Below are 115343 nucleotides of genomic sequence, written 5' to 3'. Positions count from 1 at the left end.
AGCCGGGATCTCCAACGTTGGGGGCCATCCCGGGAGATCCCGGATCACCGCTGCGCGGTGTCCGGGATGACGTGGCAAGCCTTTTGCGCTACGGCCGGGATGACGAGAGTAAGAGCCCATAATTTGGTGCCAGAATTGGGCGCTGCAACCGCCCGCCAGAAGATTTTGCGCACCGGTGGCATCGCCCGAACAGCAGGTCATGACGCCGCGCGACCGTTCCCACCGGCGCCCCGTACCGGCCAACGCCATACCCCGTAATCGGCGCCGAGCTTATTTCTGTTCGAAGCGGTGGATCAGCGCCTTCAGTTCGGCGGCCTCGGCCTGCATCCGCGCACTGGCGTCGCGGGCATGGGCGGAGACGGAACCGGTCTCGGTGGCCACGTCACGAATGGACGTCACGTTGCGGTTGATCTCCTCGGAGACCGCGCTTTGCTCTTCGACCGCGGTGGCGATCTGGGTGTTCATCTCGGTGATCTGGCCAACGGCCTCGCGGATGCTGGTCAGTGAATCGCCCGCCGCCTGGGCCTTCTCCACCCCGTCGGCGGCCCGCTCCTGACTGGCACGCATCGCGGACATGGCCTCGCGCGCCCCGGACTGCAGGCTCTCGATCATATTGCGAATGGTCACCGTGGATTCATCGGTGCGCTGCGACAGGCTGCGCACCTCGTCGGCCACCACGGCGAACCCGCGGCCGTGTTCCCCGGCGCGGGCGGCCTCGATCGCGGCATTCAGCGCCAGCAGGTTGGTCTGCTCGGCGATCTCGCGAATGACACTCAGAATCTTGTCGATCTCCACGGTGCTCGCCTCCAGCTTGCCGAGCTTCTCGGCCGTGGACTCGACCTCCGCTGCCATGCGGTTGATCACGGAAACCGTGTCGTTCACGACATCCTGACCGGCCCCGGTTTCCTTCTCGGCGTTGTTGGCGGCCTCGGCGGCGCGCGCGGAGTTGCTCGCCATCTCCTGGATGGTCGAGGTCATCTCGTTCATCGCCGTGGCGACCTGGTCGATCTCGTTTTGCTGGCGCTCCACGCCCGCGGCCGTCTGGTCGACGCTGCTGGCCATCGAGTGGGCACCGTCACTCACCGCCTCGGCCTTGTCCTCGATGCGTCCCAGCACGGTGCGCAGCCTGGCCTCGCCGAAGCGCTGCCCCAGCTCCAGCGAGGCGCTGTCATCGCGCCGCCCGGTGTAGATCGCCTCCATGACCGGGTTGTCGAACTGGGCCTGGGCGCGCTTGACCGCCTGGCGCACCCCGGAGGTAAACACCAGCGACGCCACGCCGCCGACAGCGAAGATCAGCACCAGCAGCGCCGCCTGCACCACAGGCGAAGACGCCGAGAACACGACGGCGAGCGCCAGCAGGACGCCCACGATCCAGGTGCCCGCCAGGCGACAGGTCAGGCCGTGATACCAGCGCCGTGCGAAGCTCCGCCCCCGGTTGATCGCGGCATACACCTTCTCGGCGCGTGCCACATGTTCGCGCTCCGGGATCGCCCGCACCGACTCGTAGCCGGTCTTGCGGCCGTGCTCGTAGGCGGGGGTGACAAACGCGTCCACCCAGTAATGATCGCCGTTCTTGCGCCGATTCTTGACGATGCCCATCCAGGCCCCATCGGCCTTCAGGGTCGCCCACATGTTCGCGAAGGCGGCCTCCGGCATGTCCGGGTGGCGCACGATGTTATGCGCAGACCCAGACAGTTCCTCCCAGTCGAAGCCGCTGACGTCGATAAAATCGCGATTGGCGTCACCTATGCGGCCCTTCTCGTCGGTAGACGAGATCAGATCCCCATGCCGATCCAGCGAATACTCCGCCTGGGTGACGGGAAGATTCTTGCGCATGCCGTACTTCCTTATTCTTGTGTGCCGAACAGGACGTGTCCGGCAATCAAAATTCGCGCGGGCCGTTCGCTGCGACCCACGCCCTCGAGGATGATCCCCGGCGAATATATTCGCTCTTACGGATGTATCGACCCGGATGCCCCGAACTTGAATCGCAGCCCGGCGGCGGCCTACCGGGGCTCGACGGGCCGCGCTGCCGCGGCCAGCACACGCCGAAAGCCCTCGAAGGCAAACGGGGTCAGGTCCAGGTCACGCGAACGCCGGTCGGCGTAGACCAGGCCCAGCACGCGCTCGCCATCGCACAGGCGCGCAACGAGGCAGTCGACCCCGCCGGTCAGCTTGCGCACCGCCGAGGGCATCTGCTCATGGATGCGCTTGCGGTCCCACCACTGCGGCGTGTCCATATCCAGGACCTGCGCCAACGGTCCGAGCGCCGCACGGTTGATCACAAAGTGACTGAACTCCGGTTCGTGCAGCGTGCCGACCAGGTGCTCGGCGCGCAGCGTCTCGCCATCCCGGGACAGACGGGCAAAAACCACCCGGTTCAGGCCCACTCCGAACTGCATCACCCGCAGCATCCGCCGCACGCGCAGCTCGCGGTTTTCCTCTTTCTCGAGCGCGCCAATTCCCTCTTCCAGCAGGTCGGCCCGCGGCATCAGGGCCAGGCGCGGCCGATGGGGCTCGCGCAGCCAGACCCGCCCGGGTATCTGCGGATCCAGCGGTTCACGATGGTAGACCGCGACGTCCGCGTTGAAACGCTCGATCACCGCACTGATCCGGTCCGCGGCCTCCTTGTCGGTCAAACCCATCAACCCGGCCAGCAGCGCGAGGTCGCGGTCACCGCGCGCGGTATCCATGCCGCGAAAGACCTGCCAGGCCACGGCACTCGCAACCATCACCTCAAAGGCCCGGTGATGTGCCGCATTTACGGCCCGCAGCGTCCCCTGCACCAGTTCCGGCAGCTCCATTTGTTCCGCCATCGCACGCGAGAGATCGTCCGTTGCGTACCCCAGTGCGGTGTAACTGGCCTCGTCCGGAAGCGCATTCAGCTCGAGGATCTCCATCAACCGGGCCAGGCGCGGCTCGCCCTCCACCAGCAGGGCGAGCAGGCCGAGCTGATTCAGCAGGGCGGCCAGGGCCAGTTCGCCCGGCTCGGTATCGTGGCGCTCGCCTGCGATTTCGGTCGCAATCATTGCCGCCAGCCGCGATTGCGCCGCCATCTCGCGATAAGCCTGCGGCTGGGTAACGACATCCTCGACGCGCGGCGCCGCACCCGCCTCCTGATGGACGTTCTGCAACCCCAGCATGGCGATGGCGTCCCCCACCGCGTGCACTTCCTGGCGCAGGCCGCGGCGCGAACGGTTTGCACGCAGGACCAGACGCAGGCTCAGACCGGGGTCGCGTTCGGCGTAACGCGCCAGTTCGCGCAGCGAGCGCTCAACCAGGGCGTCGGGGTCGGCAAACACCGCATCGCTCGCCTCGAGGATCGGCCATTCCACGGCCGCCAGGCGGGCGGCTTCGTCCATGTAGGGCGCGTCCTTGTCCAGGGACATGCTGTACCTCGCGCAGGGGAGTCGTTATGGTTATGCCCGTCACTATAGCAACTGCGGCACTGTGAACCGGTCCGCAGAACCCCTATTCGAGCCCACATCACGGGATCCCATCAGTGAAGCTCATTCTCGGTTTCATCATCGTGCTCGGCGGCGTGTTCGGCGGCTTCGTGCTGCACGGCGGCAACATGCTGGTGATCTGGCAGCCATACGAATACATGATCATCGGCGGCGCGGCCCTAGGGGCCTTCCTGATCGCCAACCCCTTCCGGGTCGTGATCACGGTCCTCAAGTCCCTTCCCCAGCTGCTGAAAGGCGGCGCCAAGTACTCGCGCGAAGACTACCTCGACCTGCTCGCGCTGATGTACAAGTTGTTCACCAAGGCCCGCAAGGAAGGCCTGATGGGCATCGAAGGCGACGTCGAGGAGCCCGAGGAAAGCGCCCTGTTCCAGGCGCATCCCCGGGTACTCAAGGACCATCACGCGGTCGAGTTCATCACCGACTACATGCGCCTGATCATCTCCGGCTCGATGAACCCGCACGAGCTGGACGCCCTGATGGACGTGGACCTGGAGACCCATCACGAGGAATCCGAGCGCCCCAGCCACGCAGTCAACCGCGTGGCGGATGCCCTGCCCGGCTTCGGCATCGTGGCGGCGGTGCTGGGGATCGTGAACACCATGGGTGCGCTCGGCGGCTCAATCGAACAAATAGGCATGAACGTAGCGGCGGCCCTGGTCGGGTCCTTCCTCGGCATCCTGCTGGCCTACGGCTTCGTCGGTCCGACCGCGGCCGCACTGGAGGCCCGATCCCAGGAAGAGGCGAAGTTTCTGCAGTGCATCAAGGCCTGCATCCTCGCCAATGTTCAGGGGTACAGCCCGCAAGTGGCGGTTGAATTCGGCCGCAAGACCATGGAAAGCGAGCTGCGGCCCGGCTTCTCCGAACTCGAGGAGCACGTGAAGGCGGCCTGAGGCCGTCCGGAACGCATCCATGGGCGTCGAGGACAAGACCCAGCCGATCATCGTCAAGAAGAAGGTGGTCAAGGCCGCTCACCACGGCGGTTCGTGGAAGGTGGCCTTTGCCGATTTCGCCACCGCGATGATGGCCTTCTTCCTGCTCCTGTGGCTGCTCGCCGCGATGGAGGCCGAAGATCTTGCCGGTTTATCCGAATACTTTCAGAACCCGTCAGCCTTCGAAGGCCGTGCACCCGTCCCCGGACAGGCGCCCGGGGACGGCACAGGAGTGGACCCGTCGATTATCGATTTCGAGGGCCTGCCAGAACTGATGGAAGACCCGGAATCCGTCGCTCCCCCCAGTGGCATCGACGATGAAACCCTGGACGACCTGGCCGAGGCGCGCGACCGTGAGGCCCTCGAGACACTGCAAAGGGCCCTGGAGGAAGCGGTCGAACAAAGCCAGGCGCTGGAGCCCTTCAAGGACCAGTTGCTGCTGGACATCACCCCCGACGGTCTGCGTATCCAGATCATCGATCGCGAGAACCGGCCGATGTTCGACAGTGCCAGCGCGCGGCCGCTGGAGCACGCCGACGCGATCCTGCGCGAACTGGCCAGCCTGATCAACAAGGTCCCCAACCGCGTCTCGATCACCGGACACACTGACGCGCGCCCGCTGCTGCGCCCGGACTACACCAACTGGGAACTCTCGGCTGATCGCGCCAACGCGGCCCGCCGGGCGCTGGTCGCCGGCGGTACCTATCCCGACCAGATCGCACGGGTCGTCGGGCTGGCCGCCAGCGTACCGTTCAACCGCGAAAATCCGGAGGACGCGATCAACCGTCGCATCTCGATCATCGTCCTTAACAAGGAGGCTGAGGAAGCGATGCGCGAAAGCCTCGAAAGCGAGGGCGTCCCGGCCGACAGCCTGGGGCCGGCAGACGACGACACCGACACGCCCGCCACACAACCGAACGAGCCCAACGGAAATGACCCAGCACCGTGACATCCCGCTGAACCTGATCACCGGTTTTCTTGGCGTCGGCAAGACCACCGCCATCCGTCACCTGCTCGCGCAGCGCCCGGAAGGCGAGCACTGGGCTGTGCTGGTCAACGAGTTCGGCGAGATCGGCGTGGATGGCGGGCTGCTGGCGGATACCGGCGTGGCCCTGGAGGAGATCCCCGGCGGCTGCCTGTGCTGCGTCTCGGCGCAGATGTTTACCGTCGGCCTGAACCGGCTGATCCGCAGCCAGAAACCCGACCGCATCCTGATCGAGCCGACCGGTCTCGGGCACCCGGCCCAGATCATCCGCACCCTGACCGAACCGCCCTATGCCGGCGTCCTCGATCTGCGCGCCACCGTGACCCTGATGGACGCACGCCACCTGGCCTCGCCCCGCCATCGCGAGCACCCGACCTGGCAGGACCAGATCGCCCTGGCCGATGTACTCCTGGCCAACAAGGCCGACCTCTACAGCGAGGATGACCGCGAGACGCTGCATGCATACGTCGCCGCGATGCCCTCGCCGCGCCCCCTGGTGGTCGAGACGACTCAGGCCCGCATCGAGCGCGAATGGCTGGACCGGCCCCGGCTGGAACGCGGCGGTGCCCTGTTCCCCGAGGCCCGCGCCTTCCTCGACGCCGCGACCGAATCCACGGACCATGACCATGACCATGACCATGACCATGACCATGACCATGACCATGACCATGACCATGACCATGACCATGACCACGACCATGACCATGCCGCTCCCGCGGCAGATGAATGGGTCACCATTGACACCCGTGGCGATGGCTACATCGGTCGCAGCTGGCTGATGCCCGAGGGGCAGATCGTCGACCACGCAACGCTCGCAGGCCTGGTCGACGGCTTTACCGGCGACCGGCTGAAAGGGCTGGTGGAGACCGACCAGGGCTGGCAACGCATCAACCGGGTCGCCGGTCACGGCGGGCTGGAGGCCATGGACCCGCCAGACCCCTTACTGCGCCCCCGCATCGAGGCCATCCTGCCGGAATCCGATACCACCGCCCTGGACGCCCTCGCCAAGGCATTCGAAGCCGCACACACCCCGAACACCTAACCCACCACCCGGTGCCAATCGACGCCTCGCAGGATGCGTTGAGCCCCGCGAAACGCATCAGAACGCACGCTACAGCAAAAGACGCCACCCCGAACGATGCGTTTCGCTTCGCTCAACACATCCTACAAGACCGACCAGGGCTGACGCCGCATCAACCGTGGGTGGCCACGACGGGCTCGAGCCGATGGACGCCCCGGACACGCCACGGCGCCCCCGCATCGAGGCCATCCTGCCGGAATCCGATACCGCCGCCCTGGACGCCTTCGCCCGGACACTCGACGCCGCACGCACCCCGAACCCCTGACCGGGCCCTCAACGCCAATGGCAGACGCTTCGCAGGCTGCGTTGAGCCCCGCGAAACGCATCAGGACGCACGGGTACACGGAAAGACGTCACGCCGACCGATGCGTTTCGCTTCGCTCGACGCAGCCTAGATGTCAGGCGACGCGAGCCAGGCGGGGTCGAGGAAAAACAAGAGGGTAATCACCGCCCCGATCAGGGTGACGGCATGCCGATAGCGGGCCTCCGGCACGCGGCGCACCAGGGCGATACCGAGCCGCGCGCCCAGGATCGCACCGGCCCCGACAGCCAGCAGCCCGGTCGCGACCACCTGCCCGCCCGCGATGTAGACCCCCACCGCCATCAGGGTCAGCACCGAGGAGAGCAGGTTCTTCACCGCATTCGCCCGCGCGAGATCCGTGATCCCCTGGCCACGCAGGATGGCCAGCAGCAGGATGCCGACCCCACCGTTGAAATAGCCGCCGTAGGCACAGCCCAGCCCGGCCCCCAATACCCGCAGCGGCCCCGAATGCGTCCGCGCGGCCTGATGCTGTAGCCAAGGGCCGAGGGCAAACAGCACCGTGGCCAGCAGCAACAGCCAGGGGATCAGCGCGCGGAACCGGGCATCCCCGGTCAGCAGCAGCACGGAGGCCCCCAGGGCCCCGCCCAGCACCCCCGCCAGCAGCAGGCCCCAGGCCAGCCCTCGGCCCAGCTCCTGCCACGCCCCGCGTAACTGCCGCCGATCCGCCAGCACGCTGGCCAGATAACCGGGCAGCAGGGCCGCGGTCCCCGTGGCATTCGCGGCCACCGGCGGCACGCCAACGCTCATCAGCGCCGGCAGGGTCAGGAAACTGCCGCCACCGGCCACCGCATTCAGCAGGCCGGCGAAGAACCCGGCGGCGAGGAGCAGCAACGCAACGCCGGAGGGCGCAAAGTCCATGCCGCGCGGTATCCCGGCTCAGACGACCTTGCGGTCACTGAACTCGGCGCGATAGAACCACTCGTTGCCCGGCAAGGAATTGGGGTTGGGAAACACGATGAAGCCCGGCTCCGGGGCACGCACCTCGGTGCCGTCGGCACGCGTACCGATCAGCTCGCCGGCCGCCAGCGGATCGAAGCTCTTCCACTCCCGCGCAAAGCGGTCATCCGGGTGGTCGCGGTCGATCACCTCGACCAGACGCAGCACCTCCGGACTGGCCTGGCCCGCGGTGGCCGGGGCCTCCAGCATGTCCAGATGCGCGAGGGTGTTGCGGATCGCGTTGTACGCCACCTCCGGCGCCTGCGGGTCGTCATGCTGGCCGCATTCCAGGGTCACGCCGTAGCCGCCCTGCGAGCGCATGTACTCGGTGGTGCCGATGCCGTAGCTGGGGTCGGTACTGAGCATCTGCGCGCGCTGGCTGGCGTTCGGGTTCTTCATCCGGCGCGCGACCCCGCGGGCGTAGGTATCTAGCCAGCCCTCGACCATGCGCTGCGGCCCCAGGCAGGCCGCCAGCGCCTGTTCCTCGGCCGCGTGCGTGAAGCCTTCCAGCTCGCCGTCATTATCGCGCGGGCCGAGCATGATGAACGGCTGCCCACCGGTGTGGAACGAGTGCAGATCCAGCAGCACATCATGCGCCGCCAGCAGCGGGCACAGCACGTTGGCGATGCGGTCCTCGAAGTCCTGTGGGTCGTCGGTCACGCGCAGATTGCGGTTCAGGTTGCGCTCGCCCATGCGGCTTTCCAGCTGATAGGCCAGCGGGTTGGTGCGCGGCACCAGCGTCAGTTGTCCGCGCAGCAAACGCCGCTGCCCCGACTCCAGCTCCGCGTGCAGGCGTTCGGTGGCCTGGGTGCCACAGGTCTCGTTGCCGTGCACCGCCCCCAGCACGATCAGACGCGGCCCCGGCTCCAGGCCGTGAAAGGTGATCGAACGCAAGGCAGTGGGACGGGACGGATCGGACATCGGGGCAGCTCCGGGCAAGAGACGGGCCTAAAGGCTACCGGAGCGGCCCAGGGGATGCCATGCGGGCATGCCTGACGACACTGACCAGCGGGGCCCCTCAGGGTGTCGGCAGGCCGGCATGCTTCGTCATCCAGGCATCCAGCGCCTCGATCTCCAGCGGCCGACTGTAGAGATACCCCTGACCCAGGGCACAGCCGCGCTCCTGCAGGAAGGCCGCCTGCTCCGCCGTCTCCACGCCTTCGGCGATCACCTGCATGTTCAGGTTGCGGCCCATCGCGATGATGGTGGCGGCGATCTCTCGGTCGGCGCTCTCGCTGGCAACGCCATCCACGAAGCTGCGGTCGATCTTCAGGACATCCAGCGGATAGGTCCTCAAGGCCGCCAGCGAGGAATACCCGGTCCCGAAGTCGTCGATGGCCAGCTTCACCCCCAGCGCCTTCAGCGCCACCAACCGTGCAATGGCCTGATCACCCTGCTGCATGATCGCGGTCTCGGTGATCTCCAGCTCCAGCTGGGCGGCCGGGAAGCCGGTCAGCGCCAGGATCTCCGCCACGCGATTGACGAAGTCGCTGCGCTGCAGCTGCACCGGGGACAGGTTGACCGCCAGACCGAAATCTCCGGCGCCGCGGTCCAGCAATCGGCGCCCGGCATCGCAGGCCTCGCGCAATACCCACTCGCCCAGCGCAACGATCAACCCGGTGTCCTCGGCGATCGGGATAAAGCGATCTGGCGGGATCATCTCCCCCTGTGCCGGCTGCCAGCGCAGCAGCGCCTCCATGCCGAAGGGTTGCCCGTCCTCCAGCCGCACCTGTGGCTGGAAATGCAGCCGCAACTCGCCGTTGTCGTCCTGCAGGGCCTGGCGCAGTCGGTTCTCCAGCTCCAGGCGCTCGTCGGCCGCGCGTGTCAGGGCCTGGGTATAGACACTCCAGGTCTGGCGCCCGGATGCCTTGGCCTGGTACATCGCCGCATCCGCGTGCTGGATCAGCGCGGTCACGGTGTCGCCATGATCCGGGTAGAGACTGATGCCGATGCTGCCATTCAGATAGACCGAACGCCCGTCCTCCAGCGTAAAGGGGCGCTCGAAGCTTGCCAGCAAACTGCGGGCGCAGCGCGCGATCTCGTCGTCGCTGTCCGGGTTCTCCGCCACAATCAGGAATTCATCGCCGCCCAGCCGACCCAGCACATGGGTTGGCCCCAGCACCCCGCGCAGACGCCGCGCGACCTCCACCAGCACCTGATCGCCCGCCGGGTGCCCCATGGAATCGTTCACGTTCTTGAACCGGTCCAGATCGAGATTCAGCACCGCAATCCGGTACCCATGCATGCGGGCACGCTCCAGCGCCTGCCCCAGCATCACCTGCAGCTGACTGCGATTGGGCAGATCGGTCAGGGCATCGTGTTGCGCCAGGTACTGCAGTTCATCCTCCGACCGGCGCAGCTCCGACATGTCGGTCAGTACGCCGGCGTAATGCAGGGCCTGGCCCTGCTCGTCATAGACGGTATTGAGGCTGAGCCACTGCGGGGCCACCTCGCCATTGCGCCGCCGGTTCCAGATCTCGCCCTGCCAGTGTCCCTCTCGCTGGAGCCCGCCCCACATGCGCTTGAAGAAATCGGCATCGTGTCGCCCGGACTGCAGGAAACTCGGGTTGCGACCCATCGCCTCGGCCTCGGAAAAACCGGTGATGTCGACGAAGGCCGGATTCACCGCGACGATCCGCGGGGTCAGGTCGGTGATGATGATGCCGTCCCGGGTACTCTCGAATACCGCCGCCATGCGCCGCAGGCCCAGCAAGGCCTGGCGCCGTTCCAGCGCCGCCCCCAGACTGGAGGCGACGATGCGCGCCAGGCTCTGGTCCGCCTCGGTCCAGCGCTGCGCGCGCCGCACCCGGTCGAGCGCGAGGAACCCGCGGTACTCGCCCTCCACGTACAGGGGTACCAGCAGCACAGCCTGGCTTTGCGAGGCCTCCAGGATCGCGCGTTCCTCATCCGGCAGCTCGCGGGTCAGCACATCGACCGCACCGCCGCCCTGCAGGATCTCGTGCCAGCGCGGCAGGACCGATTCCAGGCTCAGGTTGCGCAGCGGCGGCGGGCGAATCATCTCCTCGGTATCCGAACGCACCCAGTAGTAGCGGTGGATATCCAGGGCCTCGCGCACCGCGTGGTCCAGCTCGGCCACCAGCACATAAGCACGGTCGGCGCCAGCCTCCTGCCCCAGTTCGGCCAGCAGCCGGTGGATCACGCTGGCGGGGTTGTCCTCGCGCAACAGTTCCACGGTCAGCTCGGCGGCGGTCCGCAGCGCGCGCTCGCGCTCGCCGAGTGCCTGCGAGACGCGCAGCTTCTGCGCCGCCAGCCCCGCGATCTGGGTGAACTCGTCGATCAGCACCCGTTCGCCAGGGTAGGGTCCGCGTGACGCGCCGAGATAAATACCCAGGGTGCCCAGCACGCCACCGTCGGCATCCCGGAAGGGGAACGACCAGCAGGCGCCAAAGCCCGCCCCACGCACGAGATCGCAGAACCCGGCCCAGTTCGGGTGCGTCCCGCAGTCCTCGATGATCATCGGCTCGCCACTCCAGGCGGCCTCGCCGCAGGAGGCCATCCCCTGGGCAGCGCGGATCCGGCGGGTGGCACTGCGCAGCGGGTCCGGCAGCCGCGGAGCCGCCACGCCGTAGAGTTCCTGACTGTCGGCATCCAGCAGCATGATGCAGCCGTGCAGGTCAGGCGCCAGCGATTCCAGGCCCTTGACCACATCCTCCAGCAGGCGTGGATCGCGCTCCCCCGTGGCCAGGCGTGCCAGAACGTTCCCGCGCACCTCCTGAACGCGCTGGTCCAGCACCCGCCGGGTCACGTCCACCAGACTGCCGGACAGGCCCGTGGCCCGGCCCGCGGCATCCAGATTGACCTGGCCGCGCAGCTCCAGCCAGCACAGCGAGCCATCGGCCGCGCGCAGACGAATCTCGGCCCCCAGCCGGCCGTCGTCGGCCTCCGCGGCGCGCGTCAGCAGTCGCGCCGCCACACCGCGATCCTCCAGCGGCATGAACGACAGCATCTCCTCGCCGATCGACAATTCCACCGAATGGCCGGTGATGGCCGTCCAGGCCGGATTGAGGAAACGCCAGCAACCGGCGGCATCGGTCTCGAAGACGATATCGCCGGCGCGTTCGATCACCTCGCGGTAGCGCCGTTCGGACGCCGCCAGCGCCGCACGTTCCCGGCGCAGCCGCACGCGGGCATACACCTGGTCCAGCAGCATCGGCAGGGTCTTCAGATAGCCCTCGTGCTTGACCGTGTAATCCTCCACGCCCATACGCAGGGCACGCGCGGCGAGGTCCTCGGTGCCTTGCCCGGTCACCAGGATGGTCGGCAGGTCCAGTCCGCGGTCCTCGCGCACCAGGCGCGCCAGCTCGAGGCCGTCGATCCCGGGCAACCGGTAGTCCACCAACAACAAGTCAAAGTCCAGCTCCCCGGCGGCACTTTCCGGTAGCGCCGCCAGGGCCTCCTCGGCGGTGTGCACCGTCGCCAGCTGCACATGTGGGGCCGTGCGCGCCAGTTCGCGACAGGTCAGGCCGACATCGAATTCGCTGTGCTCGACATACAGCACCCGCAGCGGCTCACGCGCCTCGATCACCCGCAGCTCGCGCCGGGCGCAAGCATCCACCACCCGCCCCGGAAGGCGCTCCAGGTAGCCATCGGCCTTGGTCAGATAGTCATCGGCACCCGCGCGAAACGCCGCCACCACGGTTTCCTGTTCGCCGTGACCGGTGAGCACCAGCACGGCCTCGCCGCGTCCCGCGGCGTGCAGCTCGCTGATCAAGTCGAGACCGCTGCCATCCGGCAGGCGCAGATCCACTACCACGCAGTCGAAGCCATCCGCCCCGGTCAGCGCCGCGCGCGCCTCGGCCAGAGACCCCGCCGGGGACACGGCCGCGCCCGGCACCTGGCGTTCCAGGACGCGGCGCTGCAGATCGGCATCTGCCGAGTGATCTTCTACGAGCAGGATTCGCATGGGGTCTCGGGTTGCAAGGGGGCCGCGGCTTCAGACCGGCGGGTGGTTAAGCAGGCACCAGTAGAGCTCGACCTGCTCGGCGACCTGCACGAACTGGGCGAAATCCACCGGTTTGACAATGTAGGAGTTGGCGCCGCAGTCATAGGCAGTGGCGATGTCACGGTCCTCGCTGGAGGAGGTCAGCATCACCACCGGAATGCGCCGGAAGCGTTCGTGCGCACGGATACGCCGAAGCACCTCCAGTCCGTCCACCTTGGGCAGCTTGATATCCAGCAGGATCACCGCCGGCGGCGCGAGTTCGCCGCGCTCCCAGCGATCGAGAAACTCCAGCGCCTCCACCCCATCGCGCGCGGTCTCCAGCGGGTTGGAGAGGTTTCTCCGCTTGAAGGCGCGCTGCATCAGATCGATATCCACCGGGTTGTCCTCCACCACCAGGATGGAGGGCTGACGTCCGGCGTGGCTCATCGCGGGAACTCCACGTGGAAGGCGGCCCCCTCGCCCGGCGTGCCGTCGGCGCGGATCTCGCCGCGCAGCCGGTGGACTGCACGGCGCACCAGGGCCAGGCCGACGCCGGTCCCCGGATAGGCCTCGGCACGGTTCAGGCGCTGGAAGATATCGAAGATACGATCCCGAAACGCCATGTCAAAACCGATCCCGTTATCCCGCACCGTGATCCCGAGTGTAGCGCTGCGGGATTCGGCCTGCACCGTTACCTGCGGGGCCTCGCGCTCGGCACTGAACTTGAACGCGTTCTCCAGCAGGTTGCGCAGGATCAGGGCGACGCCATCCGGGTCGCTGACAAAGCAGAGATCGGGGTCGATCTCGATACTCACCTCGGCGCGCTCACGCAGTCCCGGATCCACCGACTCCAGCACCTCCTCCACCAGCGCGCGCACGCGGACGGTGCGCTCCTCCAGCGGCCGACGCTCCATGCGCGAGTAAGCCAGAAGATCCGAAATCAGCTCGTTCATCTGCGCCACGCCATTGCGGATATTGCTGAGGAAGGTGCGACCCTCGCCCTCCAGCTGCTCGCCGTAGTCCGCCTCCAGCAGCTGGCTGTAGCCCTCGATTCCACGCAGGGGTGCCTTCAGGTCGTGGGAGACGGCATAGGAAAACGATTCCAGTTCCTGGTTGAGCGCCTGCAGGGCCGCCGTGCGTTCCGCCACCCGCTGTTCGAGCGTGGCATTCAGGTTGCGCAGTTCCAGTTCGTTGCGCTTGAGCTCGGTCACCTCCAGCACCGTCCCCTGCACGTAATGCAGGCCGTCGGCGCGCTCGATCGGCGCCTCCATGGTGAGACTGAACCAGGCCTCCTCGCGCACCTCGGGCCGGGCCTTCAGGAGCAACCGCTGGGGCCCGGGCCGGCCGTCGGCGATCAGGGTCTCCAGCGCCGCGGAGAAGCGCGCCCCGTCCGCGGACTCGAGGTCGAAGAAATGGCGGGCAAACGACTCCAGCGTCGGCTTGCCGTAGTGGGCATCACAGCCCAGCAGCCCATACAACCGATCGGACCACCACAGCTCGCGGTTCTCCAGCAGGTACTCCCAGCTGCCCAGGCCAGCGTGGCGCTCGGCCTGACTCAGGCGATCCACCTGGCGCGCCAGGGCGGCCTCCGCCTGCTTGCGCGCCTCGATATTGCGCAGCGTCACCAGCAGCAGCTTCTCTCCGGCGATCTCGGTGACCTGCAGGTTGGCCTCCACCCAGAACCCGTGGCCGTCACGGTGCCGGGCGCGCCATTCGAACACCAGCTGTTCGCCACGCCGGGCGCGCTCCATCAGGGCCTTCTGGCGCTGAACGTCGAATCCGGTCTCGTCCGCGCTAAGATCGGCCACGTTGCAGGCCAGCAACTCGGCACGGCTGTAGCCGTACATCTTCTCGGCCGCAGCGTTGATCCCGATCAGGGCCTCGGTATCCAGGTCTTGCAGCAGGATCGCCTCCTGCACGTTGTCGAAGATCGCACGGAAGCGGGTCTCGGAATCACGCAGGTCCTGCTCGGCGCGCCGGCGTTCGGTCACGTCCACCAGCAGGCCATTGATACGGATCACCTGTCCGGACTCGTCACGGGTCAGCCAGGTCCGGTCTTCCAGCCAGACCCAGCCGCCCGGTCCGTCCCGCAGGCGATACAACTGGGTGTAACGGTCCGGGCCGCGCTCGATGTGCGCGGCGACCTCGGTCACGATGCGGTCGATATCATCGGGGTGGATCAGGTCGGCATAGTGCACCTCGCCGCGCAGCAGGGCATCGCGGGCGATGCCCCAGCGCTCGATATTCGGGGAGACAAAGGTGACCGGCCAGCCGGGGGTGGTAGCCCACTCGATGGCAACCACCGGGGAACGTTCAACAATCCCGGTAAGCCGGCGCGCCTCGCGCGATGCGCGGTCACGGGCCTTGAGGGGAAAATACACCAGCAGGAACAGGAGGATGGCCGTGACCACCACGTAGCCCCAGCCCTTGAGGGTCTGCAACTGCCCCAGCAGCTCCAGATCGTCGACCATCAGCAGCAGGGCCCGGTCGGACAGGGCGATCCAGAGCAGCCCGACAACCAGATACAGCACGGCGACGAGTAACGCGGTGCGCCCCGCGCTGGGTCTCCAGCTACCCTTGTTGCCTCCCGCCATGCCATTCCTCCGACCGCCATGGAGACGCGGCCGGCATTCCCTGCCCGCCAGCTGTCCTGTCTCGAGCATCGACCACCCGTGGCCCAAGCGCAACCCAGGTCTGGCGGGGCCGGATTGCGGGCTTCGGAGCGCGGTTCGAAAATGGTATTCTTCGCCGCTCCCGCAAGCGGACGCAGCGATGTTCAAGCAACTCGAAGGCGAGCCCCGTGGCGAGCGCCACCCGACCCCAGTGGTCCTGGATCGCCTGAAGCTCAATGCCGGCGGGCTGATCCCCGCCATTGCCCAGCAGCACGACACCGGCGAGGTCCTGATGCTGGCGTGGATGAACCGCGAGGCCCTGGACGAGACCCTGGCGACGGGACGCGTCTGCTACTACTCGCGCTCGCGCCAGGCGTTGTGGCGCAAGGGCGAGCAGTCCGGGCAGGTGCAGCAGCTGCATTCGCTGCACCTGGACTGCGACGGCGACACCCTGCTGCTGAAGGTCGACCAGACCGGCCCCGCCTGCCACACGGGGCGGCGCAGCTGCTTCTACCTCCAGGTCGGACAGGACACCGTCGTGGTGACCAGCGATCCCGAGATCGCCCCCGAGACGCTGTACGGCAAGGACACCGGGCAATGAGCGCGGCCCGGACCCTCAGACTGCACAACACCCTGGGCGGGCGCGACGAGCCGTTCGTGCCCCAGGACCCGGAGCGGGTGACGCTCTACGTCTGCGGCCCCACCGTGTACAACCGCGTGCACATCGGCAACGGCCGGCCGGTGGTCGTGTTCGACGTGCTGTTCCGCGTGTTGCGCGAGCTCTACGGCCCGGATCACGTGGTCTACGCCCGCAACATCACCGACGTCGACGACAAGATCAACAAGGCCGCCGCCGACAACGGCGAGCCCATCGCCGCGCTGACCGAACGCTTCACCCGGGCCTTCCACGAGGACATCGCCGAACTCGGCACGCTCAAGCCGACCCTCGAGCCGCGCGCGACCGAACACATCCAGCCGATGATCGAGCTGATCGAACGCCTGATCGAACGCGGCCATGCCTACGTGGCCGACGACCACGTGCTGTTCGACGTGACCTCCTACCCGGACTACGGCGCCCTGTCCGGGCGCTCGCTGGCGGACATGCAGGCCGGCGCCCGGGTCGAGGTCGCCGACTACAAGCGCCACCCCGGCGACTTCGTGCTGTGGAAGCCGGCCGCGGCGGGCGAGCCCGGCTGGGAGAGCCCCTGGGGCACGGGCCGCCCCGGCTGGCACCTGGAATGCACGGCAATGATCCGCAGCCACCTGGGCCCGATGATCGACATCCACGGCGGCGGCCACGACCTGGTCTTCCCGCACCACGAAAACGAGATCGCCCAGGGCTGCGCGGCCGAAGGCTGCCACGAGCACGGTACCCACTACGCCCGTTACTGGGTACACAACGGGCACCTGACCATCGACGGCGAGAAGATGTCCAAGTCGCTGGGCAATTTTCGGCTGCTGCACGACCTGCTGCAGCACTACCCCGGCGAGGTCCTGCGCCTGGCACTGCTGTCGCGCCACTACCGTGCCCCGCTGAACTTCTCCGAAGAGACCCTGACCCAGTCGCGCAACAGCCTGAATGGCCTGTACCGCGTACTGCGCGATGTGGCCGACATCGAGGCCGACGACATTGCTGCCTCCGACACGGCCGTGTTCGCGGCGTTGCTGGATGACCTGAACACCCCCGCCGCGATCACCGCGCTGCACCGCATGAGCGACGCCCTGGCAACAGCATCCGACGATGCCGAACGGGCCCGCCGCAAGGGTGAACTGCTGGCGGGCGCCGCCCTGCTGGGTCTGCTGCAACAGGACCCAGCCACGTGGTTTCAGGGCGACGCCGGGGACGATGACCTGGCCGCCTGGGTGGAGGAGCGCATCGCCGCACGCAAGGCCGCGCGCCAGGACCGCGACTTCGCCAAGGCGGATGCCATCCGCGACGAACTCGTCGCGCGCGGCATCGAGCTGGAAGACACGCCGGATGGCACGCGCTGGCAGCGCGCCACCTGAAGCCGATGCATCTGCGCCCCTGGCTCATGCGATTGACGCTGGTTCTGGGTCTGCTCCTGCCGGCCGGCGCGCTCGCCCACCCGCATGCGTGGATCGACCTGCGCATGGGGCTGGTCTTCGACGATGCCGGCAACCTGGCGAGCATGGAGCAATCCTGGCGCATCGACCCGACCTACAGCCACATGCTGCTGGAAGACCTGACCCGGGACCTCGACGGTGCCACCGGCATCGATGCGGCGCTGGAACACGCCGCCGAACGCATGCTCGGAAACCTGGCTGCCTATGACTACTTCACCGAACTGAACCTGGGCGACGAGCGCCTGGACGTGCCGCAGGCCCGCAACGCGCGCCTGACCCTGGAGGACCGGCGCCTGCACCTGCGTTTCGAGCTGCCGCTGGACGAACACGACATCACCGCCGGTGACGCCTTCACCTACCGCGTCTTCGACCCGGAATACTGGATCGAGATCCGGCACGATCCGGACGACATCGTCTTCGTGGAGAATCGACCCGGTTGCGAGGTCGCCGTCACCGAGCCCCGACCGGACCCGCAGCTGATCCGCTACGCCGCCACCCTGGAACGTTCGGACCGCAGCCCGGTCAACGACCTGGGCCGTCACTTCGCGGAAACCGCCACGCTGGAATGCGACTGAGCCTGGTGCTGCCGCGCGATCGGACGCCACGCACACCACACCGCAGACTGAGTGTTATACAGTAACGCCATGCGCACCGACCAAGACCTGTTCCGACGCCCTTCCCTCAACCTGCTACTTCTGTTGCTGGCCCTGCTGTTTGGCGGCTCCGGACTCGTGCAGGCCGAGACCGGCCACCCGCTGGGCGCCCCCACCGGGGCGCCCGCCGAACGCGACGCGCCCGCCAGCGGCAATCAGGCGCCAACCCCACTGGTTGAGCCCCCGAGCCACCTGGAACGCCTGACCGGCTGGATGCTGCAGACCCAGCGGCAGTTGCACCGCAGCCTGACCGAGGGCCTGCACGCCCTGCGCGACGGTCCGACCACACAAACCGCCGGGGCGCTCATCCTGGTCAGCCTGCTCTACGGGATCTTCCACGCCGCCGGCCCCGGCCACGGCAAGGCGGTGATCAGCGCCTACCTGCTGACCCAGCCGCAGAACCTGCGGCGCGGCATCCTGCTATCCACCGCCTCCGCGCTGGCGCAGGGCGTCACCGCCATCGCCCTGGTCGGTGTGTTGATCGGCCTGTTCGGCTGGCTGGCCCGCGACACCCTGGGTCAGGTACGCACCCTGGAGATCGCCAGCTTCGCCCTGGTCGCGCTGCTCGGGCTGTGGCTGATGGTTCGTGCCCTGCGCCATGCGTGGCGGCTGCATCGCGCCCACCGCGCTCAAGCCCACGATCACGATCACGATCACAATCATGCGCACGAACACGACGCGCACTGCGGCTGCGGCACCCCGCACCACGTGGATCCCAACCAGCGTGGTACCTGGTGGGGCACGGTGCTGGCCGTCGGCATTCGCCCCTGTTCCGGCGCGGTGCTGATCATGGCGGTCTCCACCGCCCTGGGCCTGGCCTGGGCTGGCGTGGCCGCCGTGCTGGCGATGTCACTGGGCACGGCGGCGACGGTCTCGGTGCTGGCGACCCTCGCCGTCTCCGCGCGTGACTGGACCCGTCGCTGGCTGGGCCCGACGCGCATGGGCCGGCTCACCTACATTGGGCCGTCCCTGGGCCTCGCCGGGGGCGGCGTGATCGCCCTGATCGGTCTCAGCCTGGTCCTCGGCGCCATCGCCTACCAGCCCGTTGCCCACCCGCTGGGGATTCGCTAGGTTTGATCCCTCGACAGGTTGTCCACGGGGCCCCGCTTGCCCCGGATGGACGCCTCCTCTAACGTCCGGGTCATCGGACCCTAGCGCGCGAGGCCCTCATGTCGTCGACCACCATCACCCCGGAACAGGCCCCCACCCTGCCGGCGCTGTTCCGCACCCGGGTCTCCATGAGTCGGGATGCCCCGGCCTATCGCCACTTCAGCGCCGACGACCAGACCTGGAAGCAGACCACCTGGGGCGAAATGGCCGCGATGGTGGATCGCTGGCAGGCTGCGCTGGCGCGCGAAGGTTTCAAGCCCGGGGAACGCGTTGCGCTGATGCTCGGCAACTCGCGCGAGTGGGTCGCCCTCGACCAGGCCGCCAGCGAACTGGGGCTGATTACCGTGCCGCTGTACACCGACGACCGCCCCGACAACGTCGCCTACATCATTGGCCAGACTCAGGCCCGCCTGCTCTTGCTGGGCGAGAGCATGCACAACCGCCGCCTGTCCGAACACTTCGAAAACATGCCCTCGCTCAAGCGCATCGTCTGCCTGGGCCACACCGAAGGCGAGCCCGATGACTCGCGGGTGATGGACCTCGACCGCTGGCTGGAGCGCGGCGACCCCGACCACGTGCATCGCCCGGACCTGGACCCCCTGGGCCTGGCGACCATCGTGTTCACCTCCGGCACCACGGGGCGACCCAAAGGCGTGATGCTGTCGCATCGCAATATTCTCGACAACGCCCAGGCCTCTTCCACCGCCGGACCGCTGTCGGATACCGACCGCTTCCTCTCCTTCCTGCCCTTGTCCCACATGCTGGAACGCACCGGCGGCTATTACATGCCCATGCTGATCGGCGCCGAGGTCGCCTTCGCGCGCTCTATCCAGGGTCTGGGCGAGGATCTGATGTCCGTGCAGCCCACTGTGCTGATCTCGGTCCCGCGCATCTACGAACGCGTGCATGGCCGCATCCAGGCCGGCCTGAAGGAGAAATCCGCGATCGGCCGTGGCCTGTTCAAGGCCACGGTGGCCATTGGCTGGCGCCGCTTCGAATACCGGCAGGGCCGTGCATCCTGGTCCCCGGGCTTGTTGCTGTGGCCCCTGCTGGAGCGAATCGTGGCACAAAAGGTGCTGAATCGCCTGGGCGGCAAGCTGCGCTTCGCCGTATGCGGCGGCGCGCCGCTGCCGCCACCGATTGCCCGCTTCTTCATCGGCCTCGGCCTCCCGGTACTGCATGGCTACGGCATGACCGAATCCAGCCCGGTGGTCAGCGTCAACACCCCGGACGACAACCTGCCCGCCTCCATCGGCAAGCCCCTTCCGGGGGTCGAAGTAAAGATCGGCGAAATGGACGAGCTGCTTACCCGTTCCAGCAGCGTCATGCTTGGCTACTGGAAGAACGAAGAGGCCACCGCCTCCACGATCGACCAGGATCACTGGCTGCACAGCGGGGATCAGGCACGAATCGACGACGATGGCCGCATCTTCATCACCGGACGCCTGAAGGACATCCTCGTACTGACCAATGGCGAGAAGGTCCCACCGGCGGACATGGAGATGGCCATCGCCCTGGATGCCCTGTTCGATCAGGTCATGGTGGTCGGCGACGGCCACTCCTTCCTGAGCGCCCTGGTGGTCCCCGAACCCGAGGCCTGGGCGACCTTCGCCAAGGACCACGACCTCGACCCCATTGCCGCCGGACGCCTGTCGCGTGCTACCGAGCGCGCCCTGCTCCAGCGCATGCAGTACCAGCTACGCGACTTTCCCGGCTACGCCAGGATCCGCCACGTCCACGTGGTGCACGAACCCTGGTCAGTGGACAACGGCATGCTGACCCCGACCATGAAGCTCAAGCGCCCGGTCATTACCAAGCACTACGCCAAAGCCATCGAGGCCATGTACGCCGGCCACGACTGATCTTTTTCTGTCGGTCGCCACGAAGCGCACGAAGGCACCCAAAAACGAAAAAGGCCCCGCAGCGCAATGCCGCGGGGCCTTGAGGGGCGCGCCAGGCGCGCTGCCGGCTCAGATGAACAGGCAGATATCGGACTCGCCGGCGAACTCGAAGAACGCGGCGGCCCCGGCGTATTCCACGCCGTCGATGAATTCGCTGGTGTCCATGTCGAACAGGTCCACCGTCATCTGGCAGGCAATCATGCGTACCTCGGCCTCCAGGCACAGCTCGCGCAGGTCGCCCAGATCGGAGACGCCCTTCGCCGCCATCTTTTTCTTCATCATCACGGTCATCATCTTCTGCATGCCCGGCAGGGCCTGCAGAAGCACCGGCATCGGCATCGGCATCGGCATGCCCGGATTGCCCAGCGAGGTCACCTGCAGATCCAGTTTCTTGCGCAGCAGTTGCAGGCCATAGAAGGTAAAGAACACCTCGCAGTCGTAGCCCAGAGCGGCCGCCGTGGAGGCGAGGATGAAGGGCGGATAACCCCAGTCCAGGCTACCCTTCGTGGCAATGATGGCCATCTTCTTTTGATCACTCATTTCTACTTTCTCCTCCAGTGGTAACAGGAATCGGATCCGCCACAGCCCCCTGCGCACGATCCGTCCCCAGTTGGTTAAAGCCCGTGGGTGTCGGGGCGGGAGAGCCTACTGCTCCGACGCCCGACGCCCCCTGCGCCAGTCTCGGATCAGTGCACACCCGGCACAAACCCCCAGCGCTGCCATGCTGGCCCATACCGAGATGGGCACCAGGATCATGGCCAGCGCGAACATAAGCCACGCCAGTATGGTCATCGTTCTCCTCCTGCACAACATTAGCGGCCGGTAATCGCACCCGCTGGTCGTGCTGCTTGCTGCGAGCCGGCGCAGGAGGAGGCATCATGCCTGCCCCTACCCCTAGCGCCTCTCCGGCGCCTCCGGCTCGGCGTAATCGCGGGGCGCATCCGTGCCCGGCGTCGGGTCAGGGACCGGGGCTTCCGGCTCCTTCGGGTTGTAGACATCGCTGGCCGAGGCCCGCCCGCCCTGGCGCGAGACCGGGCTGGCATCCACAAACTGGTTGTTCAGGCGCTGGATGTAGGCCTCGGCGCGGTCGCGCAACTGATGCAGGCGGCCGATCATCCGCCGTCCCAGACCCAGCGGTGCTCGTCCCATCATCGGGCGCCAGGGACGCGTGTTCTTCTCGAAGGCCGCGCGCCAGTTACCGGCGGGGGTCTCGGTCGGCAGCGTCCGCGCGATGCGGCGCGCCAGCCAGCGGCGATTGAAGAAGTGAATCCCGCCGAGCACGATGGCCAGCACCACGATGCCAAAGACCGTCAGCAACGGGCGCTCGCCCATGGACTGCCAGACGCTGCCATCGGTCCACGGGGCCACACCACCAGTCCACTGGTAGCCAATCAGGCCCAGGATCACCGCGACCACCGCGAACATCCCGGCGTCGAACTGCATGACACGGCGGCGCCAGCGTGCGAGCGCACGTTGCAGCGCCGGCATGACGTCCATCTCGATGGATTCGGCGATCGCCTGCAGCGAGCCAAGGATCCGGTAGGAACGCGAGGAACTGATCTCCTGGATCTTGGCGTGGATCTCCTGACGGTCGCGCCGGGATTTTTCCTCGTAGCGCTCGCGCACCTGAGGATCGCCGATCTCGACCGCCGCACTCTCGTTGTACAGGCAATAGAAGCGCCCGGTGGCATTGCCCTGACGCACCACGGCGCGCTGCCAGGCGGAAACAACCTCTTCCAGGTTGTCCTCGCGCCAGGTGGTGTCGATCTGGTTAAGGATAAACACCAGTTTGGTGAAATCATTGCGTTCGGCGACGCGATTGACCAGGTGCTCCAGGGTGTCGCGCATCGCGCCCGGTTCCGGGTGGCGGGCATCGAAGAACACCAGTACCAGGTCGGACAGATCGATGATGTGGTCGGTCAGCTGCAGGATTGTCGCGCGCTGCTCGTCGGCATCGAACCCGGGAGAGTCGATGATGATGCGCCCGCGCAGATGCTCCGCGCGCGCGGTCTTCATCGCGAGGAAATGATCCACCGTACGCCCGCCACCGTCGGTGATGCGCTCGATCTCGTCGGATACGCGATAGAACGGGAAACGCGGATCGCCGTCCAGCGCGAGCCCCGGCAGCTCCTGCACGTGCTCGCTTCCGCCGTAGCTGATCACGGTGAACTTGTCGTCTACCGCCTGCGAACCGCTGCGCTGCACGGTGGTGCCCACGTATTCGTTGATGAAGGTGGACTTGCCGGCCGAGAACGTCCCCAGCATGGCGATCATCGGCCACCAGGAGATGGTGAAGGCGTAGGAGTCTTCGGTGGGATCCAGCAGACCGGCCGCATAGCCGACCCGGTCCAGATCACGGAAGGGGTCGACCACCCCCTTCAGGACCGGATTCTCTTCGGCAAGGCGGTCGCTGAGCAGCTTGAGCTGCTTGCGTACCCGAGGGCCAGGACGATTGAACATGCGGACTCCGTCAGTCGAAACGCGTGATCAGCGCGGGTAATACGGCCCCGGCGAACCCCGGACCGGACCGCTCTGATCGGTGAATGGGTTGAACATGTTCATCATACCCATGGGCGCCCCCACATTGCGATTCAGACTCCACATGTCCTGTTGCATGCCCGTGATCGCGCCCGCCATCACGCTGGTATCGCGCGTCATCGAGCCGATATTGGCATCCATCGAGCGCGTATTGCCCGCGATCACCGCCACTTCCTCGTTCATTACCCGCATGGTGTTGTTGATGTCCGTCATCTGGTGGTCCATCGAGGCCATGTGCCCGGCGATGGTGGACATGTCGCGATCGACCACCTGGGTCATCTGGGCGATCTCCTGGGTCAGCTGGCTGACATCCCGCGTCAGGCTGGTGATCAGCCAGAACCCGTAGATGGCCAGGACCACGAAGGCCAGCAAGGCGGCGTACACAATCAGCTCCACACGCCGGGAGCGGGCATCCGCCTTGTCCGCCTCGTCGCGGACCCTGTTGAAATCACTGTTGCTCTCGTCGCTCATTGAACGCCCTTGGTCGATGCATGGAAACGGGTTCGATACCCCCGTCAGAAGGCGCCGACGGCGGCGCGGTCAATGATTTCCTCCAGTGATTCCTTCACAAAAATGGCCTGCTCGCGCAGATCCTCGGGCAGCGGCCGCCCTCCGTGGATCATCGGCTCCAGATCCAGCGTCATCAGCCACAGATTGCCCTCGGCATCTTCCTGCAGCACGATCCGGCACGGCAGATACGCAGCCATCGCCGGGCTGTGGCGAACCATCTGCGCGGCAATCGCCACATCACAGAACATATAGATCTTCAGGAACGGAAAGTCCTCCCCGGTAACGCTGCGTACCTCCTCCCCCATCGGCAATTCGCCGACGTTGCGGAGATTCAGCTCGTTGGCCACCAGCCGCAGAATATCCTCGACCTCGTCGACCGCCAGGCCCGCGTCCACCTTGCGCTTGTAGACCATGGCCTCCGCGGCGTCGCCGGTCTCCAGCACCGTGCGGGCCATCTGCGAATAGACCTTGGGCGCTTGAGAATCCAGCGAGCGGACCTGACCGAGGTAGGGCTCGAAAGCAAAAATGGCATACCCCACCCCAATCAGTGCCAGCAATCCGATCACGACCAACGCATTGCGTATGAAGCGCATGAAGCTCTCCTGCTCGGTGCCCGCCGTCCGGTGATCACCGGACGCGACACATTATTGTTTCTTGCGGCGGTTGCGCCCGAACAGGGCTACAGCCAGGGCATCCAGCTCGGCGGCGGCCTTGCCGCGGGGCTCCAGTTCGCGCACCGAGAGCCCTTCGCTGAAGGAACGGCGAAAGGCCATGCGCTGCTTCAGCCGCGGCTTCAGCAAGCGGACCCCCTCGATCTGCTGCAGCGCCTCGTGCGTCTCGTCGGTCTCGCGCACGGCCTGGTGCGTATCGGCACGATTGATGAATGCCAGAATCTCGGGACGATCACGCGACCCCCGTTGCTCCTGAATGCGCTGAACGAAGCGATAAGTCGACCAGACGTCCGCCTGGCTGGGCGGCACCGGGATCAGCACACGGTCGGCACCCTCCACCGCTGTCATCAGGGAGGCCATGTCCGACGCACCGACATCGATCAGCACCTCGTCGTAATCGCCCGCGCGGGAGCGGACCGCATCGAGATCACTGACCCCGTCCAGCGCGGGTTCGTAGCCTTCCTCGTGGCGCACCTCCAGCACATCGCTGAGGGTTCGCTGCGGATCCAGATCCACGGTCAGGGCGCGACGACGCCCCTCCAGCAACCACAGGGCCAGGTTAAAGGCCACGGTACTCTTGCCGGTACCACCTTTCAGATTGGCGACGACGGTCTGCATGGCGTCTCCTTCGAGCATTGCGGATTGGCGGCTACGCGCAACCCACCAATCCGCACGGCTCCGAAAAAAAGGGGCCTGCCCGACACCGGGCAGGCCCGAACAGCGACGGGCTTAGTTGCCCTGGCCCTGCTGCTGCGGCATCTGACCCTGCGGGCCATAGCCCCGCGGGCCGTAGCCCGGACCGTAGCCGTAGCCCGGGCCGTAGCCATAACCCGGATGGCCGTAACCCTGACCATAACCCCGGCCGTAGCCATCCCCATAGCCATGACCGTAGCCGTGGCCGCGGCCACGACCGCTGGCGGAGAAGTCAAAGTTACCGTCACCCATCATGTCACCCATCATGTCGCCCATGCCGTAATTACGACCGGAGCCGTAACCGGGGCCACCGAAGAACGGCATGCTCGGGCCATAGCCGTAGCCCGGGCCATAGGCGCCGGGGCCATACCCGTAGCCGGGGCCGCCCCACTGGGCGGAGGCCATCATCGGGGCGGCCAGGCCACCCAGGGAAACGGCGAGAACTGCTGCTTTGACCAACTTGTTCATGGTGCTACCTCCTGAAGGAGTCATGCCCTCAATTTGAATGCGTGTACGCGGGGAGGGCTTCCCGAATGCACGCCTTACTGGTCAGGGGAACGGGAAACCGCCCATCCCCCAGGGGAAGACCGAAGACGGCCCGCCCATGCCCGGGTAACCGGACTGCCCCGGATACCCGTATGGATAGCCCCCCGGCATCCCGCCAGGGGTGTGGAACGACGGAGCACCCGGTGTGCCGTACGGGTGTTGCGGCCCGTAGCCGCGGTACGCCGGAGCGTGCTGCGGCGGGCCTGGCGCATCCCGCGATTCGCCCCGCCGTGACGGGTCGTAATCGCGGTCCGGAAAACGCCCGCGCGGGCGTTCCGGGGCCGACCGCTGCACCTCCGGCGTACCAGAGGCCCAGGGGTTGTGGCGATCACTCGCCGCCAGGTCGGCGGCCGGCAACAGAAACCCCGTGGCCAGCAATACCCCGAGTATCGGGGCGTTTCTGACCCGCCTGCGTTTCGGTTGACCGGACTGCCTGCCCTGCATGGCGAACTGCCTCCGTCTGGCTTCCACTCCGACGGGCACCAGCGCCCGTCGGCATGCGATCCCCGATCCGAAGATCAGTACTCGCCTTCTTCCTGCATGGATTCACGACGCTCCTGCATCATCTCCATGCGGCGCTCACGCTGGCGCTCCATCTCTTCCTCGTACGCCGCACGTCCGGCTTCCATCGCCTTTTGACGCGCTTCGCGCATGGCTTCCATCTCTTCCATGCGCTCCTGGCGCTCGGCGTGCTGGGCCTGGATGCGCTCACGCATCTCTTCTGGCATGTCTTCCGGCAGGTTGTCCGGATCGAACTGCTGCATCTGGCCGTAGCCCTGACGCTGCTGCATGCCATAGCCCGGCTGCATCATGCCCGGATGGCCGAAGCCGCCCTGCTGCGGACCTGGGCCGTAACCGGGGCCATACCCCGGGCCGTATCCCGGACCATAGCCCTGATGGCCGCGACCATAGCCCTGGCCGTACCCATCACCGTGACCGCGCCCGTAGCCATGACCCTGACTGCGCCCGGACATGCCGAAGCTGAAGTCACCGGAGCCTTCACGCTGCTGCATCATCCCGCCACCGGGGTGTGCGCCCATGCCGGAGCCGTACGGGGCATGCCCGTAGGGGCCGGGCACCGGGCCCTGCTGGCCCATCGCCGGACCCTGGCCGTAGCCCTGACCCTGGCCCTGTTCCTGGGCCTGGGCGACGCCCAGGGCCAGCACGGATGCCACGGCGGCACTGGCCAGCGTGGTACCAATCATTCGGGAATTGAAACGCTTCTTCATTGCGAACCTCCTCGAGGTCTTGCTTGCATGTTCACTTGAGTCGAATCCCACGTCGGGTGCGGCCCTTGCCGGGTGTACCCGACTTGCCGCTCCCCTTGGGGGTGCTGCCGCTGTCCTTGCGGCCGGTCTTGCTGCTCGTGGTGCCGGTCTTGCTTGTCCCGCCGGCCTTCTTGTTGGATGCCGTCGACGCGCGCTTGTTCGCGCTCGCGCTGCCCGTTTTCCGGGTTCCGGTGCCCTTGCTGGTGCTGCTTGCGCGTCCTTGCGTGGCGTCACCGGACACGGACGTGTCGCCGGGGGGCTTTCTCGCGGCTGCGGTGGACTTGCCCTTCGCGCTTACCGAGGTGCCCGCTGGCGACTTCTTCGTAGCCTTGGTCCCCGCGGTATCGCCAGCACCCCGCGTGGAGCCGGCTTTCCCGGCACGCGACCCGACCGGGGTAGTCGATGCGGTCGTCTTGCCTGCCCCGGCGCGGGACGTGGTCCTGGAGGTGGCCGCCTGTTTCGCAGTCCCCGCGTCGGGCTTCTCAGCCTGAGCGCGGCTGGACGGCACGGCACCGGCGTCCTGGGCTCCGGCATTCCCGGTGGCGGGGGTGGAAGCCGCTCGCTCTGGGGTGCCGGTCGCCTCAGGTGCCTGCGCAACAGGGCCTGACGGCTTCGAGTCCGCCGACGGGTTTTCCGAACGGGACTGCGGAGTCGCCGCAGCCCCGCCGGAACCCGTGCCCGACGCGCCACCGCTCCCCGGGGCACCGCCCGTCGGCCCGCCAGGCCCGGCGGAGGGACCGCCCGATCCGCCGCTGGGCGGCGGGGGGCCGCCATCGCCATTGCGGCGGCGTTCAATGAAAGACCGAATCAGGCGCCCCAGGGCGAGCGCCAGGTCGCGCAGGCCCTCGATGAAAGCCACGACCAGGCATTTGAGATAAAGCCCCGCGTATTGCACGACCTGGGTGACCGGCCCGCCCTCGCGCGGGCCGAACAGGTCATTCCCCTCGCCGGATGCCCCCGGAGACGCACCATGGGTCGGGCTGGCCGTCACACCGGCATGCACAGCATGGCCATTGCCATTGCCACAGCCCGCCGTGGCCGCACCGTCCTCGTCCAGGCTGGTCGGGCAGAAGGCACGGCGGCCGGAGATACAGCCCAGCGGGATCACCACCAGGGTCAGCAGGGTGGCCACCACCGTGCCGAACATCAGCGAGATCGCCATGCCCTGGAAGATCGGATCGAACAGGATCACGCTGGAGCCGGCCAGCAGGGCCAGCGCGGTGATGATGATCGGACGGGTACGCGCCTGGCAGGCCAGGATCATCGCGTCGCGCACGTCGTGGCCCTCGTCCACCGCCTGGCGACCGAAGTCCACCAGCAGGATCGAGTTGCGGACAATAATCCCCGCGAGCGCGATAAAGCCGATCATCGAGGTCGCGGTGAATTCGGCGTTCATCAGCCAGTGGCCGGGAATAATGCCGATCAGGGTCAGCGGGATCGGGGCCATGATGATGCCCGGCAACACGAAGTTGCCGAACTCCCAGACCACCAGCATGTAGATCAAGATCAGCGCGATCGCGAAGGCGATCCCCATGTCGCGGAAGGTCACGTACGTCACCGTCCACTCGCCGGCCCATTCGAAGGCGGTCGAGCCATCATTGGGCGGCGGCCCCAGCCAGTGCGGCTGCACCTGGCTGCCATCCGGAAGACGGTAGTCCTCCAGCTGTTCCTGGACCTCCAGCATGCCGTACACCGGCGCGGCCAGACGCCCGACCACCTCGCCGGTCACGTACTCCACCGGACGCAGGTTCTTGTGGTAGATCGGCTCGTCCTGCGGGCGCTGGACGAATTCGCCCAGCTCGGCCAGCGGGATCGACCCGCCCTGCCGGGTGGAGATCGGCAGCATCTCCAGCTGCCGGATGTCATTGCGCGTTGCCATCGGCAAACGCATCTCGATCAAATGCGGCTCGACCAGCGACTGCGCCTTTACATCGCCCAGGATCTGCCCGCCGATCGCGGTCTCCAGGGTTCGATTGATGGTGTCCACGGTCACACCGCGGCGCAGCGCCTTGTCGCGATCCACATCGAAGTGCCAGACGTTGTGTGGCGCCTGCAGGAAGCTGTCCACATCGGCCACGTGCTCGGCACCGGCGAACATGCCCTCGAGATCGCGGGCTACAGCGCGGCGGGTGGCAGCATCAGGGCCGTAGATCTCGGCGACAATCGACTGCAGCACCGGCGGACCCGGCGGCATCTCGACCACCTGGATGCGCGCGCCGGCCGCCTCGGCCAGCGGGGTCAGGCGTTCGCGCGCCTCGGTGGCAATATCGTGCGAGGTCCGGCTGCGGTCGCCCTTGTCCACCAGCTGCACCTGGATGTCCCCCTGCCAGGGTTCGTTGCGCAGGTAGTAGTGCCGCACCAGGCCGTTGAAATTGAACGGCGACGCGGTCCCGACGTAGGACTGCAGAGCCACCACCTCGTCCATCTCGCGCAGGGCGCTGGCCATGTCGTGGCTCAGCGTCGCGGTCTCGGTCAGGGCCGTGCCCTCGGGGAAGTTCACCATCACCTGGAACTCGGGCTTGTTATCCAGGGGCAGCATCTTCACGCGGACGTCCGTGGTCATGAACAGGCTGACCATCAGGAAGAAGATCACGATGACGGCGATCAAAAAGGCGTAGCCGCGCACCCGGTTGTCGGCCAGCCCCGGGATTACCGTGCGGTAGAACCGCCCCAGCTTTTCCGCCTGGCGATGTTCCTTGTCGGTGGCCTTTTCCAGATACGCCATGCTCGGACGCAGGCGCTGGGTGAGCCACGGGGTGAATACAAACGCCGCCACCAACGAGAACAGCATGGCCACGGACCCCAGCACCGGGATCGGCTGCATGTACGGGCCCATCATCCCGGAGACGAAACCCATCGGCAGCAGGGCCGCGATGACCGTGAAGGTGGCCAGGATGGTCGGGTTGCCGACCTCGCGCACCGCATCCACCGTGGTCTCGGTATCGATGCCGCGCTTCATCAGCCAGCGTCGGTAGATGTTTTCCACCACCACGATGGCGTCATCGACCAGGATGCCGATGGAGAAGATCAGCGCAAACAGGCTGACGCGATCGATGGTGTAGCCCAGCAGCCACGCGCTGAACACAGTGAACAGGATCACCACCGGGATCACGATCAGCACCACGACCGCGGCACGAACCCCCAGGAACAGGCCCACCAGGATGGTCACTGCGAAGGTGGCGATGAACAGCTTGAAGAGCAGCTCGTTGACCTTCTCGTTGGCAGACTTGCCGTAGTTGCGCGAAACCGCCACCTCGACGTTGTCCGGGATCACGCTGCCCTTCAGACGCTCCAGGCGCTCGAGCACGTCGTTGGCAACGGTCACCCCGTTGCTGCCGGGCTTCTTGGCAATGGCCAGCGTGACCGCCGCGGCGCCTTCCGGTGCCGCATCCGGTTGGGGTGCTGCCGGACCGGAGTAGTGGCGCACGAACCGCTCCAGCTCGCCCGGGCCGTACGTTACCTCGGCCACATCGCGCAGATAGACCGGCTGGCCGTCACTGACCGCAACCAGGAGTTGCTCGAGATCGGCCGCACCGGTGAAGAAACGCCCGGTGTACACCGCAGTACTCAGCCCCCCGCTCTCGATGCGTCCAGCCGCGCCTTCGACATTCGCCGACTGCACGGCCTGGGCGATCTCGTCCAGGCTGATGTCATAGCCCGCGAGGCGCTCCGGCAACACCTCGATGCGCAGACGCTCCTCGCGCCCACTGACCACGAAGCTCTGGTTGGTGTCGGGGACCTCGTTCAGCTGCTGCTGCGCATCCAGCGCAATCTGACGCAACAGGGCATCGTCCACCTCATGCGACCAGAAGGTCAGGTTGACCACCGGCACGTCGTCCGCACCCTTGGCCTTGACCATGGGCTCGCTGACGCCGGGCGGCATCAGGTCCCGATTGGCGATCAGCTTGTCGTGCACCTTGACGATGGACGACTCCATCTCCTCGCCAACGTCGAACTGCACGGTCACCATCGCCTCGCCGCGATGCGACACGGAGTAGACGTTGTCCACCCCGGACAACTCGCTCATCAGCCGCTCCAGCGGCCGCGCCGCGAGGCTCGCCACCTGCTCGGAGGGCACGCCGGGGTAGGACACCATGATGTCCACCATCGGCACGGAGATCTGCGGGTCCTCCTGGCGCGGCGTCACCATCAGGCCGAGAATGCCGATCGCGATACTGGCGATCAGCAGCAGCGACGACAGCGGCGAATGAATAAAGGCCGCCGCCATGCGCCCGGCAATGCCGGGGTCACCGTGTTTCTGCCGGAAACCGGTCTCGGATTGTTTGTCGTCTTCGGCCATCGAGCTTGAACAGTCCTGTTGTCAGTCTGGCGTCCCGAGCACCGGTTCGGCCGGCGCGTCGCCACCGGTGCACCTGCCAGGGGGCAGCAACCGGCGCTGATAGTCCCGGCCTGCAGCCGGGTATGGAGCCCTACATACGGCTCCAGGGGTCCGTGACACCGTCGCGGCGTCCGACGCCCGAATCCGGGGAACCGCGCCCCACGGGCTGGCCGGAACGCACACCCGCGCCCGGTCGGGCCAGGATCTGCATGCCCGGCTCCAGCCCGGAGGTCACCACCACCTGGTCGCCGCGTCCGCCACCCAGGCGCACCATGCGCACGCGGACGTGGCCCTCGCCATCCAGCACGGCCACGCGCGGCAAGGCACCGCCCGGGATCAACGCCGAACGCGGGATCACGACCCGGTTACTGGAAAGCTCGCCCTGCGGCAGATGCACCGCCGCATGCATGCCCGGCCCACCGCGCACGCCCTGCGGCAGGTCGAACTTGACCGTGACGGTGTGGCGCTGCGGGTCAGCCAGGGGGAAGATCCGGGCGACCCGGGCCTCCACTTCGTCACCGGTATCCAGCCGCACCTGCACGTAGTCGTCTTCCTGCAGGCCGCTCACCAGCCGCACCGGCACCTGCGCCTCGACGCGCAGGAATTCGACATGGCCGAAGCTCACCAGCGGCTGGCCGGGCTGGACGGTATCGCCCTCTTCCACGTGCTTGTGCATCACCAGGCCATCGAAGGGCGCCTCGGACCGGGTGTCGCGGATGGCCGCGTCCAGTTCGGTGACCCGGGCCCGGGCCTGCTCCCAGCGCGCCTGCGCCTGATCCACGCCGATGTAGCGGGAATAGAGATCCGTACGGCGATCCAGCGCGGGATCGCCCATGCCCATGACCTGGCCCATCGGCTGGGTGAACATCTGGTCGAACATCGACGGCACGCCCATGCCCGGCATCTGGCCAATGCTGCGCGACTGCGGCGAGACCATCTCGCGGCCGTACTGCATCTGGGCCTCGCGGATCGCGGCCTCGGCGGTGCGCATCTCGGCCTCGGCCGCCTGGCGCTGGGCGCGCAGCCGGTCGTCGCTGATGGCCACCAGCACCGCCCCCTGTTCGAAGCGGTCGCCCTCGGCGCCCGCCACATCCACCACGCGCCCCGCGGATTGCGCGGTCAGGGTGACTTCACGATAGGGGACCACGGTGCCACTAACGGTCTGGGTGGCCGCCTGATCCGGCTCCACCGTGAGGATCGGACCAGCGGCGTGGGCCGCCGAGATGCCGAACAGCGGCAGGGCCAGTGCGGTACCCAGGAGGGTGCGGGCCAGGAGGCGTCGGGAAACTCGCGCAAACATGATCGTCCTACCTCGCGCCGTATGTCGCGATGAAAGAAGGCGCCCGCACCCGGCGCACCTGCGCACACGGGACCAGGGGCAGGGAATGGACCGCACTCGACCGGACGCCGGGGAAACTGGCGGCGAAGCCCGTCCGGCGACCCGAGTCAGCCGGCTGAAAACCGCAGTGGGTATCCATTACCCAGTATGTAGATGAACTCATGCCAGAGCACAAGCAACGCATATGCCAATATATCGACCTTCTTATAAAACAATCACTTAATTAGGATTTACTGATATTCAAGCAATGACTGTTGCAACACCCCCGTTTCGCGCTATAACCGAGACAGGGATTGGCGAAACGGGCCATACCGGGGGTGTTGCAGGTGCCCCCGGATGTTGCAACACCGCACCGCTTCCGCCGACCCCTCCAACAAGAAAAGGAGGCGGGATGACCACAACCGAACTGGCCGAGATCTGCATCCGACACAGTCGGGACCCACACCTCATCAGCGATACCCGGGGCCGTGTCCTGTTCGCCAACCCGGCCTTTCACCAGACGCTGCAAATCCCCTCCGATGCCCGCCTCACCCTGGCGAACCTCGGACCACTGAATCTCGAACAACACCTGCAAGAGGCCGCCATTGCCGCCGGCGAGCACGATGCCGACGCCAACAGCACACCGCACGCCCTGCACTTCTCGCTAATGGCGGAACTGGACGACGAGACCCTCCCGCTGGAAGTGATCAGCCAGCCACTGCGCCTGAACGATGACCAGCGCGCGCTGCGTCTGATCACCCTGCAACCGCAGCGCCGGCGAACAACCGCGGTGGAAACCGTCAGCGAGGACGGACAGGACGGGCTCGAGGACAGCCACTTCCATTCCCACGACGCCAACTGCCGGCCCACGCTGCAGTTCGCACGGCGCGTGGCCGCCAGCGACGTGCGCGTGATGCTCATGGGCGAATCCGGCACCGGCAAGACGCGCCTGGCCCGGGCCATCCACCAGTCCAGCCGCCGCATCCGTGCCCCGTTCGTCGAGATCAACTGCGCGGCGATCCCCGAGGAGCTGCTGGAATCCGAACTGTTCGGCCACGCCCGCGGGGCCTTCTCCGGGGCGGTCAACGACCGGGTCGGGCGCTTCGAGGCGGCCGACGGCGGCACCTTGTTCCTCGACGAGATCGGCGAGATGAGCCCGCGCCTGCAGGCCAAGCTGCTGCGCGCGGTCCAGGATGGCGCCTTTGAACGCGTCGGCGAGAACACCACCCGGCAAGTGGATGTGCGCATCCTTTCCGCGTCCAATCAGAACCTGCGCAGCCGCGTCGAGGCCGGCGCGTTCCGCACTGACCTGTTCTACCGCCTCGCGGTCGCCACGGTGGAAATCCCGCCGCTGCGCGAGCGTCCCCGGGATCTGGAAGCCACCCTGCAGGCCTACGAGGTGCACCACGGCATCCGCATCGCGCCGCATCTGAAGGAACGGCTGCAGGAGCACCCCTGGCCGGGCAACTTCCGCGAGCTGGAGAACGTCTTCGAGTGTCTGACCCTGCACGCCCGCAACGGTCAGGTGGACGACTTTCCCCTGCCCCAGCCGATCCGGATGGATGCCGATGCGGCGGACACGATCCATGCGCCGCGCACCAACCGCCATGACCCGGCCCACGTTCCCGACGACCAACCGAACGACCGGGCGGGCCACCCGACCCGCGACGGCCAGCCCAGCGAGCATCCGGAGGCCCGGCGCCTGCGCGAGGCACTGGTCGCCCATGCCGGAAACCGCTCACAGACCGCCCGCGCCCTGGGCATGGATCGCAGCACCCTTTGGCGCAAGCTGCACCGCTACCAGCTAGTCTGAACCTGCGGCTGGCAGACGGCCGCCCCCACAAGAAAAGGCCCCGGAGGTGTACACCCCCGGGGCCTTTTCGGTTGCCCTGCCCGCGCCTTCCGGCAGCGCGAAAAGACCTAGCGGTACTGTCGCAGGTGGCGGGCGCCATCGCGGTGGTGGCGGTCATACACCGGCGCCAGGCGCTCGATCATCGAACGCCGCTCGCTTGTCGGCAACAGCCCCAGGGCGCTGTCCCAGGCCCGCATCGCGCCCGCGGCATCGTCAGCGGCATACAGGGCGTTGCCCAGCTCGCCATAGAGGTCGGCACGCTGCGCCGAGGTGGCCGGAATGTCTTCCAGTGCCGTGCGCAGCACCTCGACCGCCTCCTCGGGTCCGCCCCGCCAGTAGGCGACACGCCCGGCCTCCAACGCCTCCTGCACCTGCCGCGCGACCTCTTCTTCGCTCATCGGCTCGCCGGTGGCCCGGAGCTGCGCCTGTTCCTGCGGGTCCGGAATCGGGCGCTGTGCGCTGCCCTCGTCCTCACGCTCGTAGGCCTCGCCCGTCATCGGGTCCATGTCGCCCTCCGACAAACGCCCCTCACGCGGCGCTGTTTCGTCCGCTGGGGCCGGGGCATCCTCGGCGACCGCAACGGCCTCGACATCCGTGTCCTCCGGCACCGCATCGGCGCTGGGGGCCAGTACATCGCGCGCCGACCAGGCGATCAGCCACAGCACGATCACGATCAGGATCCAGTAGCGATTAACGAAACTTCTCTGCTTGTTGTCTGCCTGTTCCATGCCTCACCTTTTCCGGTTTTTCCATTGGCGGAGCGACTCGGGCAACACGGATGAATGCATTCATCAGCGCTACTCCGGGGTCTCCGTCAAGCGTTCATTCCATTACCTATTTCTATCCTGCACCGAAACGCCTTCCAGAGCGAACAGGATAATGGACAGCACATCGGCGCCAATTCTCCCTTGTAAGGGGATGCTGATTAAAACACCCGGGCGGCGTGGGTCAGCGCAAACCGAGCACATCCTGATGCCCGACGGTCAGCTCGACCTCGCCGCGGGCGAGCGCCACGGCGCGCGCCTCGCCCCAGGCACGCAGATCCGCCACCCGGCCCGGGTCGATCGCGCTGGCCGCGGCCACCCAGCCGTCGATCAGGGCCGCACCCAGCCCCGCCCGATGCGCGTCAATCCGCCAGTCACTGGCGCAGGTTTGCACCCCGTACCCCAGCCCCTCGAGCCGCGCCGCACAGGCCGGCGCGGCGGTCGGCCCCAGGGCCGCGCCGAACCCCTTGTCCGAGCGCTGGTGCCGATTGACCGCGTCCTCCAACTCGGCATCCAGGGCATGCGGCTGCGACCAGCGAATCCGCCCGTCATAACTCAGTGCGAACAACACCGCGGCACCCTGTTCGGCGCAGGCCGCAAGCAACCGGTCCAGCCAGTCCTCCGAAACCAGATCCAGCAGCGCCGAACCCGTCACCAGCGACGATCCGCCCGCGAGGGCCGCAGCCGGATCGTCGGCCAGGTCGCTCACCCACCGCTCGAGCTCAATCCCGGCGCCGGGAGCGACGGCGCGGCCCAGCAGCCCGGTATCGTGGTCCACCAGCCGCCAGTGTTGCGGGGGCGGCAGTCGCGGCGCGAGGTAGCGCAGGTTGGAGCCCGTGCCGCTGCCCAGATCCGTCACCTCAAGGGGGGCGGCGACACGACGCCCAGCCAGATGCGCACGCAGGGATTCGACCAGGGCCTCCGGCCGGGCGGCATGATCGGTCGCCTCGCGCAGGGCCAGCCAGTCGGCGTCGAAGGATTCCGTCATTGCAGCCACGCCTCCAGCGTCTGTTCCAGTGCGGCCACCGCACCATCCCAGTCCGAACGTTCCGCCATCGCGTCGCGTGCCATCCGTCCCATCCGGTGGCGCGCTCCATCGTCGACCAACAAGGCGTCGATGGCCTCGGCAAGCGCCCCGATATCTCCCGGCGGGACCAGCCGGCCGGCCGCCTCCGGCACGGTCGCAGGGATCGCCCCACCGGTGGTACCGATCACCGGCAGGCCGCGCGCCATTGCCTCGGCATAGGCCATGCCGAAGCCCTCGTAAGCGCTGGGAAGGACAAACAGCGAGGCCCGCCCATACCAGCCCTCCAGCGCCGCATCATCGCATTCGCCGGCCCACTCGATCCGGTCTCCAAGCCCGGCCTCGGTGATCGCCGCCTCCACCCGCTGCACATAGGCCGCGTCCCGCACCCGCGAACCCACCAAGACCGCCCACCAGTCCGTGGTCCGGATGCACGCCAGGGCCTGCACCAATTCCAGCTGGCCCTTGCGCGGCACGACCGAGCCCACACAGAGCAGCAGCGGCCGCTCGCCGGGACCGGGCCCCAACGCCTGCGGCCGCGGCTCGATCCCCGGCGGTATCGCCTGGAGCCGCCCGGAAGACACCCCCCAGGTGGCCACCTGCCCGGCGGTGAAGGCACTGGTGGCCAGCACGCCCTCGACCTGACCCACGGCGGCGCGTTCACGCGCCAGCAGGTCATCGGCCCGCGCCGGTTCCAGCCCGGTCTCCAGACCCAGCGGGTGATGCAGCAGATAGATCAGATGCAGGCGCTCGGCGTGGCGGGCCAGCACCCCGGGAAAGGCACCCGCCGCCAGGCCATCCAGCAGCACGGCCCGCCTATCGGGGAAGCCCGCAAGCGCGGCGTCCAGGGCCGACTCGGCCGCCGGGCTCGGCCCGGGGAATGCCCCCTCCAGCTCGCGCACCGTCACCGTCCAGCCGCGCGCCCTCAAGCCCGCGACCATGCGCGCATCGTAGCGATACCCGCCGGTGCGCTGCTCCAGCGACCCCGGCACCACCAGGCCGAGCTCACGCATTCGGCTCAGGGTGCCGCCTCGTAGCTGGCCCAGGCCACGTGCGACTCGTTCAGCGTCACGCACACCGCGTCCAGCTCGCGGGCCGATTCGCCCAGCTCACCGGCATGGATGGCGCGCGCCACGCGCTGATGCAACGCATGGGCGAGGAACTCGGTGGTGGTGTTCTGGCCGCGAAACTCCTCGCGCTCGTCCAGGTTCTGGTAGTTCAGATCGGCCAGGAGGGCCTTGACCACCTCGCTGGCGCGGCCGATATCCACCACCAGCCCGTCGGCATCCAGTGCCTTGCGGCGGAAGGTGACGTCGACCACGTAGGTCGCGCCGTGGAGCTTCTGGGCCGGGCCGAAGGTCTCGCCGGCAAAGCTGTGGGCGATCATGAAATGATCACGGACGTTCAGGCTGTACATCGGGCAGTTCCCCGCAGGTCGAATTGAACGGAAAAGGGGTCAGTAACGAATCCGGTGGCAGAGCGTGCGTTCGGCCTCGGGCCCGGAGACACGCTGCATTGCCGTCGGCAGGTCGGCGAACGCATCCTCGCCACTGATCAGGGCATCCAGCACCGGATCGGTCAGCAGCGACAGCGCCAGCGCCAGGCGGCGGCGATAGTCCCAGCGCGCCGCGCGCTCCGGCGGGATGCGTCCGACCTGCGAGCTGCGCAACGTCAGCCGCCGCGAGTGAAAGGCCTCGCCCAGCGGCGCCGGCACCGGCTGATCGCCGTACCAGCTCACCTCCACCACCCGGGCCTCGACCCCGGCGAGCGCCAGCGCCTGCTCCAGCCCGGCCGGGTTGCCGCTGGCATGCACGACCCCGTCCAGACCCTGCAGGTCCGGATTTGCTTGCGCCGCGTCCGGGGTGCAAAGGCTCAACCCCAGCCGGGCCGCCACAGCCTCGCGCTGGGGGTTGGGGTCGATCAACGTCACCTCGGTGCCGGGGATCGCGCGCAGCAGCCAGGCCACCAGCAGCCCGACCACCCCCGCCCCGATCACGGCGATGCGATCCCCCGGACCGGAGTGCGCATCCCAGACCGCGTTGATCGCCGTCTCCATGTTGGCCGCCAGCACCGCGCGCTCCGCGGGCACCGCATCCGGGATCGGGACCACCGCGTCCGCGGGAACGACGTAGGCGCTCTGGTGCGGATACAGACAGAACACCCGCTGCCCCAGCGGTGCATCCCCTTCGTCCCCCGCCTCGACCATTCCGACGCTGATGTATCCGTACTTGACCGGCCAGGGGAACTCGCCCGCCTGGAACGGCGCGCGCATCGCCTGATGCTGGCTCGCGGGGACCCGGCCATGAAAGACCAGCGCCTCGGTCCCGCGACTGATCGCGGAAAACTGCGTGCGCACCCGCACCTCCCCCGACACCGGCTCCGCCAATGCCTCCGGGCGCAGTTCGCCCGTGCCGGGACCGACGACCCAGAAGGCCTGTTCGGGAGCCGGCGTGTTCACCGGAAGCACTGCAAGGTCAGGATGCAAGGCGGCGTCATCATCCGCGCAGTGTGGGCGAAGCGTATTCCAAGCGGCAACTCCCGGCGCGCGGCGTGGTCGCAAGGCAAGGCCCCGGAGACCTCCAACGGAGGGCTACAATCCCCACATGGAATCATCCACCGCCAAACGTCGCTCCGCGGCACGGATACGGACCGGTCTCCGCGTCTGGGCGGCCGACGGGCTCGTCGCCGGCCTGCTGGGCCTGGTCGTCACGGCGGCGCTGATGCTGCACGCCGAACTGGGACCGCACGCAATCCTCGGCTTTGTCGTGCTCTGGTTCATGCTCGGCGCCCTGCTCGCCACCACCACCCCCCCGGACGGACTGGCCCGGGACGGGCGTGGCCCCGGCCCGGCCAACCGGGTCACGCTGCTGCGCGCCGCCCTGACCGCACCCCTGGGGGCCCTGGTATTCGCCCCCCCTGCCACGGGTGACCCATTGCTGGCCCTCTGGGTGATTGCGCTGGCGGGTCTGGCCCTGCTGCTGGACGGGCTCGACGGGGCCGTCGCGCGGCGCACCGACAGCGCCACCGCATTCGGGGCCCGCTTCGACATGGAACTGGACGCAGCGATGATCCTGGCTTTGTCCGTGCTCGCCTGGCAGATGACCGCAGTCGGCCCCTGGGTGATCCTGATCGGGCTGATGCGCTATGCCTTCGTGCTGGCCGCCCGCCCCTGGCCCTGGCTGGCCGGGGCGCTGCCACCCAGCCGCCGCCGCCAGACCGTCTGCGTGCTGCAGACCGTAGTCCTGCTGTTGATACTGATCCCCGGCCTGCCCGCCAGCGCCGCGATCACGATTGCCCTGACCGGCCTGCTGGCCCTCGGCCTGTCCTTTGCCGTGGATATCCACTGGCTCTACCGCCACCGACCGGAGGTGTGTCATGACTGACGCCCGCAACCACCGCTTTTCCAGCCGCCTGCGCTCCGCGCTCCTGACCTGCCTGCTGACCGCAACCTTCGCCCTGCCCGCTGCAGCCCTGGCCGATGCCGACCGCTGGGTCATCGACCCCGACCACTTCGCAGTCGGTTTCCTGGTCGATCACGCCGGCTACGCCAAGGTCATGGGCATGTTCCTGGAGGCCGAGGGCGAGTTCACCTTCGACCCGGACTCGGGCGAGCTGGAGGGCGGCTTCTTCGTCATCAAGACCGACAGCGTGTTCACCAACCACGCCGAACGCGACGACCACCTGCGCAACGAGGACTTCCTGCACGTCGAGGAATACCCGGAGATGCGCTTCACCGCCACGCGCTACCAGCCCACCGGCGAGAACACCGGGCGCCTGAGTGGCGGCCTGGAGCTGCTGGGCGAGACCCGCACCATCCATCTCGACGTGACCATCAACAAGGTCGGGCGCTACCCGTTCCCGCTGGGTGGCCTGTTCGGCCGCCCGTACGTGCTGGGGGCGTCGATGCGTGGCAGCTTCGATCGTTCCGATTTCGGCATGACCTACGGCCTGACCCGCGACATCGTTGGCGACGAGGTCGAACTGATGATCGAGTTCGAGGCGCAGCGGCAGTAACGGACGGCCGCCTGAATGGGTTCATCACGAAGCACTCAAAGAGACGACGGAAACACCGGGGCGTGTAACCACAGAGGGCACCCAGGGCACGGTGCAGGGCAGGCTCCCGGCCTGCCGCGCAGGGCGCGACGGCTCTGGATGGAAGACCGCGTGATCGCGGGGTACGGGGGCATCCGGACACAGCGGCTCCGACACCCGGGACCAAAATACTTCCGCGTCATCCCGGCCGTAGCGCAGCGGAGAGCCGGGATCTCCACACGCCGTTCTAGCCCCAACGTACGGGTCACTCATACCGTGGAGATCCCGGATAACCGCTGCGCGGTTTCCGGGAGGACGATGTAGGAGGCGCCTGGAGACCCGGGCCCGCACGGGCCTTGAGCCTGGCTGACGCTCGTTGCTAATCAGGAAACGAAAAGGCCCCGGGCAGTAACGCGCCGGGGCCTTGCAGGGCGAAAGGACTGGGGGGCGTCAGGCGGTCGTGTTGATGTTGGTGCCCACGTTTGCCGGCAGACCCTGTGTGGCGGCCTGCATCTCGCCAATGTCGGGTAGTGCCTCCAGCATCGACTGAGCGGCCATCTCCTGCGACTCCATCGCCTTCTTCTGCAGGGCCACATCTTTCTGCATGGCCAGCTGCTGCTGGCTTTGCTGGGTGGCCATTGCGGCAATCGCGCTTGCGTCCATCCTGGTACTCCCGGAATCTGAATGTACAGGCCCACCAGCGCTCAGGACGACGGGCCTTCCCCCGGTGACGGCCGCATCCCGCAAGACTTGAGCCTCCATGCACGATTTTTTCGCACGCGGGAGGATTTTCAACGCACAACTGCACGAACGACGATCAGCACCGGAACTCTCGTCGCCGATGCTTCCCCTTCTTCGCGCCAGCGTGCCCTTCGTGGTGAACAAGGCCCTCGACCTTCAGTCAGTCTTCCCGGCGTTGCGTCCGGCAGGATCTTCGGGCGCTCTGCAGACCCGCGCGGCAAAGCGCCGCATCACGCCACGGGCCACGCGATCCTCGGGTTCGATGCAGAACCCGGCCTGCTCCACCGCGGCCTCGGTATCGCGATTGGGATGGCAACCGCCGGTGACGCAGGTCCAGGCCGGCTGCACCCGGTCCTGGGCCCGTCCCAGCAGCGGGCGGGTGTGGCGCACATGCTCCAGCATGCGCAACGCGCCGCCGTCCGCCAGCACCCGGCGCACCTCGCCCAGGGCCCGCGGCGGGTCCTGGACGCTGCAGAAAACCAGGCCGGAGACCACGCTATCGAACACCCCATCCGCAAATGGCAGCGCCTCGGCCTTCGCCACCACCAGCGGGACCGCCGGCGCACGGCGTCGCGCCCTCCGCAGCGCGGCCAGGTCCGGATCCATGCCGATCACTTGCGTCGGATCCGCGTACAGCGGCAGATCGCGCCCGGTCCCGCACCCGACCTCCAGCACCCGGCCTTCGGCGCCCTCGACCAGGCGCCGTCGCCAGCGGCGCAGCCCCAGAAGATCGGCACCGGCCATCAGGCCGTCATACAGCCAGGGGATCTGTTCAAGACCGCGCATCGCGACTCCGTGGTGCCAGGGGGGAGAAAATGTGACGCATGCCACATTCTTGCGGCGGGTGGCAGGAACCTGTTTCCACAGTCCCTGTCCACTTATACAAGATGCGGAAATCATCGGCTCGTGGCAACGGCAGCCGATGACCCGCCGTTCAGATCACAACCCTCCATCACACGGGTGTCTGAACGATCTTGGGCCCGGCCATTGCGCCGGGTCTTTTTTTGTCTGGTTGCCCGTCCCCAACGACTCGCGGGCAACGCCCAACCAAAACCTCCTGGGCTCCCGACACCACGTGGCTGTTATGATTGCGCGCTTTCGCCAACCGCGCCCAGGGGGCACCGTGGCCGAAGCTTCCCAGTCGAAGATCATCTATGAGGTGGACGATCACCCGCCTCCGGTCAAATGCACAATCAGTGCGCTGCAGAGCCTGTTGTTGGTCGCACCGACCATCATCATCGCCCCCCTGATCCTGGCCCGCGCCATCGGTCTCGATCTGGCCGCGACCCAGTGGACCGTATTCGCCGCCCTCATCGGCAGCGCGCTTGCCACACTGATTCAGGTCCGCCGCGTCGGCCCGATCGGATCGGGCTACCTGATCTTCATGGGGACCTCGACCGCCTACCTGGCCGTGGGCATCGAGGCCGCCCTGGTCGGCGGCATGGCGCTGGTCGGCACCCTTGCAGTGCTGTCGGCCCCGGTACAGTTTCTGTTCGCGCGCTATCTCGGGCTATTCCGCCGCATCATCACGCCCACCGTCAGTGGGGTCGTGATCATGCTGGTGGTGCTCGGCGTAATCCCCACCACAGCCGACATGATGCAGGGTGAAGGAGACTACGAGGGGACCTGGCGGGCGCTGGTGGTGGCCCTGTTCACACTCGGGTTCACCATTCTCGTGGCGGTCTTCGGCGGACGCCTGCTGCGGCTGTGGGCGCCCATCATGGGACTGGGCTCCGGGATCGTGGTCGCGATGATCTTCGGCGTCACGGATTTCTCGGAGGTCACCGAGGCCGCCTGGTTCGGCCTGCCGCCGCTGGAATGGCCCGGCTTTTATTTCGAGTTCTCGCCCACCTGGTTCACGCTGCTTCTGACCTTCGCGATCGTGACCCTGGTCGGAGCGGTGGAGTCCATTGGCGATACCCAGGTCGCGCAGCGCAACTCCTACCGCACCCCGCGCAAGATCGACCACGACCGCGTGCGCGGCGGGCTGTATGCGGACGGCCTGGGCAACATGATCGCCGGCAGCCTGGGCACACTGCCCAACACGACCTATGGCATTGGCGTCTCCTCGATCGAGCTGACCGGCATGGCCGCCCGCCGGGTCGGCTACTACTTCGCCGCCTTTCTCGCGCTGATCGCGCTGATTCCCAAGCTCAACATGCTGATGATCTCGCTGCCAGGCCCCGTCTTCGGCGCGTTCCTGCTCATTTTGCTGGCCCTGTTGTTCGTCGCGGGGATCCGCCTGTGCGCCCAGGACGGCCTCAACTACCAGAGCGGGCTGATCATCGGTGTCGCCTTCTCGACGGGTTTCATCTTCCAGAACGAACTGTTTTTCCACCACCTGATCCCGGAGGCGCTGAGCCCGTTTCTGAATAACGGCGTCTCCACCGGCGGCACGGTGGCGGTGGCACTCAGCATGATCTTCAACCTGCGGCCCCGCCCGCATCGACGCGCGACCTTCGAGCCCGAGGCGGATTCCCTGCCACAGGTCCATGCCATGGCGCAGGAATTCGGCGAAAGCCTGAGCCTGCCGGAAAAGCAATCGGTCAAACTGCAGATCGCCCTGGAGGAGGTCTTCATGCATCTGTCCGAGCAGGCAGCCCGCGAGCCGGGACGCAGCCGGCCGGTCGATGTACGTCTGGAACGCGAAGGCGAGACGCTGGCGGTGGAAATGATCGATCGCACCGCCGCGGCCGAGGTCGACGAGGCCGCGCTGCGCGAGGCACGCCAGTGGACGGCCAGCGACGAACAATCGCTGCGCGAGCTGGGCCTTTACCTGCTGAACAGCCTGGCGCAGGACGTTCGCCACATGCGCATGGCCGGGGTCAACTACATCTCGTTCAGCATCCCGCTGCGCTGAACGCGCCCGACGCCGCCCGGTCGGGGTTCAGTCGCGGCTGCCGCGGATGAGGTTCAGGAACTCGCGGCGGGTGCGGCCATCCTCGCGGAAGGCGCCCAGCATCACCGAGGTCGCCATCGAGGAGTGCTGCTTCTCCACCCCGCGCATGGTCATGCACATGTGCTTGGCATCCACCACCACGCCAACCCCCTTGGCCCCCGTCACCTGCATCAGCGCCTCGGCAATCTCGCGGGTCAGGCTCTCCTGGATCTGCAGCCGCGCGGCGAACATGTCCACGATGCGGGCAATCTTCGACAGGCCGATCACCTTGCCATCGGGCAGGTAGGCGACATGCACCTTGCCGATGATCGGCAGCAGGTGATGCTCGCACAGGGAGTACAGCTCGATATCGCGCAGCAGGACCATCTCGTCGTTATCGGACGAGAACAGCGCATCATTCACGATGGTGTCCAGGTCCTGCTGGTAGCCACGCGTCAGATATTGCATGGCCTTGGCTGCGCGCATCGGCGTGTCCCGCAGGCCCTCGCGTTGCGGATTCTCGCCGAGCCCGGCGAGAATCTCGCGGTAGTGCTCGGCGAGTTGTTCCGGGGCGGCCAGCGGCTGGCCCGAGGCAGGGGTGGCCGTCGGCTCGTCGGCCATGCGGTCATCTGCGTTCATCGATGGTTCCTTGTTCTCGTTCATTCTCGCGTTCTTCCTCTTTCCTGCTCAGGCCGCGATGGTGACCGCGAGGCCGGAGGCCAGGGCCAGCATCGCGCCCACGGTCAGCATCAGGCGCAGACCGAGATAGCCACGGGGCAACGCCCGCCGTTGCAGGCTCAGCCGATCCACCCACCACACCCCAAGAAACAGCACGGCCAGCGTCATCAAGGCCTGCGGCAGCGGCTGCAGCACCGCCAGCCAGGCCAGGACGGACGGCACCACCGCCCACACCGGCGCCGAGAGCGGACCCACCCGGTGCTGCCGATCCGCCAGATAGATTCCCCAGTGGACCGCCCCCAGGAACGACAGGATCACCGCACCATAGAGCGCCAGGGCCTCCAGTGCGAAAACCTGCCATTCGGGCTGGGCCATCCAGGCCCCGATGCCGAAGAACGCGAAGGGTAGCAGCCCGGCGTACCCGAGCACCTGCAATGCAGGTGCCGGGGTATCCGGGCGCGCGCCCTCGCCGCGCGCCTGCAAGGCCCGGTGGCCCAGGTACTCGCGCAGTTCAGGGAGGCCGCCGATCACCCCTTCACGCGTCACAAACAGCGGCAGCACCGCGGCGCCGGTGGCCTGTTGCAACGCATGGAACTGCTCGCGGTTATGGGCCGAGCCCATACCCCACTCCAGCCGCTGCCAGCGCCCCGGGGCCGTCGCCTGCAGAAGCGCCTCGGCATCCCGGAAATCCGACAGCCCGGAGGTGATGCCCACGATCTCGTGGGTCGTCAGTGCATCGCGCACCTCTGCCGGCCACTCCGGTGCGCCCGCTTGCGCCTGCTTGTCTGTGTTCACGATCCGCGTCTCCCGCTGCGCCTGTTTCGCGGTAAACCGCCCTCCTATTGGAAGCCGGGGAACTTTTTACCGCCACCATTTACAAAGATTGTACAGTTATTGTATAAGATGTACATCGCCCTGCGGCCCGGAGATCCACCACCATGCAACGCTCGCGCATCGCCGTCATCGGCGGAGGCATCGCCGGCCTGTCCGCCGCCTGGATTCTGCAGACCCGGCACCAGGTCCAACTGTTCGAAGCGGAACCGGAGCTCGGCGGCCACGCCCATACGGTGGAGGTACCCGATCCGCAGGGCCACACGGCCATTGATACCGGCTTCGTGGTCTACAACGAGCGCAATTACCCCCTGCTCACCCGCCTGTTCACGGAACTCGATGTCCCCACCCAGGATACGGACATGTCCTTCGGCTACTCGCGCCAGCCCGCGGGCGTCGAGTATGCCGGCTCCGATCTGAACACCCTGTTCGCGCAGCGCCGCAACCTGGTGCGCCCGACCTTCCTGCGCATGGCGCGCGATATCCTGCGCTTCAACCGCCTGGGCAAGGGCCTGTTCGAGCGTGGCGAAAGCCCGGAGGGCACGCTCGGCGCGTTTCTCGCCCGACACCGCCTGGGCCGCGGCTTCACCGAGGACTACCTGCTGCCGATGGCGGCCGCGATCTGGTCCTGCCCGCCCGAGGAGATCCGCGAGTTCCCGGCCGCCAGTTTCCTGCAGTTTTTCCACAACCACGGCCTGCTGGATCTGCGTGATCGCCCGCAATGGCGCACCGTGGTCGGCGGCAGCCGCGAGTACGTCCAGCGGCTCGCGGGGCGCCTGGAACCCGGCAGCGTGGTTCACCAACCGGTGCGCGCAGTGATCCCCGAGGCCGACCGGTGGCAGGTCCTGACCCACGATCAGGCAGCGGGGTTCGACGCGGTCGTGTTCGCCTGCCACGCCAACACCGCGCGCTGGCTGCTGAACAAGGCCGACCCGGCGCGCGAGCGTCTGCTCGCCGCCTGCCGCTTCCAGCCCAACCGCGCGGTACTGCACACCGACCCGGCGCTGATGCCCCGCTCGCGCCGCGTGTGGTCCTCCTGGAACTATCTCTCCGGGCGCTCCACCCAGGCGCGCGACAGCGTCTCGGTCTCCTACTGGATGAACCGCCTGCATCGCCTGGAACGGCGCCAGGACTACATCATCAGCCTGAACCCCTGGCGCGAGCCGCACCCGAACACCGTGCTCGGCGAACAGCACTGGGAACACCCGGTCATGGACACCGCGGCGGAGAAGGCGCGTCAGCGCCTCGCGGCCACCCAGGGCGAGAACAACCTGTACTTCGCCGGTGCGTGGATGGGCTACGGCTTCCACGAGGATGGACTGCGCTCGGCCGTTTCCATCGGGCGATCGCTGGGCATCGAACCGCCCTGGTCCTGCCCTGCGCACCCCCCCATGCAGACCGCCCGCCAACCGGGCTCCGCCATTCACGGCGGCGTAGCGGAACCGGCGCACGCGCCGCCTGCGCAATCCCGGAGCGCGTGAATGGACGCCGCCCTGGTCCATGGCACGGTGCTGCACCAGCGGTTCTTTCCGCAGCAATATCGCTTTCGCTACCCGGTAACCAGCGCGCTGTTCGATATCGATCGCCTGGCGGAGACCACCCGGCGCTGCCGTCTGTTCTCGCTGAATCGCTTCAACCTGTTCAGCCTGCGCACCCGGGACCACGGCCCGCGCGACGGCCGCCCCTGGCGCCCGTGGATCGAGGCCCACCTGGCCGAACACGCCATCGACCTGGCCGGTGGCCCGATTCACCTGCTGACCATGCCGCGCGTCCTCGGGCACGCCTTCAACCCGCTCAGTGTCTGGTACGCCCGGCATGCCGACGGCGAACTGCGCGCCATCCTGCTGGAGGTGCGCAATACCTTCGGCGAGCACCACCACTACCTGCTGCACGAGAACGGCGCCCCCATGGCCCTCCCCGTGCGCCAGGAAAAGAACAAGGCCTTCCACGTCTCACCGTTCATCGACATGCACGCGCGCTACGCCTTCACCCTGACGCCGCCGCGCCTGCAGTCCGGCGCATCGCTGCGCATCGCGATCAACGAATACCAGGACCAGGACCTGATGCTGGTGGCCTCGCAACACGGCCGCCTGCGCCCGTTCAGCGACCGCGCACTGCTGGCCGCCTTCCTGAAGAAACCCTGGATGACCCTCAAGATCCTGCCGCTGATCCACTGGCAGGCTCTCAGAATCTGGTGGCGCGGCGGGCGCTATCACCCACGGCCCGCACCCCCCGCACAGGAGATCGACTAATGGCCCTCGACCACATCGACACCCCGCAGGAAGGCACGGCCCGGCGCGACTGGGCCCTGCGCCTGGTCGCCCGCGCCCTGAAAGACATCGACACCGGGCAGATCACCCTGATCGGTCCGTCCGGCGACCGCATCACCTTGCGCGGGCGCAAGGCCGGCGTCGAGGCGGTATGGCACTTCCGCCGCCCGTGGCGGGCCATCCTGCGCCTGCTGCGCCACGGCGATATCGGCTTCGCCGAAGGCTTCATCAGTGGCGACTGGATCACCCCCGACCTGCAGACGCTGCTGCGCTTCGCCACCGACAACGAACAGGCCCTGGCGCCGATGGCCGAGCGCCCGACATGGCAGCGCGCCATCGACCGCATGCGCCACTGGATGCACCGCAACAGTCGCCGCGGGAGCCGCGCCAACATCCGCTTCCACTACGATCTCGGCAACGACTTCTACAACCTGTGGCTGGACCGCACCATGAGCTACTCGTCGGCGCTGTTCACCCGCGGCGACGAGGCCCTGGAACAGGCCCAGGCGCAGAAGTACGCCCGCCTGCTGGACCAGCTGAACGCCGAACCCGGCGCGCATATCCTCGAGATCGGCTGCGGCTGGGGCGGCTTTGCCGAGATGGCCGCGCAGCGTGGCTACCGCGTCACCGGCGTGACACTCTCGCAGGAGCAACTCGACTATGCCCGCGCCCGCATCGAACGCGCCGGCCTGAGCGACCGCGTCGAGCTGCGTCTGCAGGACTATCGCGACCTGCAGGGCACCTTTGATCACGTGGTCTCGATCGAGATGTTCGAGGCCGTGGGCGAACACTGGTGGCCGACCTTCTTCGCCAAGGTTCGCAGCTGCCTGCGCCCGGGCGGCCGCGCGGCGCTGCAGGTCATCACCATCGCGGAGGAGGCCTTCGAGTACTACCGCCGCAACGCGGACTTCATCCAGCTCTACATCTTCCCCGGTGGCATGCTGCCCTCGGTCCCGCGCTTCAACGCGGAGGCCGAGCGCGCCGGGCTCGCAGTCAAGGACCAGGCCCTGTTCGGCGAGGACTACGCGCGCACGCTGCGCCACTGGCACCGGGAGGTCCGCCAGGCGGAGCCGGTCATCGAGGCGCTGGGCTACTCGCAGTCGTTCCTGCGCATGTGGCGCTACTACCTCGCCTATTGCGAGGTCGGCTTCGACACCGCCCGCGTGAACCTGATGCAGGCGGTTCTGCAAAGTCCCGTCCAGCCCGCCGCGCCGGGCCATGACCCCGCGAACCGATGAGGTGAGCACACTACGCTGGCCGCGACTGTTCGCCTACGGCGGCCTGGGCATGCCCCTGGCCGTCCTCGGCCTGCCGCTGTATGTCTTCCTGCCCGCGCACTACGCCGAGCACACCGGCCTGGGCGTCACCCTGGTCGGCGTCTTCCTGCTGCTGGCGCGGCTGCTGGATGTCGTCACCGACCCGCTGATCGGCCATCTGTCCGACCGCATCCCCGGCGCCTGGCGGCGGCGCGCGGTCATGCTTGCGGGCGTCCCGTTGCTGCTGATCGCCGCGCCCTTCCTGTTCCGCCCACCGGCGGATGCCGGCGCCTGGTATCTGCTGATCTTCAGCACCCTGGTCTACCTCGGCTGGACGCTGGTCGCCCTGCCCTACGCCGCCTGGGGCGCCGAGCTCTCCGGCGACTACCACGAGCGCTCGCGCATCACCGCCACGCGCGAGGGCTTCGTCGTCCTGGGCACGGTAACGGCCGCCGCGCTCCCCGCGGTCCTGGGCCTGCAGGACGATGCCGGCGCGGCGCTGGCCACCCTTGCAGTCCTGCTGTGGGTGCTGCTGCCGATCGCCTTCGTCGTCCTGCTCTGGCGGGTGCCGGAGCGCCCGGGGCGCCTGGCGCCGGTGCCCTGGCGCGCCGGCTGGACCCTGCTGCGGTCCAACCAACCGTTCCGCCGCCTAGTCCTCGCCTGGGTCCTGAACGGCACCGCCAACGCCATCCCGGCCACCCTGTTCCTGCTGTTCATCACCCACGTGCTGGAGGCCCCCGGACACGCCGGGCCACTGCTGCTGGTCTACTTCGCCACCGGCATCCTCGCGCTGCCCCTGTGGCTGCGCCTCGCCCGCCGGCTGCCCAAGCACCGGGTGTGGACGCTGTCGATGCTGCTCGCCTCGACCTTCTTTATCTGGGTTCCGTTCCTCGGTTCCGGCGACGTGCTCGCGTTCTACGCCATCACCGTATTGACCGGGCTCAGCCTCGGTGTGGACCTGGCGCTGCCGGCTGCGATGCAGGCCGACGTGATCGACCAGGACACCGCCGACGGCGGCGGCGAGCGCGCCGGACTGTTCTTCGGGCTGTGGGGCATGGCTACCAAGCTGGCCCTGGCCCTGGCCGTTGGCATCAGCTTCCCGCTGCTGGGCCTGGCCGGCTTCTCGGCCGACGGCGACAACGGCCCCACCGCCCTGCTCGTGCTGGCGCTGGCCTACGCCGGCCTGCCTGTGTTGTTCAAGCTCGCGGCGATGGCCCTGATCTGGCGCTTCCCCATCGACGCCGACGCCCAGCATGCCCTGCGCGAACGCATCCACGCGCGCGAACGCGCCGCGCCTTCAGCCCAGCCCGGAGGAACCACCCCATGAATAGCCACGCCACCCGCCGCGGGACCCTGCTCGCATCCATGCTGCTGCTTGCACTGTTCCTGACCGGCGCACCCGCCAGCGCCACGACCGAGATCGACGGCGTCCGCTTTGCCGACACGGTCACGATCGACGACACGACCGTCCCGCTGCGCGCCGGGCGGCTCTATCGCTACACCATCTTTCGGGTCTACGTCGGCGCGCTCTACGTCCCGGAAAACGTCGCTCCGGACGATGTGCTGACGGCCGACGTGCCCAAGCGCCTGGAACTGGAATACCTGCGCGCCATTAGCGCCGACGACTTCCGCAAGAGCGGCAACCGCCTGCTCGAAGACCAGCAGACCCCGGACACCATTGCGGCCCTGTCCGACCGGCTGGAGACCTTCAACGCCGCCTACCGCGACATGGAGGCGGGCGACCGCTACGCCCTGGAATACCGCCCGGGCCATGGCACCCGCCTGCTGCAAAACGGCACACCGCTGGTCGAGGTCCCCGGCCACGACTTCGCCACGGCCTACTTCGGTATCTGGCTGCACCCGGAAGAGCCCCTGTCCCGCCGCTTCCGCGACACCCTGATCGGCCAACGCTGAATCCGTCGCATCCCGGTTGCCCGCAGTTGCATTCGCGCAAGTGCATCGCAGGCTCAAACCAGGCGCCAAACGTTCACCGGTCATCGCGAGGCGCGAAGCGCCGTGGCGATCGCCCCGCCCTGCCACCCGCACACGCCCATGGATGGCCGCGCGGCGCGCACAACGACAAAAGGCACCTCCGGTTCATGCACAGTGATTGGTTCGCGAGGCTCACGATCCGCTAACTAACTCACAGGAAGAATGCCCCAACGTAGACTAAACTTTTCCGTTCGGGACCCAGGGCCAGGAAGGCCGGGGAGCCACTGATCCATCCGTCCGCTCGCGTACGGATCGGGGCTCTCCCTCACGGCGTCCCGACGGAGGATTGCCATGCAACACCGCATCGCCTTCCGGGAGGCCACCTGGCCTGCCGACGCCGAGGCCCTGTCCCAAGTTCGCTGCGAGGTCTTCGTCGAGGAACAGGGCGTGCCCGAACCACTGGAGTTCGACGGCCTGGACGCCGCCGCCCTGCACTGGCTGGCCACCGGGCCAGGGGACGAACCGGTCGGCACCCTGCGCATGCTGCCCTCCGGCCAGATCGGCCGCATGGCCGTGCGTGAACCCTGGCGCGGACACGGCATCGGCTCGCGCCTGCTGGACTGTGCCCTCCTGGCCGCTGCCCGCCACGGCTGGCGCGAGGTCTGGCTGAACGCCCAGAACGGCCGCATCGGCTTCTACGCCCGCCACGACTTCTTCGTCATCAGCGACACCTTCGAAGACGCCGGCATCCCCCACCGCCGCATGCTCCACCGCATCCACTCCCCGATCGCACGACCCAGCCAACCCTGGAGCCGTCCCAACCACGGCCTGGCCGCGCATCCGCTATAGCCTACCCCCCCCCCGGGGCCGGGCTCCTCGTGATGCGATTCGCTACGCTCTTCGGCATCCTACGAGGCATTCTGTGGGAGCGTGCCTGCACGCGAATCCCCGCCCCGAAACCAACGAATCCAGCCGGCCCCCGACGCCGCACGAAACCACCACCGAACCCAGAGATGCGAACACACCCGCACTCGCCTATGCTGAGAGAAGCACCCAGCCCGCGAGCGACACGCCGATGACCACCCCCGAACGCGACCCGACCCTGATCGACGCCGAGGCCCTGCTGGCCGAACTCCTGGCCGCCACCCGCCGGCGCCTCTGGCTGCATGCCCGCGTCGCGCTCCTGGCCGAGATCGCGGGTGCCGACCTCGGCGCCGAGCTGGCCGGCATCGCGCGCCGCCATCGCCATACCGATATCCGCCTGCTGGTGGACGACGATCTCGCCCTGAAGGAACAACTCCCAAGCCTGGTCGAGAGCATCAAGCGTCTACCCAGCGCCGTGTCGGTGCGCCGGCTGGAGGCCGCGGAGGAAAGCCCGCTCACCGTCACCGCCATCGCCGATCACAGCGGCTGGATGCAGCTCACCCAAGCCGGCGGACGCCGCATCCTGCGCGGCGACGTCGAGGACCGGCCCGGCACCCAGCGCGCAGCCCAGAATTTCGAGGCCAACTGGAGTCTCAGCGATGAAGCCGTCGAGCTCCGCCGCCTCCTCGTCTGACATGCCCCGCATGGTGGATCGGCGCCGCTGGCTACGGGGCGCCCTCGCATTAGCCGCCGGCACGCTCCTGCCTGTAGCCGCGCTCGCGCGTGAACCCCACGCCGAAGTCGCCGTCCTGCCGCTGCAAAACCGCCCGGCCCACAGCCTGCTGCCCGAGCTCCAGGCCCTGTTCGGCGACACCGCCACCCTGCGCGGCGACGGCTTCCGCCTGCTGGTGCGCGCCGACGCCCGCACCCTCCAGCAGATCCGCGAGGTCGTCACCGAACTCGACGCCCCGACCCAGGACCTCATCCTCTCCGTGCGCCGCCACAGCGACGCCCCGCGAACCGAACGCGGCAGCGGTTTCGAGAGCGGCCCGGACGGCACCGAAGGGCGCATCACCACCCAGCGCCTGCGCACCACGCGCCGCGACGACCAGACCCAACACCTGCGCCTGCGCGAAGGCACCGATGCGATCATCCTGGTCGGCGAGACCCGCACCGCCGGCTTCCGCATCATCCACGGCCGCGCCGGCGTCGGCGTCGAACCCCTGCTACAGGACACCGCCCGCGGCTTCCGCGTGCGCCCCCAGGTCCAACCCGACGGCCGTGTGCGCGTCGCCATTGCCCACCTCCACGAACGCCCCCTCGCGCGCGGCGCCGTGGACCGCGAAGCCGTCGACACCCAGCTCACCCTGGAGCCGGGCACCTGGCACACCCTCGGCGGCGTCCACAGCGAGAGCGCCACCGAGCAGCGCGGCCTCGCCTCCCGCCGCACTACCCGCGACCGCGACACCCTCTCCCTCGAAATCCGCGTCGATCCCGTTCGCTAGCCAGCCCCCATGATGCGATTCGCTTCGCTCATCGGCATCCTACGGGATAGCACCGCCCCGTAGGGTGCGTTGAGCCCCGCGAAACGCACCTCCAACCGCGAGGCATCGACCACCCAACTGGCAGACCAACGGTCTGGCGCACTTCCACACCGGGGTGATACAGTTGTTTAAACAATGTCTATACATCTTGCGGGTGGAGCCATGGCCGAGACACGACTGAACATCAAGCGCTGGGGCAACAATCTGGGGGTTCGCCTTCCAGCGGCCATCGCGCGCGCAGCGCATCTGGAGGCGGACCAATCCGTCATCGTGTCCGTGGAGGGCAACCAGATCGTAATCCGTCCGGAAACCAGTCAATCCATGACCCTCGATGAGCGTCTGGAAGGGTTTGACCCGGATATCCACGGCGGTGAGGTCATGCGCACGGACGTGATTGGAAATGAACGATGGTAAAGCGCGCAGCACCCAAGGACTGGGTACCCCGGCGCCGTGATGTCATCTGGATCGACTGCAACCCTCAGGCGGGGCGGGAAATGCGAGATATTCACCCCTTCCTGGTCCTGTCACCGACCCAATTCAACGCCCGAACCTCGCTGGTTCTGGGGCTCCCCATGACCACCGCCAACTACAATGCGACCAACCCCTTCGCCGTGGTGGCGGGCACGACGCCGGATGCAAAAACCAGCTACATCCTCTGCCACCAGGTAAAGTCCTTCGACTGGCGCCAACGCAACGCGACACCCCACCCGGCCGGCCAAGTGCCGCAGGGGACGTACCGCGAAGCCTGCGCGGTCCTCAACCAGATCCTCGAACTCTGCCCCGATTCCGCTTAGGGGACATTCGTCATAAACGGGCGGGATCCATCTTCGGATTCAGCTGGCCGGCCGCGGGCGCGTCGCCATTACCCCCGCCACGAATGCCCCCTGCCGCGTAGCGCCGTGGACCGCGACGCCGTCGACACCCAGCTCACCCTGGAGCCGGGCACCTGGCACACCCTCGGCGGCGTCCACAGCGAGAGCGCCACCGAGCAGCGCGGCCTCGCCTCCCGCCGAACCACCCGCGACCGCGACACCCTCACCCTCGAAATCCGCGTCGATTCCGTCCGCTGAACCGCCCGATTTCGGCGGCTCGGCGCTCTGACTGCTCCCGGGGTCGAACGCGCGCCCCCAAACGAAAAATGGCCCCAACGGGGCCCGGACACGCATAAAAAACGGGGCCCCTGGGGGCCCCGCAAAACAAGCTACAAACTAGTTTTTATACCGCTTGGTGGCAGTGGTTGCCCTTAGAAGGACACCCGCATGCCGCCACCCACAGCGGTGTTGGATACGTCGTCAGCCGGCGCCTTGTCTTTGCTGTAGCTAACGCCAGCATAGGCCATCACGCGGTTGCTGAAGTTGTGCTTGATGCCCAGCGCCGCATAGTCCACGTTACCAGCATTATCGCGGTTGGTGTGACCCAAGTTCAGCACAAAGTCATTACGGCCCATGGTGTAGGTTCCGGAAAGGAAATAGGTATTCCCCTTCGACTCGGTGGACTCCATACCCAAGCTTTCACCCATCGCGGTCGGGTCGGTTTCGATCCGGTAGTCTTCCACTTCGGCGACCAGACGGAACGGACCGGTGCTCCAGTCGGCACCGATCTTGGCAGTTTGCACCTTGCTCGCGGTGCTAAATTCGAGGCTCGGGATGTCGACTCCGGCCAGGTCAGCCAGATCATTCACAAAACCCGGAACCTGAATGGAATTGCCGAACTGAGCATTGGCCTGCTCGTGATCATCAGCACGCTGGTAAGCACCGTAGACTTCCACGGGGCCTGCATCGAAGCCCAAGCGCATGGCGTAGCCCGTGTCGCTATGATCGCTGTTGTCCAGGATTGCGGCACCCGTGAAGCTGACCGGGCCGAAATCGTTGGAGTAGGCCAGGACGCGATCCAGATAGGAACCGTTACCGAAACCGCCCATCGGGCCCAGTCGGCCACCCGCGGTGCGGGCCTGCATGAAGGTCGCGTTCAGCGGATCCTTGCCGGCGGTCGCGTAGGGGGAGGTCATACGCCCGGCCATCACGCGGCCGAAGTTGCCGTCGAGGCCCACGTACTGGTCACGGGCACCAGAATTAAAGCCGTCCGTAGTGGTCACGTTCTGTTCGATCTTGGCCAGCGCGGTCAGACCGTTGCCCAGATCGTGATTGACCATCACGCCAATGCGGTTCGGGTTGGCACCGTCGCCCGCGTTACCAGCACCGCCGGCATCATGCATACGGAAGCCGTTATTCTCGAAGGAATCACCGCTGTGGTGCACGATCTGCGTCTGCAGCTGACCGAACAGGGTGACGCTGGTGTCGGCGGCGGCAAAGGCCGGGACTGCGAAGGCGCCGGCAACGGCGACTGCAAGAATCTGTTTTTTCATGGTGCGTATCTCCCAGGAGAGGTGTGTTGTTCGTTTCTTACGCCGCATCCACGGTCGATGCCGCGAATGACAGGTGTTTTATATACACCACGGTGTCTCTTTTCAACCCCTGGGCGGGAAAAAGTTGCCACAGTTGGGCGCTGAACGTGACGCAGGGTGGATTTCGGAAGATCAAACACTTGCGGGAACAGGCTACAGAAAGGTGCGAGATATCCAGCAACTTGCTGAATCGAGGGGATCATTAGGATCGACTTACCTGCCTGGAGGCGAGGGAACGGGTGGCTTGATCAGGTTTTTCTTATTTTTTTCGGGATTTGCTGCGCGCGGGGGTTTTGCAACGCTCGCAAGGTGGGTCAATGCGATGCAACGCCCGTTGTTTTTTTGCAACGAGGTCGTTTTCGGGTGCCGACGAGGAGGGTGTGTTGTGGAAACGCGACATGTCCTCGGGCTGTTGAGGCGTGGCCGGGAGGCGACACGTTTGCGCTGATCAGGCTTTGGCAGGGGCTTCGCGGCCGAGGCCGCTCCTACAGGGGGCATGGTGGGCGGTTGAAGCGCGGGGGTTCATCCGGAGATACCGGCCCTTCGCTTCGCTGCGGCCGGGATGACGGTGTGCAGGACTCGTCTCGGGCTCTCTTCGAACAAGACCTCGGCCACCCGCCGCCGTCATCCCGGAAACCGCGCAGCGGTTATCCTGGATCTCGCACGTTCGGGGAGCCCCAATCCCTTGAGGTCCCGGCCCTGCGCTTCGCTCCGGCCGATGACGGGTGGGATGGACGTGTGGGCGGTATGCCGGGGGTTCGACGAACGGCCGGGGTGACCGGGCGTGGCGGATGGGCGGCATCGCGGGGACATGGCAGCGTGCCAGGGATCGATGAGGAGGGGTTCCCGAGGCCATGATCCGGTTCGCTGCGCTCAGCGCATCCTACGGGATACCACAGCCCCGCCATGCACAGGGTCCAGCGAGCGCTGCCGCACCCGATCCCGGCTCGGACTGCGGTTTAAAGCACTCGCAGGATGTGATGAGCGCAGCGAATCGCATCACCCCGGGCCGAACAACCTGGGTCGCCTTAATCGAGGCCTAAGGCGCGCAGGGCGAGGCGGCGCTTGAGGGGGGTGGCCTGGTCGACCAGGCGAATGCCGAGGCCGCGCAGTTCCGGGAGGCCGGCGGCGTGGGTGCCGAAGACGAGGCGGAAGCCGTCCATGGCGCGTTGCATGAAGGCGTTCTCGCTGCGGCGGTCGCGGGTGTAGGCGCGCAGGACGGTCTCGGCGCCCGGGTCGCGGCGGGCGGGGCCGTGCAGGCGCTCGACCAGGGCGCGGGCGTCGGCGAGCCCGAGGTTCAGGCCCTGCCCGGCCAGCGGGTGGATGGTGTGGGCGGCATCCCCGGCCAGGGCCACGCGGCCGGCGTGGTAGTCGCGGGCGTGGCGGGCTACCAACGGGAAGCTGGCGCGCTTCGATGTGGCGGTGATCGCCCCGAGGCGGTGGTCGATCACGGCCTCCAGCGCCCGGCAGAAGCCGGCATCGTCCAGCGCCAGCGTGTCGTCGGCCTGGTGTTCGGGCTGGGACCAGACGATGGAGCTACGCCCGTCCGCCAGCGGCAGGAAGGCGATGATCTGGTCGTCGACGAAGCGCTGCCAGGCGGTGTCCTCGTGCGGGCGCTCGGTGGTCACGGTCGCGACCACACCACGGGCGTGATAGTCCTGCTCGCGCACCGGGATACCCATGCGGGTGCGCAGGGGCGATTGCGCGCCATCGGCCGCGACCACCAGACGGGCGGAGGCCAGCGGCGCATGTTGCGGGCCGTAGAGATCCACCCGATCCGGGCGGGTATCGAGGCTTTTCCATTCGGTTTCGGGCCACAGGGCCACACCAGCGGCCTCCAGCTCGGTCCACAGCACGGCCTCCAGGGCGGCGTGCTCCACGGTCCAGCCCAGCGCCGGCACGCCCAGCTCGTCGGCATCAAAGCGGATATGCCCGGGGCCGTGGCCATCCCATACGGCCATGCCGGAGAAGGCATGGGCGCGGCGCGCCTCAAGGGCGTCCTGTACCCCCAGACGGGCCAGGAACTCCATGGAGGCGATGTTGAGCGTGGCGACGCGCGTCACCGGGGTCGCGTCGCTGAAGGTGGGCGCGGCAGCGCGCTCCAGCAGCCCGACGCGCAGGCCCTGGCGGGCCGCGCCCAGCGCGATGGCACCACCAACCGCGCCGGCGCCCACCACCAGCAGATCCAGCACGTCGCGGGAACCGGACGCGCTCATGCCCCGCCCCCTGTGTCCGGCCGGGCGAGATGGCGCGCAGTATGGCGCGGCAGCGGGCCAAGGCCCATCGCCGCCTGTGCCAGGCGATCGCGCGCCGGGCGCAGGCGGTCGACGGCCATCATCCCGCTGCCCAGCGCATGCCCGCGCAGGCCTGCCGCATGCAGCATGCCGCGGGCAAGGAAGTCGGTCGCCGCCACCACGCCGTTCACGTCGGCACGCCGGGCCCGGGCATAGGCGGCAAGTGTTGCGGGTGCGCCGGGGTCGGCGACAAAGCCTGGCGCCCCACCCTGCCCGCGCCCCTCGCGCAGCGCCCCCAGCAGGGTCGCCACGTCGCGCAGGGCAAGATTCAACCCCTGCCCCGCCACCGGGTGCACCGCGTGCGCGGCATTGCCCAGCAGCAGCGCGCGGTCCGCGACCGGCTCCGGGGCATGCAGCCGCTCCAGCGGGAAGCGCACCACGCGGCCCACCGGGCGCAGCCGCCCCAGGGTCCAGCCGAAGCGGGCCTGCAGCTCGCGCAGGCGTTCGGCCTCGTCCTGTTCCAGGCGGCGCTCGCAGGTCTCCGGCGGGGCCACCCAGACCACGTTCATCCGCCCATCCGCCTGCGGCAGCAGCGCCAGCGGGCCTTCGTCGGTGAAGCGCTCGAAGGCCTGGCCGTTGTGCGGCCGCGCGGGCAGGACATCGAAGACCAGGGCATCCGCCGCATAGCGCAGGCGGTTCACCGGCAGGCCCAGGGCCTTGCGGGCGGGCGACTGGATGCCGTCGGCGGCCAGGATCAGACGCGCCGCCCAAGTGCTCTCGCCTTCGGCGCCGTGGACGCGCAGTGCGCGCTGGCCGTCCGTCACCTCGCCCACGCCCGCCAGCGTCGAGTGGTGGCGCACGTCCACGCCGGCGTCGCGGCAGGCCGCATCCAGCATCGGCTCCAGCGCGACGGCCGGCACCACCTGGCCGAGGGCGTGGCGGCCGTGATCGACCGCGTTCAGGTGGACGCGCCCCAGGCCACCGCGGCGGCTGACGACAATGGAACGGATCGCGGTCGCCCGTTCGGCCAGCGGCGCCCAATAGCCCAGATCGTCCAGGAACTGCACGGAGCCGGCCGCTAGGGCATAGCCGCGGGTGTCATTCGGGTGGGCGTCCGGCGCCGGCGGTGCGCCGCGCTCGAACAGCGTGACCGCGTAGCCCGCCCGCGCCAGGGTGCAGGCGGCGAGGCCACCTACCGGCCCGCCACCGACGATGGCGATATCGGATCGTTGTTCGGTCATGTCAGCCAATTACCCCGTCGTTGCGAGGCCCCGCAGGGGCCGTGGCAACCTCTGGATGCCTGCACATTGGCGGGATCGAGTGGCAACGGAAGGCGATCGCCACGGCGCTGCGCGCCTCGCGATGACGGGAGTGGTGGGTTGGCGTCCATTTGTAGCGATGGCCATGCCGGCCGAAAAACACGCAGGGTCCTGATGGACCGTTGGCAAAATACCGCTGCGCAGGATGCGGATGAGCGCAGCGAATCGCATCACGGGGCGCGTGGCTCCGTGGTGAGCGGTGCGTTTCGCAGAGCTCAACGCACCCTACGGTTCCTGACTGGCGGAGCGGGATTGTCGCTCCCCCCTTCGCCTGCAAGCAGGCCCCTACGGAGGCTCGTGCATCCTTCCCCCTGTAGGAGCCTGCTTGCAGGCGAAGAGCGCCGGACCGAATCCCCGGCCTTTCATTGCAACGGGCGATGTGGCGGGCGGGCATGGTCAGTTCCAGCCCGGGAGGTCGCCGGCCATGCAGGCCTCGATGTCGGCGACGGTCTTGGGGCAGTCGGCGGTCAGGACCTCGTGGCCGTCGCGGGTGACGGCCACGTCATCCTCGATACGTACGCCGATACCGCGCAGCTCCTTCGGTGCCTCGCTGTAGGGCCCGAAGTAGAGCCCGGGCTCCACGGTCATCACCATGCCCGGTTCCAGCTGGCGCCAGGCGTCGCCGACGCGATAGTCGCCGACGTCGTGCACGTCCAGCCCCAGCCAGTGGCCGGTGCGGTGCATGTAGAACGGGCGGTAGGCCTGGTCGCGGATCAGCTTGTCCAGGCGGCCCTTGAGCACGCCCAGCTCCTTGAGCCCGCGGGTCAACTCGCGTACGGCGGTTACATGCGGGGTGTCCCAGTCGTTGCCGGGCCGGACCTGCTCGATCGCGGCGAGCTGGGCGGCCAGCACGCACTCGTAGACCTCGCGCTGGCGCTCGCCGAAGCGCCCGGAGACCGGGAAGGTACGGGTGATATCCGAGGCGTAGCCCTGCACCTCGCAGCCGGCGTCGATCAGCAGCAGGTCGCCGTCGTTCAGCGCGGCGCGGTTCTCGATGTAATGCAGGATGCAGCCGTTCTCGCCACCGCCAACGATGGAGGGGTACGCGGTCTCGGTCCCGTAGCGGTGGAATTCGTGCAGCAGTTCCGCCTCCACCGCGAACTCGGTCAGGCCCGGCCGGCAGGCCTGCATCGCGCGCACATGCGCCTGGGTAGAGATGGCCGCGGCGTGGCGCATTAGCTTCAGCTCCGGTGCCTTCTTGAACAGCCGCTGCTCGTGCAGGTGGTGCTCCACCGCAACGAACTCGTGCGGCGCGCGCACGCCGTTGCGGGCCTTGGCCCGGACCTGGTTGACCCAGCCGAACAGGCGCTGGTCCAGGGGCTCGTCGCGTCCGAACGGCGCGGCCAGCACTGCGCGGTTCTCCATCAGCCCCGGCAGGATCTCGTCGATATCCTCGATCGGGAAGGCGCACTCGGCCCCGTACGTCTCCATCGCGCCGTCCGGCCCCGCGCGCCGCCCTTGCCAGGTCTCCTGGGTGGGGTCGCGGTCGCGGCAGAACAGGATGTATTCGCCGGCCGGGCGGCCCGGCACCAGCACCGCCACTGCATCCGCCTCGGGGAAGCCGGTCAGGTAGAGGAAGTCGCTGTCCTGACGGAAGGGATATTCGACGTCCCGGTTGCGGGTGCGCTCGTGGGCGGCCGGGACGACGATAATCGAGTCCGGCCCGATCGCCCGCATCAACCGCTGGCGGCGCCGGGCAAACTCGCCCTGCGGGATCTCCGGCATCCGGCCCGGCCGGGGGGCTTGTCGCGTTCGCGTCATTGCATCGGGATCCGTTTCGGGTCGTCCGGGGCCAGCTCGTCGGCGATCAGCAGCACGCCCACGCGCACGTATTCGTTGAGTTCCTCGAAGGCCGCCGCGTTGTCCTCGTCATCGTCCGGTTCCAGTTCGATGCGAGCAATCTCGGCGAAGTCGCGCAGGATCTCGCTAGCCTCGGCCGAGGGCTTGAGCTTGGCCAGCCGCGGCGTCTGCCCCAGCCCGGCAATGAAGCCGTCCACCCACTCCGACAGGGCCTGGGCCTGCGCCTCGATGGCGTCGTCCTCCGGCAACAGCGGACCAAAGCCCAGCTCCACGTCGTAGAGCTGCGCCAGCAGCGCGCGGCGGATCGCCTCCACGGTCTTGTCGAAGCGCTCTCCTGCGCCTTCGGTCAGTGGCAGGGCCTCGCCCAGGCTGGCTTCCAGGGCATCCACGTCGGAACCCGGATCGGCTACCAGGCATCCGGTGAACAGCCCGTGGGCCGAGGCCGGCGTCTGCGCATAGCCCATGCTGCGCAGCCCGTGTTCGAGCTGCTCGCGCAGGGCCTCGGGGTCGCGCTCCAGACCGTCCAGGGACTTGGCGTTTCCGGTGCCCGGTGAATGCGTCATCAGAAGGACTCCAGCCGCGCTTCGTAGGGGAACAGCAGGAAGCGGTAGAGATCGTCCCCCACCTGCAGATGGGTGAACTGCGGCTCGCCTAGCTTGATCGCGCTGGAGCCGGTGGAGGACAGCATGTTGAGACCGAAGCGCTTGTCCTCGATCAAGGCGTTCAACAGCTGCTCCAGCTCCGGACGCGGCACAGTGCCCGTATTGTCGACAATCCGGCACGGCTTTCCGTTATGAGCCGTACCCTCGATCACGGTAGCGTCGGGGCCGGGTTCGGGTGGCTGGGTCATGGGCGACAACACTTGATGGCTAGGGGATTCCACGTATTGTGGCCAGCGCGGGTGCCAGGCCGCAACAAACCCCGGAATGCCTGGTGCACGAACGCGTACATTGACCGGCGTCTCCCTGTGAGTCACGCAAGTTGACGCTTCGCTCGAACGCCTCCTAGACTCCAGAGATTAATCGACTCGCGGCGAAAGCCGCACCTACCACGCGGGGCCCGAGGCCATGCAGCCGAACGACGATTCAGCGATCGACCCGACCGAACGCCTGGAGGCCGCGATCACGCGCCTTCTGGAAGAGCATGCGGCCCTGCGCGAGGAGAACCACCTGTTGCAGGAGCAGATCCGCCAGCTCAAGGGCGAACGCGCGGCCTTCAAGGAACGCAACGAACAGGCGCGCCACCGGGTCGAGAACATGATCGCGCGCCTGCGCTCGATGGAGCACAGCGAATGAGCCAGTCCGAACCCGTCCGCGTCTCCATCATGGGCAAGGAGTACCAGATCGCCTGCCCACCGGAGGAACGCGCCGACCTGTTTGCCTCGGCTTCGCTGATCGACGAGCGCATGCGCGAGTTGCGCGATGGCGGGCGCATCGTGGGCGCCGAGCGCATCGCGGTGATGGTGGCGCTCAATCTGGCGCACGAGATGCTGGAGTGCCGGCAGCAGAAGGCCGGCGCGGACACCTCCGGAAGCTCGGAACGCCTGGTCGCCCTCGCCGACCGCATCGAGAAAAGCCTCGGCTCGTCGCGCTAGCGCGTTTGGCGGCGTCCCGCCGTCTTTCTTCCCTGCATTGCCAAGACCCCCCCGGTACAGCCTGATGGCTGGCCCTGGTTCGTCCTCCGGTGTTTACGTGCCCTCGGTACGCCGCCTGCCACGCGCTGACTCGCCAGCGCGCCCCGAGGTACTTTCTTGCTTGCCCAAGAAAGTACCCAAAGAAGGGCACCCGGATTCCGCCCGGGAACCTTGCTCCAGGGCCCTCGGCCCGGCGGCGCTGAACTCGCTACGCTGCGCTTCGCTCAGACATCCAGCGCCTTCTCCCGGCCCGAGAACCCTTCCGCAAGGGGCTCCATACGGGAGGGGAACGTCAAAACAGCTGGTATTCCTGCCCCGTAGCACAACAACAGGCACAGCCGTTCGAACACCCTCGGCGCCCGCTCTGCGGGCGCGGCACGCCATGGCCAAAGGCCGAACGTGCCGAAGATGTTCGAAGACCTAGCCATCATCCACTGGCAAGAACGCTGGGATAGCCGTTGTTTGGACCTGCCTCCCCGTTGTCGTCGCGCCGAGTGGAGAGGCTTTTCGCGGGATTCAAGGCGCTGGATGTCTGAGCGGAGCCGCAGGCGCAGCGAGTTCAGCGCCGCCCGCGAAAAGCCTCGGAGCGAGGGAAACCCCGGCCCGCGCAGCGGGCCGGGGTCGCGGCAGTCGCGCGTGTTTCTTGGGTACTTCTTTGCACGAGCAAAGAAGTACCTCGCGGCGCGCTGGCGAGTCAGCGCCGGGCAGTATGCGGACCGAAGCCACCGTAAACACCCAACGACGAACCGGGACCAGCCCCTACTGGGCGAGAGGGCAGAAGACGCCTCAAACGGCAGCAAGCGAGCCGCCGCGCGGCTTGGTGCGCGTTAGCGCTTGACGGTGGCGCGGAGGGCCAGGCGTACCAGGGTCTCCACCGAGTCCGCCTGGTCGCGGACGGCGGCGACCATCTTCTCGGCGCTGGCGCGTTGATAGCCCAACGACTCCAGCGCGGCCAGGGCCTCGGCTTCCATCGCGGCGGCGGGCGTCGGTTCGCTGCCGCCCGCTCCCCCGGCGGGTGCGGCGGCAAAGCCCATCTCGGCAAGGCGTTCGCCCAGTTCCAGCACGATGCGCTCGGCGGTACGCTTGCCGATACCCGGCACCTTGGCCAGGCCGGTGACATCGCCGCCGCTGATCAGGCCCGCCAACTCGTCGCCGGCGTAGGTAGAAAGCATGGCGAGCGCCAGCTTCGCGCCGATTCCGTTCACACGGATCAGACGCCGGAACAGGTCGCGATCGCGCTTGTTCAGGAAGCCGAAGAGCTGGTGGGCATCCTCGCGCACGACCAGATGGGTGGCCAGCACGACGGTCTCGCCCGGCTCCGGCAGGGCCGCCAGCGTGGACAAAGGGACGTCAACCTCGTAGCCAACCCCGCCGGCGTCGATCACGACGCCATTGACCTCCCGGCTAATCAGCCGGCCTTCCAGCCGCGCGATCATGGACGGCCCCCGATCGAGCCGGAGGTGGCGGCCGCCAGGCGCGCCTCGTGCTGCTGGGTGTGAGCGTGGCAAAGCGCGACGGCCAGGGCGTCGGCGGCATCGCTGCTGGCCGGTTCGGCCAGGCGTAGAAGTTGCTGCATCATGTGCTGGACCTGTTCCTTGTCCGCCCCGCCGATGCCGACCACGGCCAGCTTGATCGCACGCGGGGCGTATTCGTGTACCGCAAGGCCGGCCTGGGTGGCGGCGCAGATGGCCGCGCCCCGGGCATGTCCCAGCTTGATCGCAGACTGGGCATTGCGCGCGACGAACACCGATTCGATGGCCAGCACGTCGGGCTTCAGTTCATCGATCACCTCGACCACGCCGGCGAAGATCTCGCCCAGGCGCTCGGGGAAACCCTTGGCCTTGGGCCGGATCACACCGTGCCCGCAGGAGCGGCCGCGGCTGCGATCATACTCGACGACCGCGAAGCCGGTGATCCGGGAACCGGGGTCGATCCCGAGGATGCGCACGCCGGTCACGCGGCGGCCGGATCAGTCACCGCTGACCTCGTCGGGAAAGTCGGCATTGGTGAAGACGTTCTGCACGTCATCCAGGTCGTCGAGCATGTCCAGCAGCTTGAGGATCGACTCGGCGGTCTCCGCATCCAGGGGCGCGAGCGTCTCCGGGCGCCAAGTGACCTCGGCATCCTCCGGCTGGAGTTCGCGTTCCGCCAGCGCGGCGCGGACGTCCTGATAGGTATCGGGTTCGGTGATGACCTCAATGGAACCGTCATCCTCGACCTGGACGTCTTCGGCCCCGCCCTCCAGCGCGGCCTCCATCACCACCTCTTCGTCCAGCCCGGGGGCGAAGCGGATCACGCCCTTGTTCTGGAAGAGATAGGCCACCGAACCGTCGGTACCCAGGTTGCCGCCCATCTTGGAGAAGGCGTGGCGCACCTCGGCGACCGTGCGGTTGCGATTGTCGGTCATGCAGTCGACCAGGATGGCCGCGCCGCCCGGACCGTAGCCCTCGTAGCGGATCTCCTCGACGTTGTCGCCGTCGCTCTCGCCCGCCCCGCGCTTGGCCGCGCGCTCGATGGTGTCGCGGGTCATGTTGGCGCCCAGCGCCTTGTCGATCGCCAGGCGCAGGCGCGGGTTGGTCTCCGGGTCCGAGCCGCCCTGGCGCGCAGCCACGGTGATCTCGCGGATCAGCTTGGTGAAGAGTTTGCCGCGCTTGGCGTCCTGGGCATTCTTGCGATGCTGGATGTTCGCCCACTTGCTGTGGCCTGCCATTCGGTCACGACTCCTTGAATTGAGTTCGGTTGCAGCGGCCCCGGGATTCCACCGAGCCGCAGGACCCGCACAGTCTAATCGCTGGCGCGGCGGTAATCACGGATGCCGGCGCAGCACTCACCCACACCGCCTCTTCCCTCCCCCGTCATCGCGAGGAGCGCAGCGACGAAGCACAAAAGCAGCGAAGCTGCGTTGAACGGCCGCAGGCCGGCCCGAAGAAGGACGCGCAGCGCGTCACCAACCGCACAAGCCCCGTCATTGCGAGGCCCCGAAGGGGCCGTGGCAATCTCCTCACGCTGGCAGAGCGCTGGAGTCACGATCCGTTGGTTCCGGACGGAGATTGCTTCGTCGCTGCGCTCCTCGCAATGACGGGGGCGGCGGTGGGGTCGGGCCCGCTGGGGTTATGGCAGGAACTCGCCCGTTTCCAGGAAATGGAGGGTCTCCTGGACCAGCAGACGGTTGACCAGCATGCCGAAGTGGGAGACCGGCATGGTGAGGTGGCGCGAGACCTCCGGGCCGCGCGTCTCGTCCACCGCGACCGTGCCATCGTGCGGATCCGGGAGCGGCGCGACCCAGGGCCCCGGCCCGAACGGCTTGCTGCCGGCGATCATGCCGACGTCGCGACCGCGCAGGACGGGACTGCCGCCGAGCAGGCCACGGTCCAGGGCGGCGCCCAGCCACCAGCGGCCAATTCGGTTCTGCGCGAGGCGCGCGGCCACACGACTGCCCTGCAGCGGCGAACCCAGCATCACGATACGCCCAGGGCGCTGCACCGGCGCGACCTCGAACAGGTGGCGCACGATCACACCGCCCAGGCTATGGGCAACCAGGTGCACGAGGTCGCCGGGGACATCCTCGAGAAACGCAGCCAGGGCGCGCGCGGCCTGCTCCGGCGTTTGCCGGCGCGAGGCATAGCGGAACCCGTGAACCTCGTGGCCGGCCGCGCGCAAACGGCGGCCCAGCAGGGCCATCTCCAGGCCCGGCATGTGCCAGCCATGGACCATGACCACACTGCTGCGCATGCCGGTCATGGCGTTCGGCCGGACAAGCGGTTACTCGGCCTGTTGCGTGGCGCTGGGACGCAGACGGATACCCAGCTCGCGCAGCTGCTTCTCGCCGACCGGGGCCGGGGCGTCGGTCAGCAGGCAGGCGGCGGTCTGGGTCTTGGGGAAGGCCATCACGTCGCGGATCGAGTGGGCACCGCTCATCAGCATCACCAGGCGGTCGAGGCCAAAGGCCAGGCCGCCGTGCGGCGGGGCGCCGAAGTTCAGGGCATCCAGCAGGAAGCCGAACTTCTCGCGCGCCTCTTCCTCACCGATGCCCAGGGCCTCGAACGCGGCCTGCTGCATCTCGGGGTTGTGGATACGGATCGAGCCGCCGCCGACCTCGGTGCCGTTGAGCACCATGTCGTAGGCGCGGGACAGCGCCTCGCGCGGGTTGGCGCGCAGCGCCTCCGGACTGTCCACTGCCGGGGCGGTGAACGGGTGATGCAGGGCGTACAGGCGCTTGTCCTGGTCGTCGTACTCGAACATCGGGAAGTCGACCACCCACAGCGGCTGCCAGCCTGCCTCGACCAGCTCCAGGTCGTGGCCGATCTTCACGCGCAGGGCGCCGATCGCCTCGTTGACCACCGAGGCCTTGTCCGCGCCGAAGAAGATCAGGTCGCCGGCGGCGGCTGCGGTCTTCTCCAGGATCTGCCGGGTCACGTCCTCCGGCAGGAACTTGAGGATGGGCGACTGCAACCCGCCCGCGAGATCGGTCGGGTCGTTGACCTTGATGTAGGCCAGGCCCTTCGCGCCGTAGCGACCGACGTACTCGGTGTAGACGTCGATCTCCTTGCGCGTGAGCTTGGCACCACCCGGCACGCGCAGCGCGGCCACGCGACCCTCGGGGTCGTTCGCCGGGCCGTTGAAGACCTTGAACTCCACCGCCTGCATCACCTCGGTCAGCTCGGTGAACTCCAGCGGGATGCGCAGATCCGGCTTGTCGGAGCCAAAGCGGGCCATCGCCTCGGCATAGGCCATGCGCGGGAACGGATCCGGCAACTCGACGCCCTGGACCTCGCGGAACAGGTGGCGAATCAGGCCCTCGGTCACCTCCATCACGTCCGCCTCGTCGACGAACGCCATCTCCATATCCAGCTGGGTGAACTCCGGCTGGCGGTCGGCGCGCAGGTCCTCGTCACGGAAGCAGCGGGTGATCTGGTAGTAACGATCCATGCCGGACATCATCAGCAACTGCTTGAACAGCTGCGGCGACTGCGGCAGGGCGAAGAAGCTGCCCGGATGCGTGCGGCTGGGCACCAGGTAGTCACGCGCGCCTTCCGGCGTGGCCTTGGTCAGCATCGGGGTCTCGAGGTCGAGGAACTCGCGCTCCTCGAGGAAGCGGCGCATGGCCGCGGAGACCTGCGCGCGCAGGCGCAGGCGCTGCTGCATCAACGGGCGGCGCAGATCCATGTAGCGATAGCGCAGGCGGGTGTCCTCGCCGACGTCTTCGTCGTCCAGCGGGAATGGCGGGGTCTTGGCGGCGTTCAGGACCTCCAGCTCGAGCCCGAGGATCTCCACGGCGCCGGTGGGCAGGTCGGGATTCTCGGTGCCCTCGGGGCGCCGGCGCACGCGGCCGGTCATGCGGATCACGTACTCGGTGCGCAGCTGCTCGGCGCGCGCGAAGACCTCCTCGCGGTCAGGGTCAAACACCACCTGGACCAGGCCCGCATGGTCGCGCAGGTCCACGAAGATCACCCCCCCGTGGTCCCGTCGGCGGTTCACCCAGCCGCAAAGGGTCACCTCCGAGTCGAGTTCGTTCTCGGTGACACGTCCACACAGATGAGTTCGCATTGCGCTGTTCCAGCCGAAGGGCACGCCCGCCAGGGGCCTGCACGGTGAGTCGGGAAAACGGGACGAACATGGCGTTCGCACCCGCGAAAAGGCCGGAAATCTTACGATTTGCCCTGCCCCTGCGCAACCGGCGCCGGCGCTTCTTCAGGGCTTCTCATCGGTGTCACGACCCCCATGGACATCACGAACTTGAGACCATCCTCCACCGTCATGTCCAGTTCGATGGCTTCCTCGCGCGGGACCATGATCACGAAGCCGGAGGTGGGATTGGGCGTGGTCGGGACGAAAACGGTGATGACGTCACGCTCGGTGCGGTCCTGCACCTCGCCGACGGCGACACCGGTCATGAACCCCACGGACCACAGGCCGCGGCGCGGATACTCGATCAACATCACCTTGCGAAACGCCTGCCCGCCGTCGGACAGCACGGTCTCGGTGACCTGTTTGACGGCGCCGTAGATCGAACTGACCAGCGGGATGCGGCGGACGATCGATTCGCCCACCGACACCAGCTTGCGCCCAACGATATTGGCCACCACCACCCCGGTCACGAACACCACCACCACCGCCAGCACGATGCCGGCACCCGGGATGGAGAAGCCGAGAATCGCCTCCGGCCGCCAGGGCGGCGGCAGAAGGAGGATGGTGAAGTCCAGCAGGTCGACCAGCAACTTGATGACAAAGCCGGTGACGATCAGCGGCAGCCAGACCAGCAGCCCTGCAATCAGATAGCGGCGCAGGGAGACCAGCATTGATCAGGTGCCGGTCGCGGCGGTACCGGTCTTGGCGCTACCGGAAGATGCGGACTTTCCGGAGGCGTCCGACTTCGTTGAGCTACTGCCGCTGGAACTGGTGGCCGAGCTGCTGCCCTCTTTCAGGTTGCGCTTGCCGTCCTTCTTGAAGTCGGTCTCGTACCAGCCGCCGCCGGCCAGACGGAAGCCGGCCGCTGACACCTGCTTGGTCAGGGCCTCGGCACCACACTCCGGGCAAATGGTGGCCGGCGGATCGGAGATCTTCTGCAGGATCTCGGAGACCTCGCCGCAATCCTTGCACTGGTATTCGTAAATGGGCATGACTGGAATCCTCGGAATGCATCCGCGAAAACACGGGTTGAGGCGTATTATGCGGCCGTTTTCGGGGAATGAAAGGCCTTCGCTTCCGACAATCCGTTTTCATAATCCAGAACGGTATTTCTCCGGCAAGCATGGGCAGCCCGCTCTCCTGCCCCCCTCAACGTCATCCCGGCGGACGCGCAGCGTAGAGCCGGGATCTCCAGCGTCAGCCCCTTCCCGACCGGGGAGATCCCGGATCACCGCTACGCGGTGTCCGGGATGACGGCAGTGGGGACGACGCGAATGTGTCCGGAATGACGGCGGTGGGTACGGCTCGAACGCGTCCGGGATGACGACAAGGCGGGAGCCGTTCAGGGCCATGCAGCCGATATCCGCCGCCACCGGGGGCGTCTCTTGATGCTGCCCGGCCAATCCGCGCTGGGGTTTGCGCCGGGCGGTCGGAGCGCGGATCATTCACCCCCAACTCGACGATACGACCGCGCAAGGACCTGTCATGGCCGAAAAGATCGTGATCATGCTGCTGAACCTGGACCTGGATCGCCCTGGCACGCTGGGGGCGCCCTTCTTCCAGGCCACCGTCGCCGCCGCGATGGATCTCGAGGTGGAGATCTACTTCGCCGCCGGCACCACACGCCTGCTGCGTCAGGGCGTGGCGGAGACCATCTACCCCGGCGAGGCCAGGGAGAAGTCCGTCTACAGCTTCATGCAGGACGCCCACGAGGCCGGCTGCGCCTTCTACGCCTGCGCCGGAGCGATGAGCGAGAACGGCCTGACGCTGGACAACGCAGTGCCGGAACTGGACGGGATGCGCGGCGGCGGTGCCTTCATCGGCGAGGTCGTCGAGGACGGCGTCGCCACCCTGACCTACTGAGCGCGCCGCCGTGAGTGACACTGCTTCCCGTGCGGTCCTGATTACCGGCTGCTCCAGCGGCATCGGGGCCTGTACCGCGCGCGTGCTGCGTGATCGCGGCTACCGCGTGTTCGCCACCGCCCGGCGCGGTGAGGATGTCGCCCGGCTGAAGAAGGACGGCTTCGAGGCCTTGCAGCTGGATCTGGACGACTCCGCCAGCATCCACAGCGCGGTCACCGAGATCCTGCACCGGACCGACGGCCATCTGTATGCCCTGTTCAACAACGGCGCCTACGGCCAGCCCGGCGCCGTGGAGGATCTGAACCGCGCCACGCTGCGCGCGCAGCTGGAGACCAACGTCCTCGGCTGGCTGGAACTGACCAACGCCGTCCTGCCCGCCATGCGCCGCGCCGGCGAAGGCCGCATCATCCAGAACAGCTCGGTCCTGGGCCTGGTCGCCCTGCGCCTGCGCGGGGCCTACGTGACCTCCAAATTCGCGATCGAGGGCATGAGCGACACCCTGCGCCAGGAACTCCACGGGACCGGCATCCATGTCGCCTTGATCGAGCCGGGGCCGATCCGCAGCGCGTTCCGCGCCAACGCGCTGAAGGCCTTTCGCTACCACGTCCAGCGCGAACACGGCCCCTGGCAGGAGACCTACCGCGCCGCCGAGGCCCGCATGGCGGACGCCGAGGCCGATGCACCGTTCACGCTGGGGCCCGAGGCCGTCGCGCGCTGTGTCGTGCACGCCCTGGAGGCCCGCCGCCCGCGGGTGCGCTATCACGTGACCTTCCCCACGCGGCTGTTCGCCTTCCTCAAGTGGCTGCTACCGGCCCGCGCGATGGATGCCGTGCTGCGCGGTGTATCACGCGGGGAGAACCGCTGACCGTGGCACACTGCACCGCATGAACCTGATCTTTCTCGCGCTGATCGTGATCGCCGTGGCGACGGCCGCGATCCGCGAGATCCGCTCCACCGATCCCGACGAACAACCGATGCAGGCCCTGTCCGAGGGCGCGATCGAGGCCGCCGGTTCCGCGGTGGAGCTGGCGCTGGGGTTGGTCGGGGTGATGGCCCTGTTCCTGGGCCTGATGAAGATCGCCGAGGCCGGTGGCCTGCTCACCGTACTGGCGCGGCTACTGCGGCCACTGATGGTGCGCCTGTTCCCGTCGGTGCCGCCCGAACACCCGGCGATGGGCGCGATGATCCTGAATTTCTCCGCGAACATCCTGGGTCTTGGCAACGCCGCCACGCCGTTCGGCATCCGCGCGATGCAGGAGCTGGAGAAGCTCAACCCGCACCCGGGCACCGCGACCAACGCGATGGCGCTGTTCCTGGCGATCAACACCTCCAGCATCACGCTGCTGCCCACCGGCGTGATCGCCCTGCGCGCCTCGCTGGGTTCCGAGGCCCCGGCCGCGATCCTGCCGACCACGCTGTTCGCGACCCTGTTCGCGACCATCGCCGGCATCGCCAGCGCGCTGATCCTGCAGCGCTACTTCCTGCCACCCCCGGCGACTCGCAGCATTGATCCGGACCAGACGTCCGCGGATGGCGCGAGCGAGCTGGACGACACCATGCGCGAGGCCGGCCGGGAGGCGACCGCCGAGCCGACCCAGGACGCCGACCCGACAGCGGACACGGCCAACCAGCAACCGATGAACATCGAGGTCCCCACCGAGGGCTATCCCGCGTGGGTCTCGCTGACCGTGCTGGCCGGAGTGCTCGCAATCATCCCGCTGACCATCCTCTACGGCCAGGCGATCGCGCCGTGGATCATCCCCGGGCTGGTGGTCGGCTTCCTGTCCTACGGCGTCATGCGCGGCGTACCGGTCTACGAGGTGTTCGTGGAGGGGGCGAAGGAGGGTTTCAATGTCGCGCTGCGCATCATCCCCTACTTGGTCGCGATCCTGGTCGCGGTGGGCATGCTGCGCGAGAGCGGGGCACTGGGGATGTTTGTCGGGCTGGTCGGGCCGTTGACCACGCCGTTTGGCCTGCCGGCCGAGGCGCTGCCGATGGCGCTGCTGCGCCCGCTGTCCGGCTCCGGCGCCTACGGCATCATGGCCGGCATCATGCAGGATCCGGCCACCGGGCCGGACACGCATGTCGGCATCCTGGTCTCGACCCTGCAGGGCTCGACCGAGACCACATTCTACGTGCTCGCCGTGTACTTCGGCGCGATCGGCATCAAGCGCGTGCGCCACACCCTGGCCGCCGCGCTGACGGCGGATGCCGTCGCGGTGATCGCGGCGGTGACAATCGTCGGCTTCCTCTTCCTGTAGGACGACGTGCGCGACGACGGCGTGCGCGACGCACCCCCTCGCGGGGTCAGCCGTCCGGGCGACTCGCGCGGCAGTGATCCAGCGCCCGCAGGAGGTCACTCGCACCGATCGGCTTGGTCAACAGGTCGTTGAAACCGGCCTGTTCGGCCCGCTGGCGCGTGGCATCCGTGGCATCGGCGGTCACCGCAATCACCGGGATCGCGGCCAGCTCCGGCTCGGCCCGCAACGCGCGCAGCACCTGAAACCCATCCATCACCGGCAGGTTCAGGTCCAGCAGGATCAGCTCGGGCGGATCCCGCAGGGCCATGTCGAGTCCCTCGGCGGCGGATTCCGCCATGCGGCAGTCGGCCGCGCCCTGCTGTTTGAGCATCTCGCGCATCAGACGCTGGTTGGCATCGTGGTCCTCAATGCAGAGCACGCGGCAGTCGCCCGGCGCGCCGGAGCCGCCGGGCAGTGCCGCATCGTCCCCGGTGCCGGACGGCATCCGGTCACGGGCCCGGGGCAGACGGAACCAGAAGGTACTGCCCTCCCCCGGCACGCTGTCGACCCCGATCTCGCCTCCCATCAGGTCGACCAGATTGCGGGTAACCGCAAGCCCGACACCGCTGCCCTCGATCCCTTGCTCCTCCGCCGCCAGCCGTTCGAACGGCTGGAACAACCGCCGGCACTGCTCCGCGTTCAGCCCCGGCCCGCTGTCGTGGATGGCGATCCGCACATCGGCCTCTGACGGCTCGCAGCTCACGCGTACGCTTCCGCCTGGCCGGTTGTACTTGATCGCGTTGGAGAGCAAGTTCAGGAGCACCTGCTTCAGACGCCGCGGATCGGCCTCCAGCATGACTTCGGGCAACTGATCCGGCTCCAGATCCACCCGATACTCGCGCGCCACAGGCGCAAGCAACGAAAGGCAGTCCTCCAGCACCGGACCCGGCGCCACCGGCTCCGGATCGACCTGCATGCGACCGGCCTCGATCCGGGCCAGGTCCAGGATCTCGTTGATCAGGTCCAGCAGGTGCCGGCCCGCGCGCGTGATCTCCTCCAGGTGGCCACGCTGGTGTCCATCCAGCGCCGGATCGCTCTCCAGCAACTGGGCAAAGCCGAGAACGGCATTCATCGGCGTGCGCAGTTCGTGGCTCATGTTGGAAAGGAAGTCGGATTTGGCGCGGTTGGCCGCCTCGGCCGTCTCGCGGGCCCGATGGAGCTCCGAGCGACGGCGCAATTCGTCGGTAAAATCACTGAAGATGTTGAAGCCGTATTGCGGCTCCCCGCGGGCATCGCGCACCACGCCGATCGTGCTGGCCGTAATAAACACGGCCCCGTTGGCACAGCGCTGGGGCAGCTTGCCCGTCCAGGCCCCGCCCTCGGCCAGCACCTGGTCGATCTCTTGCTCCTCCTTTTTGTTCTCCGCCGGGATGATCCCCAGCTCGTGGAAATCCCGGCCCAGCAACTCCTCCGAACGGTAGCCCAGCATCTCCAGAGCAGCCAGATTGACGTAGACGAAGCGGCCTTCGCGATCCACCACTTCGATCCCCTGTTCGGAGGCTTCGAAGATGCGCTGGAACAACGCCAGGTGTTCCTGCGCCTGGTGCAGCTCGGTGATGTCCTGCAAGCTTCCGCCGACGTGCGTCAATCGGCCGTCGCTATCGAAGCGTCCGCTCGCGATCATGTGGACAAAGCGGATGCGTCCGCCGGGCAGCTCCACCCGGTGGTTGATCTCGTGGTGCCGACTCTCGCCGACGCCAGCCAGGAAGCTCTCGACCTGATGGCGGTCCTCCGGGTGAACCAGGTTCAGGTAGTCGTCACGTTCGAGCGGCGCGTCTTCGGCATCCAGCTCGAAGATCTCGCGGAGCACCCGGGACCAGGTGATCCGCCCATCAAGCGCATCCATCTCCCAGTTGCCGATACGCGCGAGCCGTTGCGACTCCAGCAGGCGGGTGGACAGGTCGGACAGCGCCAGCTCGGAATTCTTGCGCTTGGTGATGTCCTGCATCACGCCCAGCATGTACAGGATCTCGCCGTCCTGGCCGCGCACCACGTCGCCACGTTCCAGCAGCCAGTGTTCCGACCCGTCCGGCCACATCACCCGGTGTTCCAGCTCGAGGTAGGAACCGCGGCGTAGACTGCTGGCGATGGCGGTGCGTACCCGGGCGCGATCATCGGGATGCACGGCATCCAAGAAATTGGAGACCGTCGGCTCCAGCCCGCCCTCGGGATAGCCCAGAAGCGGCGGGATGCGCTCCGACCAGCCCAGCGCCTCGCGGTTCGGCGCCCACTCCCAGGTCCCCATGTTGGCGAAGATCTGGCTCGAGCGCAGGCGGTGTTCCTGATGCTTCACGTGGGTGATCTCGGTGCGAATCGACACGTACTGGTAGGGACGACCGTTGCTTCCGAGATACGGGACGATGGTGGTCTCCACCCAGTACAGCGATCCACTGCGCGCCCGGTTGCACACCTCGCCCCGCCAGATCTGGCCGGCGGCAATGGTCTCCCACAAGTCGGCGTAGAACTCCGGCGGATGTTGCCCGGACTTCAGGATCCGGTGGTTGCACCCCATAAGCTCGGACACGGCGTAGCCGCTCACCCGCGCGAACCGCTCGTTGGCGTAGATGATATTGCCGGCGATATCGGCGATGCTGACCAGGGAGTGCTCGTTGACCGCCACGTGCTCGCGCTCGCGCTCGTACAGCGCATCCCGATAGGCCTGGCTGACCCCGTCAATCTGGCGCATCTGGCGCGCCCGCGCGGTGATGGTTGCCGCGACTCGCGCCGGCTCCACCGGCTTCAGGAACACCCCGGCAACCCCTGGATGCAACGTCATCAGGTGATTGATCCGACTGGGATCCTCGGTCAACAGAAGCAGCGGGATCGCGCCACCATTGTCCCGGGTGCGCAGCAACGCGACAAACGACTCCACCGGTTCGGCTAGCCCCTGCAGATCCAGGACGACCACATCCGCGCCGGCCTCGCGCAGATGACGTCGGACGACCTCCGGATCGGAGGCGGTGGCTACACCCAGACCGGCGCCAGTCAGGTACGACTCGAGGCCGCCGTCGGCCGCATCATTCTTGACCAGCAGCACGCGGTAGTCCGAATCGACGATCAGGCCGCCGATCTGTATCAACTGCTCGATCAGGGTGTCCGTGGCCAGCGGATGATCGAGACAACGCGCCACGCCTTGGCGCACGCATTCGAGTCGCGCCCCGGAACTCCAGCTGCGCGCAACAGCCAGCACCGGCAGACCGCTACCCAACGCGGCCCCCAAGCCGGGCAACCCGCCACCGTCCGTGGCCACGGTATCGGCGCACAGCACCACGGCGGATAAAGGGGCGTCCTCAGGGGCACTATCGGTCCCAGTGCCACCCATTTCACCCCGCGTCACGCGAAAGCCCTGCTCGTCGAGCATGCGAGCGATCTCGTCGCCGGCCTCGCCACCGTCGTCGATCAGGCACACCCGCGTTTCGGCCGGGCGCCCGCCCAAGGGCTGCATGCGGGCCTGCGCGACCGGACGCGCACGCTGCCGGTAGGCCTCAACACTCATCGCGAGGCGCCGAACCCCGGCATGGATCAGGTCGCGATCCGGCCCGGCCGGGGCACGACGAACGCCGGCCAGGGCGGCACACAGCGATTCAGCCACCGCGCGAATCAACCCGATATCGAAAATCTGGGCGGCCTGCGCCAGGGTCTGGGCCTCGCGGTACAGCGTGGTCAGCCGGTCGCCATCCTGGGCCGAACCGTCGAGGGCCCGGGACAGCCGCTCCAGTTCCGCAACCCGCTGGGCCAGGGACTCGAGAAACTCGCCCCGCAAACGCGCCAGCCCCGGCGATGCCGGGGCCGGGTTCACGGCCGTTGGCTGTAACGAATGCAACGGGTCAGTTCGGCGGGCCGCCCGGGTTGATGTCCTTGTCTTTCACGATGAAGTAGACCCCGATGGCGGCCAGCCCCATCCACATGAGCAGCGCGAACACCCCGAGGACCTCCCAGAGCGTTACGAAGAAAAACAGCATGATGGCGGCAGCACCAAGGAAGATATTGCCGATCACGAAATTGGACGGCCGGCGGGATTCATTGTCGGGCATGGACGGCTCCGGTGCAGGCGCCTGGAGCGACGCCAGTGAACGCTACTGTTTCTTGTAGGGGGTAAAGTCGAATTCCCCGGCGGTCATGTCGTCCCACAGATCGCTCTGCAGTACGGCCAGCAGCTTGAACAGCTTGCGCAGTTCGGGGTCCTCCATGAAGCGCTGGTCCTCGCTGGCTTTCAGCACCTCGACCAGGGTGGCGCACTGCTCACGGCTGATCCCGAGGACATTCAGGCCGTTCTCTCCCATCTCGACATCCATCGAGCGACTCCCATTCGGTTAGATGGCGCCGATTGTAGCCGGTCGCGCACCGATGGCGAAAACGCCGGACTCCAGCCACGTCATTGCGAGGCCCCGAAGGGGCCGTGGCACAAAAGTGCGAAGCGCGTTGAACGGCCGCAGGCCGGCCCGAAGGGCGAGCGCAGCGAGTAATCTCCCAACGAAACCCCCGACGTCCGACCGGGCTGACGTCGGGGCCGCCCACGGAGATCGCCACGTCGCTGCGCTCCTCGCGATGACCGGTTTGGCTTAGGCCGTCTGGGCGCGGATCAGGTCGACCCGGGTGCGCACGTACAGGTAGTACAGCACCGGGATGATCACCAGCGTCAGCAGCGTGGAGACGAACACGCCGAAGATCAGCGAGATTGCCAGGCCGGAGAAGATCGGGTCGTCCAGGATGAACCCGGCCCCGACCATCGCCGCCAGGCCGGTCAGCACGATTGGCTTGGCGCGCACCGCGCCGGCGTGCACCACCGCCTCGATCACATCCACGCCGCGGCGAATCTCCTCGTTGATGAAGTCCACCAGCAGGATGGAGTTGCGCACGATGATCCCGGCCAGCGCGATCATCCCGATCATCGAGGTTGCGGTGAACTTGGCGTCCATGAAGAAGGCATCCATGAAGGCATGCCCCGGCATCACCCCGATTACGGTCAGCGGGATCGGCGCCATGATGATCAGCGGCACCATGTACGAGCGGAACTGCGCCACCACCAGCAGGTAGATCAGGAGCAGCCCCACCGAGTAGGCGATCCCCATGTCGCGGAAGGTCTCGTAGGTCACCTGCCACTCGCCATCCCACTTCAGCGAGAAGTTGTAGGGATTGTCCGGCTGACTGATAAACAGCTGCTCCAGCGGCTCGTCGTAGGCCATGGGCTGGTCGCGCAGGCCGAAGAACATGTCGAACATGCCGTACAGCGGGCTATCCAGCCCACCGGCCAGGTCGCCCATCACGTAGACCACCGGCAGCAGGTTCTTGTGGTGGATCGAGTGCTCGAGACTCGAGTCGACGACGTTGACGACCTCGGACAGCGGCACCAGCGTGCCGTCGCGCGAGCGCACCTTGAGCCCGAGCACCGGGTCCAGGCTGCCCTTCTCGGCCTGCTCGAACTCCAGGCGCACGGGCACCGCGTACTTTACGTTGGAGCCATAGAGGTAGGTCACGTCCTCACCCGACAGGGCGGTCTCGATCGCCTGCACCACCGCCTGCTGCGACACGCCCAAGCGCGCGGCGCGTTCGCGGTCGACCTGCAGGATCTTCTTCTGCCCCGGATACTCGACCGAATCATCGATATCGGTAAGGCCTTCGGTGTTTTCGAAACGCTCGCGCACCTGCCGGGCGATCTCGATCTGGCCGTCGTAGTCCGGTCCGTAGATCTCGGCGACGATCGGCGACATCACCGGCGGTCCCGGCGGGACCTCGACCACCTTGACCGCCGCGCCATGGCGATCGGCGATCGCGTTGATCGCCTCGCGCACGCCCAGGGCCACCGCGTGGCTCTTGCGATCGCGCTCGTAGGAATCGACCAGGTTCACCTGAATGTCGCCGACGTGCGAGCCCTCGCGCAGGTAGTACTGACGCACCAGGCCGTTGAAGTTGATCGGCGCCGCGGTGCCCGCGTAGGTCTGCACGTTGTGCACCTCGGGGACCGTCTTCAGGTAGTCCCCCATCTCCGCCAGCACGCGGGAGGTGCGTTCCAGGCTGGTCCCTTCCGGCATGTCCAGCACCACCTGGAACTCCGACTTGTCGTCGAACGGCAGCATCTTCATGACCACCAGCTGGAAGTACGCCAGCGACACCGAGGCCAGAATCAGCACCAGGGTGCCCACCCACAGCGCCAGGCGGTTGACCTTCTTGCGTCCGCCAGTACCAAGGAAGGGCAGCAGCAGGGTGTTGAAGAGCTTCATCAGCCCGGCCGAGGCGCTCTCGCCCTCCGCGCCATGACCACCACTGGCCGGCGCGGCATGCTCATGCTTCTCGGCCTGGCGACGCAGGACCTTGTAGGTCAGCCAGGGCGTGACTACGTAGGCCACCGCCAGCGAGATGATCATCCCCATCGAGGCGTTGATCGGGATCGGGCTCATGTACGGGCCCATCAGGCCGGTCACGAAGGCCATCGGCAACAGTGCCGCAATCACCGCAAAGGTCGCGAGGATCGTCGGTCCGCCCACCTCGTCCACCGCGAGCGGAATCGCCTCGATGAACTTCTTGCCGCCCTTGGCCATGTGCCGGTGGATGTTCTCGACCACGACGATGGCGTCATCCACCAGTATCCCGATGGAGAAGATCAGCGCGAACAGCGACACCCGGTTAAGTGTGAAGCCGTAGGCCCAGGAGGCAAACAGCGTGATCGCCAGGGTGATCACCACCGCCACGCCAACGATAAACGCCTCGCGCCAGCCCAGCGCGATCCACACCAGGATGACCACCGAGGCGGTTGCCAGGATCAGCTTCTGGATCAGCGTGTTGGCCTTGTCGTCCGCGGTCTGGCCGTAATTGCGGGTAATGGTCGTCTCGATGCCGTCCGGGATGTAGGTCCCGCGCAACTGCTCCAGCCGCTCGACCAGGGCATCGGCGATATCCGGGGCATTGGTCCCCGGCTGCTTCGCGATCGCCACCGTGACCGCCGGATGGCTATCACCCAGGCGCGCGCGATCCCCCGCGGCGGCGCCATGGGCAAAGCGCACATGCTCGGTGGCATAGGCCGGACCCTGTACCACCTCGGCAACATCCGACAGGTAGACCGGGCGATCCTCGTGCATCCCGACCACCAGGCTGGCGAACGCCTCGGGCTCGGTGATGAAGTCGCCGGCCTGGATCAGGATTTCCTCGTCGTCCTGGTACAGCCGGCCAGCATCGCGCGAGAAGTTCGAGGCCTGAAGGCTGTCGCGCAGGTCGTCCACCGACAGGTTGTGGGCCGCCAGGGTCTCCGGCTTGAAGCGCACATGCACCACGTGATCCGGCCCACCGACGGTGTAGATGTCGCGGGTGCCCGGCACCCGCTTGAGCTCGGCCTCGATGCCGTGCGCCACGCGCAGCAGGTCATGCCCGCCGCGCTCGGGGTCCTCGGTCCACAGGGTCACGTTGACGATCGGCACGTCGTCGATCCCCATCGGCTTGATGATCGGCTCGCCGACCCCCAGCCCCTGGGGCAACCAGTCCTGGTTGGAGAACACCTGGTTGTACAGGCGCACCAGGGCCGCGGTGCGATCCTCGCCGACCTCGAACTGGATGGTGATCTGCGCCATGTTCGGGCGCGAGGTCGAATAGATGTCGTCGATGCCCTCGATCTCCGAGAGCACCTGTTCGGCCGGCGTGGCCACCAGCTGGGCCACCTCCTGCGCGCTCGCCCCCGGGAACGGGATGAACACATCGGCCATGGTCACGTTGATCTGCGGCTCTTCCTCGCGCGGCGTGACCAGGATCGCGAACAACCCCAGCAGCAGACCGATCAGGGCCAGCAGCGGGGTGATCTGGGTAGTCAGGAAGGCCTTGGCAATGCGCCCGGAGATCCCCATGCGCTCGGACGCCCCCTCCGTGCCGGCATCGCTCATCGGTTCACCTGCTGATGTTCCTTCAGATAGATCTGCGCATGCACCGGATCCAGCGCCACGCGTTCATCGTCGTCCAGACCGCCGAGGATCTCGATCATGCCGTCATGCTGGCGCCCGACCCGCACCTGGCGGAACGCGACCCGATCGTCCTCATCGACGACGTACACGGCAATAACCTCGCTGCGATAGACCACGGCCTCCACCGGCACCAGCAGGCGTTCAACGTCCTCCACCACGAAGGCGGTCTTCACGAACATGCCGGGGAACAGGCCCAGGTCCTGCTGCTCCGGCAGGTTCACGCGAATCCGGAAGGTGGAGCTGGCCGGGTCGGCATAGGGGAAGATAGTCAGGCTCTCGGCCGCCACCCGGTCCCCGTTCAGCAGGACCTCGGCACTGCGCCGCTCGCGCACGTTGTGGATCAGGCGCTGCGGCACATCCACGGCAACGCGCAACTGATCCAGGCTGATCCCGGACAGCAGCGGTGAACCCGGGCTGACCGATTCGCCGACCTCGACATGACGCTCGGTGACGATCCCGGAATACGGCGCATACACCTCGGTGTAGCCGAGCTGCTCGCGGGCCTCCTCGACCCGACCTTCGGCCGAGCGCAGGCGGGCACGCGCCGAACCCAGCGCGGCCTCGGCGCGGTCGAACTCGGAGCGCGAGACCACCCCCCGCTCGAACACATCCTCAATCCGGTCGAACTCCGAACGCGCCTCGTTGAAGCGGGCGCGGGCGTCGGCCAGATCGCCCTCTGCCTGGCTCACACGAGCCTGCTGCTCGGTATCGCTGACCCGAACCAGGAGCTCGTCGACCTCGACGAAGTCATCCACGTCCGCGTAGATCTCGCGGATGCGCCCGGACGTCTGGGCGGAGATCGTGGACCGCTGCACCGCCTCGACGCGGCCATCCAGGATGCGTTCCTGGGCAATCGTCTGGCGTTCCGCGGTGGCCGTGTCGAACGGCAGCTCTGCCTGGGCCGCAAACGGCAACAGCAGCAGGGCCCACAGGGTGTGGCGCATCCGGATTCGTGTCATGGGGTCTTTCCTTGCTTGGTGAGGTCGCCGGGGATGGGCCGTCTCGCACTCGTCCCGGCTCCATATATTAGCTTTTTCTAATTTATTATTTCCTGATGCTGAACGCAATCCGGGCGCATCCTCCCGCGACCGGTCCGCTCCCTCGCAGCGAGTATAGCCACCCTGACAAGGGTTTCACCCACCCCGGCGACTCGCCGGGACGCTGCAGCGCACCCGCGCTCCCCGTATCATGGCGACCGATCCGGGAACCACACAAGATCTGGAAGACGCCATGCCGCTGCTGCGAGTCGAGACCAATACCGCCCTGCCGGACGATGCCACCGGCCTCAGCCAGCGCCTGTCCGCGCAGGTCGCCGACTGGCTGGGCAAGCCCGAGGGCTACGTGATGGTGGCCTGCACGCATAACCCGGCCATGTGCTTTGGCGGCAGTACCGATGCGCTCGCCTACTGCGAGCTCAAGAGCATCGGCCTGCCCGAGGGCCTGACCCGCGAGCTGTCGCGCAAGCTGTGCGACGCCCTGCAGGCTGAGCTGGGTATCGAACCCGCCCGCGTCTATATCGAATTCGCCGATGCCCCGCGCCACTTCTGGGGCACCAACGGCACCACGTTCTGAACCCTTTCCAGCCATCAACCACGGACTGCCCCCGATGCGCGTCTCGCAATTCCCGCTGAACACCCTGAAGGAAACCCCGGCCGACGCCGAGATCATCTCCCACCAGCTGATGCTGCGCGCCGGCTACATCCGCCGGCTGGCCTCCGGGCTGTACACCTGGCTGCCACTGGGGCTGCGCGTGCTGCGCCGGGTCGAGGGCATCGTGCGCGAGGAAATGAACCGCGCCGGGGCGCTGGAGGTGCTGATGCCGGCGGTGCAGCCCGCCGAGCTGTGGCAGGAATCCGGGCGCTGGGACTTCTACGGCGCCGAGCTGCTGCGCCTGAAGGACCGCCACGACCGCGACTTCTGCTTCGGCCCGACCCACGAGGAGGTCATCACGGACCTGGTACGCCGCGAGGTCCGCAGCTACCGCCAGCTGCCGATCAACTACTACCAGATCCAGACCAAGTTCCGCGACGAGCGCCGCCCGCGCTTCGGGATCATGCGCGCGCGCGAGTTCCTGATGAAGGACGCCTACTCGTTCCACATCGACGGCGACTCGCTGGCCGAGACCTACCGCCAGATGCACGCCGCCTACACCCGCATCTTCGAACGCTGCGGGCTGGACTTCCGCGCGGTGGAGGCCGACACCGGCGCCATCGGCGGCAATGCGTCGCACGAATTTCACGTCCTCGCCAGCTCCGGCGAGGACGCCATCGCCTTCTCCCCGGCCGGCTTCGCCGCCAACGTCGAACTGGCCCCCTGCCCTCAGCCGGACCCGGCCCCGGCACCCGGCACGGAGATGGCGAAGATCGCCACACCCGACGTGCACACCATCGACGAGCTGGCGGGGTTCCTGAACATCCCGACCGAGCAGACGGTAAAGACCCTGGTGGTCGCCGCCTCCGAAGAGATCGACGCCGACCTGGTCGCCATCGTGCTGCGCGGCGACCACGAACTGAACGCGGTCAAGGCCGAGAAGCACCCCTGGATCGCCGAACCGCTGCGCATGGCCGAGGCGGCCGAGATCCGCACCGCATTCGGCGCCGACCCCGGCTCGCTGGGCCCGGTGGGCAGCCCGATCCCGGTGCTGGCCGACCAGGCGATGCTGGGCATGGCCGACTTCGTGGTCGGCGCCAACGAAGACGGCCATCACCTGACCGGCGTGAACTGGGGCCGCGACCTGCCGCAACCGGAGAGCGCGGACCTGCGCAACATCACCGAGGGCGAACCGGCCCCCGACGGCTCCGGTCCCATCGAAATCCGTCGCGGCATCGAGGTCGGCCACATCTTCCAGCTGGGCGACAAGTACAGCCAGGCCCTGGGCGCCCGCGTGCTGGACGAGGACGGCCGCGAACAGGTCGTGACCATGGGCTGCTATGGCATCGGCGTCTCGCGCGTCGTGGCGGCGGCCATCGAGCAGAACTCCGACGAGCGCGGCATCTGCTGGCCCACCGCCATCGCGCCCTTCGATATCGCGCTGTGCCCGATCGGCGCGAAGAAATCCCAGCGCGTGCGCGAGGCAGCGGAGAAGCTCCACGACGACCTGCAGGCAGCCGGCTTCGAGGTCCTGCTGGACGACCGCGGACAGCGCCCCGGCGTGATGTTCGCCGACATGGAGCTGATCGGCATCCCGCACCGCATCGTCATTGGCGAACGCGGCCTGGACGCCGGCGAACTCGAGTACCAGGACCGCCGCGCCCCCGAGGCCGAACACCTGCCGCTCGACAACCTGATCGACACCCTGCGCGAACGCCTGCGGGGATGAGGCACGCGCTTTGTCTGCGGTTCATGATGTGCTGATCCGAAACGCCGCCACGCGCGGCAAGCGCCGGGTGCAATGGAACACATAGCGTTCACGCTGGAGATGGGGATCGTGTTCGGCCTGCTGGGGCTGACGATCCTGCTGTTCGTGACCGAGGTGATCCGGATCGACCTCGCGGCGCTGAGTGTGCTGTTCCTGCTGGGGATGGTCGCGCTGGTGCCGGGGGTCGCGCCGATCGTCGAGGGCGAGGCGCTCTTCTCCGGCTTTGCCTCGAACGCGGTCATCGCGATCATCGCGGTGATGATCATCGGCACGGGGCTGGACCGCTCCGGAGTGATGAACCGCCTGGCGGACCTGATCCTGCGGTTTGGTGGGAAGACGGAACGCCGGGTGATGGCGACCACCTCGGGCGCCGTGGGCATCGTGACCAGCTTCATGCAGAACATCGGCGCGGCCGCGCTGTTCATGCCGGTGATCAATCGCATTGGTGCTGCCGCCCGCATCCCGCGCTCGCGCCTGCTGATGCCGATGGGTTTTGCCGCGATCGTCGGGGGCACACTCACACTGGTCGCCTCCAGCCCGTTGATCCTGCTCAACGACCTGCTACCCGGGGATGTCGAGGGATTTGGCCTCTTCGACGTGACGCCCATCGGGCTGGCCCTGCTGGCCACCCTGATCCTGTACTTCGCGGTGCTCGGGAAATGGGTTCTGCCCGCTCGCGATCCGCAGACGGAAGACCCGGACGAGAGCCGGGTGCAGACCACTTCCGCCTGGTTCCGCGAGGTCTATGGCATGGACTTCGGCGTGCGCGAGGCGCGCCTGGGCGAGGACAGCTCGCTGGCCGGACGCACGGTGGGCGACTTCGAAGCGGCCTTTGGCGTACACGTCGTCGGCGTGACCAGCGATGACGAGACCCGCATCGAGCCCAACCGCGACGTGGAACTGAAGCACGGGGCGCACCTGGCCATCCTCGGACCGGTCACCACCATCGAGAAGACCTGCGACAGTACCGGGACCGTCCTCAAGGACGAGCTGGATGTGTTTGCGCGCGTGCTGTCGGCCCGCCATGGCGGGATCGCCGAGGTCATCGTGCCGCCCGGCTCGGAGCTGATCGGACAGACCGTGCGCGACAAGGGCATGCGCCGCACCTACGGCATCTCGGTCCTGCGCATCCAGCGCGGCGACGACCTGATCATCGAAGAGGTCCCGGACACCCCGCTGAAGGCCGGTGACACGCTGGTGGTGCATACCCCATGGGAGCACCTGCAGGCGCTGGAGGACAACCGCGACTTCGTGGTGGTGACCAGCCGCTATCCGCGGCGCAAGCAGGAGGCCTCGAAGACCCACCGGCCGCTGGCTGCGCTCGGGTCGCTCGCGCTGGGGCTGGGGCTCGTGCTGTTCACCGACCTGCCGCTGGCGCTGGCCCTGCTGGGCGGCGCACTGGGGATGATTTTCAGCGGCGTCATCAGCATGGACGAGGCCTATCGCGGCATCAGCTGGAAGACGGTGTTTCTGCTGGCCTCGCTGATCCCGCTGGGGCTTGCGGTGGAGAACTCCGGCGCCGGGGAGTGGATCGCGACCAACGGCATGCAGCAGCTGGAGGGGATGCCGGTCTGGGTATTGCAGGTCGCGGTCTTTTTGTTGACCACCTTCTTCACGCTGGTGATGTCGAATGTGGGCGCCACCGTGCTGCTGGTGCCGCTGGCGGTCAGCTTCGCGAGCGTCGCCCAGGGCATGGGCATCGACGCCGATCCGCGGGTCTTTGCACTGATCGTCGCGATCGCCGCCTCCAACTCGTTCATCCTGCCCACCCACCAGGTCAACGCCCTGATCATGGACCCCGGCGGCTACCGCGTGGCCGACTACCTGCGCGCCGGCTCCCTGATGACCGTGCTCTTCATGGTCGTCTCACTGCTCGTGATCAACCTGATCTTCTGAGCCCGGTTCAGCCCCGATACAGCCTGAACGGAGAGACTGGCGGCAGCGCCCCTGCACCGGAACCCGATATGGCCGAAACCTTTCATCGAATACTCCCCTTGGCAGCCGCATCCATGGTGCTGCTTCTGGCCGCCTGCAGCCCGCGGATCTACGGGGTAAGCGAGGAACAGTGGGACACGATGGGCGAGGCCGAGCGTGTCGAGGCCATCCGCGCCTGGGAATCGGTGCAGAAGGCGCGCGAGGCGCGCCTGCAGGCGGAGGCCGAGCAGGAGGCGGCCCTGGCGGCCGAACGGGCGGCGCAGGTCGCCGCGATCCGCAGCGGCGATGCGGGACTGCCGGGGGACCTGATCCGCGTCAGCCTGCGCGGCGGGACCCTGCGCATCGGCGGTCGCGAACGGGCGCTGGAGCCGACAAGCTTTACCCTTGCCAGTGGCGAGACCCGCAGCGTCGAGGTCCACGCCGAGCGCTATCGCAGCGAGCTCGACGTCGCCTATGAAGACGGCCTCTTGCTGATCGACCTGCCGCGCCATTCCCGCACCGGGGCCGCACGCGTCGCCTGGGACGGCGACTGGATGCAGGGGGCCGAGTCCCGCATTCGTTCGGACGGGCCACACCGGCTGCGCGACGTGCGTGCCTTCGTCCAGGTCATTCCGCCACCGGGCCGCCCGCTGCGGCGCTACTGACGCGCCATCGGGTCAACCGGTGGAGAAGTCTCCCGGCGCCGGGTCGGGCGGCGGCAACTCCTCGGCCTCAACCGCATCGACCCGCGCCATACGCGGGCCGTCCGCCAGCCACTCCTCCAGCGCGTCCAGTGCCTTGCGCGGACCCACGGCCAGCACCTCCACGCTGCCGTCCGGTTGGTTGCGGGCATAACCGGTCAGGCGCAGGCGTTTCGCCTCGTCGCGGGTGGACGCGCGGAAGAACACGCCCTGTACCTGGCCGCTCACACGCCAGCGGCGGGCATGGTTATCATTGGTCTCCGTCATCGTTGTCCTCCGGAGTGGATTCATGTCCGATGCCCCTACGCTGTACCACAACCCGCGCTGCAGCAAGTCGCGTGCGACCCTGGCGCTGCTGCGCGAACAGGGCGTGGAACCGCAGATCGTCGAATACCTGAAGACCCCGCCGGACGCGGCCACCCTGCGCGCGATCGTGGACAAGCTCGGCATTGCGCCACGCGACCTTCTGCGCACCGGCGAGGCGGAGTACCGCGAGCTGGGCCTGAAGGATGCCGAGATGGACGACGAAGCGCTGATCCAGACCATGGTCCAGCATCCGAAACTGATCGAGCGCCCCATCCTCGTCCACGGCGACGACGCCCGTATCGGGCGCCCGCCGGAACAGGTCCTGGAGATCCTGTCGTGAGCGCCGCCCCCGAGATCCTCGTGCTGTACTACAGCCGTTATGGGGCGACGGCAGAACTGGCCCGCCACGTGGCCAGTGGCGTGGAGCGCGCCGGTGCGGTCGTCCGCGTGCGCACCGTACCGCCGGTGAGCACTAACATCACCGGCGACGCCCCGGCGGTCCCCGCCGACGGCCCGCCCTACGCGGAGACCCGCGACCTCGAAGAATGCGCCGGGCTGGTGATGGGGTCGCCCACCCGCTTCGGCAACATGGCCGCGCCGCTGAAACACTTCCTTGATGGCACCAGCGGTCTCTGGGCCAGCGGCGGGCTGGTGGATCGGCCGTTCGGGCTGTTCACCAGCACGGCTACCCAGCACGGCGGGCAGGAGACCACCCTGCTGACCATGGCCATGCCGCTGATCCACCAGGGGATGCTGTGGGTGGGCGTGCCCTACACCGTACCGGAACTGAGCACCACCACGAGCGGCGGCTCGCCCTATGGCGCCAGCCACGTCGCGGGGGGACAGGGCGAACACCCGGTCACGCGCGACGAGCAGCGCATTGCCGGCGCGCTGGGCGAACGCGTCGGCCGCATTGCCCTGCGGCTCCAGGCCGGAGACGACGCATGATCCTCGCGGCCCGCGCGCTGGCGCTGATCGCCTACTTCGGCCTGCTGGGCGTGATCCTGATCTGGACGACCTGGATCGACCCGCCGGAGATCGTTCCGATCGCCGTGGCGCTGGTCGTGCTGGTCCTGCCACTGATGTTCCCGCTGCGCGGCATGCTGCACGGACGCCGCTACACCCACGCCTGGTCCAGCCTGCTGGCGCTGGCCTACATCACCCTCGGTATCACGCTGGCCGCCGCGGCGGACGCCCGGCTCTACGGTGTGCTGATGACCACCGCCAGCCTCGCCTGGTTCGCCGGCTGCCTGCTCTACGTCAAGCTGGACGCCCGCCGCGCCCGCCAGATGGCTTCCTGACTTTTCCATCCACCACGAAGCGCACGAAGAAGGGCAAGGGCGATTCACAGGCGGAAGGGAAGGGTAGAAAAACGAAACTATTGGTTGGAGCCGATCGCCCGGAACGGCGTCGCGGTGTGCAGTGCCCCGCGCCCATGCCCGTCATCCCGGACACCGCTCAGCGGTGATCCGGGATCTCCCCACGGTGGTTCTCGTGCGCTGGAGATCCCGGCTCTGCGCTGCGCTCCGGCCGGGATGACGGACAACGGAGGCGGCACAGCCCTGAAGGTCCTTGCGCCCGCGGCGCCCCATCCGGAACCGCCTTATTTCCTGTGAACCGCCCTTGTCCTTCTTCGTGCCTTCGTGCGCTTCGGGGTGACGATCAGAAACGCGCGAGCTGGTCGCGGACGAAGGGGATGGTCAGGCGCCGCTGCTCGGCCAGGGCGGCGAGATCCAGGCGGTCCAGCAGCTCCAGTAGCGCCACCAGGTCGCGGCGGTAGTGGCGCAGCAGGTATTCGGCCACCGCCTCCGGCAGCTCCAGCCCGCGCAGCACCGCGCGCTGGGCGAGGATGCGTTTGAGATCCTCCTCCTCCGGCGCCTGCATGCGGAACACCGGCCCCCAGGCGAGGCGCGAGGTCAGATCCGGCAGGCGACTGCCCAGCCCGTCCGGCGCGTGCGCGGCCGCCAGCAGCACCCGGCAGCCGCCATCGCGAAGTCGATTCAGCAGCCCGAACAGGGCCTCGTCCCAGTCGCCCTGCCCGACCACCGCGCCGAGATCGTCCAGCGCAACCAGGCGGGCGCGCTCCAGCCCATCCAGCACCGCCAGCGGCGGCGCGGTCACCAGTTCGGCCAGCGGCAGATAGGCCACGGGCTCGCCGCGTTCGTGGCCCTGGTGGCAGGCGGCCTGCAGCAGATGGGTCTTGCCCAGGCCCGCCGGGCCGTGCAACAGAATCTGTGGCTCGGTCATCCCGGTCCCGATCGAGAGGGCCTCCACCGCGTCCCGCGCGAGGCGGTTGCCGCCCGGATAGAAGCTGGCAAAGCGCGAGGCGTCGCGCAGGCGCAAATCCAGCGGGAGCTGGCGCTGCGGCGCAGCATTGCCCCCCTGCCCCGTCGTCATGAGCCTCCGCCCCCTGTATCCGCATCCGCGGGCGCATCCCCGGCATTCAGCCGCCGGTAGTGCGCCAGGGTATGGCGCACCCCCACGGCCAGGACCGCCGCCACCGGCAACGCCAGCAGCACGCCGAAGAACCCGAACAGCTGGCCGCCCGCCAGCACGGCAAAGATCACCGCGACCGGGTGCAGCCCGGTACGGTCCCCCACCAGCCAGGGCGTCAGGACCATGGACTCCAGCACCTGGGCAATGGCGAAGATCACCAGCACGATCAGCAGCAGGCTCCAGCCGTCGCCCTGCACCAGCGCCGCGGCGGTGGCCAGCAACACGCCAACGATCACGCCGACGTAGGGAATGAAGCTCACCAGCCCCGCGATCAGGCCGATCGCCAGCCCCATCTCCACGCCCACCACGGTCAAGGTCACGGCGTAGAACAGGCCAAGCGCCAGCATCACCAGCAACTGCCCGCGCAGGAAGGCCCCCAGGGTCTCGTCCGACTCCGCGGCGAAGGTCAGCACCGCCGGGCGCCAGGCCTGCGGCAGTAGATCCCGCAGGCCGTCCAGCAGCCGCGGCCAGTCGCGCAGCAGGTAGAAGCTCACCACCGGGATCAACACCACGTTGAGCACCCCCAGCACCAGCGCGCCGGTCGAGCTGCCGATCCATTGCAGCACGCCCCCGGCCAGCCCGCCGGCCTCGCGCCAGTGGTCGGCCACCAGCCCCTGCAGCGCGCTGGCATCCAGCGGCGGCAGGGAATCCCCGGCCAGATCCTCCAGCCGCGGGCGCACCTGATCGTCGAACCAGCCGAGGATTTGCGGCATCGCCAGCGTAAGCCGCTCGAACTGGGCGATCGCCAGCGGGATCAGGATCAGGATCAGCGCCGCCAACCCCAGCATCACCAGCAAGAAGATCACCACGGTCGCCAGGGTGCGCGAGCGCCCCGTGCGCGCAACCAGCCGGGTCACCAGCGGGTTGAACAGGTAGCCGATGAGCAGGGCTGCGACGAAGGGCGTGAGGATGGGCGCCAGCAGGTACAGCGCTCCGCCAAGGACCAGCAGCCCAACCAGGGCAGCCAGCGGGGCGGCCGAAAGCGGCCAGACATGGTCGCGGGTATCCGGATTCATGGCGCCCTCCCCGAGGTCCCTGCCGGATTCGTGTGTCCGTGCAGGTGACGCCAGGCATAAAACCCCCATTGCACGGTGTAGGCCAGCCCGCTGGCCACGGTGGTGAAGGCCACGACGATCACCAGCAGTTGCACCCAGATCGGATCCAGCGCCAGCAGACCGACCTTCACGATGGCGACCAGCACCAGCGTGATCTGCAAAAAGGTGTTCACCTTGCTGATCAGCAGCGGCCGGATGGCCAGCGGGCCCACGAACACCCGGTACAGCGCGGAGCCCACGGTCAGCCAGACATCCCGCCCGACTACCAGCACCAGCAGCCACAACGGCAGTAGCCCGGACAGCGTCACCGCGACGTAGACCCCCAGCATCAGCAGCTTGTCCGCTGCCGGGTCCAGCCAGGCCCCGAGCCGCGTGTGCCAGCCGTAGCGCCGCACCAGCCAGCCATCCAGGGCATCACTCAGCCCGGCGATCGTCAGCAGCACCACCGCCACCACGTAGTACTCCAGCGCCAGCATCCACACGATCGGCGGAATCAGCGCAATCCGGCCAATGGTGACGGCGTTGGGGATCTGGTGGCGAGGGAACATTCGATGAAAGTGGGCGCGAACCGAGGCCGGCGCGGATTAGCGCCGGTCCAGCCAGGCATCGGCACCGGCGGCGTCCTCGGGCGTCTCGGCCCGCGCGAAGCCGGAGCCACGCAGCAGATCGATCAGATCGTCCTGCTCGAGTCCAGTACGGACCTGCAGCACCACGCTATCGCCGGCCAGGGAATCCAGACGCGCGGCCTCCACCGCCTGCAACCGCGTCAGCTCGGCGCGCAGGCGCTCGAAGGCCCCATAGCCCTGAACCCCGGCAAAGCCCAGACGCAGCCATTCCGGCTCGGCCGCCACCCGCGCCAGGCGTTCGGCCACCTGATCCAGCCCTCGCGCCACCGCGTCGTGCGCCGCAGTACCGGGATTCTCCCCGCTCGCCGCGCTGCGATATTCGCGGCCATCGTGCACGGCAATCGCCCGCGCCTCCGCCCCGCTCGTGGTCTCGCGCACATGCAGCAGCACGACGCCATCGGCGTCGTAGCGACGCGCCGCCTCCACCAGAGGTTCGGTCACGCCGCCGACGATGTCGGATGGCTGGGCCGCGCGGCGGTCCTGAAGGTCGCCCAAAGGGAACAACAGCGGCATGTCACGCGCCGCGGCCAGATCCCCCAGCGCGGAGAGAATGCCCGGACCGTCCACGGCATCCCCGAGCAGGTCGCGCTGCCCGCCCCGCTCATGGACGGCCCAGACCAGCAGCCCCGGACGCTCCCCGAGCACGGATGGCACCCCGGCATCGCGCAGCGCGGTGCGCAGACGGAAGCGGTCGAACTCCAGGCGGTAGGAATCGTCCTCGACCTGCTGCCGGCGCTCCAGGGCCGCGATCCAGCCCGCGTCGTCACGCGCGTCCAGCAACGCCTCGACCAGTTCCAGTACCGGCTCCGAGCGCAGCCCGGCCAGACGCACCAGCGCCTGTTCCAGGCCCTGCTCCAGGGCCGCGGACTCGTCCTCGGCCGTGACCGTCACCACCACCGGGCCATCGACCGCGGCCGCCGGGGCCAGCACGAGGAGGAAAAGACCCAGCAGCATAGCCAGGCGCGAATGCGTTCGGGGGTGCAGTGACATGGTTGCGTTCAATTGTTCGACAAGCGCCACAAAATACCACAGGCCACCGCGCCGAAGTCCCTGAGGAAAGCGGCCCAATGCGGCCCGGGCCGGACCGTCTTCTTTGCACGCCCGCACCCGGCTCGCTACCATGCCGGGTTCTGCGAGACCGCCACGGCGCGCGGTCGTCAAACATCGGGGAACCCATGTCCGAATCCCGTTCAGGCCTGACCTACCGCGAGGCCGGTGTCGACATCGAGGCCGGCGCCGAGCTGGTGGAACGCATCAAGCCGCATGCGGCGCGCACCCGGCGTCCCGGCGTCATGGCCGGACTGGGGGGCTTCGGCGCCCTGTTCGAGCTGCCGATGGATCGCTACAAGCAGCCGGTTCTGGTCTCCGGCACCGACGGCGTCGGCACCAAGCTGCGCCTGGCCCAGGAGACCGGTCGTCACGACAGCATCGGCATCGATCTGGTCGCGATGTGCGTGAACGACATCGTGGTCCAGGGCGCCGAGCCGCTGTTCTTCCTCGACTACTACGCCACCGGCCACCTGGACGTGGACATCGCCGCCGACGTGGTCACTGGCATCGCCGAGGGCTGCGAACAGGCCGGTTGTGCGCTGATCGGCGGCGAAACGGCCGAGATGCCCGGGATGTACCAGGGCGAGGACTACGACGTGGCCGGCTTCGCGGTCGGGATCGCCGAGAAGGCCGCCCTGATCGACGGCAGCCGGGTCACCGCGGGCGATGTGGTCCTGGGCCTGGAGGCCAGCGGGCCCCACTCCAACGGCTATTCCCTGATCCGCCGCGTGCTGGAACACTCCGGCGCCAGCCTGGATGCCCCATTGCCGGGCGCCGACGGGGTCACCCTCGGCGAGGCACTGATGGCCCCCACCCGGATCTACGTACGCCCGCTGCTGGAGCTGCTGCAGCAGTTCCCGGTGCACGCGATGGCGCATATCACCGGCGGTGGTCTGACCGAGAATATTCCGCGCGTGCTGCCGGATACCCTGGGGGCGCGCATCGACCCGGACAGCTGGGCGCGCCCGCCGGTGTTCCAGTGGCTGCAGCAGGCCGGCGACATTGCCGACGAGGAGATGCTGCGCACCTTCAACTGCGGCATCGGCATGACCGTGATCCTCCCCGAGGACCGGGTCGAGGCCGCCAGCTCGCAGCTGGCCCGAGCCGGCATCCGCAGCTGGCCGATCGGCGTGATCCAGGAACGCGACGACTACCAGCCAAGCGTCTCCTACGCCGCCGCATGAGCGTCCCCGCCGGGCAATCGGCCGCGACCCCGAAGCGCCTGGTGGTGCTGATCTCCGGGCGTGGCAGCAACCTCGGCGCACTGATCGAGGCCTGCGAGCAGGACCGCATCCCGGCGCAGGTCGTCGGCGTCATCAGCAACCGCCCGGATGCCGCCGGGCTGGGCTTTGCCGAACAGCATCACATCCCGCACCGGGTACTGAACCACCGCGACTACCCCTCGCGCGAGGCCTTTGACGCCGACCTGGCCACCGCCATCGAGGACTATGCCCCCGACCTGGTCATCCTGGCCGGCTTCATGCGCATCCTGACCCCCGGTTTTGTGGACCGCTTCACCGGCCGGATGCTGAACATTCACCCGTCGCTGCTGCCGAAGTATCGCGGTCTGGATACCCATGCCCGCGCCCTGGCCGATGGCGAGCCCGAACACGGCGCCAGCGTGCACTTTGTCACCCCGGAGCTGGACGGCGGCCCGGTCATCATGCAGGCCCGCGTGCCGGTCGACCCCAACGACACGCCCGACACCCTGGCCGCCCGCGTGCAACGGGCCGAGCACCGGCTGTACCCCGAGGCCGTGCGCCGGGTGTGTTCAGGTGAAATTCAGTGGTCCGGGCGGATCCTGCAGGCCGACGGCTCGCCGCTTGAGGCGCCGCTGCAACTCGACGAGGACACCCACGATGTTTCAGGCCCTGACGCCCGGAGCCGCCCACCGCACCCGGTCGGCTAGAACCCCCATGTTCCGACTCGCAATCACCCTGCTGCTGGCCCTGCTGGCCGCCCCCGCGGCCGCGGAGCGTGACCTGAGCCCGATCCCGCCGTACACCGCCAGTTACGAGGCCAACGCCATGGGCAACACGCTCAAGGCGCGCATCACGCTCAATCACGAAGACGTGCAGACCCGCATGGCGATGGACGCCCATGTCTCCGGTTTCCTGCGCATCCTCGGGCGTTTCGAGCTGAGCCGCGAGGCCCTGATGAACAGCCGAAGCGGCGATTTGCAGCTGGTGCAATCGCGCAGCCAGCAGATCACCCCGCGCCGCGAACGCAAGGTCGAGACCCGCTTCGACTGGGAGACCAACCGCGCGATCGGCACCATCAACGGCGAACGCTTCGATCTCGAGGTGCCGCCGCAGACCCTGGACTTCCTCGGCTCGCTGTATCTGATGATGCAACGCCTGGAGAGTGGGGCCCTGTCCAGCGAAGGCGACCGCGAAACCATCCAGGCCCTGGAACGCGACCGCCTGCGCGAATACCGCTTCGAGTACGCCGGGCGCGAGACCATGGACTCCCCGATCGGCCGGGTCGAGACCATCCGCATCGATCGCCGCACGGACGACAGCGATGTCGCCCTGTCCGCCTGGTTCGCCCGCGAGCTGCGCCATGTGCCGGTGCGCTTCGACTACGAGGCCGACGGCCGCGTGTTCGAGCTGAACCTCACGCAGCTGGAATGGCACGACCCGATCATTGATCTGACCGACGAGTAACCACCATGAGCGAAACCTTTGACCTGGCCATCATCGGCAGTGGCCCCGGGGGCTATCGTGCCGCCGTCCTGGGCGCCCTGCGCGGACTGAACGTCGTCATCATCGAGAAGGCCGACTGGGGCGGCTGCTGCCTCAACCGCGGCTGCGTGCCCAAGAAGGACTGGTACCACACCGCACGCACCGTTGCCGCCCAGCGCCACTTCGCCGGCCGCGGCATCAGCGGCAGTCTCAGCGCCGACATGGGCAAGGCCTGGGACCACCAGAAGGACGTGGTCACCGAGGTGCGCAACTCCTACCTGGGCTACATGAAACACCTGAAGATCCAGTACCGCCACGGAGCCGCGAGCTTCCGCGACGCCGAGACCCTGGAGGTCGTGACCGACGATGGCACCGAGACCGTGCAGGCCCGGCACACCATCATCGCCACCGGTGCCACCGCCAGCGTGCCCGCGCCCTTCGAGGCAGCGCCCGGTCGCGTCCTCACCACCGACATGCTGTTCGACGACAAGCCACCGGCCGGCCAGCGCGTCGCCATCATCGGCTCCGGCGTGGTCGCCACCGAGTTCGCCTGGATCTTTCACCACCTCGGCAAGGACGTGACCTGGCTGAGCCGCTCGAAGCCGCTGTCCGGCCAGAAATTCAGCCCGCAGGCGCTTGGCACGCTGAAGGAACGCCTGGCCGAGGACGGCGTCGAGCCGGTCCGGGTGAAGGGCTACGAGAAGGTCGAGATGTCCGACGACGGCGTCACCATCACCGACACTGAAGGCAACACCTTCGAGGTCGACTGGGTCCTGCTCGGCACTGGCCGCACCCCGCACACCGAGGGCCTGAACCTGGATGCGATCGGGGTGAAGACCGACCGCCGCGGCTTCGTGAAGCGCCGCCCCACCCTGCAGACCGACGTCGACAACATCTACGTCATCGGCGATGTCGCCAGCGAGTGGCAGACCGCCAACCACGCCCTGGCCGACGCGACCATCGCGGTCGAGAACATCCAGAACGGCAACACCCGCGAACAGGACGAACGCTTCGTCCCGATCGCGATCTACTCCGCCGTCGAGATGGCGCGTCTGGGCATGGACGAGGACGACGCCGAGGACGAGGAACTGGAACCGGCGGTCGGCTTTGCCGCCTTCGAGACCTCCCCACGCGCCCTGGGCCAGGACGAGCCGGAGGGCTTCGTGCGCCTGATCGGCGACATGGACACCGGGGCCCTGCTGGGCGGCGAGGTGATCGGCGCCGACGCTGGCGAACTGATCCACATCCTGTCGCTGGCGCCCGACCGCGACACCGCCCTGGCCTGGATCGCCAAGGGCCAGTGGAACCACCCGACCCGCGCCGAGGAATTCCTCAACGCCACCGAGACTCTCGCCTCCAAATGGAACCTCAAGTCCGAGATCTTCGGTCTCTGACCTGGCCTGAAGCCACCCTGTAGTCCTGGGCTAGCGTTCAGCCCGGGTACGCTTGGCGGCCAGGAGCTCGGTATCCGCACGCTGGACGAGGTGCTCGAGATGGGTGTCGTCGGCGAGAAAGCCAGCCGCGCCGACACTGATGGAGATGTCTGCCTGTTCCTGCACCCGCGCCTGCAGGCGCTCGGCCATCCGCCGGGCGTCTGCCAGGCGGGTGTCCGGGAGCAGGACGACGAATTCGTCCCCGCCATAGCGTCCGAGCAGGTCCGCGTCGCGCAGGGTTGCCTGCGCGGTGGCGGTGACCCGCTTCAGCATGGCGTCGCCGGCCGCGTGTCCCACTTCATCGTTGATCCGCTTGAAGCCGTCGAGATCGAACATCAACAGCGATAGGGGACTGCCGTGGCGGCGGGCGCGCTCCATCTCGCTCTCGGCCCGTGCCTGAAAGTGCCGGCGATTGCCAACCCCGGTGAGGGGGTCGCAGGACGCGAGTTTTTCCAGCCGCCGATTGGCCTCCTCGAACTCGCGGTTGGCCTGGTTCAGGGCCTGCGTGCGCTCCTCGACCACGGCCTCCAGGTTGTGGCTGTAGCGCTCCAGATCCTCACGCGCCAGGCGCAACTCGGTGACATCCTGGGAGATTCCGAACAAGTGCGTGATCGCACCCTGCGTGTCATGCACGGGCAACAGCAGGGTGAGCCAGCGCCCTTCCTTTTCGACGCCATCGCCATCGCGAAAGGCCGCATGTTCCTCGTAGCGCAGGGGCGCATCCTGGCGCAGGCAGTCGCGGTAATGTGCGACCACCTGCTCTGCGACCGGCCACGGCAGGATGTCGTGCAGGCGCCGGCCGGTACAATCCTGCGCGAACAGCTGTTGCATCTTCGCGTTGGATGCCTCGACCACGAAATCCGGGCCTTCGACCCGAATCAGGAACATGTTCTCCGGAAAATGCTGCCAGATCTCCGCGAGCACGCTGGTCTGCGCCAACTCGTGCAGAAATCCTTCCCTCGCCGTTCTATCGTCCGTCATCGAATACCCTTCTGGTACGCCGGGGACACGCGGCCCCACATCCGCGGTCGCCCTCGAATCGATCTGTCGTGCTGACAAGGCGTGGTGAGCTCAGTGTAGCCGAGCTTTCGTCGCGAACCGCAACGCCGTCAGTGGGAACATTGGCCGAAGCCTGGCATTCAATGACTTGCGGGTTCCTGATTAGCAACGAGGGTCAGCCAGTGGCGGGGCTCATTCGGGGACGTGCATGGCCCGCCTCGGCCACTTTGATCCAGGCCTTCCCGGGAATATCACCCTCCCGGGCTCCGTTACCCCTGGCCGGTCATCCCGGGCGGAGCGCACCCTGATTGTGATCCCGGCCGTGGCGCCCCCTCCCCGTCATCCCGGCCGTAGCGAAGCGGAGAGCCGGGATCTCCACACGCCAATCCAGCCCCAACGCGCGGACACCCCATACCGTGGAGATCCCGGATAACCGCTGCGCGGTTTCCGGGATGACGATGCAGGGGGCGGCTGGACACCCGGGCCCGCACGACCCTTGAGCCTGGCTGACGCTCGTTGCTAATCAGGTGCGGGTTTGATGTCCTGGGTTCCTCGACCCGGAGTGACGTACCACGGGTGGCAACGGGCCGGTAGGACCGCGTCCACCCTGCGCACAACATGGAGCGCCGACGCGGGCATGGCCCACTAGCGCATGTACCCGTAGCCTTCCTGCTGTTGCAGGCGGATGATTTCGGCATCGGCCATCGGGACGACGCTCGCGAAGCCGTGGAAGTCCTCCGGGACGTAGCCGCGACGAGCGGCGCCGGCCTGGCAGATGCGATATTCGATCACGCCATTCAGGGTCAGCCCGCGGGCACGCGTCATCAGCTGCTCGTGCGCGGCGAAATGCTCGCGTGCGAACAGGTCCAGCGCTCCGCCATGGACCACCAGGACGATGTGGCTGTCGAAGGGGTCGTCCTCGACCATCCGGCTCAGGTAGGCCGCGTGGTCGAGCACGTTCTGCAGGGCCTCCGGTGTCCCGGCGGTCACGTCGTACACGGCCTGCAGACCCTGGTAATCCTGTTCCACCGGCGCAGCCGCGCGCCCCAGGGGGCTGGAGTCTCCCCTGCCTGAGCCATGACGACGGGCCCGGTCGCGGCCCCCATCATCCATCCGGCGAGCAGGAGTGCCCGCCACCCGCGCTGGGTGCTTTCTGTCATTCCGTCGGTCCTCTCGGTTCGCGGTCCGCCTGGTTCGCTCGCCCGGGCCCATCGGCCACCAGGGCCTCGAAATCGGCGACCGGCATGGCGTGGTGATACAGGTAGCCCTGAAAGCGCTGGCAGCCATGGCGCACGAGGAAATCACGCTGGGCCTCGTTCTCCACACCTTCGGCAATCAGGCTCAGGCCCATGTTGTGGGCGATGGCCGCGATCGTCGCCACGATGTTGGCGTCGTCCGCGTCGTGCTCGATGTCCTGGACGAAGGAACGGTCGATCTTGAGCACATCCAGCGGGAGACGCTTGAGATAGCCAAGCGAGGAATACCCGGTCCCGAAGTCGTCCAGCGCCAGTGCCACCCCGCGCGCCCGCAGGGCCTCCAGATTGGCAATCAGCTGCGGCGAGGCATCCGCCATCACACTCTCGGTCACCTCGATGTGCAGCCGCTGGGCAGCGGCCCCGGTCTCCTCCAGGATGCCCGTTACCTCGTCCATCAGGCGCGCCTGGCGCAAGTGATGCGGCGACAGGTTGACCGAGATCGGCAGATCCTCCAGCCCTGGCCGGCCCTGCCAGGCACGCAATGTCTGGCAGGCCTGGAGCAGCGCCAGGCGGCCGATCTCGAGGATCTGCCCGGTGTGCTCCGCCACCGGGATGAACTCGCCCGGGGAGATCCACGTTCCGTCCGGCTGCGGCCAGCGCATCAATGCCTCGGCACCCAGGATCCGTCCCTCCGGGTCCACCTGGGGTTGCAGGTGGATCACCAGTTCCTCGCGCCCCAGCGCCTGGCGCAGGTTGCGCTCCAGCTCCGCCTCGCGCAGCAGGGTCCGCTGCATCGCCGGGTCGTAAAACCGCACCGCGTTACGGCCCTGGTGCTTGGCCTGGTACATGGCGAAATCGGCCTGCTTGAGCAACTCCTCCGGCGTATCGTAGCCACGCGGCAACAGGGTGATCCCGATGCTGCCGGACATCACATGCTCGATGTCATCAATCCGGACCGGTTCGCGCATCGCCTTCAGCAGCTCGCCGGCGATGCGCTGGGCGTCGACCCCCGCCTGTGAACGATCGGGGCTCAGCTCCTCCAGCAGGGCCACGAACTCGTCGCCGCCCAGGCGTGCCACGATGTCCTGGTCGCGCAGTCGCGCGGTGAAGCGCTGGGCCAGGGCCTGCAGCAGGCGATCTCCGGCGGAATGGCCGCAGGTGTCGTTCAGGGTCTTGAAGTTGTCCAGGTCGATCAGCAGCAATGCGGCATGCCGACGGGTCCGGTTGACCGTATGGATGGCGTGTTCCAGGTGTTCCAGCAACAGTCGCCGGTTGGGCAGGTCGGTCAGCGCATCGCGAAACGCCAGGCGGGCGTTCTCCTCTTCGACCTCCAGGATGCGGCCGAGGCGCTGCGCCATGGTCTGCGTCACCTGCTGCAAGCGGGCGATCTCGGTCACCCGGGAGTCAACGCGCAGATCCGTGTGGAATTCTCCATGGCCGATCCGGTCGAGGGTCTTCATGGCCTGCTGCATCGGCCGCAGGGTGCGACCCAGCCACAGGTACAACCCGCCCGCGATCAGCACGAGCACCAGGAAGGCAGCCGCATAGGTCAGCGCATTGATGAGGTTCTGGGTGGCGACCGATTCGGTCAGGTCACGCGACAGGACCACGTTGGCGGTCGGACGCTCGGCCGCGTATGGCGTTAGGGGCAAATAGACCACCTGCGAATGCCGACCATCCAGTTCCACGCGCCCGGCGGCTGCCTGCTCCTGCAGTCGCCCACTCAGCGAAAGGGACATCGAGAATGGCGCGGTGAGGGCCAGTGGCCCGCGACCATCCAGCAGCGCGGCACGACCACCGATCGCCTCCGCCATGGACTCGAGCGCCGAGGTCGACAGATCGCGCAGTTGCACGACACTGCCGATGGGATTCCCGCCACGATAGACCGGGATGGCCAGACCGGCATAGATTCGCTCGCCGGGCACATGATGCAGCCCCTCGTGGAAGCGCCCGTCCGCCAGCGCCGCCTCCGCCAGCGGCACGCGCTCGCCACGGTTGCCGTCGGAGTCATAACGCACCGTGCCCTGCGCATCGAGGACCACGATCCGGTCCGCGATCCCGCCGGAGCGCAGGCGGTTGTACAGCGGGTCCGCGTAGGTGCTGATGCCCGCGTCGGCACGCATGGCGCCAATCAGCGCCTCGTTGCGTGTCACCGCGGTCGCCTCGGCGCGCATGCGCTGCCACTCGTTCGCCAGGGTCTGGCGCCAGGCGGCCGACTGGCCCTCCACGCCCAGCCGGTCGAGGCGCTGCTCCGCCTGATTGACCGCAAGGTGCGTGCCCATCGCAAGGGTCCCGGCAAGCACGAGGAGCCCGGCGAACATGACTGCGGTCAGGACCGTCTGGAGCCGTATACCCTTGCCGGAATGTGCGTCTGCGGCGCCCACGCGGCTATTCGAAGGGATAGCCGGAGCGGATCCACTCGGGAAAGCCGCCGGGAAAGTAGTAGAGATTGGTGAAGCCCCATCCGAGGGCGCGGCGCGTGGCCGCCTCGGTCCGCCAGCAGTCCCGTTCGTTGCAGTACATCACCACCGGGGCGTCCAGCTCGCCAATGAACTCCAGCAGGTTCTCCCGGGTAAAACGATTCCGCTCGTCATCGGGGTCGCGCATGATGGTCAGGTTGCGGGCCTCTGGCACTCGCCCCGCCTCGAAATCCGCGCGCAGCCGCGTGTCCACGAAGGGCACGCCCGCGCGGAACAGCGCCCAGGCCTCGGAGGCCTCGATGGTCTGGGTACCCGGGATCGCTGCAGGCGCGCGATAGGGGCCCTGGGCCGCAGCCACATTCCCCACGACCAGCGCCAGCAGCACCCCGAACACCGCGATCCAGCGAGGCCATGCGCGGCCGGCGCGGCGCATCCGGACGCGGGTTTGACGATATCCAGCGATCATGCGGGAACCGTAGCACGTTGCCCGGTCTGCGCCACACAAAAAAGGTCTTCCCTGTACACGTTCTATCGTGGTTCTGCCTCGCCAAGTCCATGCGACGACGCCCGTCCCGACTTGCAGCCAGAATCGCGCACAAAAAAAGCCCCGCACTAGGCGGGGCTCTCTCAACCTGGCGCTTGCGCGCCGGGGTTGTCTTACTGAGCTTCGACGTTCGCGGCGGCCGGGCCCTTCTGGCCCTGCTCGACGTCAAACGAGACGCTCTGGCCTTCTGCCAGCGACTTGAAGCCGCTACCCTGGATGGCGCTGTGATGGACGAAAACGTCCTTGGAGCCATCAGACGGGGTAATAAAGCCAAAGCCTTTTTCGTCGCTAAACCACTTCACTGTACCTGTAGCCATTTCGGTTACCTCTGCTTGTTCATAATAGATTGGGTTTTCGAGGGGAGGAGAGACTGGAGGGCAACCGAACGACGATGGAACTTGATCGTGATTCTACGCGGCCCCAAACCAACCGGGACCGGAACTGCGAATCTTAACGCCCCTTTCGGGGTGTCGCCTGGTGCTGCATGGAGCCTGTTACCGTTACCTCGCAGCCATTGTCCTCCCAAACCGCTCTCGATTGAAAGTGTTTTTTCGGATTTTCTTGATGTGCGCCCGGAAAATCGTTTGTTATCCGCCGCTTGAGTCGGATTTTAATTTGGATTCAGGTGCTTATTTCCCACGTGGAAGCGGTTTCAAGGCATTTTCGGCCAGAACCAACGCGCCTCGAGGGACACCGGCCGCACCCTCATGCCCAGGCCGCCCGCTACGCCAAACCATCAAACACCCCCTCCGTTGCCAGCGGCAGCGGGACGTGCAGCGACGCCGCCATCACTCGCAGCAGCTCGAGCTCGGCCGGCACCACCTGACCGCCATGGCTGACGGTGGTCACCATCGCCCGTATCAGCGAGTCCTTGTCGCGCATGCGCAGGGTATCCAGCTGTTCCAGCACGCGGTCCAGCACATTCGCCCATGCGCGCGCACCGGCCGCCCCGGTCAGGGCCTCGGGGATCTCCACCGCCAGCGGCAGCGCCCCGTCCAGGCTGCCAATCCCGGCGGTCAGCGCGGCCCGCGCCGCCGCCGGGGCGTCCGGATGGCCATGGTGGGCCAGCACCGCCAGCAGGTAATGCGCGCTCTCCTTGTGGGCATCCAGCGTGGCAGTCCTGGGGCGGGCCGCCGCGGCAGGATCCTGCACATCCCGCAGCTGGCGGCTAAGCATGCGCCCAAGGGCATACTCGAATACCGCCACCCGGCCATCGGCATGAATCAGCCGCTCGACCAGCCCCTGCAGGCGCGCGCGCTCCTCGGCTGAAAGCCGCCGCAGCATCGGGAAGCCCAGCTCCAGAAGCGGCAGGCGCAGGTCCTCGCGCAGCGCAGGTTCCGCTGTCTGCAAACGACGAACGGCCTCTCCGCGCGCCTCCCCCAACGCCTCGGCAATCATCATCAGCTGCCGCTCGCGCACATCCAGGTCCGCATGCAACAGGAGATACAAGACCACCTCGATCGCCCGCGCATCCGAGCGCGCGGCCCAGGCCAGCGGCCCCGGAATCGCAGCAAGCAACATGCCGGCACCGAGAATATGGGTCAGTGCCGGGTGGCCGCCGAGGGCATCCCCCACGGCCTCGGCGCCCGGCAGGCGCCCCTCGCGTTCGCGCTGCATGCCGTCCACGGCGCGCTCGTGCGCCCGCTGCCGCACCCGGGCATTGAGCTGGTCGCGCAGGCGCTGCAGATCCCGGGGCTCGAAATGCGGCTGCAAGGTGCGGATGCGATCCAGCAGGGGTGGATGGGTCTCGAAGATCTGGCCGATCGCGTCGCTGGCAAACAGCATGTGAGTGATCTCCTCGGTATTGCCATTCAGCCCGGCATAGCGGGCCGCGACCTTCTTCAGCGCACCGGCCAGGCCGTCCGGCTCGCGGGTGAACTGCACGGCATGGGCATCCGCGAGGTATTCGCGCTGGCGCGAGATGCCGGCCCGGATCCAGCGCGCCAGGGCCAGCCCGGCATAGCCCACCACGATCAGGGTGACGCTGAGCACACCCACCCCGGTATCGGCAATGTCGCCCTTGTGTCGACGCCGGCGCCGCGCCAGCCCGCCCTGCCCCAGCAGCGCCAGGATCTCGATCCCGTATAGGATTCCGATCAGGCGCATGTTGAGGCGCATGTCCCCATTGAGGATATGCCCGAACTCGTGCGCGACCACACCCTTCAGCTCGGGGCGCTCCAGGCTGTCCAGCGCACCGCGGGTCACGGCGATCACCGCATCGTTCGACGCAAAGCCGGCGGCGAAGGCGTTGATGCCCAGATCCTGCTCCAGCACGTAGATCTCGGGTACCGGCACCCCGGAAGCAATGGCCATCTCCTCGACCACGTTGCGCAGCTGCCGCTGTTGCGGGTCCGCGGGATGGCCTTCAACCCGGACGCCCCCCATTTCCAGCGCGATCAGGCGGCCACCGCCATCACGCAGCCGCCAGGCGCGGTAGAGGCTCGCAAGAACGATTAGCCCCGCGGTTATCCCCATGACCCAGGCCATGGCCGCGGTGCCGCCCCCCATGGCCCAGACGATCAAGCCCAGAGCCCCGACGATCACCAGCACGGCCAGGGCAAACAGCGCCAGCAACCAGCGGGTCCTGCGCTGCGTCTGCTCCTGCTGCGCGAAGAAGTTCACCGCTGTACTCCCACAGGGCTACGCTCCGCGCAGCCCGACGCTTGCGGCTCAACATTCCAGCAAGCGCCGCGCGACCCTCGCTCCGCCCCCCTGGATGCGCCTGAATGATCCATCCCCCTCCTGCCTGCCACGCTCTTGCTCCCTCACTGTAAGCCCGCCATTGGCCGCCGGGCGAGCCGCTCCGTGGTCGACCTTTTCTGCCGGCCAGCCCGCCGCCAGCACCCAGCACCCAGCACCCAGCACCCAGCACCCAGGGCTACGATGTACGCGCCGAACCCAGGTGCCCCGAGAGCGTATCCAGCAAACCATCACGCTGCGCATGCAGCTCGTCCAACCGAACAAGCGCGCGTTCCCCTTGACCCCGTTCGCGGAGTCGCACCAGCTCCCCGACCAGTTCGTGGATCTCCTGATGCCGCTGGAGCAGGGTCGCGAGCTCGGCCGGGGAAAGCAGCCCTGAATGCTCCAGGCTGTGTACCAATCCCTCCCGGTCCTCGGCGAGCGGCGGTGGTTGCGGGCTCTGGCCGCGAAGGTAGGCCTCCACCCGCATGACCCAGGCGCGATGGGCAACAGAGGCATACATCAGCGGCATGTCCTCGCGACCAATGCGGGAGAGCCCTGCCCAGTGCGTCGCTGGCCGCCAGTCGCTCACCCAGCCCGGGATCCGATCCGCCGGCATGGGACGAGCAATACCGTAGCCCTGGGCCAGGTCACAGCCGAGGTACAGCAGCATGTCGCCATGCTCAAGGGTCTCGACACCCTCGGCGATAACCCGGCGTCCGAAGGCCTCGGCCAGACTCATCACCCCGTTCAGGATGGCCAGATCCTCCGGGTCCTCCAGGATATCGCGCACGAAGCTCTGATCGACCTTGACGGTCCCCGCAGGCAGACGCTTGAGGTAGGTCAGCGAGGCGTAGCCGGTACCAAAATCGTCCAGCGACACGGCGACACCCAATGCACGGCAGCCCTCGAGACGCCGGGTCACCTCGACCATGTCGCCCAGTGCACTGGTCTCCAGGACCTCCAGCTCCAGGCGCCGGGGCGCGATTTCCGGATGCGCCTCCAGGAGCAGCTGCAGGCGTTCGACAAAGTCAATCTGGCGCAGCTGGAAGGCCGCCACGTTGACACTGACCTCCAGGGCCGGGCCGTCCTCGGCCCCCCACTCTTCCATCTGTTTCAGGGCCCGCTCGATGACCCACTCCCCCAGCTCGACGGACAGAGGATGATTCTCGATTTCGGGCAGGAAGCGGGCAGGCGGCAACAGGCCATGCTCGGGGTGCTGCCAGCGGATCAGGGCCTCGACCCCGATCACCTCGCCCGTGCGCATGTTCACCTTGGGCTGATAGTGCAGCACGAACTCCTCGTCCCCCAGGGCGCGACGGATGTCCTCGATGGTCTCGTGATGGCTGCGGGCCGTCCGGTCGCGCTCGGCATCGAACACGTGAAAACGCCCCTTGCCGGCCAGCTTGGCCTGATACATTGCCTGATCGGCCTGGCGCAACAACTGGTCGGCCTCCAGGTCCTGGCCGGCCTCGGGGTAGAAGGTCACCCCCAGACTGGCGGACACCTGAAGCCGGTCGTCGTCGATGCGTACCGGCTCCGAGGCAGCCCCGAGCAGACGTTTCAGCAAGGGCCCGCAGGCGTAGACACTGTCCACACCCACCAGGACCGCGACGAACTCGTCACCCCCCAGGCGTGAAAGCGTGTCCTCGGCGCGCATCACGCCCTTCATGCGCGCCGCAAGCTCCACCAGCATCCGGTCCCCGGCGGCGTGACCATGGGTGTCGTTGATGGCCTTGAATCCGTCCAGGTCCAGGTAGACCACCGCCAGGCGCTCGCCATGGCGTTGCGAATGTGCCATGGCCTGATGCAGACGATCCGCCAGGAGTACGCGATTGGGCAGGCCGGTCAACGGATCGTAATGCGCGATCCGTTCCAGCTGTCGCTCGTGATCCTTGAGGGTGGTGATATCGGTCGAGATGCCCAGCAGCCCGACGATCCGTTCCGGATCGATCTCGTCCCGAATCGGGGCCTTGATCTCCAGGTAAACCCGGCGTTGACCGGCAGGATCGACGACTTCGACCTCCTCGGTCGTCTGCTCACCGGAGAGCACCCGGCGGTCGATCTTGTGCAACCGGCGTACGGTTTCCGGGGGAAAGAACCGGTTGTCGTCACTGCCGGGAAGATCCTCCGGGGTCACACCGAACAGCTCCAGGCCGGCGTGATTGGCAAAGGTGTAGCGGCCCTCTGTGTCCTTCATGTAAATGTAGGAGGACACGTAATCCAGTGCGGCGCGGAAACGCTGGGATTCGGCGTGCGCGGCTCGCAGCGCCAGTTCGTCATTCTTGCGCTCGGTGATGTCGGTATCGGTACCGATCATGCGCAACGGACGCCCATCCTCGGCACGGCTGACGACGATTCCACGGTCCTGAATCCAGATCCAGCGGCCATCCTCGTGCTGCATCCGGTACTCGTTCACGTAACGCGCCCGGCGACCCTCGAGATAGTCCCGCAATGCAGACGTCGCAGCCACACGATCATCCGGATGGACGCGTCTTTCCCACTCGTCCAGGGAAGTCCCGAGGGCGGACTCTTCCACCCCCATGATCTCCGCCCAGCGGGGGGAGAAGTACATCGTGTCCTGTGCGATGTCCCAGTCCCAGAGGCCACCGCCGGAGCCCGCGATGGCAAAGCGCCAGCGGTATTCGCTCTGGCGCAGCTGCTCTCCCTGCTCCCTGAGTTCTTCCGTCAGGCGGGCAGCAATCTGCTCCGCCCGCACCCGGGTGCCGGAGATGGACAGGATCAATCCGAACAGCAGGCCGCTCAGCAACAGCCCCGCGCCCAGCGTCGCCCAGGCGGTGGTATAGGCCACCGCTTCCTGCGGACTCTGATGATCGAACTGCAGGGACCAGATGCGCCCGTTGAAATTGACCTCCCGGGACTGGGCAAACCGGCTGGGCGCCCCGGAGTCGATCTCGCTGTTGCTGAATAGCAACCCCTCCGAATCCACCTCGGGGCCGTCATAGATGCGCAACCCCACGGCCTCGCCTTCCATCAACTCCCAGTCGTCGAGGATGCCGGTCATCAGATCCGTCATGCGGTAGGGACTGTAGGTCCAGCCTTTCAGGGCCTCCGCACGCTGCGCCCGCGTGCTGGTCGGCATCTCCACGCGATAGACCGGTACATACATCAGGGTTCCGGCCTGCACATCGTCCCCGGTCTCCTGCAACAACTGCACCCGACCGGACAACGCGGCGCGACCGGTGTCGCGGGCCTGAATCATCGCCTCGCGGCGCACCGACTCGTAGAACATGTCATAGCCGAAGGCCCGCTGATTACGGGCATCAAACGGTTCGAGAAACACGATGGAGGTGTAGATATCGCGCGGACCCGGGGGATGCACGGTGTAATCCGGATACCCTTCGGCGCGAATCTCTGCGATATGGGACTCGAGCTCGTCGGGCCGCAGGAGGCGTGTAAAGCCGATCCCCAGCACCCTTTCAAGGGTGTCGGAGACGCGCAACTTGCGCACGTAATCGCGCCATTCCGTCCGCGTGACCGCGTCGGAGGCATCGAACAGCCCGGCCGCCCCGCGCAGAACCAGGGCATAGGCATCCAGGCGTTCCTCGATGCGGATCGTGACCTGATCGGCGGCGAAGGCAAACCGATCGGCCGCCTCGCCATCCAGCAACTTCTTGACCTGCACCGCCGCCAGCAGCGACAGCAGCACGCCCAGCATGAGCACCAAGGCGGCGAACGAATACCGGCCGCTTGCATGGGCACGTGGATGAAATAGCGAAAGAAGCTTCAACAAGGCGCCCAGACGCGTAAGGATGCCTAGTTAATCACAAAAAAAGCGCCGATATACAGGGCCCGGTGCCAGGCCAGGGGATCCCCGCCGCACCCCCGGCGGTTGCCTGGGTCCGCAGGGCAAGTCCCGTTTGCGAAACCCACCCAGGACCCCCACCCTGCCCGGCACGGCCAGCCGGAAATGGTCCCGAGGCTGGCCTCACCACCCAGGATCAGTCGCCGGCCACCGTCATGGATTCGATCAGGATGGAGCCGGTGTGGATGTTGCCGCGGCGGTCGACATCGGTGCCCACGGCCGCCATCCGCTGGAACATGTCCTTCAGGTTGCCGGCGATGGTGATCTCCTCCACCGGATACTGCAGCTCGCCGTTTTCCACCCAGAAGCCGGCGGCCCCGCGGGAATAGTCGCCGGTCACCGGATTCACGCCCTGGCCGATCAGCTCGGTGACCAGGAAACCGGTCCCCATCTCGGCCAGCAGGGCGGCGAAGTCCTTGTCGCCCGGGGCCACGGTCACGTTGCGCGCACCCCCGGCGTTGCCAGTGGCCTCGAGGCCCAGACGCCGCGCGGCGTAGCTGTCGAGGGTATAGCTCTGCAGCACGCCGTCGGCGATCAGCGGGCGGTTGCGGGTGCGCACGCCCTCCCCGTCGAACGGGGCGCTACCCAGCGCGCGCGGCGTCTGCGGGCGTTCCTCGATCTGCATCCACGCGGGGAACACGTTCTCGCCGATGGCGTTCAGCAGGAACGAGCTCTCGCGGTACTGGGACGGACCGGCGATCGCACGGGTGAAACTGCCAATCAGGGTGCGCGCCATCTCCGGGGCAAACAGCACCGGGCAGTTGCGGGTCGACAGCTTGCGCCCGCCCAGCCGGCGCACGGTGCGCTCGGCGGCCTCGCGCCCGACCTGCTCGGCGGCGGTCAGATCCTCCGCGTGGCGTGCGACGGTATAGGCGTAGTCGCGCTGCATGCCTGCTGCGTCGCGCGCCACCAGCGCGCAGGACAGGGAGTGCCGGGTGCTACGATACCCGCCCATGAACCCCTGGCTGTCGCCGAGAAACGCAATGGCCCGCCGCGTGCTGACGCTGGCACCCTCGGAGTTCTCGATCCGTTCATCCGCCGCGAAGCCGGCGGCCTCGATGGTACGGGCCAGCTCGGTCGCCTCGGCGGCGCTGCAGCCCCAGGGGTGATCCAGGTCAAGGTCGTCCCACTCGCTCGCCTTGAACGCGGGATCGGGCATCCCGGCGTACGGGTCCGGCTCGGTGTAGCGGGCGATGCGGCAGGCCGCCTCGACGGTGTCGATCAGGGCCTGGTCACTGAAATCGGTGGTAGAGGCGGCCCCCTTGGACTGGCCGAAATAAACGATCAGCGAAAGACTCTGGTCACGCTCGTGCTCCAGGGTTTCGATCTCGCCCTTGCGCACCCCCAACTCCAGCCCGACGCTGTGACTGACCACGGCCTGGACGTCCAAGGCACCGCGCTCGCGCGCGGCCTCCAGCGTGCGCTGAACCCTCGTCTGCAGGGAGTCCGGCGAATGGGACAGGGCCTGGACCCCGTCTTCCTGGGACACGGGTTCCGGGATGGCGCGTTCGGGAGATGTACTCATGCAGGGTTCCGCTACTCGATGACTGATCTGGGGGCGATACAAGGACACCCCGGGCCGGATGGCCCGGGGAAGGGATGACTAGTCGACCCGGGCGCCGTGCTTGTGGACCGCGCCGGCGTTACCCCAGCGCTCCAGGTCGTCGACGTGCACACCGACCCAGTAGAGCATGCCGACGCTGTCACGCGTCCAGCCACCCACCAAGTCCTGGCCTTCGCTCAGCTCCACGTGGTGGGCGAACTGCTCGGCCTTGTCGCGCGCGCGAAAGACATGCCACTGGACGATCTTGTCGTGGCCATGCCCTTCCGGCAGGGAACGTTCCTGTTCGAGAAAATCGAGATTCATCTGTGCCTCCTTGGTTGCATCGGGCCCCGCAGCCCTCAGGCTGCCTGGGTACCGCCCACGGTCATGCCGTCAATACGCAGCGTGGGCTGTCCCACGCCGACCGGCACGCCCTGGCCCTCCTTGCCGCAGGTGCCGACGCCGGAATCGAGCTTCATGTCGTTCCCGATCATCGACACCCGGGTCAGGACATCCGGGCCATTGCCGATCAGGGTCGCACCCTTGACCGGGTACGTCACCTTGCCCTTCTCCACCCGGTAGGCCTCCGAGGCGGAGAACACGAACTTGCCGGAGGTGATATCCACCTGCCCACCACCGAAGTTGACCGCATACAGGCCGTCGTCCACCGAGGCCAGGATCTCTTCCGGATCGGCGTCGCCGCCCAGCATGTAGGTATTGGTCATGCGCGGCATCGGCAGCCGGGCGTAGGACTCGCGGCGGCCATTGCCGGTGGACTGCGTACCCATCAGGCGGGCATTCATCTCGTCCTGCATGTAGCCGCGCAGCACGCCATCCTCGATCAGCACGGTCTGCTGAGTCGGATTGCCTTCGTCGTCCACGTTCAACGAGCCGCGGCGGCCCTCCAGGGTGCCGTCGTCGACGATGGTGATGCCCTTGGCCGCCACCTGCTCGCCGATGCGCCCGGAGAAGGCCGAGGTCCCCTTGCGGTTGAAGTCGCCCTCCAACCCATGGCCGATCGCCTCGTGCAACAGGATGCCCGGCCAACCGGGCCCGAGCACCACCTTCATGCTGCCGGCCGGCGCGTCGCGCGCATCGAGATTCACCAGGGCCTGGCGCACCGCCTCGCGGGCATAACCGGCGGCGCGGCCATCCTCGCGGAAGTACTGGTAGCCGTGACGACCACCGCCTCCGGAGGTGCCGGATTCGCGGCGCCCGCCCTGCTCGACGATCACCTGGACGTTCAGGCGCACCAGCGGGCGCACGTCGGTGGTCATCTCGCCGCGGGCATTCAGTACCAGCACCACCTCGTGCACCCCGGCCAGCGAACACATCACCTGGGTTACGCGGGAATCCTCGGCGCGGGCGACGGCATCGACCTCCTTCAGGAGGTCGATCTTGGCCTGCTCGCCCAGCGAATCGAGCGGATTGTCGGGGGCGTACAGCGCCGGCCGCGAGGACGCGCGCGAGGCAACCGCAATGCGCCCGCTCTGCCCGGCACTGGCAATGCTGCGCGCGGTCTTCGCGGCCTCCAGCATGGCCGGCATCGCGATGTCGTCGGAGTAGGCGAACCCGGTCTGCTCGCCGCGCACCACACGGATGCCAACGCCGCGTTCGATGTTGAAGCTGGCGGATTTCACGAGGCCATCCTCCAGCGACCAGCCCTCCTGGCTGGAAAACTGGAAGTAGCAGTCACCGCCATCGATACCGTGACCGAAGGTGGTCCCCAGAAGGGTGCTCAGCTCGCTTTCGCCGAGACCGGCGGGGTCGAGCAGGGTCTGTTGCGCAAGGCGGTCGATCATGAAGTCCTCTCGGGTTCCGTAAATCCGCTGTTCCGTGTCCATCATGGGGGAGCAGCTGTCGGCCTTCAGTATGGAGCTTGGGGCACGCCGTTCGCTTTCAAGCGCGCGGCCGTTGCGGGTATATCGCCACCCCGGCCCGGAAAACGCGGTATCCAGGGGGTACGCTTCCTGGTCAGATGGCCCCGGGGCACGGCAGTCGGCGGTGGTCCACTGCCGGGAAGCTGCTCCGGATGCGCGCGGCCTGGGTCGGGTCCAGATTCGCCAGCAGTACCCCGGGGTTGCGCTGCAACTGACCGGCCACCCGACCCCAGGGGTCCACCAGCGCACTATGGCCGTAGGTTTCGCGGCCGTTCACGTGGAAGCCGCCCTGGGCCGCCGACAACATGTAGTACTGGTTCTCGATTGCGCGCGCCCGCAGCAACACGTCCCAGTGCGCCTGTCCGGTCTGGGCGGTGAAGGCCGCCGGCAGGGCGACCCATTCCGCATTCTGGTCCAGCAGGGCCCGGAACAGCTCGGGGAAGCGCAGGTCATAGCAGATCGCCAGGCCCATGCGCCCCACCGGCGTATCGACGACCACCACCTGCTCACCCCGCTCGAAGACCTTCGACTCGGTGTAGGCCTCGGTACTGTCCGGCAGGCACACATCGAACAGGTGGATCTTGTCGTAACGCGCCACCTGCTGCCCGCGGTCGTCAAACACCAGACAGGCCGAACGCACCCGCTCGGAGCCCGGGGTCTGCAGCGGGATGGTCCCGCCAACAATCCACAACCCCAGGCGCCGGGCCTGCTCCGCAAGGAACGCCTGCAGCGGGCCGGCACCATCGGCCACCTCCGCGATCCCGAGGATGTCGGTGTCCTGCATGCCCATGAAGGCAAAGTTCTCCGGCAAAACCGCCAGGCGGGCGCCCTTGTCGGCGGCCTCCTGCAGCAGTCGCTTTGCCTCCAGAAGGTTCGCCTGGGGCTGGGGTCCGGAGGCCATCTGGATGGCCGCTACCTGAGTCATGTCGCTCCGATCATCTGGTTACCGGGGCCGGCTATGGCACCCGCAACGCCGATCTTGCCGGCGTTAGTCGTTGTCAGCCCCATCGGCTCCCGCGGCCGGTTGTACCAGCACGCGTACCTGTGGGTCGTCCCAGGGGCCCGTCACCGAGTATTCGACACGAGCCGCCTCTTCTATCTGATCCCCAATCCCCAGCACGCGTTCCGCAAGCAGCACCACGACCCCGGTCACCGGCCCGCCCACCAGCGCCCCGACAATCGGCAGCGCGGTACGCAGGCTGGGCACCACCACGATCTCGTGATCGTAGTCGCGCGCCACCAGCCCGGTGCGACCACTCAGGCGTACACGCGCCGAGGGCCCTTCCATGCGCAGCGCCGGCACGTAGAGATCACCATCGCGCAGTGTCGCCTCCGCGATCAGTTCGCTGAAGGTCAGGCCTTCGGTGAACACGTCGCGGAAATCCAGCCGCAACCGCCGCGGCAACACGTCCAGGCTCACCAGGCCGAGCAGGCGGCCGGCGCCCGGCTCGACATCCGCCAGACGTCCGTCCTCCAGGGAGAGTTCCATGGAGCCCGCCAGCTGCGCGAGGCGCGGGGCATACAAAGGGCCCGGCCAGGTCAGCGACAGCGAACCGTCACCGCTCCCCCCGACCATCGCACGCGACAACCCCGCCGACTCGAGCGCCCGGCCCCAGTCACCGCCGGAGAGGCTCACGTCCAGGCGCGTCTCCGGCAGACCGCCGGTGGTCACCCGCCAGACCCCGACGGCGTCTGCGTGCAGGTCACCTTCCGGGGTCCGCAGCTCCAGGTCCCGGACGACCAGACCGTTCGGCTGCGGCTCCAGCCCCAGCTCGATGTCCGCGAAACGGTAATCCCCCAGCGCCAGGCTGTCGAGGGTCAAGTCCACGGCCGGCCACACGCGCGGGTCCTCGAAGCCCCCGACTGCGACGGGCTTCACCCCGGGATCGGGGTCCGGCTCGCCGTCCCACTCAAGATCCTCCAGGACCAGGTGGCGCACATGCGCCTCCCAGCGGTCGTGCCCACCCGCACCCATCGGGCGCCAGCGTGCCTCGCCCGCCAGCCAGTCGGAAGTGGCCTCCAGATCCCAGCCCGCATCCCCGCGTCGCCCGAGAAAGCGCACACCGGGAAGGTCCTGCTCGCCCCAGCGGATCCGGTCGCGGATATCCAGTTCCAGGCGGGTCAACGCGACCGCTCCCGCGGTTTCCCCGGCATTCTGGCTGGCCGCGCCCAGATCCACATCGCCGCCCCAGGGGGCCTCGCTCAGGGCCTTGAGCCAAGGGTCGACCGCCAACTCCGGCAGGCGCGCCCGCACCGAGACCCCCTCCCCCGGCAAGGCCAGGGCACCCGCCCACGGCGCGCCGATCTCCAGCGCCATCGCCTGCAACCCGATCCCGCGCGCCGCCGTACGCGGCTCGGCACCCCGTACGGCCGGGTCCTCGGGCGCGGCCGCCGGTGACAGGCGCAGGTGTGCGCGCAGGACCTGCCCCAGCGTCAGGTGGCCGATACCGGCGCCGTCATGCCCGAGCGGCAGTGCCAGCTCCAGCTCGCGGGCCGCCGCCGCGGACTTGCCGATCGGCTCCGGCCAGTCGATCGCGACCCCGACCAGGTCCGAGCGCAACTCCAGACGAACCCCGTCCACCGCCGGCCCCAAGCGCAGCTGGGCATCCCAGTGCGCCGCCCCGTCGAGATAGGGCGCAAGCTCCGGTAAGTCCTCCAGCCACGGGGCCAGGGGTTGCGGACCGCGCGCCGTCAACCGCGCCGTCTCGCCATCCAGCGGCCAGTCCGCCCCCAGCGTCACCGTCTCGCCGTGAACCCGCGCGGTGACCCCATCGGCCGTCACGCGATCCCCGGTATCGAACTGGACCCGTCCCTCCACGGCCTCGAGAATGGTCGGCCAGCCCGAGACCTCGGCGCGGATCCCCCGCAGGTCCAGATCACCGGCGACACGGGTCTCGGCCATTCGGCCCGCCTGCAGCGGGAGGTTCAGCGACAGACCCAGCCGGGTCGGCCCGTCCAGCCGCGCCTGGTCACGGAGTTCGGCCGCCTCCTCCAGCAGCTCGGCCTGGCGCAGGTAGGCCAGAAGATCCGCCGCATCCCCCTCTGCCGTGCCTTCCAGTTCGAGGACCGCATGCTCCATGTCCTCGATCCCGATCCGGGTGTCGCGCACCTCGGTGTCCAGAATGCGCCCGCGCGCACCCTCGGCGCGGAAGCTCGCGTTGTGGAACAGGAGCCGGCCACTGAGATCCTCCGCTCGTGGCCAGCCCTCCTGATAGTCGAGGATGCCCGCCTCGACATCCGCCCAGAGATCAAACACACCCTCGTCGCCGGCGAACGGGAAGTCTTTCCCGCGCCCGCGATAGGCCATGCCGCCGCCGGAGGACGTGCCCGTAACGATGCTGTCCACCAGCCACTGGTAGGTGTTGTCCGGCAGGTGGTAAAGCGGCAGGTAGCGCGCGGTGTGATCACCGTCGGCTCGCAGAATGTCCATCGCAATATCGACCCGGGGTCCGGCCGCGTGACCATCCAGCAGCACCCGCAGGCGGCCGCGAACCGCGGCATGGGCATTGGCGGCATTCAGGCCCTCGCCCGCCAGGCGCCAGTGTCCGGCGTCATCGCGCTCGGCACGCAGCCGTCCACGCACCGTATCCAGCGGCACTGGATCGGCCAGCACACGCGGCAGGTCGATCTGCAGGTCGCGGCTGTCCAGCAGCAATTCCACACCGCCACGGCGCCATTGCATATAGCCCGAGGCGCCCTGCACACCCAGCCCGTGATCCCCCGCGCGCCAGCCAAGGTTGTGCACATCGGCCTCCGCCCAGACAGGCTGCAGACGGCCATCCTCGCGGCGGGCCTCCAGCCGGGCGAAGTCCAGGGTGCCGCGCGGATGCAGGTCCGCGATCCGCTCCGCCAACTCGGGCGCCGCATCCTCAAGCAGCGTGAGCAGCGGCGCGTAGGGTTCCACTTCGAGATCGCGCGCGGCCATTTCCACCGC

At 67.7% G+C, this 115343-nt stretch carries 100 protein-coding genes and 2 pseudogenes (1 of these 102 cut by a window edge); 40 read left to right on the top strand and 62 right to left on the bottom strand.

Annotation, left to right across the window (positions count from 1 at the left end):
• Positions 1-270: 270 nt before the first annotated feature.
• Positions 271-1836 (bottom strand): PAS domain-containing methyl-accepting chemotaxis protein, encoded by a 1566-nt coding sequence (locus G333_RS0112650; RefSeq protein ID WP_019628613.1) that lies wholly within the window; start codon positions 1834-1836, stop codon positions 271-273.
• Positions 1837-2006: 170 nt separating this feature from the next.
• Positions 2007-3389, bottom strand: coding sequence for an HDOD domain-containing protein (locus G333_RS0112645; protein WP_019628612.1), 1383 nt, complete (start codon positions 3387-3389; stop codon positions 2007-2009).
• Positions 3390-3502: 113 nt separating this feature from the next.
• Between G333_RS0112645 and motA the strand changes: the two genes are divergently transcribed.
• From motA to G333_RS15110, 4 genes are all read left to right on the top strand, one after another.
• Entirely contained in the window at positions 3503-4357 is an 855-nt protein-coding gene (motA, locus tag G333_RS0112640) for a flagellar motor stator protein MotA (protein WP_018176002.1), read from the top strand.
• Positions 4358-4376: 19 nt separating this feature from the next.
• Positions 4377-5345, top strand: a complete 969-nt coding sequence (motB, locus tag G333_RS0112635; RefSeq protein WP_019628611.1) for a flagellar motor protein MotB — start codon at positions 4377-4379, stop codon at positions 5343-5345.
• Positions 5329-6423: a GTP-binding protein gene (locus G333_RS0112630; RefSeq protein ID WP_019628610.1), complete on the top strand. Its 1095-nt coding sequence runs from the start codon at positions 5329-5331 to the stop codon at positions 6421-6423. Before motB ends, G333_RS0112630 begins: the two co-directional genes overlap by 17 nt.
• Before the next feature lie 157 nt (positions 6424-6580).
• On the top strand, positions 6581-6727 hold the full coding sequence (locus tag G333_RS15110; RefSeq protein ID WP_155985594.1) for a hypothetical protein: 147 nt from the start codon (positions 6581-6583) through the stop codon (positions 6725-6727).
• A gap of 126 nt (positions 6728-6853) precedes the next feature.
• Here the strand turns inward: G333_RS15110 and G333_RS0112620 are convergent, their stop codons facing one another.
• The 5 genes from G333_RS0112620 to G333_RS0112600 form a co-directional block, all read right to left on the bottom strand.
• The gene (locus G333_RS0112620) at positions 6854-7642 is read right to left on the bottom strand and encodes a sulfite exporter TauE/SafE family protein (protein ID WP_018144405.1); all 789 of its coding nucleotides are present in this window, start codon (positions 7640-7642) and stop codon (positions 6854-6856) included.
• Positions 7643-7660: 18 nt separating this feature from the next.
• Complete coding sequence (locus G333_RS0112615; protein WP_018144406.1) at positions 7661-8641, bottom strand: M14 family metallopeptidase; 981 nt, start codon at positions 8639-8641, stop codon at positions 7661-7663.
• A gap of 97 nt (positions 8642-8738) precedes the next feature.
• A complete protein-coding gene (locus G333_RS0112610) occupies positions 8739-12644 on the bottom strand; it encodes an EAL domain-containing protein (RefSeq protein ID WP_019628609.1) in 3906 nt (1301 codons plus the stop codon).
• 30 nt (positions 12645-12674) lie between these two features.
• Positions 12675-13109 carry a response regulator gene (locus G333_RS0112605; RefSeq protein WP_018176009.1) on the bottom strand — a complete coding sequence of 145 codons (435 nt, stop codon included), beginning with the start codon at positions 13107-13109 and terminating at the stop codon, positions 12675-12677.
• Complete coding sequence (locus G333_RS0112600) at positions 13106-15193, bottom strand: PAS domain S-box protein (protein ID WP_019628608.1); 2088 nt, start codon at positions 15191-15193, stop codon at positions 13106-13108. The genes G333_RS0112605 and G333_RS0112600 overlap by 4 nt, the downstream gene beginning before the upstream one ends.
• A gap of 241 nt (positions 15194-15434) precedes the next feature.
• Between G333_RS0112600 and hisI the strand changes: the two genes are divergently transcribed.
• From hisI to G333_RS0112575, 5 genes are all read left to right on the top strand, one after another.
• Positions 15435-15875 (top strand): phosphoribosyl-AMP cyclohydrolase, encoded by a 441-nt coding sequence (gene hisI, locus G333_RS0112595; protein WP_019567971.1) that lies wholly within the window; start codon positions 15435-15437, stop codon positions 15873-15875.
• On the top strand, positions 15872-17281 hold the full coding sequence (gene cysS, locus G333_RS0112590) for a cysteine--tRNA ligase (protein WP_019628607.1): 1410 nt from the start codon (positions 15872-15874) through the stop codon (positions 17279-17281). The genes hisI and cysS overlap by 4 nt, the downstream gene beginning before the upstream one ends.
• 5 nt (positions 17282-17286) lie before the next feature.
• The gene (locus G333_RS0112585) at positions 17287-17934 is read left to right on the top strand and encodes a DUF1007 family protein (protein WP_018176013.1); all 648 of its coding nucleotides are present in this window, start codon (positions 17287-17289) and stop codon (positions 17932-17934) included.
• Between the two features lie 69 nt (positions 17935-18003).
• Positions 18004-19083, top strand: coding sequence for a nickel/cobalt transporter (locus tag G333_RS0112580; RefSeq protein WP_019628606.1), 1080 nt, complete (start codon positions 18004-18006; stop codon positions 19081-19083).
• 98 nt (positions 19084-19181) lie between these two features.
• Positions 19182-20984, top strand: a complete 1803-nt coding sequence (locus G333_RS0112575; RefSeq protein WP_019628605.1) for a long-chain fatty acid--CoA ligase — start codon at positions 19182-19184, stop codon at positions 20982-20984.
• A 108-nt stretch (positions 20985-21092) separates the two neighbouring features.
• Here the strand turns inward: G333_RS0112575 and G333_RS0112570 are convergent, their stop codons facing one another.
• From G333_RS0112570 to G333_RS0112525, 10 genes are all read right to left on the bottom strand, one after another.
• Positions 21093-21563 carry a DsrE/DsrF/DrsH-like family protein gene (locus G333_RS0112570; RefSeq protein WP_018144415.1) on the bottom strand — a complete coding sequence of 157 codons (471 nt, stop codon included), beginning with the start codon at positions 21561-21563 and terminating at the stop codon, positions 21093-21095.
• A gap of 105 nt (positions 21564-21668) precedes the next feature.
• Positions 21669-21815, bottom strand: a complete 147-nt coding sequence (locus G333_RS15200) for a hypothetical protein (protein ID WP_019628604.1) — start codon at positions 21813-21815, stop codon at positions 21669-21671.
• A 102-nt stretch (positions 21816-21917) separates the two neighbouring features.
• Entirely contained in the window at positions 21918-23483 is a 1566-nt protein-coding gene (locus G333_RS0112560) for a dynamin family protein (RefSeq protein WP_018937887.1), read from the bottom strand.
• 27 nt (positions 23484-23510) lie between these two features.
• Entirely contained in the window at positions 23511-24032 is a 522-nt protein-coding gene (locus tag G333_RS0112555) for a hypothetical protein (RefSeq protein WP_018144418.1), read from the bottom strand.
• A 44-nt stretch (positions 24033-24076) separates the two neighbouring features.
• The gene (locus tag G333_RS0112550; protein ID WP_018176017.1) at positions 24077-24664 is read right to left on the bottom strand and encodes a DUF302 domain-containing protein; all 588 of its coding nucleotides are present in this window, start codon (positions 24662-24664) and stop codon (positions 24077-24079) included.
• Positions 24665-24715: 51 nt separating this feature from the next.
• Positions 24716-25360 (bottom strand): AAA family ATPase, encoded by a 645-nt coding sequence (locus tag G333_RS0112545; protein ID WP_018144420.1) that lies wholly within the window; start codon positions 25358-25360, stop codon positions 24716-24718.
• Positions 25361-25471: 111 nt separating this feature from the next.
• Positions 25472-25903 carry a sulfur globule family protein gene (locus G333_RS0112540; protein WP_018951035.1) on the bottom strand — a complete coding sequence of 144 codons (432 nt, stop codon included), beginning with the start codon at positions 25901-25903 and terminating at the stop codon, positions 25472-25474.
• 596 nt (positions 25904-26499) lie between these two features.
• Positions 26500-27210, bottom strand: a complete 711-nt coding sequence (locus G333_RS0112535) for a sulfur globule family protein (RefSeq protein WP_018176020.1) — start codon at positions 27208-27210, stop codon at positions 26500-26502.
• A gap of 31 nt (positions 27211-27241) precedes the next feature.
• Positions 27242-31549: an efflux RND transporter permease subunit gene (locus G333_RS0112530; RefSeq protein WP_019628603.1), complete on the bottom strand. Its 4308-nt coding sequence runs from the start codon at positions 31547-31549 to the stop codon at positions 27242-27244.
• Between the two features lie 130 nt (positions 31550-31679).
• Positions 31680-32888 carry an efflux RND transporter periplasmic adaptor subunit gene (locus G333_RS0112525; protein WP_018176022.1) on the bottom strand — a complete coding sequence of 403 codons (1209 nt, stop codon included), beginning with the start codon at positions 32886-32888 and terminating at the stop codon, positions 31680-31682.
• A gap of 430 nt (positions 32889-33318) precedes the next feature.
• Here G333_RS0112525 and G333_RS0112520 point away from each other — a divergent pair, with 430 nt between their 5' ends.
• Positions 33319-34719, top strand: a complete 1401-nt coding sequence (locus G333_RS0112520; RefSeq protein WP_019628602.1) for a sigma-54-dependent Fis family transcriptional regulator — start codon at positions 33319-33321, stop codon at positions 34717-34719.
• Between the two features lie 107 nt (positions 34720-34826).
• Here G333_RS0112520 and G333_RS0112515 read toward each other — a convergent pair whose 3' ends face one another.
• From G333_RS0112515 to G333_RS0112495, 5 genes are all read right to left on the bottom strand, one after another.
• Positions 34827-35486: a hypothetical protein gene (locus tag G333_RS0112515; protein WP_018951039.1), complete on the bottom strand. Its 660-nt coding sequence runs from the start codon at positions 35484-35486 to the stop codon at positions 34827-34829.
• Positions 35487-35706: 220 nt separating this feature from the next.
• On the bottom strand, positions 35707-36510 hold the full coding sequence (locus tag G333_RS0112510) for a hypothetical protein (protein ID WP_019628601.1): 804 nt from the start codon (positions 36508-36510) through the stop codon (positions 35707-35709).
• Positions 36507-37559, bottom strand: coding sequence for a glycosyltransferase family 4 protein (locus tag G333_RS0112505; RefSeq protein ID WP_019628600.1), 1053 nt, complete (start codon positions 37557-37559; stop codon positions 36507-36509). The genes G333_RS0112510 and G333_RS0112505 overlap by 4 nt, the downstream gene beginning before the upstream one ends.
• Positions 37560-37564: 5 nt before the next feature.
• Positions 37565-37963, bottom strand: a complete 399-nt coding sequence (locus tag G333_RS0112500) for a 6-carboxytetrahydropterin synthase (protein WP_019562853.1) — start codon at positions 37961-37963, stop codon at positions 37565-37567.
• 39 nt (positions 37964-38002) lie between these two features.
• Positions 38003-39013 carry a zinc-binding alcohol dehydrogenase gene (locus G333_RS0112495; protein WP_019628599.1) on the bottom strand — a complete coding sequence of 337 codons (1011 nt, stop codon included), beginning with the start codon at positions 39011-39013 and terminating at the stop codon, positions 38003-38005.
• Positions 39014-39149: 136 nt separating this feature from the next.
• Here G333_RS0112495 and G333_RS0112490 point away from each other — a divergent pair, with 136 nt between their 5' ends.
• Positions 39150-39929: a CDP-alcohol phosphatidyltransferase family protein gene (locus G333_RS0112490; RefSeq protein WP_019628598.1), complete on the top strand. Its 780-nt coding sequence runs from the start codon at positions 39150-39152 to the stop codon at positions 39927-39929.
• A complete protein-coding gene (locus G333_RS0112485) occupies positions 39922-40560 on the top strand; it encodes a YceI family protein (RefSeq protein ID WP_019628597.1) in 639 nt (212 codons plus the stop codon). Before G333_RS0112490 ends, G333_RS0112485 begins: the two co-directional genes overlap by 8 nt.
• Positions 40561-41028: 468 nt before the next feature.
• On the opposite strand, the gene G333_RS0112480 is transcribed toward G333_RS0112485, so the two are convergent.
• Together G333_RS0112480 and G333_RS0112475 are read right to left on the bottom strand one after the other, a co-directional pair.
• Positions 41029-41241, bottom strand: coding sequence for a putative motility protein (locus G333_RS0112480; protein WP_018937902.1), 213 nt, complete (start codon positions 41239-41241; stop codon positions 41029-41031).
• Positions 41242-41475: 234 nt separating this feature from the next.
• Positions 41476-42105, bottom strand: coding sequence for a class I SAM-dependent methyltransferase (locus G333_RS0112475; protein WP_018951046.1), 630 nt, complete (start codon positions 42103-42105; stop codon positions 41476-41478).
• 337 nt (positions 42106-42442) lie between these two features.
• On the opposite strand from G333_RS0112475, the gene G333_RS0112470 reads away from it, so the two are divergent.
• A complete protein-coding gene (locus tag G333_RS0112470) occupies positions 42443-44179 on the top strand; it encodes a uracil-xanthine permease family protein (protein ID WP_026289422.1) in 1737 nt (578 codons plus the stop codon).
• Positions 44180-44206: 27 nt separating this feature from the next.
• On the opposite strand, the gene folE is transcribed toward G333_RS0112470, so the two are convergent.
• Both folE and G333_RS0112460 read right to left on the bottom strand, forming a co-directional pair.
• Positions 44207-44860 carry a GTP cyclohydrolase I FolE gene (folE, locus tag G333_RS0112465; protein ID WP_018951048.1) on the bottom strand — a complete coding sequence of 218 codons (654 nt, stop codon included), beginning with the start codon at positions 44858-44860 and terminating at the stop codon, positions 44207-44209.
• Between the two features lie 24 nt (positions 44861-44884).
• The gene (locus tag G333_RS0112460; protein WP_018951049.1) at positions 44885-45670 is read right to left on the bottom strand and encodes a DUF3429 domain-containing protein; all 786 of its coding nucleotides are present in this window, start codon (positions 45668-45670) and stop codon (positions 44885-44887) included.
• 143 nt (positions 45671-45813) lie between these two features.
• Here G333_RS0112460 and G333_RS0112455 point away from each other — a divergent pair, with 143 nt between their 5' ends.
• From G333_RS0112455 to G333_RS15195, 11 genes and pseudogenes are all read left to right on the top strand, one after another.
• Positions 45814-47187 carry an NAD(P)/FAD-dependent oxidoreductase gene (locus G333_RS0112455; protein ID WP_019628596.1) on the top strand — a complete coding sequence of 458 codons (1374 nt, stop codon included), beginning with the start codon at positions 45814-45816 and terminating at the stop codon, positions 47185-47187.
• The gene (locus G333_RS0112450) at positions 47188-47958 is read left to right on the top strand and encodes a DUF1365 domain-containing protein (RefSeq protein WP_018937908.1); all 771 of its coding nucleotides are present in this window, start codon (positions 47188-47190) and stop codon (positions 47956-47958) included.
• A complete protein-coding gene (locus G333_RS0112445) occupies positions 47958-49214 on the top strand; it encodes a cyclopropane-fatty-acyl-phospholipid synthase family protein (RefSeq protein WP_018951052.1) in 1257 nt (418 codons plus the stop codon). Before G333_RS0112450 ends, G333_RS0112445 begins: the two co-directional genes overlap by 1 nt.
• Positions 49195-50559, top strand: a complete 1365-nt coding sequence (locus G333_RS0112440) for an MFS transporter (protein WP_018951053.1) — start codon at positions 49195-49197, stop codon at positions 50557-50559. Before G333_RS0112445 ends, G333_RS0112440 begins: the two co-directional genes overlap by 20 nt.
• Positions 50556-51146: a chalcone isomerase family protein gene (locus tag G333_RS0112435; protein WP_019628595.1), complete on the top strand. Its 591-nt coding sequence runs from the start codon at positions 50556-50558 to the stop codon at positions 51144-51146. The genes G333_RS0112440 and G333_RS0112435 overlap by 4 nt, the downstream gene beginning before the upstream one ends.
• A gap of 369 nt (positions 51147-51515) precedes the next feature.
• On the top strand, positions 51516-52013 hold the full coding sequence (locus G333_RS0112430) for a GNAT family N-acetyltransferase (protein ID WP_019628594.1): 498 nt from the start codon (positions 51516-51518) through the stop codon (positions 52011-52013).
• 226 nt (positions 52014-52239) lie between these two features.
• Positions 52240-52722 carry a hypothetical protein gene (locus G333_RS0112425; protein WP_019628593.1) on the top strand — a complete coding sequence of 161 codons (483 nt, stop codon included), beginning with the start codon at positions 52240-52242 and terminating at the stop codon, positions 52720-52722.
• Positions 52688-53533, top strand: coding sequence for a hypothetical protein (locus tag G333_RS0112420; protein ID WP_019628592.1), 846 nt, complete (start codon positions 52688-52690; stop codon positions 53531-53533). Before G333_RS0112425 ends, G333_RS0112420 begins: the two co-directional genes overlap by 35 nt.
• Before the next feature lie 201 nt (positions 53534-53734).
• The gene (locus tag G333_RS0112415) at positions 53735-53986 is read left to right on the top strand and encodes an AbrB/MazE/SpoVT family DNA-binding domain-containing protein (protein ID WP_019628591.1); all 252 of its coding nucleotides are present in this window, start codon (positions 53735-53737) and stop codon (positions 53984-53986) included.
• Positions 53980-54366, top strand: coding sequence for a type II toxin-antitoxin system PemK/MazF family toxin (locus G333_RS0112410; protein ID WP_019628590.1), 387 nt, complete (start codon positions 53980-53982; stop codon positions 54364-54366). Before G333_RS0112415 ends, G333_RS0112410 begins: the two co-directional genes overlap by 7 nt.
• 34 nt (positions 54367-54400) lie before the next feature.
• A pseudogene (locus G333_RS15195) lies at positions 54401-54642 on the top strand (hypothetical protein); the annotation flags it as partial.
• A gap of 173 nt (positions 54643-54815) precedes the next feature.
• Here the strand turns inward: G333_RS15195 and G333_RS0112400 are convergent.
• The 6 genes from G333_RS0112400 to G333_RS0112375 form a co-directional block, all read right to left on the bottom strand.
• Positions 54816-55937, bottom strand: a complete 1122-nt coding sequence (locus G333_RS0112400; protein ID WP_019628588.1) for a porin — start codon at positions 55935-55937, stop codon at positions 54816-54818.
• Positions 55938-57004: 1067 nt separating this feature from the next.
• Positions 57005-58192 (bottom strand): FAD-dependent monooxygenase, encoded by a 1188-nt coding sequence (locus G333_RS0112395; RefSeq protein ID WP_019628587.1) that lies wholly within the window; start codon positions 58190-58192, stop codon positions 57005-57007.
• On the bottom strand, positions 58189-59451 hold the full coding sequence (locus G333_RS0112390; protein ID WP_019562834.1) for an FAD-dependent monooxygenase: 1263 nt from the start codon (positions 59449-59451) through the stop codon (positions 58189-58191). The genes G333_RS0112395 and G333_RS0112390 overlap by 4 nt, the downstream gene beginning before the upstream one ends.
• Before the next feature lie 474 nt (positions 59452-59925).
• Positions 59926-61254 carry a Xaa-Pro aminopeptidase gene (gene pepP / locus G333_RS0112385; protein ID WP_018649783.1) on the bottom strand — a complete coding sequence of 443 codons (1329 nt, stop codon included), beginning with the start codon at positions 61252-61254 and terminating at the stop codon, positions 59926-59928.
• A 32-nt stretch (positions 61255-61286) separates the two neighbouring features.
• Entirely contained in the window at positions 61287-61892 is a 606-nt protein-coding gene (locus G333_RS0112380) for a UPF0149 family protein (protein WP_018938739.1), read from the bottom strand.
• On the bottom strand, positions 61892-62179 hold the full coding sequence (locus tag G333_RS0112375) for a hypothetical protein (RefSeq protein ID WP_018168504.1): 288 nt from the start codon (positions 62177-62179) through the stop codon (positions 61892-61894). The genes G333_RS0112380 and G333_RS0112375 overlap by 1 nt, the downstream gene beginning before the upstream one ends.
• Positions 62180-62396: 217 nt before the next feature.
• Here G333_RS0112375 and G333_RS0112370 point away from each other — a divergent pair, with 217 nt between their 5' ends.
• Positions 62397-62624 carry a cell division protein ZapB gene (locus tag G333_RS0112370; protein ID WP_018950274.1) on the top strand — a complete coding sequence of 76 codons (228 nt, stop codon included), beginning with the start codon at positions 62397-62399 and terminating at the stop codon, positions 62622-62624.
• A complete protein-coding gene (locus G333_RS0112365; RefSeq protein ID WP_018143885.1) occupies positions 62621-62923 on the top strand; it encodes a cell division protein ZapA in 303 nt (100 codons plus the stop codon). The genes G333_RS0112370 and G333_RS0112365 overlap by 4 nt, the downstream gene beginning before the upstream one ends.
• A gap of 263 nt (positions 62924-63186) precedes the next feature.
• Here G333_RS0112365 and G333_RS15300 read toward each other — a convergent pair whose 3' ends face one another.
• The 8 genes from G333_RS15300 to G333_RS0112330 all read right to left on the bottom strand — a co-directional run bounded on the left by G333_RS15300 (position 63187) and on the right by G333_RS0112330 (position 69582).
• Positions 63187-63393 carry a hypothetical protein gene (locus G333_RS15300; RefSeq protein WP_155986125.1) on the bottom strand — a complete coding sequence of 69 codons (207 nt, stop codon included), beginning with the start codon at positions 63391-63393 and terminating at the stop codon, positions 63187-63189.
• Between the two features lie 396 nt (positions 63394-63789).
• A complete protein-coding gene (gene ruvA, locus G333_RS0112360; protein WP_019628586.1) occupies positions 63790-64398 on the bottom strand; it encodes a Holliday junction branch migration protein RuvA in 609 nt (202 codons plus the stop codon).
• A complete protein-coding gene (ruvC, locus tag G333_RS0112355) occupies positions 64395-64910 on the bottom strand; it encodes a crossover junction endodeoxyribonuclease RuvC (protein WP_026181986.1) in 516 nt (171 codons plus the stop codon). The genes ruvA and ruvC overlap by 4 nt, the downstream gene beginning before the upstream one ends.
• A 21-nt stretch (positions 64911-64931) precedes the next feature.
• Complete coding sequence (locus G333_RS0112350) at positions 64932-65672, bottom strand: YebC/PmpR family DNA-binding transcriptional regulator (RefSeq protein ID WP_018168501.1); 741 nt, start codon at positions 65670-65672, stop codon at positions 64932-64934.
• Positions 65673-66073: 401 nt separating this feature from the next.
• Complete coding sequence (locus G333_RS0112345; RefSeq protein ID WP_018938742.1) at positions 66074-66703, bottom strand: triacylglycerol lipase; 630 nt, start codon at positions 66701-66703, stop codon at positions 66074-66076.
• A 21-nt stretch (positions 66704-66724) separates the two neighbouring features.
• Positions 66725-68509, bottom strand: a complete 1785-nt coding sequence (aspS, locus tag G333_RS0112340; RefSeq protein ID WP_019628585.1) for an aspartate--tRNA ligase — start codon at positions 68507-68509, stop codon at positions 66725-66727.
• Positions 68510-68610: 101 nt separating this feature from the next.
• Positions 68611-69261 carry a DUF502 domain-containing protein gene (locus G333_RS0112335; protein WP_018143891.1) on the bottom strand — a complete coding sequence of 217 codons (651 nt, stop codon included), beginning with the start codon at positions 69259-69261 and terminating at the stop codon, positions 68611-68613.
• 3 nt (positions 69262-69264) lie between these two features.
• Positions 69265-69582 carry an FmdB family zinc ribbon protein gene (locus tag G333_RS0112330; RefSeq protein WP_018143892.1) on the bottom strand — a complete coding sequence of 106 codons (318 nt, stop codon included), beginning with the start codon at positions 69580-69582 and terminating at the stop codon, positions 69265-69267.
• 493 nt (positions 69583-70075) lie between these two features.
• Between G333_RS0112330 and G333_RS0112325 the strand changes: the two genes are divergently transcribed.
• From G333_RS0112325 to G333_RS0112315, 3 genes are read left to right on the top strand one after another with little or no spacing between them, the layout of a single operon-like run.
• The gene (locus G333_RS0112325; RefSeq protein ID WP_018143893.1) at positions 70076-70453 is read left to right on the top strand and encodes a DsrE family protein; all 378 of its coding nucleotides are present in this window, start codon (positions 70076-70078) and stop codon (positions 70451-70453) included.
• 10 nt (positions 70454-70463) lie between these two features.
• A complete protein-coding gene (locus tag G333_RS0112320; RefSeq protein WP_018168497.1) occupies positions 70464-71318 on the top strand; it encodes an SDR family NAD(P)-dependent oxidoreductase in 855 nt (284 codons plus the stop codon).
• Between the two features lie 19 nt (positions 71319-71337).
• A complete protein-coding gene (locus tag G333_RS0112315) occupies positions 71338-72714 on the top strand; it encodes a nucleoside recognition domain-containing protein (RefSeq protein WP_019628584.1) in 1377 nt (458 codons plus the stop codon).
• A 46-nt stretch (positions 72715-72760) separates the two neighbouring features.
• On the opposite strand, the gene G333_RS0112310 is transcribed toward G333_RS0112315, so the two are convergent.
• The 5 genes from G333_RS0112310 to G333_RS0112290 all read right to left on the bottom strand — a co-directional run bounded on the left by G333_RS0112310 (position 72761) and on the right by G333_RS0112290 (position 81643).
• Positions 72761-76552 (bottom strand): PAS domain-containing protein, encoded by a 3792-nt coding sequence (locus G333_RS0112310; RefSeq protein ID WP_019628583.1) that lies wholly within the window; start codon positions 76550-76552, stop codon positions 72761-72763.
• 28 nt (positions 76553-76580) lie between these two features.
• Positions 76581-76787 carry a hypothetical protein gene (locus G333_RS0112305; RefSeq protein WP_018176042.1) on the bottom strand — a complete coding sequence of 69 codons (207 nt, stop codon included), beginning with the start codon at positions 76785-76787 and terminating at the stop codon, positions 76581-76583.
• A gap of 42 nt (positions 76788-76829) precedes the next feature.
• Positions 76830-77048, bottom strand: coding sequence for a hypothetical protein (locus tag G333_RS0112300; protein WP_018143900.1), 219 nt, complete (start codon positions 77046-77048; stop codon positions 76830-76832).
• A 267-nt stretch (positions 77049-77315) separates the two neighbouring features.
• Positions 77316-80621, bottom strand: coding sequence for an efflux RND transporter permease subunit (locus G333_RS0112295; RefSeq protein WP_018951074.1), 3306 nt, complete (start codon positions 80619-80621; stop codon positions 77316-77318).
• Positions 80618-81643, bottom strand: coding sequence for an efflux RND transporter periplasmic adaptor subunit (locus G333_RS0112290; protein WP_019563469.1), 1026 nt, complete (start codon positions 81641-81643; stop codon positions 80618-80620). The genes G333_RS0112295 and G333_RS0112290 overlap by 4 nt, the downstream gene beginning before the upstream one ends.
• 286 nt (positions 81644-81929) lie before the next feature.
• Between G333_RS0112290 and G333_RS0112285 the strand changes: the two genes are divergently transcribed.
• From G333_RS0112285 to G333_RS0112270, 4 genes are all read left to right on the top strand, one after another.
• Positions 81930-82271, top strand: a complete 342-nt coding sequence (locus G333_RS0112285; protein WP_018649775.1) for a phenylpyruvate tautomerase MIF-related protein — start codon at positions 81930-81932, stop codon at positions 82269-82271.
• 34 nt (positions 82272-82305) lie between these two features.
• Positions 82306-84018 carry a proline--tRNA ligase gene (locus G333_RS0112280; RefSeq protein WP_018938749.1) on the top strand — a complete coding sequence of 571 codons (1713 nt, stop codon included), beginning with the start codon at positions 82306-82308 and terminating at the stop codon, positions 84016-84018.
• Between the two features lie 72 nt (positions 84019-84090).
• Positions 84091-85953 carry an SLC13 family permease gene (locus tag G333_RS0112275; protein WP_026287980.1) on the top strand — a complete coding sequence of 621 codons (1863 nt, stop codon included), beginning with the start codon at positions 84091-84093 and terminating at the stop codon, positions 85951-85953.
• 68 nt (positions 85954-86021) lie between these two features.
• On the top strand, positions 86022-86636 hold the full coding sequence (locus tag G333_RS0112270; protein ID WP_019563472.1) for a hypothetical protein: 615 nt from the start codon (positions 86022-86024) through the stop codon (positions 86634-86636).
• Between the two features lie 12 nt (positions 86637-86648).
• Here the strand turns inward: G333_RS0112270 and G333_RS0112265 are convergent, their stop codons facing one another.
• Positions 86649-86939, bottom strand: a complete 291-nt coding sequence (locus G333_RS0112265) for an acylphosphatase (protein WP_018951080.1) — start codon at positions 86937-86939, stop codon at positions 86649-86651.
• A 22-nt stretch (positions 86940-86961) separates the two neighbouring features.
• Here G333_RS0112265 and arsC point away from each other — a divergent pair, with 22 nt between their 5' ends.
• Genes arsC through G333_RS0112250 form a run of 3 tightly spaced genes read left to right on the top strand, consistent with a single transcriptional unit; the run spans position 86962 to position 88279 of the window.
• Complete coding sequence (gene arsC, locus G333_RS0112260; RefSeq protein WP_018143908.1) at positions 86962-87318, top strand: arsenate reductase (glutaredoxin); 357 nt, start codon at positions 86962-86964, stop codon at positions 87316-87318.
• Positions 87315-87926 carry an NAD(P)H:quinone oxidoreductase gene (gene wrbA / locus G333_RS0112255; protein ID WP_019628581.1) on the top strand — a complete coding sequence of 204 codons (612 nt, stop codon included), beginning with the start codon at positions 87315-87317 and terminating at the stop codon, positions 87924-87926. Before arsC ends, wrbA begins: the two co-directional genes overlap by 4 nt.
• Positions 87923-88279 (top strand): DUF2069 domain-containing protein, encoded by a 357-nt coding sequence (locus tag G333_RS0112250; RefSeq protein ID WP_018143910.1) that lies wholly within the window; start codon positions 87923-87925, stop codon positions 88277-88279. Before wrbA ends, G333_RS0112250 begins: the two co-directional genes overlap by 4 nt.
• Before the next feature lie 361 nt (positions 88280-88640).
• Here the strand turns inward: G333_RS0112250 and hda are convergent, their stop codons facing one another.
• Genes hda through G333_RS0112230 form a run of 4 tightly spaced genes read right to left on the bottom strand, consistent with a single transcriptional unit; the run spans position 88641 to position 92145 of the window.
• Positions 88641-89375 (bottom strand): DnaA regulatory inactivator Hda, encoded by a 735-nt coding sequence (gene hda / locus G333_RS0112245; protein WP_019628580.1) that lies wholly within the window; start codon positions 89373-89375, stop codon positions 88641-88643.
• Positions 89372-90490 carry an AI-2E family transporter gene (locus G333_RS0112240; RefSeq protein WP_018168484.1) on the bottom strand — a complete coding sequence of 373 codons (1119 nt, stop codon included), beginning with the start codon at positions 90488-90490 and terminating at the stop codon, positions 89372-89374. Before G333_RS0112240 ends, hda begins: the two co-directional genes overlap by 4 nt.
• Positions 90487-91077: a CDP-alcohol phosphatidyltransferase family protein gene (locus G333_RS0112235; RefSeq protein ID WP_019628579.1), complete on the bottom strand. Its 591-nt coding sequence runs from the start codon at positions 91075-91077 to the stop codon at positions 90487-90489. The genes G333_RS0112240 and G333_RS0112235 overlap by 4 nt, the downstream gene beginning before the upstream one ends.
• Before the next feature lie 36 nt (positions 91078-91113).
• Positions 91114-92145 carry a DUF2066 domain-containing protein gene (locus G333_RS0112230; RefSeq protein ID WP_026340962.1) on the bottom strand — a complete coding sequence of 344 codons (1032 nt, stop codon included), beginning with the start codon at positions 92143-92145 and terminating at the stop codon, positions 91114-91116.
• 185 nt (positions 92146-92330) lie between these two features.
• Between G333_RS0112230 and purM the strand changes: the two genes are divergently transcribed.
• From purM to G333_RS0112210, 4 genes are read left to right on the top strand one after another with little or no spacing between them, the layout of a single operon-like run.
• Complete coding sequence (purM, locus tag G333_RS0112225; protein WP_019628577.1) at positions 92331-93389, top strand: phosphoribosylformylglycinamidine cyclo-ligase; 1059 nt, start codon at positions 92331-92333, stop codon at positions 93387-93389.
• Positions 93386-94114: a phosphoribosylglycinamide formyltransferase gene (gene purN, locus G333_RS0112220; RefSeq protein WP_018649763.1), complete on the top strand. Its 729-nt coding sequence runs from the start codon at positions 93386-93388 to the stop codon at positions 94112-94114. Before purM ends, purN begins: the two co-directional genes overlap by 4 nt.
• Before the next feature lie 7 nt (positions 94115-94121).
• Entirely contained in the window at positions 94122-94871 is a 750-nt protein-coding gene (locus G333_RS0112215) for a DUF3108 domain-containing protein (protein ID WP_018938759.1), read from the top strand.
• A 5-nt stretch (positions 94872-94876) separates the two neighbouring features.
• Positions 94877-96283 carry an NAD(P)/FAD-dependent oxidoreductase gene (locus G333_RS0112210; RefSeq protein WP_019628576.1) on the top strand — a complete coding sequence of 469 codons (1407 nt, stop codon included), beginning with the start codon at positions 94877-94879 and terminating at the stop codon, positions 96281-96283.
• Between the two features lie 30 nt (positions 96284-96313).
• Here G333_RS0112210 and G333_RS0112205 read toward each other — a convergent pair whose 3' ends face one another.
• From G333_RS0112205 to G333_RS0112150, 12 genes and pseudogenes are all read right to left on the bottom strand, one after another.
• Positions 96314-97303, bottom strand: a complete 990-nt coding sequence (locus G333_RS0112205) for a diguanylate cyclase (RefSeq protein WP_051080810.1) — start codon at positions 97301-97303, stop codon at positions 96314-96316.
• 663 nt (positions 97304-97966) lie between these two features.
• Positions 97967-98427 (bottom strand): annotated as a pseudogene (locus G333_RS0112200) (hypothetical protein).
• Between the two features lie 50 nt (positions 98428-98477).
• A complete protein-coding gene (locus G333_RS0112195) occupies positions 98478-100838 on the bottom strand; it encodes a bifunctional diguanylate cyclase/phosphodiesterase (protein ID WP_019628574.1) in 2361 nt (786 codons plus the stop codon).
• Between the two features lie 67 nt (positions 100839-100905).
• On the bottom strand, positions 100906-101370 hold the full coding sequence (locus tag G333_RS0112190; RefSeq protein WP_018951092.1) for a rhodanese-like domain-containing protein: 465 nt from the start codon (positions 101368-101370) through the stop codon (positions 100906-100908).
• A gap of 224 nt (positions 101371-101594) precedes the next feature.
• Entirely contained in the window at positions 101595-101798 is a 204-nt protein-coding gene (locus tag G333_RS0112185) for a cold-shock protein (RefSeq protein WP_018143924.1), read from the bottom strand.
• 406 nt (positions 101799-102204) lie between these two features.
• Positions 102205-104103 (bottom strand): M48 family metalloprotease, encoded by a 1899-nt coding sequence (locus G333_RS0112180; protein WP_019628573.1) that lies wholly within the window; start codon positions 104101-104103, stop codon positions 102205-102207.
• A 256-nt stretch (positions 104104-104359) separates the two neighbouring features.
• Positions 104360-107839 carry an EAL domain-containing protein gene (locus G333_RS0112175; RefSeq protein ID WP_019628572.1) on the bottom strand — a complete coding sequence of 1160 codons (3480 nt, stop codon included), beginning with the start codon at positions 107837-107839 and terminating at the stop codon, positions 104360-104362.
• 283 nt (positions 107840-108122) lie between these two features.
• The gene (gene pmbA, locus G333_RS0112170) at positions 108123-109511 is read right to left on the bottom strand and encodes a metalloprotease PmbA (protein WP_019628571.1); all 1389 of its coding nucleotides are present in this window, start codon (positions 109509-109511) and stop codon (positions 108123-108125) included.
• A 78-nt stretch (positions 109512-109589) separates the two neighbouring features.
• A complete protein-coding gene (locus tag G333_RS0112165) occupies positions 109590-109853 on the bottom strand; it encodes a hypothetical protein (protein WP_018143927.1) in 264 nt (87 codons plus the stop codon).
• A 35-nt stretch (positions 109854-109888) separates the two neighbouring features.
• Positions 109889-111331, bottom strand: coding sequence for a metalloprotease TldD (tldD, locus tag G333_RS0112160; protein ID WP_026340960.1), 1443 nt, complete (start codon positions 111329-111331; stop codon positions 109889-109891).
• A 172-nt stretch (positions 111332-111503) separates the two neighbouring features.
• A complete protein-coding gene (locus tag G333_RS0112155) occupies positions 111504-112334 on the bottom strand; it encodes a carbon-nitrogen hydrolase family protein (protein WP_019628569.1) in 831 nt (276 codons plus the stop codon).
• Between the two features lie 63 nt (positions 112335-112397).
• Positions 112398-115343 carry the 3' portion of a YhdP family protein gene (locus G333_RS0112150; protein WP_038038361.1) on the bottom strand. It continues 966 nt past the right edge of the window, so the window shows 2946 of its 3912 coding nt (coding positions 967-3912); its start codon lies beyond the right edge, outside the window; its stop codon occupies positions 112398-112400.

This window comes from Thioalkalivibrio sp. AKL10, assembly GCF_000381845.1.
GTDB classification, from domain to species: domain Bacteria; phylum Pseudomonadota; class Gammaproteobacteria; order Ectothiorhodospirales; family Ectothiorhodospiraceae; genus Thioalkalivibrio; species Thioalkalivibrio versutus.
This window is presented reverse-complemented; position numbering and strand designations above follow the sequence as displayed.

What these genes read in the sequence shown, in the direction of transcription:
- G333_RS15300 (WP_155986125.1), bottom strand. Translation starts at nt 63,393, where the DNA reads ATGATGGCTAGGTCTTCGAACATCTTCGGCACGTTCGGCCTTTGGCCA.
- G333_RS0112345 (WP_018938742.1), bottom strand. Translation starts at nt 66,703, where the DNA reads ATGACCGGCATGCGCAGCAGTGTGGTCATGGTCCATGGCTGGCACATG.
- G333_RS0112645 (WP_019628612.1), bottom strand. Translation starts at nt 3,389, where the DNA reads ATGTCCCTGGACAAGGACGCGCCCTACATGGACGAAGCCGCCCGCCTG.
- pepP (WP_018649783.1), bottom strand. Translation starts at nt 61,254, where the DNA reads ATGCCGGAGATCCCGCAGGGCGAGTTTGCCCGGCGCCGCCAGCGGTTG.
- G333_RS0112350 (WP_018168501.1), bottom strand. Translation starts at nt 65,672, where the DNA reads ATGGCAGGCCACAGCAAGTGGGCGAACATCCAGCATCGCAAGAATGCC.
- G333_RS0112185 (WP_018143924.1), bottom strand. Translation starts at nt 101,798, where the DNA reads ATGGCTACAGGTACAGTGAAGTGGTTTAGCGACGAAAAAGGCTTTGGC.
- G333_RS0112540 (WP_018951035.1), bottom strand. Translation starts at nt 25,903, where the DNA reads ATGAACAAGTTGGTCAAAGCAGCAGTTCTCGCCGTTTCCCTGGGTGGC.
- G333_RS0112570 (WP_018144415.1), bottom strand. Translation starts at nt 21,563, where the DNA reads ATGAGTGATCAAAAGAAGATGGCCATCATTGCCACGAAGGGTAGCCTG.
- G333_RS0112270 (WP_019563472.1), top strand. Translation starts at nt 86,022, where the DNA reads ATGGCCGAAACCTTTCATCGAATACTCCCCTTGGCAGCCGCATCCATG.
- pmbA (WP_019628571.1), bottom strand. Translation starts at nt 109,511, where the DNA reads ATGAGTACATCTCCCGAACGCGCCATCCCGGAACCCGTGTCCCAGGAA.
- G333_RS0112585 (WP_018176013.1), top strand. Translation starts at nt 17,287, where the DNA reads ATGCATCTGCGCCCCTGGCTCATGCGATTGACGCTGGTTCTGGGTCTG.
- G333_RS0112610 (WP_019628609.1), bottom strand. Translation starts at nt 12,644, where the DNA reads ATGCGAATCCTGCTCGTAGAAGATCACTCGGCAGATGCCGATCTGCAG.
- G333_RS0112450 (WP_018937908.1), top strand. Translation starts at nt 47,188, where the DNA reads ATGGACGCCGCCCTGGTCCATGGCACGGTGCTGCACCAGCGGTTCTTT.
- G333_RS0112240 (WP_018168484.1), bottom strand. Translation starts at nt 90,490, where the DNA reads ATGAATCCGGATACCCGCGACCATGTCTGGCCGCTTTCGGCCGCCCCG.
- G333_RS0112500 (WP_019562853.1), bottom strand. Translation starts at nt 37,963, where the DNA reads ATGTACAGCCTGAACGTCCGTGATCATTTCATGATCGCCCACAGCTTT.
- G333_RS0112650 (WP_019628613.1), bottom strand. Translation starts at nt 1,836, where the DNA reads ATGCGCAAGAATCTTCCCGTCACCCAGGCGGAGTATTCGCTGGATCGG.
- G333_RS0112630 (WP_019628610.1), top strand. Translation starts at nt 5,329, where the DNA reads ATGACCCAGCACCGTGACATCCCGCTGAACCTGATCACCGGTTTTCTT.
- G333_RS0112580 (WP_019628606.1), top strand. Translation starts at nt 18,004, where the DNA reads ATGCGCACCGACCAAGACCTGTTCCGACGCCCTTCCCTCAACCTGCTA.
- G333_RS0112455 (WP_019628596.1), top strand. Translation starts at nt 45,814, where the DNA reads ATGCAACGCTCGCGCATCGCCGTCATCGGCGGAGGCATCGCCGGCCTG.
- purN (WP_018649763.1), top strand. Translation starts at nt 93,386, where the DNA reads ATGAGCGTCCCCGCCGGGCAATCGGCCGCGACCCCGAAGCGCCTGGTG.
- cysS (WP_019628607.1), top strand. Translation starts at nt 15,872, where the DNA reads ATGAGCGCGGCCCGGACCCTCAGACTGCACAACACCCTGGGCGGGCGC.
- G333_RS0112615 (WP_018144406.1), bottom strand. Translation starts at nt 8,641, where the DNA reads ATGTCCGATCCGTCCCGTCCCACTGCCTTGCGTTCGATCACCTTTCAC.
- G333_RS0112215 (WP_018938759.1), top strand. Translation starts at nt 94,122, where the DNA reads ATGTTCCGACTCGCAATCACCCTGCTGCTGGCCCTGCTGGCCGCCCCC.
- G333_RS0112205 (WP_051080810.1), bottom strand. Translation starts at nt 97,303, where the DNA reads ATGACGGACGATAGAACGGCGAGGGAAGGATTTCTGCACGAGTTGGCG.
- G333_RS0112430 (WP_019628594.1), top strand. Translation starts at nt 51,516, where the DNA reads ATGCAACACCGCATCGCCTTCCGGGAGGCCACCTGGCCTGCCGACGCC.
- G333_RS0112620 (WP_018144405.1), bottom strand. Translation starts at nt 7,642, where the DNA reads ATGGACTTTGCGCCCTCCGGCGTTGCGTTGCTGCTCCTCGCCGCCGGG.
- G333_RS0112265 (WP_018951080.1), bottom strand. Translation starts at nt 86,939, where the DNA reads ATGACGGAGACCAATGATAACCATGCCCGCCGCTGGCGTGTGAGCGGC.
- G333_RS15200 (WP_019628604.1), bottom strand. Translation starts at nt 21,815, where the DNA reads ATGACCATACTGGCGTGGCTTATGTTCGCGCTGGCCATGATCCTGGTG.
- G333_RS0112325 (WP_018143893.1), top strand. Translation starts at nt 70,076, where the DNA reads ATGGCCGAAAAGATCGTGATCATGCTGCTGAACCTGGACCTGGATCGC.
- G333_RS0112370 (WP_018950274.1), top strand. Translation starts at nt 62,397, where the DNA reads ATGCAGCCGAACGACGATTCAGCGATCGACCCGACCGAACGCCTGGAG.
- G333_RS0112550 (WP_018176017.1), bottom strand. Translation starts at nt 24,664, where the DNA reads ATGCGCTTCATACGCAATGCGTTGGTCGTGATCGGATTGCTGGCACTG.
- G333_RS0112575 (WP_019628605.1), top strand. Translation starts at nt 19,182, where the DNA reads ATGTCGTCGACCACCATCACCCCGGAACAGGCCCCCACCCTGCCGGCG.
- folE (WP_018951048.1), bottom strand. Translation starts at nt 44,860, where the DNA reads ATGAACGAGAACAAGGAACCATCGATGAACGCAGATGACCGCATGGCC.
- G333_RS0112230 (WP_026340962.1), bottom strand. Translation starts at nt 92,145, where the DNA reads ATGTCACTGCACCCCCGAACGCATTCGCGCCTGGCTATGCTGCTGGGT.
- G333_RS0112520 (WP_019628602.1), top strand. Translation starts at nt 33,319, where the DNA reads ATGACCACAACCGAACTGGCCGAGATCTGCATCCGACACAGTCGGGAC.
- G333_RS0112250 (WP_018143910.1), top strand. Translation starts at nt 87,923, where the DNA reads ATGATCCTCGCGGCCCGCGCGCTGGCGCTGATCGCCTACTTCGGCCTG.
- G333_RS0112515 (WP_018951039.1), bottom strand. Translation starts at nt 35,486, where the DNA reads ATGGAACAGGCAGACAACAAGCAGAGAAGTTTCGTTAATCGCTACTGG.
- G333_RS0112415 (WP_019628591.1), top strand. Translation starts at nt 53,735, where the DNA reads ATGGCCGAGACACGACTGAACATCAAGCGCTGGGGCAACAATCTGGGG.
- hisI (WP_019567971.1), top strand. Translation starts at nt 15,435, where the DNA reads ATGTTCAAGCAACTCGAAGGCGAGCCCCGTGGCGAGCGCCACCCGACC.
- G333_RS0112315 (WP_019628584.1), top strand. Translation starts at nt 71,338, where the DNA reads ATGAACCTGATCTTTCTCGCGCTGATCGTGATCGCCGTGGCGACGGCC.
- ruvA (WP_019628586.1), bottom strand. Translation starts at nt 64,398, where the DNA reads ATGATCGCGCGGCTGGAAGGCCGGCTGATTAGCCGGGAGGTCAATGGC.
- G333_RS0112560 (WP_018937887.1), bottom strand. Translation starts at nt 23,483, where the DNA reads ATGTTCAATCGTCCTGGCCCTCGGGTACGCAAGCAGCTCAAGCTGCTC.
- G333_RS0112210 (WP_019628576.1), top strand. Translation starts at nt 94,877, where the DNA reads ATGAGCGAAACCTTTGACCTGGCCATCATCGGCAGTGGCCCCGGGGGC.
- G333_RS0112480 (WP_018937902.1), bottom strand. Translation starts at nt 41,241, where the DNA reads ATGGACGCAAGCGCGATTGCCGCAATGGCCACCCAGCAAAGCCAGCAG.
- G333_RS0112490 (WP_019628598.1), top strand. Translation starts at nt 39,150, where the DNA reads ATGGAATCATCCACCGCCAAACGTCGCTCCGCGGCACGGATACGGACC.
- motB (WP_019628611.1), top strand. Translation starts at nt 4,377, where the DNA reads ATGGGCGTCGAGGACAAGACCCAGCCGATCATCGTCAAGAAGAAGGTG.
- G333_RS0112165 (WP_018143927.1), bottom strand. Translation starts at nt 109,853, where the DNA reads ATGAATCTCGATTTTCTCGAACAGGAACGTTCCCTGCCGGAAGGGCAT.
- G333_RS0112545 (WP_018144420.1), bottom strand. Translation starts at nt 25,360, where the DNA reads ATGCAGACCGTCGTCGCCAATCTGAAAGGTGGTACCGGCAAGAGTACC.
- G333_RS0112605 (WP_018176009.1), bottom strand. Translation starts at nt 13,109, where the DNA reads ATGAGCCACGCCGGACGTCAGCCCTCCATCCTGGTGGTGGAGGACAAC.
- G333_RS0112485 (WP_019628597.1), top strand. Translation starts at nt 39,922, where the DNA reads ATGACTGACGCCCGCAACCACCGCTTTTCCAGCCGCCTGCGCTCCGCG.
- G333_RS0112335 (WP_018143891.1), bottom strand. Translation starts at nt 69,261, where the DNA reads ATGCTGGTCTCCCTGCGCCGCTATCTGATTGCAGGGCTGCTGGTCTGG.
- G333_RS0112445 (WP_018951052.1), top strand. Translation starts at nt 47,958, where the DNA reads ATGGCCCTCGACCACATCGACACCCCGCAGGAAGGCACGGCCCGGCGC.
- G333_RS0112380 (WP_018938739.1), bottom strand. Translation starts at nt 61,892, where the DNA reads ATGACGCATTCACCGGGCACCGGAAACGCCAAGTCCCTGGACGGTCTG.
- G333_RS0112275 (WP_026287980.1), top strand. Translation starts at nt 84,091, where the DNA reads ATGGAACACATAGCGTTCACGCTGGAGATGGGGATCGTGTTCGGCCTG.
- G333_RS0112305 (WP_018176042.1), bottom strand. Translation starts at nt 76,787, where the DNA reads ATGCCCGACAATGAATCCCGCCGGCCGTCCAATTTCGTGATCGGCAAT.
- G333_RS0112510 (WP_019628601.1), bottom strand. Translation starts at nt 36,510, where the DNA reads ATGACGGAATCCTTCGACGCCGACTGGCTGGCCCTGCGCGAGGCGACC.
- G333_RS0112190 (WP_018951092.1), bottom strand. Translation starts at nt 101,370, where the DNA reads ATGCGCCGCGCCGGCCGCGCATGGCCTCGCTGGATCGCGGTGTTCGGG.
- G333_RS0112535 (WP_018176020.1), bottom strand. Translation starts at nt 27,210, where the DNA reads ATGAAGAAGCGTTTCAATTCCCGAATGATTGGTACCACGCTGGCCAGT.
- G333_RS0112440 (WP_018951053.1), top strand. Translation starts at nt 49,195, where the DNA reads ATGACCCCGCGAACCGATGAGGTGAGCACACTACGCTGGCCGCGACTG.
- G333_RS0112285 (WP_018649775.1), top strand. Translation starts at nt 81,930, where the DNA reads ATGCCGCTGCTGCGAGTCGAGACCAATACCGCCCTGCCGGACGATGCC.
- G333_RS0112330 (WP_018143892.1), bottom strand. Translation starts at nt 69,582, where the DNA reads ATGCCCATTTACGAATACCAGTGCAAGGATTGCGGCGAGGTCTCCGAG.
- G333_RS0112290 (WP_019563469.1), bottom strand. Translation starts at nt 81,643, where the DNA reads ATGCGCCACACCCTGTGGGCCCTGCTGCTGTTGCCGTTTGCGGCCCAG.
- G333_RS0112235 (WP_019628579.1), bottom strand. Translation starts at nt 91,077, where the DNA reads ATGTTCCCTCGCCACCAGATCCCCAACGCCGTCACCATTGGCCGGATT.
- G333_RS0112400 (WP_019628588.1), bottom strand. Translation starts at nt 55,937, where the DNA reads ATGAAAAAACAGATTCTTGCAGTCGCCGTTGCCGGCGCCTTCGCAGTC.
- G333_RS0112420 (WP_019628592.1), top strand. Translation starts at nt 52,688, where the DNA reads ATGAAGCCGTCGAGCTCCGCCGCCTCCTCGTCTGACATGCCCCGCATG.
- arsC (WP_018143908.1), top strand. Translation starts at nt 86,962, where the DNA reads ATGTCCGATGCCCCTACGCTGTACCACAACCCGCGCTGCAGCAAGTCG.
- G333_RS0112375 (WP_018168504.1), bottom strand. Translation starts at nt 62,179, where the DNA reads ATGACCCAGCCACCCGAACCCGGCCCCGACGCTACCGTGATCGAGGGT.
- G333_RS0112505 (WP_019628600.1), bottom strand. Translation starts at nt 37,559, where the DNA reads ATGCGTGAGCTCGGCCTGGTGGTGCCGGGGTCGCTGGAGCAGCGCACC.
- G333_RS0112300 (WP_018143900.1), bottom strand. Translation starts at nt 77,048, where the DNA reads ATGGATGTCGAGATGGGAGAGAACGGCCTGAATGTCCTCGGGATCAGC.
- tldD (WP_026340960.1), bottom strand. Translation starts at nt 111,331, where the DNA reads ATGATCGACCGCCTTGCGCAACAGACCCTGCTCGACCCCGCCGGTCTC.
- G333_RS0112525 (WP_018176022.1), bottom strand. Translation starts at nt 32,888, where the DNA reads ATGTTTGCGCGAGTTTCCCGACGCCTCCTGGCCCGCACCCTCCTGGGT.
- G333_RS0112410 (WP_019628590.1), top strand. Translation starts at nt 53,980, where the DNA reads ATGGTAAAGCGCGCAGCACCCAAGGACTGGGTACCCCGGCGCCGTGAT.
- purM (WP_019628577.1), top strand. Translation starts at nt 92,331, where the DNA reads ATGTCCGAATCCCGTTCAGGCCTGACCTACCGCGAGGCCGGTGTCGAC.
- G333_RS0112155 (WP_019628569.1), bottom strand. Translation starts at nt 112,334, where the DNA reads ATGACTCAGGTAGCGGCCATCCAGATGGCCTCCGGACCCCAGCCCCAG.
- G333_RS0112435 (WP_019628595.1), top strand. Translation starts at nt 50,556, where the DNA reads ATGAATAGCCACGCCACCCGCCGCGGGACCCTGCTCGCATCCATGCTG.
- G333_RS0112390 (WP_019562834.1), bottom strand. Translation starts at nt 59,451, where the DNA reads ATGACCGAACAACGATCCGATATCGCCATCGTCGGTGGCGGGCCGGTA.
- hda (WP_019628580.1), bottom strand. Translation starts at nt 89,375, where the DNA reads ATGACGACGGGGCAGGGGGGCAATGCTGCGCCGCAGCGCCAGCTCCCG.
- G333_RS0112555 (WP_018144418.1), bottom strand. Translation starts at nt 24,032, where the DNA reads ATGAGCGACGAGAGCAACAGTGATTTCAACAGGGTCCGCGACGAGGCG.
- G333_RS0112280 (WP_018938749.1), top strand. Translation starts at nt 82,306, where the DNA reads ATGCGCGTCTCGCAATTCCCGCTGAACACCCTGAAGGAAACCCCGGCC.
- aspS (WP_019628585.1), bottom strand. Translation starts at nt 68,509, where the DNA reads ATGCGAACTCATCTGTGTGGACGTGTCACCGAGAACGAACTCGACTCG.
- G333_RS0112365 (WP_018143885.1), top strand. Translation starts at nt 62,621, where the DNA reads ATGAGCCAGTCCGAACCCGTCCGCGTCTCCATCATGGGCAAGGAGTAC.
- G333_RS0112195 (WP_019628574.1), bottom strand. Translation starts at nt 100,838, where the DNA reads ATGTTCGCCGGGCTCCTCGTGCTTGCCGGGACCCTTGCGATGGGCACG.
- G333_RS0112175 (WP_019628572.1), bottom strand. Translation starts at nt 107,839, where the DNA reads ATGCTGGGCGTGCTGCTGTCGCTGCTGGCGGCGGTGCAGGTCAAGAAG.
- G333_RS0112295 (WP_018951074.1), bottom strand. Translation starts at nt 80,621, where the DNA reads ATGAGCGATGCCGGCACGGAGGGGGCGTCCGAGCGCATGGGGATCTCC.
- G333_RS0112475 (WP_018951046.1), bottom strand. Translation starts at nt 42,105, where the DNA reads ATGCGCGGTCTTGAACAGATCCCCTGGCTGTATGACGGCCTGATGGCC.
- G333_RS0112530 (WP_019628603.1), bottom strand. Translation starts at nt 31,549, where the DNA reads ATGGCCGAAGACGACAAACAATCCGAGACCGGTTTCCGGCAGAAACAC.
- G333_RS0112395 (WP_019628587.1), bottom strand. Translation starts at nt 58,192, where the DNA reads ATGAGCGCGTCCGGTTCCCGCGACGTGCTGGATCTGCTGGTGGTGGGC.
- G333_RS0112425 (WP_019628593.1), top strand. Translation starts at nt 52,240, where the DNA reads ATGACCACCCCCGAACGCGACCCGACCCTGATCGACGCCGAGGCCCTG.